This window comes from Dactylosporangium vinaceum (genome assembly GCF_019904175.1).
GTDB classification, from domain to species: Bacteria; Actinomycetota; Actinomycetes; order Mycobacteriales; family Micromonosporaceae; genus Dactylosporangium; species Dactylosporangium vinaceum.
Genome location: NZ_CP061913.1, coordinates 6,506,393 through 6,616,937 on the forward strand (window position 1 = coordinate 6,506,393; position 110,545 = coordinate 6,616,937).

Consider the following 110,545-nt stretch of genomic DNA (forward strand, 5'->3'; position numbering starts at 1 on the left):
CGCCACCGGGTCCGGACCCGGCCGGGCCGGTGTCGAGGGCCAGCGCGGGGATGTCGGCGGCGGCGACGGCGGCCAGGCGGGGTGCGTCGACGGCGAGGACGCGGGGGCCGGGGCCGGACGCGCCCGACACGACGACGGCCATGGCGCTGCGGCCGGTCGGGTCGGCGGTGCGCACGGCGGCCAGGAGACGGTCCCGCGGTACCGGAGCGACGCTCAGCACCCGGTCGGCCCCGACCTCGGCCCGGGCTCGGTGCAGCCGGGCCGCGTCGGCCCGGGCCCAGTCCTGGGCGGCCACCCCGCACAGGCAGGCGGTGGCCGCGAGGACCGGCACGATCCGATACGCCGAGGTGCGCCGGGCCAGGAACAGCGCGGTCAGGCCGCCGGTGAGCCGCCCCTGGGCCAGGGCCGCGCGCCCGGCGGCGACGGCCGGTGGGAGCAGCAGCCGGGTCAGCAGCACCGCGCCGGCCGTCGCGAACAGGACCGGGGTGAGCAGCTCCAGGCCGTATCCGTCGACGGGGGCCTCGCCGGTCACCGCCGACTGGTACCCGGCCGCGACCGCGAGCGCGACGACCGCCAGGTCGAGCACCGCCGCGGCCAGGGGGACACGGCGGGGCGGGGCGGACCGCAGCAGCCGCTGCACGGGTGCCCGGGTGAGCCGCCAGTCGGCCAGCACAATGAGCACCAGGGCGCCGGCGAGCACCACGGCGGCGGCGGTGAGCGGGCGGTGCAGCACGCCGGTGAGCAGCCCGGCCGCCACGGCCGCGCCCACGAGCGCGGGCAGGGCGCTCTGTCCGGAGGTGGCGACGAGCACCCGCCGGCGCCGGGCTCCGCGCAGCGCGATGCGGGCGGCGTCGGCGCGCCGGGCCTCGGCCGCGTACCAGGCGCCGACCCCTATCGCGATCCACCCGACGGCGACGAGCTGGACGGCGGCGACGACGATGCCGTGCGTCACCGCGTACCGCTCCGCCTCCACCGCCTTGCTCAGCACCACCGCCTGCGAGCCGACCTCGGGGAAGTCACGCCGGAGCCGCTCGACCGCACCCGGGGCCGCCGCCCGGTCACCGCCGGTGAAGTGCGCGGGCGCGAGCAGCAGGTCGTACGTGCAGTAGGCGGGGCTGGCCGCGCCGGCGATCGTGTCCAGGACGGTGTACCCGGCGTCGCCCCCGGGCTGCGTGCTCCACCACCAGCCGAGCGGGTCGCGCGGCTCGAAGGTGGCGACGACCGTGAGGGTGAGCGGGGTCCGGCTCAGCGCCGGGCTGAGAACGAGCCGCGAGCCGGGCGCCACGCCGAGGCGCCGGGCCAGCGCGCCCGGCAGCGCCACCTCGCCGGCCCGGGCCGGGCACACGCCGGTGAGCGCCATGTTGGCGCAGGCGTCGTCGCGGTAGCGCAGCTCGCTCTGCGTCTGGCCGTACGCCCCCGGGAGCTGCACACCGGCCACGCCCCGCTCGACCGGCAGCGCGGCGGCCGCCTCGGTCGTGGCCCGGAACCGCTGCAGCGCCTGCTCCGCGTCCGCGCCGAGCGTGATGTTCCCGCGCACCCCGACAGTGCGCTGCCCGGCCGGGGCGGCAGCGACGACCGCGGCGGTCGCGGCGGCAGCCTCCCGATCGGCGAACCACCCGGCCGCGCCCAGCCCACCGGCGGTGACCGCGACGAGCAACGCCATGACGACGGCAGGCCCGCGACGGGCACGGATGGCACTCCAGATGACGGCCAGCACCCCGCGACCCTAGACGCTCCGGCCGCCGGCGTGGGAACGCTCCCACACAGTGGATGGCCGCGCGCAACCCGCGCGGCGTCACCGGCGCGCCGGCCGCGGCAGGCCGTACCCCGGTGGGACGGATGGCCCCCACGGCAGCGCGTCTCGGCCTCAGCGCGGGAGCGCGGCGCGGTGGTTCGCCGGGCGGGCGGTCGCGTCGGCCGGGTGCGGCTAGGTGCGGGGCAGGGTCATGATCTCGGCGCCGTCCGGGGTGATGGCGATCGTGTGCTCGGTGTGGGCGGTGCGGCAGCCGGTGGCGCTGCGCAGCGTCCAGCCGTCGGCGTCGGTGACGAGCTTCGCGGTGTCGGCCATGATCCAGGGCTCCAGGGCCAGGAGCAGGCCGGGGCGCAGCGTGTAGCCGCGGCCGGGGCGGCCCGTGTTGGAGACGTGCGGGTCCTGGTGCATCGTCGAGCCGACGCCGTGGCCGCCGAACTCGGTGTTGATCTGGTAGCCGGCGTCGCTCAGGACCGTACCGATCGCGTACGACAGGTCGCCGACGCGGGCGCCCGGGCCGGCGGCGGCGATGCCGGCCTGCAGTGCGCGCTCGGTGACGTCGATCAGGGCCAGGTCCGCGGCGGGGCGGGTGTCGCCGACGATGAAGCTGATCGCCGAGTCCGCGACGACGCCGGCCTTCTCGACAGCCAGGTCCAGGGACAGCAGGTCGCCGTCGGCGAGCGTGTAGTCGTACGGCCGGCCGTGCAGCACGGCGTCGTTGACCGACGTGCAGATGTAGTGGCCGAACGGCCCGCGCCCGAACGACGGCGCGTAGTCCACGTAGCAGGAGGTCGCCCCGGCCTCGGCGATCATGGCCTGGGTCCACCTGTCGATGTCCAGCAGATTGGTGCCGACGGTGGCCCGGCTCTTCATGGCCTGCAGGATGCCGGCCACCACGGCGCCCGTCTCACGGGCTTTGGGCAGGTCGGTGAGCTCCAGGATCTCGATCATGTGCCGTCTTCCTCGTCGCGACCAATAACTATCCCGGGCATATTATCCCGGTACTAGAATCGGTCCATGGTCAGGTTGCCCCTCACCGCCGACGAGGTCGAGCGCGGCCAGCGCCTCGGTGCGCTGCTGCGCCGGGCCCGGGGTGACCGCTCCATGCTCGAGACCGCGCTGCACGCCAGGGTCTCCCCGGAGACGCTCCGCAAAATCGAGTCCGGCCGCGTCGCCACCCCGGCCTTCTCGACCATCGCGGCCATCGCCGCCGTCCTCGGCCTCTCCCTCGACGCCGTCTGGGCCGAGATCAACCAGCCCGACCGCGACGAGGTCCTGTCGTAGACCCCGGCAGACCACAGCCCTGCCACCGCACGGCCTGCCACCGCGCAGCCTGCACCGCACGGCCTGCATCGCACGGCCCCGGCACCGCATCGCCCCGCCGAGCCGGCGCACCCACCGGCCGGTCGCGCCGATCGGCCGGTTGACGCCGGCCGCGCCGCCGATGGCGAACCGGCCGGCGCGATCATCGACCGCCGGACCGGACGATCCCGGCCGGGGCGCGACAAGTTGCTGACAGCGCGCTGACCCGCCGCGTTCACCTCGGAGGACACGTTCGGGGTCAGCCGTGCGCGGGGGTGGGGTCGCCGTCGTGGGCGGTGCCCGCCGGCGTGCGTGGGTGATCACATCGCGGTCGGTCGCGGACCCGCCGCGCCGTGTGACCCCCGAGGAGCCGTGGACGTTGACGACGCCCGCCGACGTGGCCATCCGTGTTGCCGAGCCGCCGGAGGTCCCGCACCGCCGGCGCGGGACGGCGCCGTTCGCGATCGTGCTCGCCGCCGCGGCGTGGAGCACCGTCGGGCCGGCGATGGCGTTCCTCCCGGCGTCCGCGAGCCCGCCCGGGGTGGCCGCGGCCCGGATGGCCGCCGGGAGCGCGCTGTTCGTCGTCGTGGCCGGCGGACGCTCGATGGTGCGGGACGTCCGCGCAACCCCCCGCGGCGTGCTGCTCGCGGTGACGGCGGCCGTGGCCATGGCCGGCTATCAGACCGCCTACGTCACCGCGATGCACCTGAACGGCGTCGCCGTCGGCACGGTCGTCAGCATGACGAGCATCCCGCTGTTCGGCGGCCTGCTCGTCGCGGTGACGAGCGGGCGCCGGCCGTCGCGGGTGTGGCTGGCGGCGACCGGGGCGGCGGCCGGGGCGAGCGCGCTGCTGGCCGGCGGCGCGGACGGGCGCGGGCTCAGTGCGCTGGGCGTCGTGTGCGGGTCGGCCGCCGGGTTGGCGTACGCGGTCTTCACGATGGCAAGCCACACGGCGATCCGCCGCGGCTGCCCGTCGCGGTCGATGATGGCCGCGGCGTTCGCCGGGGCGGGCGTCCTCATGAGTCCGCTGCTCGTCACGGCCCGCGCGTGGCTGGCGACGCCGTCCGGGGTCGCGGTCGTCGGCTATCTCGCCGCCGTCGCCACCGTCGGCGCATACGTGCTCTTCGGGCGCGGGCTGGAAGGCACGCCCGCCACGACCGCGGCGACGCTGGTGCTCGTGGAGCCGGCGTTCGCCACGGTGATCGGGCTGCTGCTGCTCCACGAGCCGGCCACCGCCCGCACGCTTGCCGGCCTGGCCGCGATGGCCCTCGCCCTGGCCCTGTTCACGGTCCGCCCGCGCCGCGCGGGCCGCAGACCCGTCCGTGGTGCCGTTCCGGCACAAGGCGGCCCCGGCCGCGCGCCGCGGCCGGGCGAGCAGGATGGGCCCGCCGAGGCCGCGGACGGCAACCACCCCGAGCCGGCTTCGAACGCTCCCCGGGCCTAGCAGCGCGCCGGACGCCCGCACCCGTCTCGGCCGCTGTGGTGCCGGGCGGCCCGGCCGGGGCGGGCCGGTGACCGCGGCGTCAGAACAGGGTCGGCTCGGGCGGGGGCGGTGGGGGGCGGCGCTTGCCGAGGAGGGCGAACTTGTCCTCGGTGGAGTCGTCCGGGACGGGCAGGCCGTGGCGGTGCAGGGCCTGGTGCACGCGGGCCTTGACGGTGTCGCGGTAGGCGCGGGGGGTCCGGGAGCCGGTCGCGTAGAGGTCCGCGTAGGCGGGGAGCAGCTCGGGGTAGCGCCGCCGAAGCCACTGCAGCACCAGGTCCTTGACGCCCTTCTGCAGGTAGAGCGACGTGGGCAGGACGTTTGCCGCGCCCGCCGCGGCGAGCTCGGCGATCGTGGCGTCGAGCTGCTCCGCGCTGTCCGTCAGGTACGGCAGGATCGGCGCGAGGAACACGGTAGGGGCGAACCCGGCGTCGCGCATGGCCCGCAGGGTGTCGAGGCGCGCGGCGGTGGACGGTGCGCCCGGCTCGAGCGTGCGCTGGAGGTCATCGTCGAGGTACGCGATCGACAGCCCCAGCTCCACGTTGACCTTCTGCGCGGCGGCGGCGAGCCGGTCGAGGTCGCGCCGGATGAGCGTGCCCTTGGTCAGGATCGAGAACGGGACCCTGGCCCCGGTGAGCGCATCGATGATCGGCGGCATCAGTGTGTACCGCCCCTCAGCCCGCTGATACGGATCGGTATTCGTGCCGAACGCCACCCGTTCGGGCCGGACCCGTTTCGTCGCGAGCTCCCGGCGCAGCACCTCGGCGACGTTCACCTTCACGATGATCTGCGCGTCGAAGTCGGCGCCGAGGCCGAGCCCCAGATGCTCGTGCGTCGGCCGCGCGAAGCAGTAGGCGCACGCATGCGTGCAGCCGCGGTAGGGGTTGAGCGTCCACTCGCCGGGCAGCATCGCGCTGGTGGCCGGCACGTGATTGAGCGCGCTCTTGGTCAGGACCTCGTGGAACGTGACACCCTCGAACTCGGGCGTCCGGACGCTGCGCACCAGGTTCTGCACCCGCCCCAGGCCGGGCAGCGTCCCCGGCGCGATGGCGTCGATCCGCTGCCCGTCCCAGGCCGTCGGTGCATTCACACGCGACACATTACTTGTCGTAGTTCTGCCCGATCGGCCGGCCGGGGATGGGCTTGGCGATGAGCGCGACGGGCACGAAGAACAGTATCTGCCCGATGGCCGCCGTCAATGTCCACAATGCCTTGTCGTCGTAATGCGCGGCCGCCTCCGCGAACAGTTCGTCGCTCACCCGCTCCCCCGCCGGGTTCGCCGTGAGCACGGCCTCGACGAGCGCCAGGGCGGCCCGCTCGGCGGCGGTGAAGTACGGCGAGTCCCGCCACGACGGCAGCGAGTCGATGCGCTCGGCTGACTCTCCCGCCGCCCGCATGAGCGCGGCCTGCCGTACGGTGTGGTAGCTGCTGGCGACGATCTGCCCGGCCCGCAGCTGCACGAGCCCGATCGTCGGCTGTGGTACCGCCCCGTTGTCGATGAGCCTCGACATGGCGGCGCCGAGCGAGCCCACGTCGGGCAGCAGCGGGAGCGGGTCGGGCAGCCGGGACTTGAGTGCTTCGGTCATGGTGTTCGCCCTCCGTTGTGATGGCTTCGCCCCATCCGACGACGCAGGGGGCGCGGATGTCTCGCCGGGCGCAGTGCCGCGCGGCCGGTGTTCGTGCCCTCCGGCCGGCTCACGGTACGGTGTCATCGACAGCGGTCCAGGGGTTTGGGGGGAGCGTGGCATCGGTGTGGCGGGTGTGGGCGGGGCGGGGGCTGGCCGCGGTCGCGGCGATCGGCGCGGCGGTGGCCCTGGTGGGGCTGACGACCGGGGCGTGGGCGGCCGGCACGTTCACCGGCGATACGCGCAACGGCTCCGCCGACACCGGGCGGCGGCTCGTGCTCGACCTGTTCCCCGACGGGCGGCTCACCGTCCGTGACGGCGGCGACCCGGGGCTGCGCCAGCTGTACGACGCCGGCCAGAACACCGCGCTGCGTGACGCCCTGCAGCACTCGATCCCCGGCATGCTCGACGGGTTCGCGGTCGCCTGCGTGATCGCCGTCGGCATCCTCGCGCTGGTGGGCGTCTTCAAGCGGCTGCCGGCGTCCCTGTGGGCCGTCGGCTGCGCGGTCGCGGTGGGCGCGCTCACCGCCGTGACGGTGCTGCGGTTCGAGGTCCTCGCGGCGCTGGGGACGTACCTGGCGCAGATGCACCTCACGACGACCACGTCGGTCCAGGAGGCCGGCCTGGCCGGGCAGACCTCGATCGCGCTTGTGGTGTCGATCGTCGCCGGGGCCGCCGCCGCCAGCCCGCTGCTGCGCCAGGCGCCCGACACCCCCGACGACTGACGACCATGCCGGCGCCGGGCTACGGTGGGCGTATGGCCGTCGCTCGATTCGCCTCCATCGTGTTCGACTGCAGCGACCCCGAGGAGCTCGCGCGGTTCTGGGCGGCGATGCTCGGCGGTGAGGTGGCGGCGGCCGGGGACGAGTTCGTGGCGGTGCGCACGGCCTACGGGTGGTTCGCGGCCATGCGGGTCGCCGACCACCGGCCGCCCACCTGGGCCGACCCGGCCGTGCCGAAGCAGGTGCACGTCGACCTGTCGGTCGACGACCTCGACACGGCCGCGGAGGCGGCGGTCCGGCTCGGAGCCACGCTGCTGCCGGGGCAGCCCGCGCCGGATCGATATCGGGTCCTGCTCGACCCGGCGGGGCACCCGTTCTGCCTCTCCGTCCAGATACCCCGGTGAGGGCCGGCCTTCCGCGCTACATCCGCGGCGCCCGCGCGAGGACCACGGTGGAGGCGACACCGACCGCGCCGGCCAGGACGAGGACGAGGCCGGGCGCGCCGGCCCCGACGCCGTAGGCGAACACGGCCGTCGCCGCCGCCGGCACGCCCGCCTCGGCGATCGCGGCGATCCCGGTCAGGGCGCCCTGGACGGCGCCCTGCTCGTCGGCGGCGGTGCGGGTGGTGATCCAGGTCTGCGTGGCGGTACCCCCCAGAGCGGCAAGCGAACCGAGGGCCATGCACGGCACGATGAGCGCCGGGCCGGCCAGCCCGAAGCCGGCGAGGCTCACCGCGCCCGCCCAGCCGGAGACCAGTGCCGCGCGGCGGACGCCCAGGCGGGTGACGAACGGGCCGGCCAGGGTGCCCGAGACGACGGCGCCGAGCAGGGCGCCGGCCGCCATCACGGCGCCGACGACGGCCGGGGACCAGGCGAAGCGGGCGATCATCACGAACGTCCATGTGCACTGGTTGGCCATCCGCGCGATGTCGCCGAGGAAGCGGGCGAGGGTGAGGTGGCCGAGGCCGGGGCGGCGGGCCAGGGCGAGGATCGCACCGACCGGGTTGGCGACCCGCCAGGCCAGGCTCGTGCCGCGGTCGCCGGGCCGCGACTCGGGCAGCACCAGCGCGCCGTAGAGCGCGTTGACGCCGGCGAGCGCGGCCGCGGCGAAGAACGGCAGGCGCGGGTCGGCGGCGCCGAGCAGGCCGCCGATGACGGGGCCGGCGACGAAGCCGACGGAGAACGCGGCGCCGACATACCCGAACGCCTTCGCGCGGCCCGGCGGCTCGGTGACGTCGGCGATGTACGCGTTGACGACGGTGACCGTCCCGCCGAGCGCCCCGGCGAAGGCGTGCGCGGCGAGCATGGCCGGCGGGGTGTTCGCGGTGGCGTGGGCGAGCCAGTCGACGCCGAGCGCGAGCATCGCGCCGACGAGGACGGGCTTGCGGCCGTAGCGGTCCGACAGGCGCCCGAGCAGCGGCGCCCCGATGAACTGGGTGACCCCGAAGGCGGCGCCGATCCAGCCGGACCAGAGTGCGCCGGTCGCGGGGTCACCCGTGACGGCGCTCAGCAGGGACGGCAGGACCGGCACGACGAGCCCGAGCCCGAGCATGTCGACGGCGACGGTGACGAGCAGGAACGCCAGGGTTGGCGGGCGTGACACGAGGGTGCTCCTTCACGAGGTGGGCAACCCCCACCCGTTCGGAAGCACGGAGGATCAGATTATCGGCACCGTCAAATGGTTTTTCGCCGTCACAGCTCGTAGTCGAACCAGACGCGGTGAGTGCCGTCGTCGTCCACGCCGAGGCCGCCGCCGCCCGTAATGCCGGCCAGTTCGGCGGTGCCGCTGTTGGCGACGATCGCAAAATATTCGCCGGTACGGTCACCGCCCGATGTCGACGCGGAGTGCACGAAGTTGAAGGTGCCGGCGCGGCCGTTGACGCTGCCCTCGAACGACTCCATCGCCACGTAGGTCCCCGCGCCCGACGCCTGGTCGAACGCCGCCGTGAACAGCGTGGCCGCGCGGCCTTCGACCTCGCCCTCGAAGTGCTTCTCCAGCCGGGCCACGCCCACGGGCAGCGCGGTCTCGATCGGCGGGTCGGGCACCACGTCGGTGGGGACGAAGCTCTTGACGCTGAAGGTTCCGGTGGCTCTCATGCCGCGACTTTACCGACCGATCCGCAGCACCAGCTTGCCGTGGGCGTGACCCGAAAGGCTTGTCGCGAGGGCCGCGCGCCAGTCGTCCAGGTCGTGCACCGCGGCCACCGGGATCGTGAAGCGCCCCGCCGCGGCCAGCGCGGCGTATTCGGGGATCGCGAAGTGGCACAGCCGCATGCCGGTGTCACCGATGCCGGTGCGCACGCCCAGCGGTCCGGCCGCGGCCATGTCGCTGAGGGTCAGCACCTGCCCGGGCGCGGCGACGGTGCGCACGAGCTCCGGCAGCACGCCGCTCGGCGGCGCCGCGTCCAGGGCCACGTCGACGAGCCCGCCGGCCAGGGCGGTGACCCGCTCGGCGACGCCTGGCCCATACGGGGTGACCTGCGCCCCGGCGGCCTGCAGGGCACCGGCGAACGTGGTGCCGGCGGTGGCGATGACCCGGGCGCCGAGGTGGGCCGCGATCTGCACGGCGGCGTAGCCGATCATCGTGCCGCCGCCGCTGACCAGGACCGTCGTGCCCGCGCCGACGCCGAGCGCGTCGAGGCCCCGGTAGGCCGTCTCGACGGCCATCGGCAGCGCGGCCGCGGCGACCGGGTCGAGCCCGGCCGGCCGCGGGAACCAGGTGTCGAGCACCGCGAACTCCGAGGCGCCGGCGGCCGGGCCGGTGAACGGGGCCGGGCCGAACACCGCGTCGCCGATGCTCGCGCCGGCGACGTCCGCGCCGAGCGCGTCGACGGTGCCGGCGACCTCCAGGCCCACGCCGCGGGGCAGGGTGCCCGGGAACAGGCCGCGGCAGAGGGCCCAGTCGGCGGCGTTGAGCCCGCACGCCTGCACGGCGACGCGGACCTGGCCCGGGCCGGGCTGCGGAGGCTCGGCGGTTTCCAGGCGCAGGACGGTGGCCGGGTCGCCGTGGTCGTGGAAGCGGAGTGTGCGCATGCGGGGTCCTCCCAGCGGTGACGACAGGATCTGTCGTCACCGACGCTACCACGGTGATGACAGCATCTGCTGTCGCTAGACTGTCGGCATGGCACGGTGGGAGGGCGACACCCAGGGCCGGCTCGAACGGGCCGCGCTGGAGCTGTTCCAGGAGCAGGGCTACGACCGCACGACAGTCGCGCAGATCGCCCAGCGCGCGGGCCTCACCGAGCGCTCGTTCTACCGATGGTTCGCCGACAAGCGTGAGGTCCTCTTCGGCGGCCGCACCGACCTCGAGTCCCACCTGGTGCGGGCGGTCGCCGCCGTCCCGCCCGGCACCGCCGCCCTGCCGACGCTGCTGGCCGCCCTGGCCACCGTCCCGCAGGTCATCCGCCCCCGCGAGTTCCTGCTGGTCCGCACGGCCGTCATCGCCGCCAACCCGCCCCTGCGGGAGCGCGAGCTCATCAAGCTGGCCGCGCTCGCCGAGGCCCTCACCACCGCGCTGGTGGACCGCGGCATCGACGCCCAGACCGCCCGGCTGGCGACCGATCTGGCGTTGGCGGTCCTGCGGTTGACGGGCCAGCGCTGCCTGGCCGACGAGTCCGCCGACTTCCACGCCACCCTGGCGCGGTCCGCCGCCGACCTGGCCGCCGTGGCCGCCTCGACCGCCGGCCCCGCCTCCATCGCCGGCCCCGCGGTGGCCGCCTCCGCCGAAGCGGCCCGGCCGTGACGTCGCCGGCGGTCGACGAGTGCGCGGTCGCGGCCGTGACCGCGTGCCTCGACGCGGCGGCGGACCTGGCCGAGGTGCGCACCGGGCGGCGGCCGGTGGTCGAGGTCGACGCCGGGCACGTGCACGCGGCCGTGCGCGGCGAGGCGCTGCTGCGCGATGCCCACGGCAACGGCATCGGCGGCTTCGCGGCGCTGTCGCGGCTGTGGCGGGCGGCCGACGGCTGGGTGCGCACCCACGCGAACTATCCGTGGCACCGGGCCGCGCTCATCGCGGCGCTCGGCCCCGAGGCCGGGCTCGAGGCGGCGATCGGGGCGCGGCCGGCCCTGGAGGTGGAGCGGCTGGTCTACGCGGCCGGTGGACTGGCCGTCGCCGCCCGGCGCCCGGGCGGGTGGGCCTTCACGGACGGGCCGTTGATCGCGATCGAGCCGGCGGGCCACGGGCAGGCGCTGCCGCCGCCGGGTCCGCTGCCGGCGTCGGGGCTGCGGGTGCTCGACCTGACCCGGGTCATCGCCGGGCCGGTCGGGACGCGGATGCTCGCCGCGCTCGGGGCCGACGTGCTGCGGGTCGACGACCCGAACCGGCCGGAGCTGCCGCTGCACACGGTGGACGGCGTCATCGGCAAGGCGAGCACGCTGCTGGACGCCGGCACTGCGGACGGGCTGGCGACGTTGCAGGGGCTGGCCGCCGCGGCCGATGTCATCGTGACCGGGTATCGGCCCGGGGCGATGCACCGCCTGGGACTGGAGCCCGAGCGGTGGCCGGGCAAGGTGGTGGCGACGCTCTCGGCGTGGGGTACCACCGGCGAATGGGGCGCCCGGCGAGGGTTCGACAGCCTCGTCCAGGTGGCGACCGGCATCGGGTGGGCGAGCAGCCCCGACGGCCGGCGGCCCGGCGCACTGCCCTACCAGCTGCTCGACCACGCCACCGGATACCTGCTCGCCGCCGGGGTCCTCACCGCCCTCGCGCGGGGCGGGGGCGCCCACGTGTCCGTCTCGCTCGCCCGCACCGCCCGCTGGCTCCTGGACCACGGTCCGGGCGCGGCGACCCGGACCCCCGACCCGGACGCCTACCGCGTCGAGCTCGGCAACGGCTGGACCGGGATCGGCCCGCCCGGGCGCCTCGACGGCCAACCCCTGGCCTGGCCGCGGCTCCCACCCGAGTACGGCGCGGCCACGCCGGCCTTCACCCGCTGACGAGGCCGGGGAGGCCGAACGCCACGATCCGGCGGATGCCCGTCGCGGTGATGCTCAGGACCGCGACGCCGAAGGGCTGCCCGCGGTATCGCACGTAGGCCGCCGGCTGACCGTTCATCCGGGTGGGCGCCAGGTGCCAGTCGCCGGGCCCGCCGAGGACCTGGGCCAGGTACGGGATGCAGGTCCTCTTCCCGGCGAACCAGGTGCGCGACGGCAGCAGCTCCAGGGAGGCGTCGGTGCGCAGGGCGCGTTCGAGGATGGCGACGTCGCTGCGTTCGAAGGCGGCGATGTACTGCTCCAGCAGCGCCCGCGCGGCCGGATCGTCCGGTTCGGCCAGGCCGGTGCCGTCCTCCGACGGCGCCACCTCGTCGAGGCGCGCCCGGGCCCGCTGCAGCAGGCTCTTCACCCCGGGGACGGTGACGCCGAGCATCTGCGCCACCTCCGCCGCCGGGAAGCCCAGGACCTGGCGCAGGATCAGCACCGCCCGCTGCCGGGGCGGCAGATACTGCAGCCCCGCGACGAGCGCCAGGCGCAGACTCGCCCGGACCGCGACCACCTCGGCCGGGTCCGCGGACGGCGGGGTGACGAGCGCGTCGGAGATCGGGCGCAGCCAGGGGACCTCCCAGTCCGCGTCGCCGGGCGGGGCGTACGGGTCGTCCGCGGGGGCGCCGAGGCCGGACGGGAGCGGGCGGCGGGCCCGGCCCTCCAGCGCGTTGAGGCAGGCGTTGGTGGCGATGCGGAACAGCCACACGCGGATCGACGCCCGCTCCTCGAACCCCCCGTAGGCCCGCCAGGCCCGCAGGTACGTCTCCTGCACCAGATCCTCGGCCTCCTCCGGCGAGCCGAGCATCCGGTAGCAGTGCCCGAGCAGCTCGCGCCGGAAGGGCTCGGTCCGGCGGGTGAAGGCGTCCTGGTCGGTCACAGTCCCAGCTTGGGGCGCAGCCAGGCGGCGACGCGAGCGATTGCGGCGTCCGCCACCCCGCTGTGCCCGGCGCCCATCTGGAACGTGTGCTGCTCCCCCGGCTCGATGTCCAGCTCGGCCTCCACGCCGTGCTTGCGGGCGGCCTGTTCCAGGCGGACGGCGTCGTCGAGGAGCATCTCGCCGCCGCCGACCTGGATGTACATCGGCGGGAGCCCGGTCAGGTCGGCGAACAGCGGGCTCACCATCGGGTCGGCCGGGGACACGGTGGGCGGCAGCAGCATCCGGACCAGGCCGTCGATGTCCATCTCCTGCTCGCCGCCGAAGAGCAGGTCGGTCGGCCGGTTGGTCCGGATGGACGGCCCGCCCTGGGTCATGTCCGTCCACGGCGAGATCGGCGCCAGCGCGGCCGCGTACGGCAGCCCCTGAGCACGGGCCCGCAGCATCAGCGACAGGCTCAGGCCGCCGCCGGCCGAGTCGCCGGTGACCGCGATGTGCTCGGGGCGGGCCCCGGCGAGCAGCGCCCGGTAGACGGCGGTGACCTCGTCGAGCTGGGTCGGGTACTGCCGCTCGGGGGTGTGCGAATAGGCCGGGAGCACCGCGCGGGCGCCGACCGCCTTGGCCAGGTGGGCGTAGAGCTTGCGGTGGGTGTAGATCGAGCCGCCGACGTACCCGCCGCCGTGCAGGCACAGCAGGACCCGGTCGGCGGCCGCGGCGATCGGCTCGGCCCAGAGCACCGGCACGCCGCCGAGCTCGCGCTCCCGGTAGTCGACGCCGCCGGGCTCGGCCGTCACGTCCCCCCAGTGCGAGTCGACGGCCCGCCGCTGCTCGAGGGTCAGCGGCGGGTCGAGCCGGCCCAGGGCGTTGCTGCGGCGGTAGAAGCTGTCCAGCGAGTAGATGTCGTCCATACCCGGTGTAGACCGGCGCGACCGCGAAAGGAATCGCCGGCCCCGGGCGCCGACCGGATCGTCGTGACCCGAGGTCCTACCATCGGGCGCATGGCCGCCTACGAGTTCGGGTTCCTCCGGTTCTTCTCGCAGCGCAGCAGCGACAGCGGCGTCACCTGGACGTTCAGCACCGACGGTGCGCAGAAGCGCAACGTCTGGATGCTGATCACGGCCACCGACGCCGTCGTCGCCGGCGTGCACGACCCGGAGGCGGCGGTGCGGGACCCGCTCTACGGCCACCGCAAGCTCGCCGAGGCGCTGAACACGCTCGGCGCCGACGGGTGGACGCCTGTCGTCGAGGAGGGCGGCCGGGGCAACAGCGCCGCCCGCTACCTCATGCGCCGCCCGCGCTGACGAGCGCGTATCGCCGGAACGCCTGCTGACCGTCGGGGATGAACCGCCGCTGCCCGACGAGCGCGGGAAGGTCCGGCACGGCCACCCAGCCGTGCCAGGCGACCTCGCGCGGGTCGGGGTCGATCGGGCCGGTGAGCGTGGTCTCGTGGACGGCGAGCCAGTACGAGCCCAGCACCCCGTGGCACAGGAACCGCACCACGGGCCGCACCGCGGCGCGCACGCCCAGCTCCTCGTGCAGTTCGCGGGCGGCCGCGCCGGCGTAGCTCTCGCCCGCGCCCACCGCCCCGCCGAACATCACGTCGTGGTGGTCCGGGTAGCGGGCCGCATCGCCCGGCCGGCGGTACACCAGGATCCGCCCGCCGGGGTCCCGGCACACGGTCGCCGCGATGCGGTGCAGCCAGCCGTGGCGGAGGGCCTCGGCCCGCGGGACGGCCCCGATGACCCGGTCGCGGTCGTCGACGCGGTCGACGTACTCCGTGGCACCCATCGGCTCAGAAGACGAAGGCGTTGAACGGCTCCGGGTCGTGGCGCAGCGCCCGCCCGAGCGCCGCGACCGCCCCCGCCCGGTGCTCCCGGATCAGCCCGGCCGCCGCCAGCAGCGCCGCCGAGTGCCCGCCGAGGAACAGCGACCCGAGCGCCTGGATGCCGATCGTCACCTCGGGCGCGGCGCCGGTGCGCACGCACGACCCGCCCGACGGCCCGAGGTCGAGCCGCCACACCCCCGCGTTGCCCGGGCACATCGGGTCCGGCGGGACCTCGATCGTCAAACCCGTTTCGCCGGTGTACTGCCGGGAGCCGATCGCCGCCGCCAGGTCCAGGATGCGCAGCCACAGACTGTCCGACTGCCGCGTGACCCGCATGGCCCGCGGACTGCGCAGCATCCACCGCAGCGGCTCGTCGACCGGCCGGGCCGGCGCCACCACCCGCCGGGTCAGGTCGAAGTCGAGCAGCAGCCCCCACAGCGCCCGGTACGCATCCGGGGAGGCGGCCTCGAGCGCCTCGACCACGAGCGTCCCGGTGTGCTCGACGGTGCTCGACCACGGCAGCCGGAACTGCGCGATGCCGTCCACGGCGCCGCCGGTGCGGTGCACGAGGTAGCGCATCGGCCCCGCGGTCCCGGACGACTCGTCGCTGAGCCGGTCCCAGCGCCCCGGCTGCGGGCTCAGCTCCCCGACCCGCTCCCGGCGCACCAGCGCGTGCACCTGCGGCCAGGCCGCCCGGGCGACGGCCGCGCCGACGAGCTCGAGGTCACCACCGGCCGGCGCGGGGTCGGCGAACGCGGCCTCGGCCCGCTCGATCTCCCACCGGGTCCGCCGGGTCGCCGGCCCGAACCCGTAGCGCCCGTAGATCCCGCCCTCACTCGCGCTGAGCCCGGCCAGGGCCTCACCGCGGGCGAGCGCGGCGTCGAACATCGCCTGCATCATGCCGCGCAGCAGCCCCCGCCGCCGATGCGTGGCCACCACCGCCGTCGCCGTCACCCCGCCCATCGGCACCGCCAGCGGCCCGGGCACCGTGATGTCCATGGCCAGCATGGCCGACCCGCCGACGAGCCGACCGTCCACGAACGCCGCCTGCGGGAAGAACCCGCCCCCGAACACCCGCTCCGCGAACGCGTCGAGCTGCGCATCGGTGGCCGGAGCCGGGGGCTGCGGCCACGCCTCGGGGCCGCCGTGCCAGGCGGCCGGCGCCGGCTCCCAGTGCGGCAGCCCGTTCACGTACGGCAGCACCTGCAGATAGGACCGCACCTCGGCCCGCTCGATGGGCCGGATCTCGATCGTCATCCGGCAATTGAACCCGCTGCGCCGCCGGCGGGCCGCCCGGGGTGGCGCGCCGCCCGCGCCCGCCCGGCCGCACCCTGGCCCGGACCGGCGCGACTCCGTACAGCGTGTACGTTTCATTACCGGTCAAGTGCCCTGAGCAGCGACAACGGTGAATGTTCGGCCGCCGTCTCGCCGATGGGCGCCGGGTTGCCTAGCGTCCGCGTGGACGGAGCGCTCCCGCTTGCTCCGCCAGGGAAGGAGGCAACACATGGGCAAAACGCTGCGCGCGGTTGCCGCTGCCGGCCTGCTCGTCGGAGGTCTGGCCGCGGTACTCGGGCCCGCGTCACCGGCCAGTGCGGACACGCAGATCTGTGAGACCTACGGGTCCACCACGATCGGCGGGAAGTACGTGGTCATGAACAACAACTGGGGCAACAGCGCCACCCAGTGCATCAACGTCACCGGCAGTGGGTTCTCGATCTCGCAGATCAACGCGAACAAGCCCACGAACGGCGCGCCGGCGTCCTACCCCGCCATCTACGTCGGATGCCACTACACGAACTGCTCGCCGGGCACCAACCTGCCGATGCAGATCAGCGCGATCAGCTCCGCCCAGACGAGCATCAGCTACAACTTCGTCAGCGGGGCCACGTACGACGCCGCGTACGACATCTGGCTCGACCCCACGGCGAAGAAAGACGGCGTGAACGCGACCGAGATCATGATCTGGTTCAACCGGCAGGGCTCCATCCAGCCGGTCGGCAGCCGGGTCGGCACCACCTCGATCGCGGGCCGCTCGTGGGAGGTCTGGCAGGGCAACAACGGCGGTAACGACGTGATCTCCTACGTCGCGCCGTCGCCCATCTCCAGCTGGAGCTTCGACGTCAAGGCGTTCATCAACGACGTCATCTCCCGCGGCAAGGCCACCACGGCGTGGTACCTGACGAGCATCCAGGCCGGCTTCGAGCCGTGGATCGGCGGCCAGGGCCTCGCCGTCACCGCGTTCTCCGCGACCGTCAACGGTGGCGGCGGTGGCGGTGGCGGCGGCGGAGGCGGCGGTGGCGGAGGCGGAGGCGGAGGCGGCACTGCCGCGTGCACCGCGACCTACCGCACCATCAGCAGCTGGTCGGGCGGCTTCCAGGGTGAGGTCACCGTCCGCAACTCCGGCACGGCCGCGCTGACCGGCTGGAGCACCACCTGGTCGGGCGGCAGCGCCTCGATCAGCTCCCTGTGGAACGGCCGGGTCACCGCGACCTCGCCGGTGACGGTCCGCAACGAGACGTACAACGGCAACCTGGCCGCGAGCGCCTCGACCACGTACGGCTTCACCGCCAGCGGCACCGCGCCGTCGTCGGTGAGCTGCGCGTCCGCCTGAGCACGACGACCGGCCCCGCCCGCACCGCGGCGCGGGGCCGGTCCCTTTGCGCCACGGCGGGCGCCTCGGCGCGGCCTGCGGGATGCGGGCCCGGACGGTTTCGAACGCGGCCTCGATGCGCCGGCCGTCACGGCCCTGCGCGATCGCCGGCACCGCCCGGGAGGCCGGGCCCGGTCAGGTCTCCAGGAGCGCGGCGAGGTTGGCCAGCGAGGAGTGCAGGCCGGTGGCGTGGTCGGCGGCGGAGATCCCGGGCGGGACGTCGTCGGCGCGGAACTCCACCCGGGTGCCGCCGGCGACCGCCGCGACCTCCCACGTCATCGTCATGGTGCCGGCCTGCGCCGGGTCGTCGGAGACGAAGTCGACGGCCTGCACGACCCGGACGCCGGGGACGATGTCGACGTACCGGGCCTCGACGACGTCGGAGTCGGCGGTCGTCTTGCCGCGGGCCGTCGCGGGGTCGGCGTAGGTCAGCACGAGCCGGTAGGACCCGCCCGGGCGCGCGTCGAACCGCTCGAACCGGCCGCTCATGTCGCCGGGCGGCAGCCAGGTCGTCAGCGCCGCGGGGTCGACGAGCGCCGCGAACACGCGGTCGGGCGGGGCCGCGATGACGCGGGAAGCCCTGTCGGTCCGGGTCATCCGCCGAGTCTAGCGGCGCCGATGTAACTTTCCAGCGCGACTCGGGCGCCGGCTGCGGCATAACACTTTTCATCGTCTGAGCAGCTCAGGACGCCGGTTCGCGGTGGGCTCAGCGGCTCGGCAGCGGGCGTGGCGGCGGTACGAAATCAGGGCCGTTGACGCTTGAAAAGTGAGCGCTAACACTCGCCGAATCCGTCCTACTCGCACCATGGAGGATCTGATGCCGCTTCCACGCACCCGGGTGCTGGCCGCCGCCTGCACCGCGGGTCTCGCCGTGGCCTGGGGAGCCGCGGTGCTCACCGCGGCCCCGGCCCAGGCGGCGGCCGGCTGCCGCGTCGACTATGCCGTGGCCAGCTCGTGGCCCGGCGGGTTCACCGCGAACGTCACGGTCACCAACTTCGGCGAGGCCATCAACGGCTGGCGGCTCACCTGGTCGTTCGGGTCGGGCCAGACGGTCACGCAGCTGTGGGGCGGGACCGTCGCGCAGTCCGGCGCCGACGTCACGGTCACCAACGCGAGCTACAACGGGAGCATCCCGACGAACGGCACCGCCACGCTCGGCTTCAACGGGGCCGCGAGCGGCGCGAACCCGGTCCCCGCGAGCTTCGCCCTCAACGGCACGACATGCACCGGCCAGACGGGCTCGACCGGCGGGACCACGCCGCCGCCGTCGTCCGTGCCGCCCTCGTCGCCGCCCACCTCGAGCACGCCGTCGCCGACCGGGGGCTCCTGCACGCTGCCGTCCACCTACCGCTGGACGTCGACGGGCGCGCTCGCGTCACCGCAGAACGGGTGGGTGTCGCTGAAGGACTTCACCAACGTCGTCTACAACGGCAAGCACCTGGTCTACGCCACGACCCACGATTCGGGCTCGTCGTGGGGGTCGATGAGCTTCGGCCTCTTCAGCGACTGGTCGGCGATGGGTTCGGCGAGCCAGAACAAGATGAACTTCAGCACGGTGGCGCCGACGTTGTTCTACTTTGCGCCGAAGAACATCTGGGTGCTGACGTATCAGTGGGGTGGGACGGCGTTCTCGTACCGCACGTCCAGTGACCCGTCCAACGCCAACGGGTGGTCGGCGCAGCAGACGCTGTTCACGGGCAGCATCTCCGGCTCCGGGACCGGGCCGATCGACCAGACGCTGATCGGTGACGGTCAGAACATGTACCTGTTCTTCGCCGGTGACAACGGCAAGATCTACCGGGCCAGCATGCCGATCGGGAACTTCCCCGGCAGCTTCGGCTCCAGCTACACCCAGGTCATGAGCGACTCGACGAACAACCTCTTCGAGGCCGTCGAGGTCTACAAGGTCCAGGGCCAGAACCAGTACCTGATGATCGTCGAGGCGATCGGCAGCCAGGGCCGCTACTTCCGCTCGTTCACGTCCTCCAGCCTGAGCGGGTCCTGGACCCCGCAGGCGGCCAGCGAGTCCAACCCGTTCGCGGGCAAGGCCAACAGCGGCGCGACCTGGACCAACGACATCAGCCACGGTGACCTGGTCCGGACCAACCCGGACCAGACCAAGACCATCGACCCCTGCAACCTGCAGCTGCTCTACCAGGGCCGCTCCCCGAGCTCCGGCGGCGACTACGGCCTGCTGCCGTACCGCCCGGGCCTGCTGACCCTGCGCCGGTGAGCCGCAGCGCCGGTGACCGGGCTGGGCTCCCCGGTCACCGGCGCTGCTGTGCGGCCATCCACTGCCAGACGTGCAGCGGCCCGACGCTCGGGTCGTTGCGGGCGACATAGATCCACGACCAGTGGCCCGGGAACTGGTGACCGTTCCAGATCACGTGGTCGTACAGCGAGAGCAGCGCCCCCGGGATCAGATCGTGCGCGTGCACGGTGTTGGCCTGCGGGGGCACGGTGTCGTCGTCGCGGGACGCGACGAGCCAGGTCGGGGTGCTGATCCGCCGCAGCTCGTCGTCGGTGACGACGTCGGTGACCACGCCGCAGATCGGCACCGACGCCGCGAACGCACCGCCGTAGACGGCTGTCATCTTCAGCGCCATGTATCCGCCGTTGCTGCACCCGGCCACGTAGATGCGGCGCCGGTCGACGGGCAGGCGGCGGGCCAGGTCCCTGACGATCTCGTCGATCTGCGGGGCGAAGCGGTCGCCGTCCTCCAGCCAGTACGAGGTGCTCTGCGGGGCCACGACGTAGGCGCCGGAGAAGATGCGCTGGGCCTGCGGGGTCGCGAAGCCCAGCGCGCCGCGGTTGGCCCGCAGCGTGGTCTCGTTGTCGTAGTAGCCGTCCGGCAGCGACGCCCCCTCGCCGCCGCCGTGCAGCCAGACGATCAGCGGATGGCGGGCGCCGCGGGCCGAGCCGGGCGGCGAGTAGAGCCGGTACCGCATCCCCGAGCCCGACCGGTGGTAGCCGAACGCGTCCACCTCGGGATTCACCAGGCGCCCCTGCTCGAACCGCTCGATGGTCACGGCCCGGCCGTCGCGCAGCCGCAGCGGCGCGTGCTGCGTGATCGTGTACACCAGGTCGAGCCGGACGTTGCGCTCCCGGCTCGCGATGTAGCCGAGCGTGCCCCCGCCGACCTGCCCCTCGGCCGTGCTCAGCTCCAGCACGATGTTCCCGCGCCGGTCGAGGCGGGCCGCGGTCACGGGCCGGTCGAGGTCGTACTCGCTGAAGATCTGGTCACCGGGGGCGATCGGGATCGGGCTGGTGGCCTTGGCGTGGACGGTGAACGTCGCCGGCGTCAGGCTGCCCGGCGCGATCGGCCCGAGCCGCCCGGTGTCGAGCGTGACCGCGGTGACCTGCTCACCACCGTCGAGGGTCACGGCGTCGAGCTCGAAGCGCACAGCCGACGGCGGGCGGCCCCCGGCGGCGGCGACTCCGGGCACTGCCAAGGCGGCGGCGGTACCGGCTCCGGCGGCCAGCAGCGTGCGGCGATCGATGACCATGGCGAACTCCCTGTCCGGGCTGGCGGGCTCCATTGACAAGGATTGATACTGCCACCAAATCGGCGGGCGAACGAGCCCGCGGCGCCCAGCCGGGCCGGGGCCGAGGCCGCCGCCATGGCCGGCGGCGCGCCCTGCGGCTCAGGCGGCCGGCCCGTTGTCGACGAGCACGAACGCGGTGACCGCACCCGCGTCACCGGCCTCCTCGGCGATCAGCCCGTTGGCCTTCGAGGACTGCAGGAACGCACCGCCGACGCTTATCACGTATGTCGCCGGGTCACCGCCGGACGGCGGCTTGATGGTGAACAGCTGCCCGTCGCGCCCCGGGTCACACGCGGTGGCGGCGACGGTGAGCGGCGCGCTGCCGTTGTTCTTCAACCCGAGACAGGCCCCGTCCGCCGTCGCCGTGCGGATCATGTGGCGGGCTCCTTGCGGTACCAACACGAAGAGGCTCTTGGCACTTGGACCATCGGTCAGGTTGAGCCGTCCGCTGCCGTCGACCGCGAGGATCGACTCCCCGGCCTCGGCCGGGCGGATGACGACCTTCCGCCGCCCGGCCAGCATCGGCCCGTCGGCCCCGCCGAACGACGGCGCGGGCGCCACCGACCGCGGCGCCGCGGCACTGGGGCCGGCGGTGGCCTGCTCGACCGGGCCGGCGCTGCTGGGCCCGGACGACGGCAGCGCCGCCTCCGGAGTGCCAGTGGCGCTGCCGCAGCCGGCGAGCGCGGCCAGGGCGGTCACGGCGGCGAGCGCGGTGGTGGGTCGCATCCGCAGGTGATACCCGATGACCGGCGGCCGGTAACGCGCGGCGGCGGCCCGGCTTTGCCGCGGCCCACAGTGAGCAGTTACCCCCCGGGGGTATAGTGGCGAGCGATCGAGCTCCCGGGAGGTTCACGATGGAACATCACGAGCATCACCATCACGGCGGCGGGGCGAGCTGGGCGGCCGCGGCCCGGGCGACGCTGCACTGCCTCACCGGCTGCGCCATCGGCGAGGTCCTCGGCATGGTCGTCGGCACCGGCCTGGGGCTGCACAACGCCGCGACCGTCGCGCTGTCGATCGTCCTGGCCTTCATCTTCGGCTACGGCCTGACCATGCGCGGTGTGCTGCGGGCCGGGGTCGGGCTGCGCGCCGCACTGGGCATCGCGCTCGCCGCCGACACGGTGTCGATCGCCGTCATGGAGCTGCTGGACAACCTCGTCGTCGTGGCCGTGCCGGGCGCGATGGACGCCGGCCTCACCAGCGCGCTGTTCTGGCTGTCCCTGGCGTTCTCGCTGCTCGTCGCGTTCCTGCTGACGACCCCGGTGAACCGCCTGATGATCGCCCGCGGCCGCGGCCACGCCGTGGTCCACCGATACCACCAGGGCCACTGACCACCGCGCCGGGCCGCAGGCTACGCTGCTGCGAGCCATGAACCGCCGCGCCGACACCCCCGCCACCGCCCCCGACGCATGCACCGTGACGGTCTGCCGGGGCTGCTGCTGCGGCACCCCGAAGATCCCGGGCCTGGACCACGCCGCCCAGCTCGCGCAGCTGCGCCGGCGGCTCGACGGCGCCGCCCGGGTCCGCACCAGCGACTGCCTCGACGCCTGCGACTACGCCAACGTCATCGTCGTGCAGCCCTCCCCCGCCGGCCGCCGCGCGGGTGGGCGGCCCGTCTGGCTCGGGCTCGTCAACCAGGCCGAGGCCACCGGCGACATCGACGCCTGGGTCCGGGCCGGCGGCCCCGGCCTGGCCGACCCGCCCGCCGTCCTCGACCTCTACACGTTCAGCCCGGCCCGGCGGGTCCGCCAGACGCTGCCCTGACCGCGCCGCCGGCCGGGAGCCCCGCGACGACGGCGGGGGCGTCACGGTGAAGGCACCACCCGGACATGGGATGTTCACACCCCAGCGGTCGCGCCCCATACTCGTGGTCGTCGATATTCATCGCAGTTGCCGACCCGATGAAAGGCCAGCGTTGGAACACGTCACAGTACGTCGTCGCAGCATGACCCGGGCGGTGGTGGCCGGGGTGGCCGCGCTCGCGGTCCTGCTGCCGGCGACGGCCGCGTTCGCCGACAACCTGCCGAACCTGCCGCAGAACGCGAACGGCTACGAGCAGTCGTTCTCCCCCGCCTACGACTACGACACCGACGGCTGCTACGCGGTGGCCGCGATCAGCCCGACCGGCACCCTGAACCCGGGCCTCAACCCGACGGGCGCCCTCAACGGCAACTGCCGCGACCAGTCCGACCTGGACCGCACTCAGACCTACTCCCGCTCGAAGTGCAACAACGGCTGGTGCGCGATCGTCTACGCCAGCTACTTCGAGAAGGACCAGGCCATCCCCGGCCTGAGCATCGGCGGGCACCGCCACGACTGGGAGCACGTCATCTCCTGGGTCAACCAGGCGACGAACCAGGTCGAGTACGTCACCACCACCCAGCACAGCAGCCAGGTGACCTACCCACGCTCGCAGGTCCGCTTCGACGGCACCCACCCGAAGACCGTCTACCACAAGGACGGCATCTCGACCCACTACTTCCGGCTGGCCAACAGCAACGACGAGCCGCCGGAGAACCACTACCACACCTGGCGCTACCCGCCGATCGTCGGCTGGGACGGCTGGCCGAGCACCGCCCTGCGCGACACGATGACGACCGCCGACTTCGGCTCGGCCACGCAGAAGATCAGCGCCGGCCGGTTCGAATCGCTGCTGAGCGCCTCCAAGCCCGCCGGCATCCCCTTCGACCCCGGCGCCTGACCCCGTCGTCGCTTGCATCCGGTACCCCGGAACAGGCTTACCGTCACAGCATGATGCCTGCTGGTGTACCGGATGCATGCACGCTCCCGACCGCCGAACGGCCCCTGCGCCGGGCCGAGTTCGACACCCTGTTCACCGAGGCCGTCCGCCACGTCGAGCGGGTGACCCCGGCCCACGCCCGCCTGCACCTGACGGGCGCGCCCGGCCTGGAGGCCACGGTCCGCGACCTGACCGCCCGCGAGACGCAGTGCTGCTCGTTCTTCACGTTCACCGTCACACCGGCCCCGCCGGGCGCCCTGCTCCTGGACATCGAGGTGCCGCCCCGATACACCGATGTGCTCGACGCGCTGACCGGCCGGGCCCGGGGTGCCGCCGCATGAGAACCTCGAAGATCAGCGGCGTCCTGGCCGCGCTGGCCTGCGCCGTCTGCTGCGCGCTCCCGCCACTCATCGCCGCCGGCGTGCTCACCGCGGCCGGCGCCGCACTTCTGCAGCAGGCGCTCCTGGCCGGCGCCGCCGGCCTCGCCGCTGTCGCCCTCGGCGCCTGGTGGCTCCACCGCCGCCGGGCCGCGCAGCGCGCCGTGCCGGCCGGCTGCGGGTGCGGCGCCGACGGCTGCGCGGGATGACGTCGCGGGCTGCTCACGCGCGGGCGAGCAGGGCCCGCAGTTCGGCCGCGACCTCGGCCGGGGCCTCGTGGACCGGGGTGTGGCCGGCGTCGAGGAGGCGGAGGCGGGCGCCGGGGATTGCCGCGGCCAGCGCGCGGGCCTGGTCCGTGCTGCGGACCGGGTCGTGGATGCCGTGCACGACGGTCACGGGGACGGCGATGCCGGCCAGGAACGGGGTCAGGTCGGTGTCGCGCTGGCTGCGCAACACCTCGATCGCGGCCTCCGGCGGGACCGCGGCCGCGTAGTCCAGCAGCTCCGCGCGAAACGCCGGGTCGAGCGGGGCGGCGAAGGAGCGGTCGAGCACCGCCGCCTGGACCTGGGGCCGGGCCGCGGAGGCCAGGGCGGTCAGGACGGTGTCGACGTCGCCGTGGCCGTGCATGGTGGCCCCGGTGTCGACGAGCATCAGGGCGGCCACCAACCCGGGGTGCCGGGCGGTCAGAGTGAGGGCTATGGCGCCCCCGGTGGAGTGGCCGAGCAGCGCCACCGGGGCGTCGTACCGGGCGGCCAGACGGTCGGCGACCGTCTCCAGGTCCCAGGGGCCGGGCTCCGTCATCCAGGAGACGGCCTCGACGTCGGCCAGGGCGCAGAGCCGGCGGAACACGGCGGGCGAGCACAGCGTGCCGGGGATGGCCACCACGATCATCCGGCCACCCTAACCGGCGCGGCGGTGCTGCCGCGGACCACGAGCGTGGCGGGCTGCTCGCGCCGGGACGGTGCGTGGCCGTCGTCGATGCGCTGGAGCAGGGCCCGGGCGGTGTGCGCGCCGTACGCCTGGATGTCCCAGGCCAGTGCGGTGAGCGCCGGGTGGACGAGCGCGCACAGCTGGGAGTCGTCGCCGGCCACGATCGACAGCTCGCCCGGGACGGCGACGCCCATCTCCTGGGCGACGTTGAGGGCGGCCACGGCCATGAGGTCGTTGTCGAAGATGATCGCGGTCGGGCGGGTGCGCCGCGACAGCAGGGTACGGGTGGCCCGGGCGCCCTCCTCCCAGGTGTAGTCGGTCGTGAGGATGTCCCGGGCGGGCAGGCCGTGCTCGCGCATCGCGCCCGTGAACGCGGCGATGCGGACCCGGGTGTGGTTGAGCACCGGCAGGCCCGCGACCCGGGCGATGCGCCGGTGCCCGAGCGCGACCAGGTAGTCCACGACAGCGGCCACCGCGGCCTCGTCGTCGGTCGATACCGAGGGCAGGTCGCCACCCGGGACGCGGCCGGCCGCGACCGCGGGCAGCCCGAGCTCGGCGATCACCGCGAGCCGCTCGTCGCGGTCCCACAGGTCGGTGACGACCATGCCGTCGACCCGGCGCTCGGCCCACCACAGGCGCATCGCCTCGATGGCGGCGGCGTGGTCCTCGACGATCTGCAGCAGCAGCGCGATCCGCCGGGCCGACAGCTCGCGCTCGAGGCCGGCGATGAACCGCATGAAGAACGGCTCGGCGCCGAGCGTGTCGGCCGGGCGGGCCAGGATCAGCCCGACGCTGTGCGCCCGCGATCCGACCATCGAACGGGCCGCCACGCTCGGGCGCCAGCCGAGGTCGTTGGCGATGTCGATGATGCGCCGGCGGGTCTGCGGTGACACGCCGGGCCGGCCGTTCAGCGCGTAGGACACCGCGCCGATCGACACCCCGGCCCGCGCCGCGATCGAGGCGATCGTCGGCCGGCGCCCGTCGGGGTTCATCGGCATACGGTAGCCGCCCCTTCCGCACGGATCGCTCCTCGGGCCGGGCCGGGGCCGCGGCGGTGTGCCGCGGCCCCGGCGGCGGGATCAGGGGTTCTGGGTGAGCAGGTGGGCCTTGTAGCCCTCGCCGAACGTGGCGGTCGGGGTGCCCGACCAGTCGGTGATGAGCACGTTGCCGGCGCTGCCGCAGACGCCCCACGGGTTCCACGTCCACGCCAGGTAGCCGACGCCGTGCGCGTCGGCCCAGGTCATGACCTGGTCGATGTAGTCGTGGGCGCAGGTGTTCTGGCCGATCTCGGTGGCGACCAGCGGGACCTGCGCGGCGACCGGGGCGATCTGGCTGTCCCAGCACGAGGCGGTCACGCAGGCGTTGAAGTTGTACGTGTGCCAGGAGGCGGCGAGGTTGTTGAGCGGGTCCGACGGCTTGTACTGCAGCCACTGCGTCATGTCGTTGGTCCACGTCAGCCCGGCGGTCATGATGACGTTGGTGGCACCGGTGCCGCGGACCGCGTTCACGAGGCTCTGCATACCGGCCACCGGGTAGTCGATGCCGGTGCAGGTGCCGCCGTCGCGCAGGCAGGTCCACGCGGCTGTCGGGTCGGTCCAGTTGTTGGCGGCATCCGGGTACGGCTCGTTGAACAGGTCGAACACGACGGCGTTGTTGCCCTTGAACGCCGTGGCCAGCTGGGTCCAGAACGTCGGGGCGTACTGCGCGTCGGGCATCGGCTTCTGGCAGGTCGCCTTGACGTCCGAGCAGCCCGCACCGGCCCCGCTGTACTGGCCGTAGTTCCAGTGCATCTCCACGATCGGCGTGATCCCGGAGGCGACCAGGAGGTTCACGTAGTCCTTGACCGCCTGCTGATACGCGGCGCCCTTGGTCCCGCTCGCGGGCACGCTGGCGGTGCCGAGCCAGCACTCCTCGTTGAGCGGAATCCGGACCACGTGCACGTTCCAGGTCTTCATCGCGTCGATCGACGCCTGGTCGGCCGGCCCGTCCCACATGCCGTTGCCCTGGATGCAGGCGAACTCGCCGCTGGAGCGGTTGACGCCGAGGAACCGGTACGGGGTGCCCGCCGCCGTCACGATCTTGTTGCCGGCGACGTGCAGCGCGGGCGCCGACTTCGCCGGCGGCGTGCTGGTGCTGGTGCTCGGGCCGGGGCTGCTCGGCTTGGGGCTGCTCGGGCCGGGGCTGGAGGGTTTGGGGCTGGTCGTCGAGCCGGTGCAGGCCACGCCGTTGAGGGCGAAGTTCGACGGCTGCGGGAACGGGCTCGGCGCCGTGGTGCCGGAGGCCGACCGGGTCCAGTCGCCCTGCAGGCCGACGGAGGCGTTGGTGGCGCCGGTGGCGATCGAGCCGTTCCAGCCGGCGTCGGTGGCGGTGACGGCGGTGGTGCCGGTGAACGTCGCGTTCCAGCCGCTGGTGCGGGTCTGGCCGCTGGGCAGGGTGAAGGTCAGGGTCCAGTGGCTGATCGGGTCGCCGAGGTTGGTGATGGCCAGGCTCGTCGTGAACCCCCCGGACGTCGGCGTCGACTGCCACGAGCTGAGGTTCTGGTAGGTCACCGAGCAGCCGGCGCTCGCGGCCGCCGCGGGCAGCGTCACGACGGCCACCCCGGCCGCGGCGAGCGCGCCCGCCGCGCACAACGCCAGCGCGGCTCTTCGTTGCTTCATGCGGGTCTCCCGGATTCTGAGGCAGGCATCGATGCGATGCACCCGGGAACATGAAGAACTTAAACCTTTAAGTCAACAGGACAGCGCCGCAACCGGCGACGATGCCCGGTGCCGACTGAAACTTTCGCGGCCGGTGATGAAGCTTTTAAGTTCGATAGGGTGCCGTCCATGACCACGGGGCTGGAGCAGGCGTCCGCACTCTGTGACGCGCTCGGGGAGATCTTCTGTCTGACATTCGTCCGCGGTGTGGACGCGCGCGAGGCGCTGCTGCGCTTCGGCGCCTACCCGGACACGTTCGCCGAGCTCGACCTGGAGGCCATGGAGGAGCGGCGGGAGTCGTACGCCGAGGGGTACCCGGCGATGGCCGGGGCGATCAGCCACGGCGAGTGGGCGGTGGTCCTCGAGCCGTCCGGGTTCGAGGGGACCGGCTCGCTGCTGGAGGCGGTGTCGGCCGGCACCGAGGCGGTCGCCGCGCTCCGGCACGACTACGCGTCACCCCGGTTCGCCTACGCCGTGGACGGCACCGAGATCGCCGGCTTCGACCCGGAGTGGCCGCAGCGGACCTGGGGCGCCGACCCGGACCGGCTGCTGGACCGCCGCCGCGCGGCCGGACTCGAGCCGGCCGGCCCGGACGACCCGAGTCCGGACGAGGCGGTCGCGCGGGCCGTGCTGCTCGCGGCCGGCATCGCCGGCGGACTCCCGGCGCAGCAGCGGATGACCGCCCCGATGCTCGCGGCCCAGATCGAGCCGTGGTTCACCACCGCCCGCCCCTCCGGCGGCACCATCCGCGCCGACCACACCGACCGGGAGCCGCACCGCGCCGCCCTGGTCGCCGCGGTCGACGCCGCCACCCCGGCGGCCAAGCGGGCCGTCGCCGTCGCCGAGGCCCGGCGGATCGCGGCCCTGCTCGGCGTCGCCGACACCCCCGGCCTGGCCGACGTCCTGACCGCCGCCGAGTCCGGCCACTTCCCCGGCGTGCCGCTCGACTCGCCCCTGGGCCGGGCCGTGCGCGGCTGGCTCCGGCTCGCCACCACCGCGGGCAACTCCCTCAACGACCACGCCGGCCGGCGCCGGATGACCGACGCCGAACGCCGGCGCGGCTACCGGTTCGGCTGGTTCACCAGCGTCCTGCGCGCCGCCCTCTACCCCGACCCGGACACCGCGGTCCGCACCGCGCTGTACGCCCTGGGCTCCGGCCCCGCCCCGCTGCATGACCCCACCGCCGTGGCGGAGGTATTGACCCGGCTCCGCGCCTGACCATCGGCCTGTGCCCACGTCACGGCCGACGACAACGGCGGTCGCGGTATGGCTGTCGCGGTATGCCCTCGCGACTGCCCTTCGGCATGCCCTCGGGCGCTTGTCGCGGAGATCGAGGTGTGCGAATCTCGCGCCACCCTCTTCCTCCGATCGAGGAGCGCCCCCATGAGATCCCGTACCGCGGCGCTGACGCTCACCGCGTCCGCCGCCCTCCTGCTCGCCGGCATCGGGCTGACCCTGCCGGCGTTCGCGGCGTCGAGCGCCACGCCCGCGCTCGCCGCGGCGCCCGACATCGCCGTCGCGAACGTGCAGGCCCACCTGGCCCAGCTCAACAGCATCGCCACCAGCAACGGCGGGACGCGGCGCAGCGGCACCGCCGGATACACCGCGTCCGTGGCCTACATCAAGGGCAAGCTGCAGGCGGCCGGGTACACCGTCGCCGAGCAGACCTGCACCTCGTGCACCTACCGGGCCAACAACCTCGTCGCCGACTGGCCGGGCGGGCCGTCCGACCAGGTCACCATGTTCGGCGCGCACCTCGACAGCGTGGCCGCCGGGCCCGGCATCAACGACAACGGCTCCGGGTCGGCGACGCTGCTGGAGAACGCGCTCGCGCTGGCCCAGCAGAACCCGACGATGAGCCGGCACGTGCGGTTCGCCTGGTGGGCCGGCGAGGAGCAGGGCCTGCAGGGCTCGAAGTTCTACGCGGGCGCGCTCACCAGCACCCAGCGCACGCAGATCAAGGCGTACTACAACTTCGACATGGTGGGCTCGCCCAACGGCGGCTACTTCATCAACCACATCACGTCCACCGCGGCCGCGCCGATGAAGGCGTACTGGGACTCGCTGAGCCTGCAGCCCGAGGAGAACACCGAGGGCGCGGGCCGCTCCGACGACTACTCGTTCGAGCAGGTCGGCATCCCGACGTCCGGCTACGCGGCCGGGGCGAGCGCGCGGAAGACCTCGGCCCAGGCGGCGAAGTGGGGCGGCACCGCGAACAGCGCCTACGACTCCTGCTACCACCAGGCCTGCGACACGAGCAGCAACATCAGCGCCACCATCCTCAACCGGGCGGCCGACGGCGTCGCCTACACGATCTGGGCCACCTCGGTCGGCGGCACCACCACGCCGCCCACCAGCACCCCGCCCGCCTCGCCCACACCGACCGGCGGGGCGTGCAGCGGCCAGAAGCTCACCAACGGCGGCTTCGAGTCCGGCACCACCGGCTGGACCGGCACCACGGGCTCCATCGGCCAGTGGGCGGCCGACGGCCAGGCCGCGCACGGCGGCACCTACAGCTCCTGGCTGCTCGGCTACGGCTCGACCCACACCGAGGCGATCTCCCAGTCGGTCACCATCCCGGCCGGCTGCTCGGCGACGCTGACGTTCTGGGTCCACGTCGACTCCGCCGAGACCACGACGACGTCGGCGTACGACAAGCTGACGGTCACCGCCGGGTCCACGACGCTCGTCACGCTGTCGAATCTGAACAAGGCGAGCGGGTACACCCAGAAGTCCTTCAGTTTGAACGCCTTCGCCGGTCAGACCGTGGCGCTCAAGTTCTCCGGCACGGAGGACTCGTCGCTGCAGACCTCGTTCGTCCTCGACGACCTGGCCGTCCAGGTCAGCTGAGCCGGGCCGCCGGCCCCCGGGTGACCCGCCCGGGGGCCGGTACCGTTGGCGCCATGACTGTCGTCGTGTTCGGCGCGCGCGGCCAGGTCGGCCGGCACGTGCTCGCAGGGCTGCGGGACGCCGGCCGGCCCGTCCGGGCCACCGGCCGCAGCGGACCCGTGATCGCCGACCTGGACCGGCCGGAGACGCTGCCGGGCGCGCTCGAGGGCGCCACCGCCGCGTTCCTGTACGCCCACCCGGCCGGGATCGACGGGTTCGTCGCCGCGGCGCGGGCGGCGGGCGTGCGGCGGGTGGCCCTGTTGTCCTCGGCCGCCGTCACCCGCCCCGACGCGGAGCAGAACCCGATCGCCCGCCGGCACCGCGCCGTCGAGGAGGCGCTGGAGCGCTCGGGGCTGGCCTGGACGTTCGTGCGCGGCGGCATGTTCGCGAGCAACACGATCGGGCTGTGGGCGCCGTCGATCCGGGCCGAGAGCACGGTCCGCCTGGCCTACCCGGACGCGCAGTCCGCGCCGGTGCACGAGGCCGACCTGGCCGCGCTGGCCGTCGCCGCCCTGGTCACCGGCGAGCACGACGGCCGCGCGTACACCGTGCACGGCCCCGCGTCGCTCAGCCAGGCCGACCAGGTCGCCGCGATCGCCGCCGCCCTGGACCGGCCGATAACGGTCGAGCGGGTCTCCCCCGCGGCGGCCCGGGCCGAGATGGTCCGCAGCCTGCCGGAGGCCGTCGCGGACCGGCTCCTGCACATGTGGGCCGCCGCCGGCGGTGCGCCCGTCGCCACCTCCCCGCAGCTGGCCACCCGGACGTTCGCGGAGTGGGCGGCGGCGCACGCGGAGGACTTCCGGTGAACCGCGGCCGCTGAAGCACGTTGCCGGAAGTCCTGTCCGCTGGGCCGACTCGGACGGCCGGGCCGTCGGGCGACGGTCGCCGGGGTGACGGACAGGACCTCTGAGCAGGCGGTTAGAACGCCGAGATCGAGTCCGGCGCCCGCTCGCGGCGGGCCAGGGCGCGGATCACGTTCAGCGGGCCGTGCCGCCAGGCCGCGATCCGGGTCAGCAGCTCGATCGTGACCTGCGCCGCGGCCGGGTCGGCGGGCGGCGTCGGGCGGCCGAGGCTGACGGCGAGATCGTCGGCGTGCACGACGAGCTCGACGATCCGGGTGCGCAGGAAGTCCTCGAGCGTCAGGCCCCACTCGCCGAGGTCGACGATCCGGTCGCGCGGCTGGGCGGGCACGGCGGCCCGCAGCGCGGCAAGCGCCGCGTCGACCAGGTCGGCCAGGCCGGCGGCGCTCGTCGAGGCCGCGGCCCGCTCGCTGCGCCGGCGGATGTCGGCGTTGTCGGGGCTGTCCGCGCCGGTCGTCACCCAGTCGTTGCGGGTGAAGTGCTCCAGGACCGGGATCGCCGCCGGGCCGGGCGCGGCGGCGAGGTACGTGACGGTCTGCGTGACCTGGTTGGCCAGGTGCCGGGCCAGGCCGCCGGTGGTGAACTCCGGCAGCGCGCTCGGCTCGGTCCAGCGCTCGGCCAGCCCGGGGTCGCGCAGGAGGGCGGCGGCGGTCGCGGCCGACGCGAGGTATGCCTCTCGTATCACCGCACGACAGTACCCACGGCTGTCGCCGCACTCAGCGTGACGGCGCGGTCGTGACGTAGCGGCCGGTCGGCCGGAGGCCGGCGCACAGCGGGCGGGGGAACGCCGGTGCCGCCTTCAGCACATCGTCGCAGCCGCCGGCGCCGGTCCGGGCGACGACGACCCAGCCGGCCGGCTCGCTGTGCAGGAAGTACCGCCACACGGCCGTGTCGACGGTGCACCCGGCCCGCGCCTCGGCCCCGCAGGCGGCCGGATCGTCAGGCACCGTCATCACGAGCCAGGTGCCGTCACAATGCTCCACCGTCCCGGTCGAGTGCCGCGACACGTCCAACCCGCGCACGGCCGCCTGCGTCCACGTCGGATCGCACCGGTCCGCCGGCGGGTCGCACCCCAGATTCTCACTGCAGCGGTTGTACCGCCCATCGCGCAACATCCACGCCTGTTGATTGATCGTCAGCTGCCGCTGCCCGATCGGCCGCGGCGACGTGATCGTCACCTCGACAGTGGTGGAGGTCGGACACGCCCCGACGATCCCGGACCAGTACGAGTCCTGCACCACGCTGGCGAAGATGACCTCGCGCTCCTCCTCCAGGTTCGTCACCCGCACGTCCCGCGAGCAGTCCTCCCGCCCGGCGAGCGCCTGCACCTGCACCGTCACCGAGTTGGCGCCGGGCCCGGGCCGGACCGCGCCGACCTCGGCCTGCCCGGTCGACCAGCTCGGCGAGGGGTCGGCCCCGACCCGCCCGGGCCCGCGCTCACCGATCCCGCTCCCCGGCGCCGCACACCCGGCCACCCCGAGCACGGCCACCAGCACCAACCACCCGCGTCGATCGCGCACCCGCCAACCTTAGGCCGACAGTTCCCGATCGGCAGTCCGCGGGTTATACAGGCCTCATGTTCAACCACGAGCCCGCCGGCTATGTGTGCCCGATGTGCCGGCTGGCGGCGGGCGGCGCGGACGAGCACCGCGCGCAGCACGACATCGTCCGGCGCGACGAGCTGGCCATGGCGTTCATCTCGCCGCGGTGGTGGCCGAAGAACCACGGCCACGTCCTGGTCGTGCCCACCGCGCACTACGAGAACCTGTACGACCTGCCGCGCGAATACGGCCACGCGGTCCACGACCTGGCCCGGGACGTGGCGATCGCCATCCGCGCGACCTACGGCTGCGACGGCACCTCGCTGCGCCAGCACAACGAGCCCGCCGGCCACCAGCACGTCTGGCACTACCATCTGCACGTCTTCCCGCGCTACACCGACGACCAGCTGTACTTCACCTGGCCGCCCGACGACTTCGCGCCGGCCGGGGAGCGGCGGCGGTACTCCGACCGGCTCCGCGAGTACTTTCGCTCGTCGCCGGCTTCCTAGGCGCCCGGCGCGGACCGGTCGACGCCGAGGCAGGCGATCACCGCGGTCAGGTCCGCGGCGAGGAAGAGCTGGAAGTGGTACGGCGGCTCGTCGACCTCGACCGCGCCGAGCCGCACGGGCCGATCGCCGTACGCGCGCAGCGCCTCCACCGCGGCCGCGAATCCGAGCGTCGCCATACCGCGCGACCGGGTGTGCCGGTCGCGCCTCGCGTAGATCGACGCCAGCCGCGGCGCCGGCGTCGAGCCGTCGTCAATACGGAAGCGGGCGCCGCCGAGCACGGCGAGCCGGCCGGCGGCGAACCTGTCGTCGTGGGTTTCGAGCAGCTCAGCGAGGCGAGCGCGGTCCACGGAAGTGAGCCTACCGGCCCGCGCGCCGCGGAAAGCAACCTGATCGGCACGTCGTTCCGTCCCGCGTTGTAGAGGCAAGGGAAGGGATCGGCGTGCAGCGAAGCGACGAGGTGGCGTACCGCGAGTACGTCACGCTCAGGATGGACGTCCTGCGGCGCACCGCGTACCTGCTGTGCCACGACTGGCACACCGCGGACGACCTGGTGGCCACGACACTGGCCCGGTTGTACGACAAGTGGAGGCGGGCCGGGCAGGCGGACAACATCGACGCGTACGTGCGGGCGATGCTCGTCAACGCCTACCTGGACGAACGGCGGCGGCCCTGGCGGCGGGAGGTGTCGACGGACCGGATGCCCGACGTCGCCGCGCCCGGCCGCGGCGCCGCCGGTGAGCACGGGGACCTGCTGGCGCTGGTGCGGGCGCTGCCGAAGAAGCGGCGCGCCGTGATCGTCCTGCGCTTCTACCTCGACCACTCGGTCGAGGAGACCGCGGAGATGCTTGGCATCTCCACCGGCACCGTCAAGAGCCAGACCGCGCGCGCACTGGAGACGTTGCGTGCGGCCATCACCAACGTGTCAGGGGTGCAACGATGAGGACAGAGTTCGATGCGGCGATCGGAGTGGTGCCGGCGTCGCCTATCGACGTCGACCGGCTGATCGCCCGGGGGCGGCGCCGGGCGGTGGTACGGCGGGTGACGGCCATCGGCGCCGGCAGCGGCGTGGCGGCCGTGGCGGTCGGCGTGGCCATCGCGGCCGGCGGATCGTCCCCGGTGACCAACGCGCCGGCCGCGGTGGGCAAGCCGTCCGTGAGCCCGGTGCCGCGGTCGCCGTCGGCGTCGCCGTCGCCCGTCCCGGTGCCGAGCGGCCGGGGATCGACGCCGGCCGGCCAGGCGAGCGCCACCGCCGGCCACCTGTCGCAGGCCGTCAAGGACGTCGTGCGGGACAGGGCGCCCGGCTACACGCTGTCGGCCGGCGAGGACGGGCCGCCGTTCGCGATGCAGTACCTGTTCCAGAGCGGCGGCAACGACAGCTACTACGGCTCGGCCTATCTCAAGGGCCCCACCGGCGAGGGCAACCTGATGCTCAACGTCGGGCGGCGCAGCACCGACTGGAACCCGATGAACCCGTGCTCGCCGACGGGCGAGACCGGCCCGTGCACGCAGACCACCGAGGCGGGCGGGGCGAAGGTCCTGCGGCGGGAGATCCACGAGAACGGCATCGCCGACAACTACGTGATCGTGGACCGCCCGGACGGCATCACCATCTTCATCGTCTCCGCCAACCAGGGTGGCCAGACCGACAGCGGCCCCGGGAAGCAGGCGGCTCCCGTCCTGCCGTTCGACACCCTTGTCGCCATCGCCCAGGACCCGCGGCTGACCGTGTGAGCGAGCCGGTGCCGGCCCGCCCGAGGGCCGGCACCGGCGTCCGCCTCAGTGCGGCAGCGCACCGCCGGCGAGGACGATCACCACGCCGGCCGCGGCCGCGCCGAGCAGGGTGAGGACCGGGCCGCGGCGCAGGGCGAGCAGCAGGAGTGCGGCGCCGGCCAGGACGCAGTACTGCCACGCCTGCGTGAGCGTCAGCGCGAGCGGGACCGCGGAGCCGAGAATCGCCCCGATCGCCGCCGGGCCGGCCCCGTCGAGGAACGCGCGGACGCCCCGGTTGCCGCGGAGCCGGTCGAAGCGGTGGGCGCCGAACAGGATGAAGGCGAACGACGGGCTGAACGCGACGACGGAGGCGAGGATGCCGCCGCCGATGCCGGCCGCGGCGTACCCGACGACGGCGACGGTCTGCACGACCGGCCCGGGCGTGATCTGCCCGAGCGCGACGGCGTTGAGGAACTGCCCGCCGGTCATCCAGTGGTAGTGCTCGACGGCGTCGGCCCGCATGAGCGGGATGATGACGAACCCGCCGCCGTACGACAGTGCGCCGACCTTGATCGCCACCCAGGCCACAGCGGCCAGGGCCCCGCCGCCGAGCCCGGCCGCGGCGAGGACCGGCAGCCCGCTCGCCGGCCGCCGGGGCGCCGGCACCCGCTGCGCGATCGCCTCGACGATGCCGAGGGCCACGAGCAGCAGCACCAGCCAGGGCCCGATGGTCGCCGCGGCCACGGCTCCCAGCCCGAGGTACACCATCCATCGCCGCCGGCTGCTCTGCTGCGGCGCCCGCTTCCAGCCGGCCGGGATCAGGCTGACCCCGGCCTGCACGGCGACCGCGGCGACGCCCGCACCCGCGCCGGCCCCGGCCGCCTTCACCCACACCGGCGGATCGCCGCGCAGGAACAGCACGGCCAGCGCCAGGATGACGATCAGGCCGGGCACGATGAACGCCGCCCCGCCGACGAGCGCACCCGCCCGCCCGCGCACCCGCCACGCGCAGAAGATCGCCAGCTGCGTCGAGGCCGGCCCGGGCAGCAGGTTGCACGCCGCGATGGCGTCCTCGAACTCCTGGGCGTCGAGCCACCGGCGGTCCTCGACGCACAGCCTGCGCAGCAGGGCGATGTGCGCGGGCGGCCCGCCGAAGCCGAGGCAGCCGATGCGCCCCCACTCCTTGAGCACGGTGCCCAGCCCCACCGTCGTGCGGCGGTCCGCGGGGCCGGTGTCCGCGCGTGGCGTACCACTCATGCGCGGCCGGCCGGCTGGAACAGCTCGATCGGGTTGCCGGCCGGGTCGTCGAGGACGATCTGACGCCCGCCGGGGCCGTCCACGACGCCGCTGCGGAACACCGCGCCGGCCGAGCGCAGCCGGCCGACCTCGGCGTCGATGTCGGCGACGATCAGGTGGATGCGGTTCCAGCCGCCGGCGTGCGGCACCCGCCCGTCGGGCATCGCGCGCCCGGCCGAGCTGGCCGGGCCGGACAGGAGCAGCCGCAGGTTGCCGCGCAGCACGTCGGCGAAGGCGGGCGGGAAGGCGGTGTCGACGGTGAACCCGAGGTGCGTGGTGTAGAAGTCGACGGCGGCCGCCACGTCGTCGACGAGGTAGCGGACGCTGACGGTGGTCTCGGCGGTGCTGCTCATGACGCCTCCAGAACGGTTGTGGCGGCGAGCGCGTGCAGGAGCTGTTCGATGCGCTCGGTGAGCTCGTCGGCGGCGCGGACGAACGCCGCCCGGCCGTCGGGCTCGCCGGCCGGGTCGGGCATGCTCCAGTGCACGGCGACGGGGCCGCCCGGAAACTCGGGGCACACCTCGCGGACCCGGTCGCACAGCGTGATCACCCGGTCGAACCGCTCGCCGGCAAACTCGTCCAGGTGCTTCGGCCGCGCGCCGCCCAGGTCGATCCCGCGCTCGGCCATAACCGCCACCGCGTCCGGGTGCAGCGGCTTCGGGTGGCTGCCGGCGCTGCGGGTCCGCACCGCACCTGCGGACCGGTGCCGCAGCAGGTGCTCGGCCATCTGTGACCGGGAGCTGTTGCCCGTGCAGACGAACATGATCTTCGCGGGTACCGCGGGCGGCGCCCCCGGCGCCCGGTAGCGCAGCGCCGGGTGCAGCGCCCCGCCCGCCACGGCCAGCAGCTGTCCGCAGCGGGCCAGGTCGAGCCGGTAGTAGACGTCGCGCCCATCGGCGGCGCTGCGGCGGGTGCGCACCAGCTCGGCCGTGCGCAGCACTCCCAGGTGGTAGGACACCAGGCTCTGCCGCTCCCCGACCGCCGCCGTGAGCTCGTGCACCTGCCGATCGCTGCGGGCCAGCTCGCCGAGCAGCCGCCAGCGCACCGGGTGCCCGGCCGCGGCCAGAAACGCCGGCGGTCCGGCTCCTGCGGGTGCGTCCACGCCAGCAGAATACATCAAATCGATTTGATAGATACCGCCGGCCGGTCAGCCCGTGTACCCCCGGTCGCCCGGCATCGGCCGCACCGTGACGCCCGCGGCCGTCAGGTGCTGGCGCAGCTGGGCGGCGTGCTCGACCACGTGCAGCGGCAGGCCGCCGACAAGCACCCCGAAGAGCGTGCCGTGGTACCGGTGCGCGCTCGGCAGCGGCCGGGCGGCGACCTGCTCGGTCAGGCCGTCGAGCGTCAGGCGCACGCGGTCGCGACACCAGTCGACGTAGCCGAGCAGCTCCGGCCGGGTGAAGCGGCGGTTGGGAAACCCGTAGGTGTTGTCGTCGAACGGCGCCGGCGGTGCCCACGGCTCGAACTCGCCGGCCAGGTCGTAGTCGAGGATGCTCAGCGCGTGATAGCCGAGGAACCACGGCGCCGAGCTGTGCAGTCCCCCGTGCGCCGCCGCGGCGGTGGGGGCCTCGTCCGGCCACAGGTCCGCCGCCCACAGCTCGTCGGGGCAGTCGGCCAGCGCCGCCTCCATCAGCCGCAGCGCCTGCTCGAAGTTGCGGGCCAGGCTCTGCACGAACACATTCGCCACCCTGCCGGTATAGCGCATGCCGCCGGGCGGGGCCGTGGAACTTTCGCACCCGGCCGCTTACGACATCGACGCTTTGCGATCAACTGTTGACGCAGGGTCCGGCCGTTCCTATGGTTCGGCCAACCGAGGGAAGGACGAGAGTCATGGCTGTCTCCAGGCGCTCAGCGGCCCTCGGCATCATCGGGGCCGCGGCGAGCACGGCCGCGCTGGCGCTGCTGCTGACACCGGCCGTCGCCGGTGGCGCACCGCCGATGACCGCCGCCGCGGCGGCCGCCCTGACCGGCTCGTGCAGCGCGACAGCGCACGTGGACTCCCAGTGGTACGGCGGCGAGGTCGTCACCGTCACGATCACCAACACGTCGGCGAGCGCCGCGACGACGTGGGCCGCGACCTGGACGCTCGCCACGGGACAGCAGGTCGTGTCGGCGTGGAACGCCTCCGTCACCACGACCGGCGGCACGACGACGGCGGTCAACGCCTCCTACAACGGGGCGCTGCAGCCGGGCGCGTCCACCACCTTCGGCATGCAGCTGTCCGGCCCCGCCGTGGCGCCCACAGTCGGCTGCACCGACGACGCCCCCGGCTCGTCCACCGGCGCCGATGTCACCGTCACCGAGGCGGACAGCGGCCGCACCCTCACGCTGCAGGTCGGGCAGAGCATCGCCGTGAACCTTCCGTCGCAGTACCTGCCGCCCACCGCCGGCACCAACCTCGTCCAGCTCACGTCGACCGGCGGATATCCGAGTGGCCAGCCGGTCGCCGCCGTGTTCCGTGCGGTGGTGCCGGGCCCGGCCGACATCACCACCCACACGGACGCGGCCTGCCTGCACGACCCGCGGCCGTGCACGATCCCGATCCGGCTGTGGCAGGTCCACATCATCGTGGCCGACGTGCCGTCCACCGGCCAGACCGTCACGCTGACCCAGGTCGACACCACCCGCCTGCTGAGCCTGCACGTCGGGGACCTGCTGGTGGTGAAGCTGTCCAGCATGTACCGCCCGCTGGAGCTGTCCAACCGGGGCGTGCTGCTCCTGCGCGACACCACCGGCGGCTACCCCACCGGCCAGCCGCTGACCGCCCGCTACACCGCCGCCATCCCGGGCCGCACCGACCTGAGCACGGTCACCGACAACGCCTGCCTGCACCAGCCCACGCCGTGCCCGACACCGCAGGTCGCGTGGTCCGTGCACATCACGGTCACCGCCTGAGACCGCACCGCAGCCCGGCCGCCCGCCCGTCCCGGGTGGCCGCGCAAGGGGAGCTCAGTCGAGCCGGTAGACCAGCTCGGTGACGGTCGCCTGGCGGGCCTCGGCGAACCCCTCCTCGCGGCCGACCGGCACGAAGCCGTTGCGCTCCAGCACCCGCAGGGAGCCGACGTTGTCGGCGACGGCGCCGCCGTAGATCGGGCGGGCCGGCACCTCGGCCACCAGGGCGGCGAGGGCGGCGGTGGCCACGCCGCGGCCCCACCAGTCCCTGCGGATCCAGTACGTGACCTCCATGGCGCCCCGGGAGGGGTACGCGGCGGCGCTGCCGACGACCTCGCCGCCGACCTCGACGGCCCGCTTGACGATCGCGTCGTCGGCCAGGATCTTGCGGAACTTCGCGTAGTACGCCTCGCGGTCCCGGCCGGACCCGTCCACGAACGCGGCCTGCCGCTGCGCCTCGTCGTCGAACTGGATGTCGAACATCGTCGGGAGGTCATCCTCCCGCAGCGGCCGCAGTGTCACCGCCACCTGGGGTTTGTCAGACATCGCGCGACGGTAACACGGGGCACCCGCCCACCGTGGCCCAGCGCGCGGCGCCGGTGCCACCCCCGCCGCGGGCCGGGGACCCGCAGGCGCGGCGCACCTGTCACCCGGCCTGGACCGGCACCGGCTCGGGCGGGGCCGGGGCGGCGGCCCGGCGGCGGGTGTACAGCAGGCCGAAGGTGAGCGCGGTGCAGTGCATGACGATCCCGTACACCGCGGCCGGGACCGCCATCTCCACGCTGTTCATCAGCGCCGGGCTCGCCGCGACCGTGAGCGTGAGCGCGGTGTTGTGGATGCCGATCTCGAACCCGGCCGCGGTGGCCAGCCGGTGCTCGACCCCGGCCAGCCGCGGCGCGCCGTAGCCGACGAGCAGGCTTATCAGGTTGAACGCCAGCACGGCCAGCCCGACCGCGGCGAAGTAGCCGCCGAGCTTGCTCGCCGACCCGGCGAGCACGGCCGCGACGATGACGAGCAGGACCACGATCGACAGCACCCGCACCGGCCGGTCGAGCCGCCGCGCAACCCGGGGCAGCCGCGCCCGCACGAGCATGCCGGCGATGACCGGCACGATCACGAGCGCGAAGACCTGCGACACCTCGGTCCACTGCAGCCCGATCTCGGGGCTGTCGGGCAGGAAGTACCCGGCCGAGAGGTTCGCCACGATCGGCAGCGTCACCACGATGATCAGCGAATTGACGGCGGTCAGTGCCACGTTGAGCGCGACGTGCCCGCCGAACAGGTGGCTGTACAGGTTGGCCGTGGGGCCGCCGGGCGACGCCGCGAGCAGCAGCAGCCCGACCGCGAGGTGCGGCTCCAGCCCGAACGCCAGCACCAGCCCGAAACAGACTGCGGGCAGGATCAGCAGCTGGCAGACGAGCGCGATCACGGCCGCCTTCGGATAGCGCCCGACCCGGCGGAAGTCCTCCACGGTGAGCCCGAGCCCGAGCCCGAGCATGATGATCACCAGCGCGACGGGCAGTCCGACGAGGATCAGCGTGGGAAGCACGGTGCATTGTCACCGGCGCCGCTGAAGCCGGTCAATCGGCATACGGGGTCGTCTATCGATCGGCACGGCAACGTGCCCGATGGCGGCGTCGCTCGTCGGGACGACGCCGGACGGCGGCTCAGGGCTGGACGAAGGTGTAGCCGGCGTCGCGGAGGCGGGGTAGGACGATGCCCAGGGCGGTCAGGGTCTGGTCGCGGTTCCCGCCGCCGTCGTGCTCCAGGATGATGGAGCCGGGGTGGGTCTGTTTCAGGATCGTCGACACGATGTGCTGGACGCCGGGGCGGCTCCAGTCCCGCGGGTCGACGGTCCAGTCCAGGGCGCGCAGCCCCAGGTTGCCGGCCTGGCTCAGCACCGTCGGGGACCAGGCGCCGCCCGGGGAGCGGAACAGCGCCGGGCGGTAGCCGTTGCCTGACGCCTTCGAGATCGCGTCGGTGGCCTTGGCCAGCTCGGTGTGCACCGCGGCGGCCGGCATCTTCGCGATGTCCATCGGGTGGCTGTGCGTGTGGTTGGCGATGTGGTGGCCGCCGTCGAGGACGCGCTTGACGAGGTCCGGATGGGCGGCGGCGCTGCGGCCGATCATGCAGAACGTGGCGTGGATGCCCTGCTGGGCGAGCAGGGCCAGCATCTTCGGGGTGTACGCCGGGTCGGGGCCGTCGTCGACGGTGAGCGCGATGTCGGTCCCGTGGCACGGCAGGGTGTACTGCGGGCCCTTCGGACCGAGACCGCCGGGCGTCGGGCACACCCCGGGCGTCGGCGGGTTCGCCGGGGGAATGTCCAGGGCACTTGCCGACGGGTCGGGGGACCCGCCCTCGCCCGGCCGCGAGTCGCCGGGGATGCCCTGGCCGTCGTGCCAGGCGGCCCGGCCGTCGCCGCAGGCGGCCAGCAGCCCGACCCCGCCCAGCGCCAGCAGAAGCGAGCGCCGGGACACCGCCCCGCTCACGCCTGGCCGCCGGCGTCGCTGACGAGCTGCGGGTGGGCGGCGACGAACTCGGCGACCCGGTCCTGGCCGACGGCGCTCAGCAGCGCCTTGGTGTCGGCGTCGAGGATCTCGTATGCCTGGCCGTCGAAGACCTGGCTGTTGAAGTGCCCGCCGTTGGCCTTCAGCGTGACCATGTGCTCCGGGGTGATGCCGTGCAGGGTGAGGATCCAGTCGGCGAGCGGGATGTCGTTGTTGTAGAACGACACCGCCTTGCCGATCGAGTTGAGCATGTGGTCGACCTTCTGCGGGTTCGTGAGCACGCCGGCGCTTGTGGCCTTGCTCAGCATGGCCTTGATGAACTGCTGCTGGTGGCGCTGCCGGCCGTAGTCACCGTCGTTGTTCGCGAGCTTGTCGCGCTGGCGCACGTAGTCCAGGGCCTGCCAGGCGGCCATGTCGGAGCAGCCGGGCTCGTAGACCTGGGCGCGCATGCCGGGCTTCAGGGTCGTCGGGATGCCGTCGGCGTTGAAGTTGTACGGCTCCCCCTCCTGCCCGGTCTTGATGCTCCATCCGGTGTGGATGGACGTCGTGCGCTCGTCGACGCACATGCGCACGCCGCCGAGCGCGTCGACGATGTCCTTGAACCCGTCGAAGTTGACGATCGCGGCGCCGTTGAACTTGAGGCCCCCGGCGAGGTTGCCGACCGTCTCGGCGAGCAGCGTCAGGCCCTCGTCGCGGCCGCCGCCGTGCTGGTAGCCGAACTCGAACGCGGCGTTGATCTTGTCGGTCCCGCCGCGGTACTGGGTGCGCCGGTCGGCCGGGATGACGACCCGCGTGTCGCGCGGGATGCTCGTGAGGTAGACGACGTCATGGCTCGCCGGGACGTGCGCGATGATGATCGAGTCGGCCCGGGCGCCCATGAGCGCGTTGCCGTCGCGCTCGTCGATGCCCACGAGCAGCAGGTTCAGCGGCCCGCTGATGTCGTGCCCGGCCGCCGCCGAGCCCAGGCCGCCGGGGTGGGTCACCTGGTCGCCGTAGTGCGCCAGCAGCAGGTCGCCCCCGGCAAGGGTCCCGGCACTGGCCAGCAGCAGCACCGCCCCGGCGACCAGGCACAGCCGCGCCCAGAGCGGGCTGCCCGCCCGACGGCGCGTCCCCCGGCCCATCCCCACTCCCCTCGACCACCCGGCACAAGCGTCGCCGGGCCGGTCCCGCCCGGCGTCCGCACCGGCCCGCACACCTCCTGCGGGTTTCCCGCAACCGGCTACCGTCGGTGATCGACCCGAACCGCACGTGGATTGAGCACCCCGTGCCCCCGGACCGCGCGGACACCACCGTCGCGCCGGGCGGCACCCGGCCGGGCCGCTGACCCGTGATCACCCGCACGGATCGCCCCCGGCCCGGGTGCGGGTTATGGTCGGGCCATGACCCGCAGCGGCGACACCGTCAAGCTCGACGCGGCCCTCGACCCGCTGGTCGTGGCGCTGGACATCGGGTCCACCGCCACCCGGGGCGGGGTCCACGACGCGTCCGGGCGCCGGGTGCGGGGCCTGCAGCACAAGGTGCCGCACGCGTTCACGGTCGCCGCCGACGGTACCTCCGTCATCGACCCCGACCAGGTCACGGCCGAGGTCGAGCAGGTGCTCGACGCGGTCACCGGCAAGCGGCGGCTCGGGACCCGCATCGCCGGCGTCGCCATGGACACGTTCGCCGCGTCGCTGATCGCCGTGGACGCGGCCGGGCGCGCCCTCACCCCGTGCCTGACCTACGCCGACGCCCGCAGTGCCGAGGCCGTCGCGGCGCTGCGCAAGGAGCTCGACGAGCATGCGGTGCAGCAGCGCACCGGGGCCCGGCTGCACACCAGCTATCACGCGCCGCGGGTGCGGTGGCTGGCGACGGTACAGCCGCAGGTCGTTGCCGAGGCCGCGGGCTGGTGGTCGCTGGGCGAGTACGTGTGGCACCGGCTGGTCGGCCGGCCGCACGCCGGGACGTCGACAGTCGCGTGGACCGGCCTGCTCGACCGGCGCACCGGCGAGTTCGACGCCGAACTGCTCGCCGCCGCGGGCCTCGCCCCCGAGCAGCTGTCGCCCCCGCGGGACACGACCGACCCGCTGCCCCCGGCCGGCTCGGGGCGGCGCCCCGCACTGGCCCGGGCCGTCTGGTTCCCGGTGATCACCGACGGCTACGCCAGCACCATCGGGTCGGGGGCGAGCGACGCCACCGTGCTCACCGCGGCCACCGCGACGAGCGGCGCGCTGCGGGTGCTGCTCGACGGTCCGGCCGACCCCCTGCCGTTCGGGCTCTGGAACTACCGGGTCGAAGCCGGGCGCACCCTGCTCGGCGGGGCGATCAACGACGTGGGGCGGGCCGTCTCCTGGGCGCAGGGCACACTGCAGCTCGGCCCGGCCCTCGCCGAGGTCCTCACCGCGCCGCCGAGCGACGCCACGCCGCTGGTCCTGCCGTACCTCACCGGCGAGCGCGCCCCCGGCTGGGTCGGCGGCGCCCGGGCCGTCTTCACCGGGGTCTCCGCGGCCACGGACGCCGACGCGCTGTGGCGCGGGATCGCCGAGGGCGTCGCCATGACCTACGCGCGCGTCGCCGACGAGCTGCAGCCGGCCGCGACGGGGATCGTCCAGGTGGCGGCGGCCGGCCGGGTCAGCAACGACCACCCCGAGTGGCTGCAGATCCTCGCCGACGTCCTGGGCCGGCCGGTCACCCACATCAACCGGCGCCGCGCCACCCAGTGCGGCACGGCCCTGCTCGCCCTCGACGTCCTCGCGCCCGGCGTCACCCGCGCTCCGCAGAGCACCGGCGACACCTACGAGCCGCGCCCCGCCCACGCCGGGCACTACGCCGACCGCCGCGCCCGCTTCGCCGAGGTGTACGCGGCACTGGTGCGGCCGCAATCCGCGCGGCCTTGACCTGTGCGGCCGCAACCCACGCGGCCTCAACCCGGGCGGCCGTCGACCGACAGTCTGCGGTGCAGGTCCAGGACCGGCGCGACGGTCTCCTGGACCGCGCGCAGCAGGGCCACGACCCGCTCCGCCGGTGGGCCGCCGCGCCCGACGGTCCACGAGTCGACCGAGCCGTCGTCGTCGCGCACGGCGACCGTCTGCGGGCCGGCCTCGGTGAACGCCACCCGGTCCAGGTCGGTGTAGGGAATCCAGGGCCGGTACGGCTGCGGCCGCGTCCGCGCGTACAGGACGCGGGTGGCGGTGAACGCCAGCAGCCAGCCGCGGTCCAGCGCGGAGCCGTCGACCAGGTGCAGCACCGGCTCCCCGGGCTCCAGTCCGGCGAAGGCGGGCGGCTGGCCGGGGCGGCGGATGCGCCACCGGCTCCAGCGGAGCGCCGATGCGGCCCGGCCGAACAGCTCCGCGAGGGCGAGCGCGACCGGGTCGGGCCCGCCGGGCGGCACGTCCGCGACCCGCCCGGCGAGGAGCGCGGCGGCGTCGCCGGCCCGGCCGTGGCGGTGCAGGGCGGCGGCGACCGGGAAGATCCGATGGTCGGTGAGCCGGGCCCGCAGCTGCGCCACGAGGACGTCGGCGTGGGCACCGGCACCGGGCGGCCGGCGCAGCAGATCCACCACGGGCACGAGGTCGTCACGGGCGGCGGCCGTCCGGCACAGGTCGCGTACCGACTCGGGGGTGGACACCCGCAGCAGGACGGCGACGGCGTGCGCCGGGTCGCCCAACGCGCCCGTGAGCGCGGCGTCAGCGGCCGGACCCGGCACCGTGAGGGCACCGGTGACCTGCTCCAGGGCCCGGTCGGCGCCGGGGTGCCGCAGCGCCGCCAGGCCGAGGACGACCTCCGCCGCGATCGGCCCGCCCGCGGCCAGCGCGGCCGCGATCTCCGCCGGCGCCGCCGCCGCGGCCACGCACCGCAGGACGGCGAGCATGAGGTCGCCGCGGGCACCGGCCAGCCGACCGGCGACGGCGAGGGCGCGCCCGGCGCCCCCGCGGCCCAGGACCGGCCAGACGAACCGGTGCTGGGCCGGCTCGAGCTCCTCCAGGAAGGCCGCGACGGTCTCCGGCGCCGATCCGGCGGCCCGCTCGACGAGCCGGCGCACGCCGTGCTCGTCACCGGCGTCGCCGAGCAGCCGGGCGAGCGTCGCGCTGTGAGCGGCGGGCCGGGCGACGGCCGCGTCGATGAGCCGGTTCGCCTCGACCGGGAGGCCGGCCCGGCGCAGCACCACCGCCATCCCCGCGGTGCTCGCCGCCGGCCGCTCGGCCAGCACCGCGAGCAGGAGCCGGCGGGCCTGGGTGGCGGGCCGGTCCCCGTGCAGCGCCACGACCAGGTCGGCCAGGGGCCCGTCGGCCAGGTGCCGCACAAGGCCGACGTCGTCGACGGCGACGTCCATGCTCCACAGTGCCTGCAGCACGCGGCCCAGCCCGGCCGGGTCCGGGTGCGCGGCGGCGACCCGGCCGATCAGCGCCTCGGCGTCACGGTCGCGGCCGGCCGCCGACATGGCCGCGGCGACGGCGACCACGTCCGCGATCGGGCGCCGCAGCACCAGGTCGGTGACGGTGGCGTACAGCTGCAGCGCGGCCGGCTCCTGCCCGGCCTCGCGCAGCGCATCGGCGAGGGCGAGCGTGTCGGGGGCGGCGCCGCGGGCGGCGGCCCGGGCGATGACGGCGGCGACGGCGTCCGGCAGCCCGGCCCCGAGCAGCCCGCCGACCAGCGCGATCATCGTCTGTGGCCGCCCGATCCGGGCGTCGACGGCGGCGTCGCGCAGCGCTGCCGCGTCCGCCTCGGCACCGGCCTCGTGCAGCCGCGTGACCAGGGCCGTGAGCGTGCCGGTGGTGCCGCGGGCGACGGCGGTCAGCAGCTCGGCGACCCGGGCCGGCTGGCCGGTCTCGCGGAACGTCTCGACGAGCGTCAGCAGCGAGTCCGGACGGCGATCGGCGGCCGCGGCGATGACGAGCGCGGCGTCGCCGGGCCGGCCCCGGTGCTGGAGGTGCTCGACGACGGCGGCGACGCCCTGCTCGGTGCGCAGCGCACCGGTGGCGCGCAGGACGCCCGTGACGGCCTCGTCGCGGCCGGCGGCGCGCAGTTCGCCGAGCGTCTCGACGAGCAGCGCCGGTGCCGCGTCCAGGGCCCCGCGCAGCCCCGGCGGCACGAGCTCGGGGCCGCCCGCGACAGCCCGGCCGCGCTCCAGGTCGTGGTAGCGGTTGCGGGCCAGGACGATCGCCGCGCCCCCGTTGTCCTCACGCTGCTGCGGCAGGGGCAGCAGCCGGGCCGCCAGCGCGCTGCGGGTCAGGTAGAACAGCCGGTCCACGGTGAGGTACTCGACGTGGTCCGGGACGCCGCCGTCGATGCAGCGCAGCAGCTCCCCGGTGAACGCGGTCAGCTCGTCGCCCTCCGGCGACATGGCCAGGACGTTCTCGGCGGTGGCGGTCATCAGGTAGGTGCCGTCGATGCGGATGCGGGCGCCGATGTCGGCCCCCGTGCTCATGGCCCCGCTCAGCGCCCGGCCCGCGTAGCAGCAGTCGAGCACCACCACCTTGGACTGCACGCCGACGCTGTTCTTGAGGATCCAGCGGACGTCGTCGAAGCGGACGCCGTTGTAGTAGCGGGTGTAGTCGGCGTCGGCCAGCGCGAGGTAGAGCTCGCCGTCGCGCGGCGCCAGGATGCCGTGGCCGGCGTAGTAGAACAGCAGCCCGTCGGTGGCCTCGTGCGCGGCCCGGGCGAGCGCGTCGTACACCTCCTGCGGGTGCTGCGGGTCCAGCAGCACGGTGCAGTGCTCCGGCGGCAGGTCCCAGTGCTCCCGGTCGGTCACCAGCCGCCGCATCGCGGCCACGTTGGCCGCCACGGCCGGCAGGTCGGCCACGGCCGGGACGCCGGGCGGGAGATCGGGGCCGCGGCGATACCGGGCCGCCCCGACGATGACGGCCCTGGACTTGTCCCGGTCAGGCCGCATGCTCGCCGGTGGCAGTGGCCGCCCGCAGCGCCCGCTCCATCGCGGCGAGCGTGACCGGGTCGGGGTCGGTGGCGCTGAGCGTGATGCCGCCCGCGGTGAGCGTCACCGTGGCCCGCCGGCCCGCGCCGCGCCACGCCTTGACCGCCACAATCAGGCTGGTCAGCCCGATGGTGTTGCTGAGGACCACGTCGATGGCCTCCAGGACGTTCATCGTGGGCCCGGTGGCGGGCACCGGGGTCAGCTCGGCGTGCGCGGTCACGTCGGCGCTGCCGCGCAGCCACGTGTACAGCGAGCCCAGCGCCGAAGGATCGTCGGTGGCGACGGTGAGCAGCATGGTGGGCACTCCGATCGGCTTTCAGGGGGTGTAGTAGGTGTCGCCGGCCGGCCAGCCCGCCACGAGGGCCCCGAACCGCAGGATCGGCACCGGCTTGCGGGACGGCCACAGCTCGTTCGCGCGGCCGCCGGCCGGCAGCTCGCTGAAGAAGATGTCCCCGGACGCGCCCGGTATGGCGTTGTCGGCGTTGCCGAACAGGGCGTTGCGGGTGTCGACGGGCCCGGGCGGCAGCGGGCTCGCGCCGCCGCCTCCCTGCGCCGCATCGGTCTTGGCCGCCGCGTCGTGCCGGGTCGCGGACACGGCGGCGGCGACGGCGTCGCGGTGCAGCACCGCGTACCCGTCATCGAGATCGCCCGGCGCGAAGCCGAGCCCCCCGGGCGCCGGCGCGGTGAAGACGGCCTCGAAGGACTTGTAGTGCGCCGGTGTGCCCGGCGCGTTGGCCCGCCACCCGGCCACGTCGGTGCACGACGCGTCGAGCAGCCCGATCTGTGCCTGGTCGAGCAGCGCGGGGTCGACGGTGATCCCGGTCGCGCCGGTCGCGATCAGGATCGGCTTCGTCGGGTTCTGGCAGGTCTCGCGCCCCTTGAGCGCCTTGACGAGCGCGTCCAGGTCGCGGTCCCGGCCGGCGTAGAAGACGATGTCCGGCTTCGCGGTGCAGATGTCGCGGACGATGTCGGCGAACAGCTGCGGCGTGCCCCGGTTCGGCTTCTTGCTGCCGGTGAACGCCCGGTTGTGCTGGCTCAGGCCGAACTGCTCGTCGAACGTGTCGGTGAGCGCGGTCTTGAGCGTGGCGACGAAGTTGTCGTCGTTGCGGTCCCAGATCAGGTAGCCCTTGGTGAGCGGGTCGCCGGTCCGGGCCTTGCGCCGGGCGTCGAGGTACGCCTTGAGCGCCGCGGCGTACTGGTGGTTGGACGGCGACACCTTGAACATCGACGGGGCGACCATGTCGTCGGACGTGATCACGGCGCCGATGGTCGGGATGCGGGCCCGGTCGAGCGCGACGGCGGCGTTGCGGGTCTCCGGGACGCTGATGCCGAGCCCCGTCACCGCGACCAGGGGGTGCTCCCCGTCCCGCAGCGCCGTCAGCCCGTCGGCCGCCGCCGACCACGCGCTCTTGTTGCTGCCCTCGTTGCCCAGGACGAGCTGGAACTGTGGTGTCGGGTCGCCGAAGTCGGTGCCGACGCCGTGGTTGGCCTGCCACTGCGCGGCGTAGGCGCCCTCCAGCGAGTGGAGGATCTCGCTCGGCCCCATGGCGCCGGTCGGGGTGTCAGTCATCGGCATCAGCACCCCGATGCGCACGTACGGCCTGGCCGGCCCGGTGCCGTCCGGCTGCGCGACGCGCCGGTTCTCCGCGACGATCTTCGAGATGATCGCCTTGACGGCGGCGTCCCCGGACCCGAACGGGTAGTCGCGCTCGATGATCCAGCCGACGCACTCCATGGCCGACGGCGCGTTCGCCTCGGGCCCCTGCTTGATCGGGACCGACGCCAGCGCGAACCCGTCGCCGCTCGTGGCCGCGAGCCCGGGGCACGCCGGCCCGCCGGACGGCGCCGTCTTCGCCGGCAGCGGTGGCGTGTGCTGCCCCTGGCTGGTCACGATCGCGACAGTGCCGGCCACCACGATCACGGCGCCCAGCAGCGCGACGCCGCGCCACCACCACAGCCGCCGCCCTTGTCCCGGGCCGGCGGGGTCGACACCGTCACGGCCACGGCGGATGACAGGCACCGGACGCTACTCCTCACATCGGGGAAAGCCGCACCATATTGGCCCGCCCGCCGCCGCCGGTGGCGCCGATCGGTTTCAGGACACCGCGGTGGTGAATCGTGTCAGCCCTGCGCGTGAATCGGGCCGATCGCCCGGCATCCGCCGACCGGCCGGTGTAGGGGCGCGGTCAGCGGCGCTCGACGTGTTCTCGGTGTGGCGGCGCGGCGTCGTGCCGGGATGCCGGCCGGTCGTACGCGGTTTTGAAGGTTGCGCACGTGGAATCGTGCTCGACGTCGGCGAACATTCAACAGGTGGTGCAACGATACGGTTGAGGTCATGGCGATCGATGTGGACACGTTCCTGGCTTCCCGGCCCGACGGGCTCGACGTGCTGGCGCTCGGCGAGCCGACCCACGGTGAGCCGGCCTTCCCGCGGCTGCGCAACCACGTCTTCGAACGGCTCGTCGCGCGCGGCTTCCGGTCGATCGCGGTGGAGTCCGACCGGATCGCCGGGCTGGCCGTCGACGACTACGTCCGCGACGGTGTGGGCGGCCTCGACGACGTGCTCGCCACCGGCTTCAGCCATCGCGGGGGTGAGCTGGCCGCGAACCGCGAGCTGGTGCAGTGGATGCGGGCCCACAACGCGGCGGTACCGGCGGGCGAGCGACTGTCGTTCCACGGCTTCGACGCACCGCTGGAGATGATCAGTGCGCCGAGCCCCGGCCCGTACCTGCGGCACCTGCGCGACTTCCTCGCCGCCGAACTGGGCGCGGACGCGCTCCCGCCGCGGTCCGGCGACCTCGAGGCCCTGACCGGCGACGACGCCCGCTGGAGCGACACGGCCGCGCTGATGGACCCGGCCCGCTCCCCCGGCCGCACCGGCGACGCGGCCGCGCTGCGGGTCCTCGCCGACGACCTGCTCACCACCCTGGACGTCCACGCGGCGCGGCTCGGGCCGGCGCGGCGGCGGGCCCGGCTGCACGGCACCGCGGCGCTCGGCCTGCTGCGCTACCACGCGGTCGCGGCCGACCCGGCGCCCGAGGCCCGGCGGGTCTCCGACCTGCTCGGGGTGCGCGACGCGTGGATGGCGCACAACCTGCTGGACATCCGCGCGCAGGAGTATCGGCGCGGCCCCACCCTGGTGTTCGCCCACAACCGCCACCTCCAGCGCCACCCCAGCACCTGGCGGCTGGCCGGGATGGACCTGGAGTGGGGCAGTGCGGGCGCCGCGCTCGCCGCCGAGCTCGGTTCCCGCTACGCGTTCCTCGCCGGCAGCCTCGGTGCCAGCCGCGCTCTGGGCCTGGACGGGCCGGCCGCCGACACCATCGAGGGGATGCTCGCGGCGTCGGCCGCCGGCCAGGGTCCGATCGTCGAGCGCACCCGGCTCACCCGGCCGGCGGCCGGCGCCGCGGGCCGGGCCGGCGTCACACCGGAGCAGGGCTACTTCCCGCTCGACGCCGCCACCGTCGAGCACTGCGACGGCGTGTGGCACGTCGACCGCTTCCCGGCCGCCGCGGCGGCCGCGGCCGCGCGCATCGCGGCGCTGCCGGGCGTGTTCCAGCAGGACGCCGGCCCGGACGACGGCGCACCGGAGGTGGCGTGGGACGAGCGGTTCTTCTTCGTCGGCCCGGACCGGCGCCGGCCGTTCGCCAGCATCGTCGGGCACGACATCCCCGGCTTCGACGAGGCGTCCCGGCTCGACCGGATCGGCGTGTTCCGGCTGAACATCGAGCTGGGCCGGGCCCGGTTCGAGGCGCTGTTCGGCTACCCGCCCCGCGACGCCGAGGACCACCGGGGCGAGGTCGACTTCGCCGCCGAGGACGAGCTGTTCCCGCACCCGCAGTACGCGCTGCACGGCTGGGCCGGCGTCATCAACCCGGGCCCGCGCACTCAGGGGCTCGTCGATGAGCTGATCGCCCACGCGCACGGGCGCGCGGCCGAGCGCGACCGGCGCCGGGCCGCGTCCGGCTGACCGCCGGCCGGTGCTCAGCCCGGTGCGCTGTCCGGCGCCCGGCCCGCATTCCGACAGTCGCCAGGCCGGTGGCGGCCGTGACCATCGCCGCGGCCACCACGGCCCAGCCGACGGCGCCGAGAGCGGTGATCAGCGGCAGGGCGACGAGCGCGCCGAGGATCCGGGCCACCGAGCCGCTCATGCCGAAGACGGCCTGATACTCACCCTGCCGCGCGGCCGGGGTGTCACGCAGGGCCAGGTGCCAGGCCGCCGTGCCGGCCGCGACCTCGGCCACGGTCAGGACGGCGACGCCGGTCAGGGCCATGGCCGCGGCCGCCGCCGGGCCACCGAGCGGCATCAGCGCGAAGAGCGGGCCGGCGACAGCGATCGCGGCCCCGGCGACGAGCGCGCAGCGGGACGCGTCCGCGTCGGTGCGGACCCGGGCGGACCAGGGTGACTGCAGGACGAAGACGAGCACGGTGTTGAGCCCGAACGCGACGGCGGCGACCCAGGCCGGCGCGGCTGTCCGGTTCGTCAGCCACAGCGGCAGCAGGACCGACAGGATCGGCATCGTCAGCAGCAGTACCGCGGTCAGGCCCGTCACCGCCACCAGCCGCCGGTCGCGCAGGGCGCCGCGGCGGCTGCGGCGCGGCGACGGGCCCGGCTCCGCGGCGACCCCGATGCGGCCCAGCAGCACGGCGCAGGCGGCGAGGGCCAGCGCCCCGCCGGCGTACAGCGCCACGAACCAGCCGGGCCGGCCGGCCGCCAGGACCGCGGCCCCGATGAGTGCGCCGACGCCGAACCCGGCGTTGAGCACGGTGTGCAGCCGCGCCCGCACCGACACCCGCTGCTCGGGCGCGCTCGCCCGGGCCGCGATGGCCTGGATCGTGGCGGCGATGCCGGCGCGCGCCACCCCGAACGCGATCGCGGCGGCGGCGTAGGCCCACAGCGTGTGTGCGAGCGCGTAGCCGGCGAGGGCGGCGGCGCCGGCGAGCGCGTAGCCGGCCGCGGCCCTGGGCAGGCCGACCCGATCAGCGAGCCGGCCGAGGGGCGCGGCGAGCGCGAACGCCGACGCGGCGGAGGCGGCAAGCACCAGGCCGACGGTGGCCTCGGGGATGCCGACGACGTGGTTGAAGTAGAGCACGACGGTGGTGAGCACGGCCCCGTCGGCGACCGCGCTGATGGCCTGGATGCGCTGCGCGGTGCCGGTCGGGCTGCTCGTCATGCAGCCGAGGCTAGGCGCGCATTGGCCCAGATGCTGGGGCATTGCGCGGCCGGTTTCCTGGGCAACTCGTGTCATCATGCTGGCGTGAGCGGCATCCCGGGACTCGACCTGCACCTGGAGCTCGCGGCGGCCCGCCCGGCCCAGGCGCTGAGCGCGGCCCTGCGCTCGGCCATCGTCGCGGGTCGGCTCGCCCCGCGCACCCGGCTGCCGGCGGCCCGGGCCCTGGCCGCGGACCTGGGCCTCAGCCGCAACACCGTCGCCGCCGTCTACGCCCAGCTCGCGGCCGAGGGCTGGCTGCAGCCGCGCGTCGGCGCCGGGACCTGGGTGAGCGACCACGCGGCCGCCGCCGGCACCGCGCGGCGGCCGCGCCGGCCGGCCGCGGCGCCGCACCTGATCGACCTGCGGGGCGGGGTCCCGGACGTGGCCGGGTTCCCGCGGGGCGAGTGGCTGGCCGCCGTCCGCGCGGCCACGATGCACGCGCCGGCCGCCGAGTTCGGCTACGGCGACCCGGCCGGCAGTCTCAGGCTGCGCGCCGCCCTCGCGGGCTACCTGGCCCGCACCCGGGGCGTCGCGGCGCAGCCGGACGGCGTCGTCGTCGGGTCGGGCTTCGGCGAGCTGCTGGTGCTCGTCTGCCGGGCGCTGCGGGCGCGGGGCGCGCGACGGCTGGCGGTCGAGGCGTACGGCCACCGGCGGCACCGCCGGCTGATCGCGGCGGCAGGCCTCGAACCGGTGCCGATTCCGGTCGACGGCGACGGCGCCGACGTGACGATGCTCGAAGGTGCCGACGCCGACGCCGTGCTGCTGACGCCAGCCCATCAGTTCCCGCTCGGCGTACCGCTGGCCGCCGAGCGCCGCCGGTGGCTGGTGGCCTGGGCCCGGCGCCGGGACGCGCTGGTGCTCGAGGACGACTACGACGGCGAGTTCCGCTACGACCGGCGGGCCGTGGGCGCGCTGCAGGCGCTCGCGCCGGACCGGGTCGTGTACCTCGGCACCGCCAGCAAGGCCGTCGCACCATCGGTCGGGCTGGCCTGGGCCGTCCCACCGGCGGGGCTGCGGGCCGAGGTGCTCGACCAGCGGGAGCTCGGCGGCGGGGCGCCGGCCGGCCTCCAGCAGCTGGCCCTCGCCGCGTTCATCGAGGCGCATGAGTACGACAGGAGCGTGCGCCGGCTGCGGGTGCGTTACCGCGAACGCCTGACCCGGCTGGAGCAGACCGTGGCCCGCGACCTGCCCGGCTGCGCGCTGACCGGCCTGGCCGCCGGGCTGCAGTGCCTGCTGCGCCTGCCGCCCGGCACCGACGAGCGCCGCATCGAACGTGCGGCGCGGCGGCGCGGTGTGCTTGTGGAGGGCCTGGCCGTGTTCCGCGCCGACGGCTTCGCCGGCCGGGCCGGCCCGGCGCTGGTGATCGGCTACGGCGCACCGTCGCCGGGCCGCTACGACACCGCCCTGCCGCTGCTTGTCGAGTCGATCCGGGCGGCCTGAACCCCGGGCGGGGAGCGGGACCCGGCCGCCGGGGCGGCCGGGTCCCCCTCGATGGCCGCGGCTCAGCCGGTGGAGACGGCGCGGACGAATGTCACCTTGGTTGCCGCCGTCCGGGCGGTGGCGCTGGTCAGGGTCGGGGTGAACGACACGACGCCGGTGCCCGTGCACGGGACCAGGACGTTCGTCGGGATCGCGGCGTTGGCCTGGAAGAACCGCAGCGTCACCGGCGGCAGCGGGGAGACGGACGAGCCGATGCCGACGACGATCGCGGTGCCGGCGCTGCCCGTGAACCCGACACCCAGCGTGGTGTCGCCCGTCCTGACCTGCACGGCCGTCACCGTCTGACCGGCCGCCGGGTGACCCGTGGGCACGATGTCGGCCGGGCCGTCGCAGACGACGGCGATGCGGGACAGCCCGGCCACGCCGTTCACCTGGCCCACGAACGCCTGGTTCGGTGAGACCGGCGCGGGGTCGAGCACACCGCCGGCGACGGCGGGGTCGGCCGCGCCGAACAGTACCGCGGCCGCGCCGAGCGGCACGAACCAGCGACGCAACTTACCGGACATGGTCCCTCCTTCTGCCTGTCGCACCGCGGCGACCGGCGTACGCATCCTTGTCGACAGGCCCTCATGAGCCCGTCGACAGGGATGCGTTCCACCCCGTGCCATCGGTCACCGGGGCGCGCCCGGCGGGACCAGGTGGGCCGGGACGGCGAACACGGCCAGATACCACTCCGGGACGTAGCAGGCGGCACCCTCGCCACCGGTGAGCGTCGCGGCCATTGTCGCGAGGGTGAGCACCGCGCCGTCGTTGCGGCAGCCCGCCAGGACGAACGCGAAGATCCGGGTGGCCGGGCCGGCGTGGCGCCCGACCGCCGCCCGGGCCTGCGCGAGCGCCGCGGCCGGGCCCGGGGCGAGCCGGTCGATCTGGCCGGGGTCGGTCACCTCGGTGGCGCCGCCCGACCCGCCGTCGCGCACCTCGACGAACGCGATGAGCGCCGGTGCGGGCGCCGGCGACCCGGCCGGCGGGGGCCCACCGGCGGACGCCGGAGCACCGGCCGAGGCAGACACACCGACCGAGGCGGACGCGCCGGCTGATGCGGGTGCGACCGCTGATGCGGGCGCGACGGATCGCGTGGGCTGCGCGGTGCTGCCCGGCCCGGCGCAGCCGGTCACCGTCAGCGCCAGGCCCATGACTGCCGGCAGCGGCCACCTTCCCATACCGGTTGGACGGGCGGACCGGGCCCCCGGTTCCACACCCTTCCTCGATTCGATCCGGGCTGTCCGCTCTTGCCCGGATCGCCGGATCGGAGTATTTACACATTCACATCTGTGCACGTCTACCCACTGCGGGCTCCACACCGAGGAGGAATCGATCGTGGGCAAGTCGAAACGGGCGGCCGCGGGGCTGATCGCCGTCGCTGTGATCACCAGCCTCACCGCCACGGCGGCACCGTCGTGGGCGGCACCACCGCGGGACCCGGTCTCCGTCCAGCACGGCAACGACTTCCTCGGCGAAGGGCACGGCGCCCGGGACCTGGACAACCGCAAGGGTACCGCCGCGCCGAGCGGCCAGCAGCGCTCCCTGGCCGGCCGGTTCGGCGCGGTGCAGTTCAACGTGTTCGGCACCCCGCGCTCGCTCGGCCCGACGGCGCCGGGGCGCACCGCGCTGACCGCCGGGCTCGCGGCCGACCCGCAGACGGCGGCCCGCCAGTTCCTGGTCCAGAACCAGGCGCTGTTCGGCATCGACGAGCAGTCGGTCGCCGCGATGGACACGGTGCTCGTCCGCCCGATGGGCACGGCGTCGGTGGTCCTGCTGCGCCAGCGCTTCGGCGGGCTGCCGGCCGGGCACGACGGGCTCGTGTCGATCCTCGTCAGCAACGGCGCGGTCGTGCGGGTGACGTCGTCGCTGTCCCGCGACACCCGGGCCCCGCAGCCGGCCACCATCACCTCCGCCGACGCTGTCGCCGTCGCCGTCCGCGACGCCGGGCTGAGCGCGGCCCAGGTCGCGCACGTCGACGTCGACACGGTCGCCGTGCCCACACCCGAGGACGGGCCGCGGGCCGCGTACGCGGTCAACCTCAGCGGCTCGGACCTCAGCCGGCCGACCGCGTTCACCACCTACGTCGACGCGCGCACCGGCGCGGTACTGGTCCGCGACGATCTGGTCGACTTCGACGCCGACAACCCCAGCTGGGCGGTGTTCCCGGCCAGCCCCACGACCGCGACAGGCGTCGACTCCCGGCAGCGCTGGTGCTTCAGCCCGATGCCGGCCTGCGTGCGCACCGTCCGCGACCCGAACAGCGGGCAGGCGTGGGACGTCGACCTGGCCACCGGGCAGCCGACGTTCACCTCCACCGGCAACGCCGTGAACGACGTGGTGCAGTGGGGCGGCGGGACATCGCCCACCCTGGCCACCCCGAAGCCCGACCGCAACTACGTGTATCCGTTCACCGACCAGTGGCACGCCACCCGCTGCAACCCGGCCGCGTTCACCTCGGCGCAGCGCAACGACGCCGACGCCGCGGTGACGAACCTGTTCGCCATGCACAACCGGATGCACGACTGGGCGTACAACCTCGGCTTCAATGAATCGGCCTGGAACATGCAGGTGGTCAACCTCGGGCCCGACGGCCTGGGCGGCGACGCCGAGCAGGGCCGGGCCCAGTCCAACGCGCTCGGCGGCAGCCGCAACAACGCCAACCAGGGCACCCCCCGCGACGGCCTGCCCCCGACCACGAACATGTTCCTGTGGCAGCCGGTCGCGGGTGCGGCGTACCCGCCCTGCGTCGACGGCGACTACGACATGACCGTGATCGGGCACGAGTACACACACGCCATCACCAACCGGATGATCGCCGGCCCGGACACCGGCATCGGCTCGTTCCAGGGCGGCTCGATGGGCGAGGCGTGGGGCGACCTGCTGGCCGGGGAGTACCTGTTCGAGAACAACATCCGGCCGCTCGGCGACACCCCGTTCGTCACCGGTGCCTACGCGACAGGCAACCTGACGACCGGCATCCGCGACTACGACGGCAGCAAGAGCCCGCTGAACTACTCCGACATCGGCTTCGACCTGACCGGCCCGGAGGTCCACGCCGACGGCGAGATCTGGGTCGCCACCAACCTGCGCGTCCGCGCGGCGTTCGTGCAGCGCTACGGGGCCGGGACGCCCTCGCTGCAGCAGCGCTGCGCCGACGGTCAGGTGACGCCCGACGCGTGCCCGGGCAACCGGCGCTGGGCCCAGCTCACCTTCGACTCGTTCCTGCTCCAGGCGTCCGGCCAGGTCAGCATGGCCGACATGCGCGACAACATGCTCGCCGCCGACCTGGTCCGCTTCGGCGGGGCGAACCAGGACCTGATCTGGAACGCGTTCGCCCAGTCGGGCCTCGGCACCGACGCGACGAGCGACCCGGCCGACACCGACCCGACACCGAGCTTCGCGTCGCCGTACGCGAACAACGCCACCGTCACGCTCCAGCCGCTCGGCGACTCGGCCGGCGCGAACATCCGGCTGTACGTCGGCGACTACGAGGCCCGCGCCGTGCCGGTGGCCGACACCGACCCGGAGACCGACCGGCCGGCCACGTTCCAGATCGTGCCCGGCCAGACGTTCACGTTCACCGCTGTCGGCACCGGCTTCGGGCACAAGAAGTTCACCGCACAGTTCCTGCCCGGCCGGGCCCAGGACCTGAAGCTCAACCTGCCCCGCAACCTGGCCTCGACCGCCGCGGGTGCGGTCCTGACCGGCGACGGCGTCAACGTCGACAAGCTCGGCGACGACACCGAGGCGACCGACTGGGCCTCCCTCGACGGTGTGGCCGGCAAGAAGGTGACGGTCGACCTGGCCGGCGACCGCCCGGTGTCGGTGAACACGGTGAACGTCAGCGCACTGCTGCGCCCGGCGATCGACGGCGACGCCGACCCGCTCGGCCAGAACCGGTTCTCGGCGCTGCGCCAGTTCCGGGTCCTCGCCTGCGACGCCACGAGCAGCGACTGCTCCACGGACGCCGGCTACCGCGAGGTGTTCCGCAGCGCCCCTGACGCCTTCCCCGCCGAGGCGTTCCGCCCGGTCGCCTCGCAGCTCAACCTCCGCACGTTCCACTTCAACCCGGTGAAGGCCACCCACCTGCGCATCCAGGTGCTGACCAGCCAGTGCACCGGCAACCCCCGCTACGCCGGCGAGCAGGACAACGACCCGGCCGCCGCGACCGACTGCGCGACGGCGAGCCCGTTCGCCGCGCAGGTCCGCATCGCCGAGTTCCAGGCGTTCTCCCGGTGACGCCGCCGGTCGGAGGGGTCACCGGGCCCCTCCGACCGGACCGGGCATCCGGCGCCCGGGAAACCGGCACCGCCGCGCACCCATCCGGTCGCGGTGCGGCTCCGAATCCCGGATATGGCAGTGGACGGCGGGGTGGAGGAGGGGGTCGTCGCCGGGCGGTACCGGCTGCTGCGGCTCGTGGGCCGCGGTGGCATGGGACGGGTCTGGCAGGCCCACGACGAGGTGCTCGACCGGCAGGTCGCGGTCAAGGAGATCCTGCCGATCGCCGGGGTGGCGCCCGGGCGGACCGACATCTGGGAGCGCACGATCCGGGAGGCCCGCACCGCCGCGCGGCTGCGGCACCCGAACCTGGTCCGGGTCTACGACGTGCACTTCACCGAGGGGCGGCCGTGGATCGTCATGGAGTACGTCGAGGGGCGTTCCCTGCACGCGACCGTGCGTGACGACGGGCCGCTGGCGGTCGCGGAGGCGGCGAAGGTCGGGCTGGCGCTGCTCGACGGGCTGAGCGCGGCCCACGCCGCCGGGGTGCTGCACCGCGATGTGACGCCGCGTAACGTCCTGCTCACGCCGGACGGGCAGGTGCTGCTCGGGGACTTCGGCGTGGCGGTCTTCGCCGAGGAGAGCTTCCGCGCCAATACGACCCGTGAGGACGTGCTGCTCGCCTCGCCCGCGTACGTCGCGCCGGAGCGGGTGACGGCCGGCGAGTCGAGCCCGGGCACTGACCTGTGGTCGCTCGGGGCCACGCTGTACCTGGCCGTCGAGGGCCGGCCGCCCTACACCCGGCCGAGCCCGGTCGAGCAGCTGACCGCGCTGATGCGCGAGCCACCCGACGTGATGCTGCGGGCCGGGGCCCTGGAGCCGGCCGTCCTGGGACTGCTGCGCCGCGACCCGGGCGACCGGCTGCGCGCGGCGAAGGCCCGCGCGCTGCTGGAGGCGGCGCTGACCGGGACACCACCGCGCGCCGCGGCGCCCATCGCGGCCCGGAAGCTCGTCGTGGCCGGGGCGGCCGCACTGATCGTCGGCGTGGGCGGGGTCGGTGCCTGGGCGGCGGCCCGCCCGGACGGCGGCGGCAACGTCACGGTGGCCGCGTCGCCGGCCCCGGCCTCGCCGGCCCCGGCGCCGGACGTCTTCCCGGCCCCGCTGCGGTGCACCGCGCTGCGCGACGCCGCGCCCGGCCGGCAAGCCACAGGCCTGCCGGACGGGTGGCTGCGCCACGACCTCGACGGGTTCAGCACGCCGGCGCCGGCAACCTTCACGCGCGCGTCCGCCGGGCCGGTCGCGTGCTTCCTCGACGCCGACGGGCGGCAGGGCTTCACCGTCGACCCGACGGCGCCGCCGGACGCGGACCGGGTGGCGTACTGGACCGACCAGGAACGGCAGCTGCTCGCCGGAGCGTCAGCGCCCGCGGGATACCGGCGCATCGCCATCAGCGTCGCGCTCTATCAGCAGGGGGCGGCCGACTGGGAGTACACCTTCGACGAGCACGGCACCCGCTGGCACACGCTGCGCCGCAACTTCGGCACCGCCGCCGGCCACGGGTTCGTCGTCTCCTGGACCGCGCCCGACGCCGGCTGGGACAGCGCGCTCGACGGTCTGCGGACGGTCTTCGGCGGGTTCGAACCACACTGAACCCATCCGATCGGGTGACAGCACCGAATCACTCCTGTCACAGCACCCACCGAACGGAGACCCCTCATGCAGTACAGACGAGCCGCTCTCGCGGTCCTGCCCATCGCGGCGGTCGCGCTGGCCATGCCGCTCGTGGCGCCCGCACCCGCCTTCGCGGCCGAGTCGGTCTCGGTGGACCTCCAGGAGATGGGCAACACCGGCGCGAAGGGCAGCGCGACGCTCACCCCGATGGCCAACGGCGACCTGAAGATCTCGATCCACTCGACCGGGATGACGCCGAACTCGCCACACGCCCAGCACCTGCACGGCTCCGCCGGTGGCATGGACTTCCACTGCCCGTCGATGGCCCAGGACGTGAACCACAACGGGTACATCAGCGTCGAGGAGGGCCTGCCGATGTACGGCGACATCTTCGTCTCCCTCACCACCTCCGGCGACACCACCAAGGCCAGCGGGCTCGCGGTCGACCGCTTCCCCACGGCCGACGCCAAGGGCAACCTCGCCTACGAGCGCACGATCCCGGCCGCACAGCTGCCGGCCGGCACGATCGAGCACATCAAGGACCTGCACATCGTCCAGCACGGCATCGACGCGAACAACAACGGCAAGTACGACATCGGGGCGCTCGGCGAGTCGACGTTCGCCAAGTCGCTCGGCGTGCCGAACATCCCGGAGGAGGCGACGGACGTCGCGACCTGCGGCATGGTGGCCGGCGCGGCCGCGGGCTCGGTCCCGGCGGGCGGCGTCAACACCGGCGACGGCTCGTCGCTGGCCCAGCCCGGCCCGGACCCGGCGCTGATCTACTCGGTCGGCGGCGGCGCGGTGCTCGGCAGCCTCGGGCTGGCCCTCTACCGCCGGCGCAAGGCAGCGCAGGCATGAGCGGTACGGAGCGAAGCGGAGTGGCCGCTCATCAGTGTTACAGCTCGGAGCTCAGGCCGGCGCCGGAGCTTGCGGAGGCGACGGCATGAGCGGTACGGAGCGAAGCGGAGTGGCCGCTCATCAGTGTTACAGCTCGGAGCTCAGGCCGGCGCCGGAGCTTGCGGAGGCGACGGCATGAACCGACGGGCCGCTGTCGCCGCTGTCACGTCGGTCACCGCGGCCCTGCTGGTGGCGGGGTGCTCAGCCCCGCCACCGGCTCCGGCCCCGGCGGGTGCGGCCCCGGCGGCGAGCTCCTCCGCGCCCGCACCCGCGGCGAGCCGGGGCGGCGAGCTGACGACGGGCCCCCTGATGGCGTCCTCGCCGCCGGTCTCCGTGAGCATCCCGCGACTCGGCGTGACGAGCACCCTCATCGACCTGGCCACCCAGCCCGACGGCACCATGCAGGTGCCGGACGACGCGAGCACCGTCGGCTGGTTCACCGGTGCGCCCACCCCGGGTGCGCTGGGCCCGGCCGTCCTCGCCGGCCACGTCGACTGGAAGGGCACGAAGGGCGCCTTCTACCACCTGTCGACGCTTGCCCCCGGTGACGAGGTCACCGTGGCCCGCCTGGACGGCAGCCGGGCGGTCTTCGGGGTGACGCGGGTGGAGAAGTACCCCAAGGATCAGTTCCCGACCCAGGCCGTCTACGGCCCGGTCGACCACGCCGCCCTCCGCCTGATCACCTGCGGGGGCGAGTTCGACTCGGCCACCGGGCACTACCGCGACAACATCGTCGCGTTCGCCGACCTGCGCCAGGCCGACCCGGGCCCGGCGCCACAACCGTCCTGGCCGGCCTCTTGACCCTTACGCGGCGTGAGGCGCCACGGTGGGGTCGTGGCCGAATTCTTCAACGCCTTCGAGATGAGCCCCGTCCCGCCGCCCGGGCCCGACGCCGTCGCGCCCGAGCCGTTCCGGGGCATCTACGGCATGCCCGCGTTCGTGACGATCCCGTCGGACGACCTGCCCGGGTCGGTCGCGTTCTGGACGCGCCGGCTCGGCTTCTTCGAGCTGTTCAGCGTGCCCGGCACGCTTGTGCACCTGCGGCGGTGGGCGTTCCAGGACGTCCTGCTCGTCGCGGCGGACGGCGTGCCGGCGCAGGCTCCGGCGATCACCTGCAATTTCGCATGTGTACTGCCCCAGGTCGACGAGATCGCGGAGGCCGTCGGCGCGCGGCCGAAGGACACACCCTGGAACACTCGTGACGTCGAGGTGATCACGCCCGAGCGGGCCCGGATCGTGTTCACCGCGGCCAGACCGCTCGACCCGGCCAGTCAGGAGGCCCGCAACCTTGCCGCCATCGGGATCAGCCCACCCGGCGCCTGACGGGCTCACCGTCGGGCAGGTGTCCGCCCGGCTCGGCGTGACCGTGCGGGCCCTGCACCACTGGGACGACATCGGCCTCGCGCCACCGTCCGGGCGCACCACCGGCGGATACCGGCTCTACACGGCGGACGACCTGGAGCGGCTGGAGCGCGTCGTCGCCTACCGCGAGACCGGCCTCGGGCTCGACCGCATCCGGGCGGTCCTCGACGACCCGGCCGCCGACGTGCCACGGGCACTGCGCGACCAGCGCGAGCAGGTCGCCCAGCGGATCGCCCGCCTGGAGCAGCTCGCCGCCGGGCTGGACCGGATGATCGACGCCCACGACCGCGGCCCGCTGCTCAGCCCCGAGGAGCAGGCGGAGATCTTCGGGCCGGGGTGGAGCCCGGAGCGCACCGCCCAGGCCCGGCAGCGCTACGGCGATACGCAGCAGTGGCGGCAGTTCGCCGAGCGCTCCGCCGCCCGCACCCCGCAGGAGTGGCAGGCCGTCGCCGCCGCCGTCACCGCGCTCGACGGGGCTCTGGCCGCCGCGATGGACGCCGGTGTCACTCCCGGCAGCCCGGCCGCCGACGCGCTCGTCGAGCGGCACCGCGCGGTGTTCGGCGCCTACTTCACCCTGACCCGGCCGATGCAGGTGTGCCTCGCCCGCCGCTACGAGCGCGACCCGGACTTCGCCGCGCACTACGACGGTGTGCGCCCCGGGCTGGCCGCCTGGTTTCGCCGGGCCGTCGATGCCAGCGCCCGCGCCCATGGCATCGACCCCGACACCGCCACCTGGGAGTAGCCCGGCCGGCGGCGTCAGGCGATGCCCGGGCCCACCTCGTGGATGCTCGCGTGGCGCTCGACGGCGCCTGGGGCGCGACGGCACGGTGGTGTGCCGCGCCGGGCGACGCTCCGGCTCCTGACCGGCCGCCGATGCGGATCGCACCCGGCCACGGAGTTTCAGGACGCGAGCACCGGTTAGTCGGTCCGGCGACAACCGACGCGGTGGGAAGGGCGACGGGTCATGGGTGAGCGGGACACGGTACTGCGGTCGATGCACGATGCGGGCCTGGCGGCCTGGTTCGGCGGTTCGTTGATGGGCGCTGTCGGCCTGAACGGTGCCGCGGCGAAGGTCGAGGACCCGCGGGAGCGGCTGGCGGTCTCCTCGGTCGGCTGGGACCGGTGGGCGCCGGTGAACCTGGCCGCCATCGGCAGCCATCTCGTCGGCGCGGCCGGCATCCTCGTGGGCGAGCGGGGACGGCTGGCCGGGCAGCGCGGCGCCGGCACGATGAGCGCGGTGAAGACGGCGCTGACCGTCGCCGCGCTGGGTGCCACCGCCTACAGCCGCAAGCTCGGCCTGCAGCTGGAGAACGCGGCGACCGTACCGGTGGAAGGCGTGACCGAACCGTCGGCGCAGACCCCACCGGCGGTGCGGGCGGTGCAGCGCCGCCAGCGAGTCGCGCAGTGGACCGTGCCGGCCCTGACCGGCGCGCTCATCGCCGTGACAGCGCTCGCCGGGGAGCAGCAGAAGCCGCGGTCGGTGGCCCGCGGTGTCGCCCGCCGGATCCGGGGAGTGCTCAACCCGGTGACCTGAGTGACGCACGTGGCGCACGGCCCGCCGCGGTGATCCCGGCGGGCCGTGCGGCCTGCGGACCCGGCGGCTTCTCAGGCGGTCGAGGCCCGGACTAGGAGCGGCGCGCCGAGGACCGGCGGCGGGCGGCGCGGGCCAGGCCGTAGACGGCGAGCCCGCCCAGCACCCACGGCGCCGCCTGGACCAGCGCGTCGAGCGGCTGGTGCACGACGTCAGTGCGGCCCTGCCGCAGCCGCGAGCCGAGCCCGCGGTGCGTGAGCTCGCTGCGCAGGCCGGTCGGGAGGACGGGGTCGGGGTGCCCGCGCAGCGCGGAACGCACGCGGCTCTCGGCGACGTCGACCCGGTCCGCGGCGAGCAGCAGCAGCCAGTGCGCGGCCCGCGCTTCGCTGTAGCGGCGGTACGCGAGCCGGCGCATCGCCCCGGAGACGCCCCGCGGCGGGCAACTGGTGCCGAAGACCGGCGGCAGGATCGCGTGCTCGATCGAGCGCTCCCGGGGCCACCGCTCCACCTGCCGCTCCGGGAAGTCCCACCCAGCACCGCTCAGGCCCGGGTCGAACTTCTCCCGCGGTACAGACGGACGGTCTTTGGGGTTGAGGTCGGCACCCCAGCCCGGAATCCGGGCGCGCAGCGCCTCGCTGGACTCGGCGAGGGGCGGCTTCTCGGCGGTGTACGTCATCAGGTCCTCCGGCGCGGGATTCAGTTCGCCACGATGAGTGGCTTGATGCACCCGTCGAGCTTGGCCGAGAAGATGTGGTACCCCTCGGCGATGTGCTCCAGCGGGATGCGGTGCGTGACGATGTCGCTCGGGTTGAGGTATCCGTTGCGAATGTGCTCGAACAGCCGCGGCCACTGCCGCTTCACCGGACACTGGTTCATGCGCAGGGTGAGGCCCTTGTTCATGGCGTCACCGAACTTCACCGCGCTGAACATCGGCCCGTAGGCGCCCATCACCGAGACGGTGCCGCCCTTGCGAACCGCGTCGATCGCCCAGTTGAGCGCGACGGGCGAGCCGCCCTGCAGCTTGAGTTTGGCCGCGGTCACGTGCTGCAGCAGGTTGCCGTCGGCCTCCGCGCCCACCGCGTCGATGACGACGTCGGCGCCGAGGTGGCCGGTGGCCCGCTTGAGGAACACGACGATGTCGTCGTGCTCGGCGAAGTTGACCGTCTCGGCCTGCGCGAAGGAACGGGCCTTCTCCAGCCGGTACTCGAGATGGTCCACGACGATCACCCGCCCGGCGCCCATCAGCCAGGCCGACTTCGCCGCGTAGAGACCGACCGGACCGGCACCGAACACGACCACCACGTCACCCTCGACGATGTCGCCGAGCTGCGCACCGAAGTAGCCGGTGGCCAGCGCGTCGGTGAGCAGGACGGCGGTGTCGTCGTCCATCCAGTCCGGGACGAGGCTGGGGCCGACGTCGGCCAGCGGGACCCGCACGAACTCGGCCTGCCCGCCGTCGTACCCGCCGCACGTGTGCGAGTAGCCGTAGATCCCGCCGACCGCTGTGGCGTTGGGGTTGACGTTGTGGCAGTTGGCGTACAGGCCGCGGGCGCAGAAGAAGCACGAGCCGCAGAACACGTTGAAGGGCACCATCACCCGGTCGCCCACCGCGAGGTTGCGCACCGACGGACCGACCTCGTCGACAACGCCGACGAACTCGTGGCCGAACGTCATGCCGACCCGGGTGTCGGGCATCATCCCGTGGTACAGGTGCAGGTCCGATCCGCAGATGGCGGCGCGGGTGACCCGGACGATGGCGTCGTTCGGGTGCTCGATCACCGGCCGGTCCTTCTCCTCCAGCCGCACCCGATACGGGCCCCGGTAGACCATCGCGTGCATGTCCGTGCCTCCTGGCGATGTGCGAGCTGACCCCGTCGAACGGCCGCTACCCGCCGCGACGCCCGTCAAACAGCGCCATCCCCCATCGGCCACTACGCCCTGAAGAGATAGAACGATCGGTCTTGACAATCGTCGGAACACGCATCATTGTTCTCTGACAGAGAACGGTCGTTCTACCCCTCCGGGAGGAACCAGCATGAGCACCACCGTGGCCCCGTCGGGCCTCGCCACCACCGCGTCCGTCCTGCGGCGGCTGTACTTCGTCCGCTTCGGGTTCGCCATCCTCTGGGCGCTCGTGATGATCCCCCTCGCCGGGCACCTCAACCCGTTCACCGCCACCCTCCTGGTGATCTACCCCCTGTTCGACGTGGCCGCCGCGATCGTCGACGCGCGCGCGTCCCGGGCCACCGGATCGCCGGTCCTGCTGTACGTGAACGTCGCCATCAGCCTCCTCGCCGCGGCCGGGCTCGCCGTCGCCGCCGGCTCCGGCATCCCCGCGGTCCTGCGCGTCTGGGGTGCCTGGGCCGTCGTGGCCGGCCTGGTCCAGCTCGCCGTCGGCGTCACCCGCCGCCGGATGGGCGGCCAGTGGCCGATGATCATCAGCGGCGGCATCTCCGTGCTCGCCGGCGCCTCGTTCATCGCCGGTGCCGCGGCCGACGACCCCGCCCTGACCAATGCCGTGGGCTACGCGATTCCCGGCGCCGTCTTCTTCCTCATCGCCGCCATCCGCCTCGGCCGCACCGCGAAGGCCGGCTGACGCGGCCACCGCCGCCACTCAGGCGGCGATGGTGTACGGGTCGCCGTAGACCTTCCAGGACAGCGGCAGGCGCAGGTCGAGGTTGCCCGCGCTGAGGAAGGCGCGCTGGGCGGTGTCGACGCGGCTGGTGTCGCTGTGGGCCTCCTCGGTGCGCATGGCGGCGACCCGGGCGTCGAGGAAGGCGTTGAGGTAGGCGGTCTCGTCGCCGCCCTGGGCCGGGGGCTTGACCTTGGCCAGGGCGGCCCTGCGGATGCCGCCGAAGCTGGAGGCGTCATCGCCCGGGCCGTGCATGACGTACGCGTCGAAGTACGCGAACTGGCCCAGCGCTCGCAGGCCGTCCGCCTTGGCCTGGGCGAGCGCCGGGTTGAGGTACACCCGGTTGCGCTCGTCGTCCTGGGCCTTCTGGAACGCCGGGTCGGCGGCGGCGCGCTTCCAGTCGTCCTCGAAGGCGTCGCCGAGGCCGGTGTGCGCGGCGGTGCCGTTGACACTGCGCAGCGCCGGCAGGTACTTCGCCAGGGCGTTGCCGGGGACGGCGGCGGCATAGGCCTCGACGACCTCCAGCATGTCGCCGGTGCCGGAGCAGAAGCCGATGATCCCGCCCGTGTACCCGCGCCCGTCGCCGATGTCCTCGATGTACCCGTACTGTGCGCGCCAGTCGAGGCTGGAGTTCTCGGCCGAGGAGACCAGCTGCATGGCGACGTCGACCGAGAGCGCCGAGGCGGGAGCCGGCGCCGACTCCGCCCGGTGGCCGAAGACCTCCAGCTCGCCCAGCGCGAGGCCCTTCGCGGTGCGGGGTGTCGCGGTCAGGCGCACGAAGCGCGCGCTGCCCCGCACGCCGGTCAGGTCGTCGGTGCGGCCGTCGCCGGCGCCGGTGGCGTACAGCGGCGTCCAGGTGCTGCCGTCGGCCGAGGCGTCGAGGCGGTACACCTTGGCGAAGTTGGTGGCCCAGGACAGCCGGATGCGGCTCACCGCGGTCACGGCCCCGAGGTCGACGCGCAGCCACTGCGCCGCACGGCCCGCGGTCGTCCACCTGGTCGCGGTCCGGCCGTCGACGGCGCTCGTCGCCGCGCCGGCCGACGCGGCCGCCGCCCGGCCCCTGGACACGACGGCGTCCGCCGCGTATGCGCTCGGCGCGGCGAGCGCCACCCCCGCGAGCACCGCCGCGACCCCTGCCACGCTGCGCCGTACCGCCATGCCGTGCACCACCCGTCAGTCGGAAAACCGGTCGGCAGCCCATCGGCACGCCCGGACGTGCGCATGATGGCGGCAACCGCCCCGCTCCCGCCCCGCGACCGGTTTGAATGGGTGCATGCACAACGACGCGACGACGAAGATCCTGCTGTCCGAATCCGAGATGCCCCGCCGCTGGTACAACCTCGTCCCGGACCTGCCCACCCCGCCGCCCCCGGTGCTCCACCCGGGCACGCTGCAGCCCGTCGGCCCCGAGGATCTGGCGCCACTGTTCCCGATGGCGCTCATCGAGCAGGAGGTGACATCGCAGCGGTACGTCGACATCCCCGACGCGGTCCTCGACGTCTACCGGCTCTGGCGCCCGTCGCCGCTGTTCCGCGCCCACCGCCTCGAGCGCGCCCTGGGCACACCGGCCCGGATCTACTACAAGTACGAGGGCGTGTCCCCGGCCGGCTCCCACAAGCCGAACACGGCGGTGCCGCAGGCGTACTACAACGCCGTCGCGGGCATCCGCCGGCTCACCACCGAGACCGGCGCCGGGCAGTGGGGCACCGCGCTCGCGTTCGCCTGCGCCCAGTTCGACATCGCGTGCGAGGTGTGGCAGGTGCGGGCCTCGTACGACCAGAAGCCGTACCGGAAGCTGATGATCGAGACGTTCGGCGGGCTCATCCACCCCTCCCCGTCCGAGCTGACTGCGGCCGGGCGGGCGGTCCTGGCCGAGCACCCCGACTCCCCCGGCTCGCTCGGCATCGCCATCAGCGAGGCGGTCGAGGTCGCCGCGCAGCACGCCGACACGAACTACGCGCTCGGCAGCGTCCTCAACCACGTGCTGCTGCACCAGACGATCATCGGCGAGGAGGCGCTGCTCCAGTTGGCGAAGGTGGATGCGGTGCCGGACGTCATCGTCGGCTGCACCGGCGGCGGCTCCAACTTCGGCGGGCTCGCGTTCCCGTTCCTGCGCGAGAAGCTGGCCGGCACCATGAACCCCGTCATCCGCGCGGTCGAGCCGGCCTCGTGCCCGTCGCTGACCCGGGGGGTGTACGCGTACGACTTCGGCGACACCGCCGGCATGACCCCGCTCATGAAGATGCACACGCTCGGCCACGACTTCATCCCCGACCCGATCCACGCCGGCGGCCTGCGCTATCACGGCATGAGCCCGCTCATCAGCCACGTCTACGAGCTGGGTCTGATCGAGGCGGTCGCGAAGACCCAGCGCGAGTGCTTCGAGGCCGGTGTCCGCTTCGCCCGCACCGAGGGCATCGTCCCGGCCCCCGAGCCCACGCACGCCCTGGCCGCCTGCATCGAGGAGGCGCTGCGCTGCCGGGACACGGGCGAGGAGAAGGTCATCCTGACCGCGCTGTGCGGCCACGGCCACCTCGACCTGCCCGCATACGGCCGCTATCTCGCCGGGGACATGGAGGACCGCGAGCTGTCCGATGAGACCCTGGCCGCGGCCACCGCCGCCCTGCCCCGGGTGCCCGCCTGACACTGCGGTGACGCGCGAGGTGCGGGGTGTTTGCGGTCCCGGCGGTTGGGGCAGACCTGTTGTCGGCGGCGATCCCGTCGCCGCTGGGTCTCCTGGAGGAACACCATGACCGTCACCGGAATCATCACTGCGCTGATCGTTGGTCTGATCATCGGCGCGCTCGGCCGCCTGGTGGTCCCGGGCCGGCAGAACCTGCCGATCTGGCTGACAATGGTCATCGGCGTCGTCGCGGCCATCATCGGCACGTTCATCGCCAACGCGATCGGCGTCTCCACCGACACCCCCGGCGTGGACTGGGGCGAGCTGCTCGTCCAGGTCATCGTCGCCGCGATCGGCGTGGCCGCCACCGTCGCCATCATGGGCCGGGGCCGCAGCAGCGCCCTCTGACCACACCGCCGCACGGGCGGCGCCAGCGTGTCACCGAGGTCCCCGGCCACTGCGGCCGGGGACCTTCGTGTGCGGCGCCGCCTTAGCGCTGGATGACGGTGAAGCCGCCGGGCAGCACCACCGCCCGCACCGTGCTGCCCGGGGCGGTGCTGCGTCCGCGCAGCGCTCCCGTGTCGTCGTAGGTCTCGACCACGGCGGCGCCCGCACCGGGCACCGCGATCGTCGCCGGCTGCGCCGTACGGGCCGCGCTGTGCAGCAGGACCGTCGTGTGCCCGGCGCCGGTGATGACGTACCGGGACACCAGCGGCTCGAGCATGACCGCGTCGAGCACCGCGTCGCCCCCGGACGCCGTGGCGACGAGGTCGGTCGGCCCGGCCGGCAGCTCGGCGCCGAGCGTGACCGGCAGCAGCGCGCCGGGCGCGGGTGAGGCGCCCTGCGGGCCGATCCGGCCGTGCTGCACCGTGCCCAGCGGCCGGTCCGCGCTCGACCAGCGGGTGACCGCGGCGCTGCCGGGCTGGAGCTCGACGATCGGCAGGACCAGCCGCGGCTGATCCGCGGCGGGCAGCCGGAAGCGCACCGACGAGCCGGTGGGCAGCCGCACGTAGGCGCCGTTGCTGTACTGCGACTCCCCGGTCCACGCCGACGGCGGGGTGACCACGGTGGCACCGCCGCTCAGCGTGGCCTGCTCGGCCTCCACCGTCGCCGAGCCGACCCGCTCCGCGATGCGGCCCTGCCGGGCCAGCGCGGCCACCTGCGGGTCGGCGTCCAGGGCCAGCATGCTCAGCAGCCCGTGGATCGTCGACTCGGCACCGGCGTTGCGGTTCACGGTGCCGTCTCCGGCGATGCCGTCGACGGTCCGCCCCGTTGCCGGGTCGTACGCCGCGGTGCCGGCCGCGTTGGCGCCGAAGTACCAGGCGGCCAGGATGCCGGCGAGGCGCCGCAGCCCGTCGCGCCCGGTCGTGGCGGCCACGGCGAGCAGCGACTGGAGCCGGGAGTCGACGCCGTAGGCGATCTGGCTGCGGTCGATGCGGGCCGGGAGACGTCCGTTGTCGGGGCCCCCGGAGGTGAGCAGCCACGGCGTGAACACGGCCGCGTCGGTCACCGCCGGGCCGGCCAGGCGGGCGTCGCCGAGGACCCGGGCCGCCCGGGCCAGCGCGGCGGGCATCTGCGAGGCCCAGGCGTGCCAGTCCGACAGCGACAGTGCCCACGGCCGGACGGCGCCGAACGGCCAGGTGCGGGCGTCGCCGTCGGCGAGCGCGGCGATGCCCTCGGCGAACTGCCGCAGCGCCCGGCGGGCCGGTTCGCCGCCGCCGGCTTCGACGTAGGCGGCCAGGCCCAGGACGGCCTCGGCGGTGGCGTCGGCGCCGTCGACGATGAGCCAGGCCGGGGTGCGCTTCCCGTCGATCGTCTGCCAGGTGCCGTACCGCCGCAGCACCTGGCGGTTCAGCGCGGAGACGGCGAGGTCGAGGCGCTGGCGCAGGAACTGCGCGAAGTCCCCGTCGGCGCTGCGCCACGCGGCGTAGCCCTCGCCGAGCGCCCACACGGTCCGGGCGAGCCAGTACGACGGGCCGCTGTCGGACGGGTCCGGCGAGTCCGGCGGGTCGGCGCTCGGGTTGAGCGTGCCGTCGGACTGCATCCAGAGGATGACGTTGCCGGCGTCGGGCCCCGTCGCCGTCTGGAAGTAGGTCAGGCCGCGCAGCAGCGCGTAGGAGGCCGCCCGGCTGGCCGCGGCGCCGGTCTGCCGCCAGTGCCGCAGGTACACCACCGCGGCCCGGGCGATGTCGTCGGAGTTGAACGCGCCCTGGCCGTAGATGCCGGTCGCCGGGTCGTAGGCCCCTCCCCCGATGCGCCGGTAGGTGCCGTCCGCGTTCGGCTCCGCGTAGGTCCACAGCACCCCGACTTCGGGTGTGCGGTCGAGCCGGTAGGTGGTGTGCCCGTCCAGTGCGGGCACGGTCACGGTGTCGCGCAGGAAGTCCAGGTGCGCGAGGTTTGTCAGCCGGGCCGGACGGGCCTCAGCCGGTGCTGCGCTCAGCAGCGGGGCGCTCAGCGCCAGCCCGCTGCCGAGCAATACGGATCGGCGTTTCATGGCTCACTCCTTCGGTGACGCGGTCCAGCCGAGCGACGCCGATCCGGGCGTCGGCCATGCCGTAGAAGACATAGCGGACGCCGTCGACCTCCTCGATGGCGGTGGGGAAGACGACGTTGGAGACAGTGCCGTGCCGCTCGTCGTCGGTCTCGGGGACGAAGACGGGCTCCGGGGTCCGGTCCAGGACGCGGCCGGGGTCCTCGGGGTCGAGCAGCATCGCCCCGGCGGTGTACGTGGCCCGCTGCCCCACGGGGTCGAAGCCGGGCGGGATGTATCCGGCGACCCCGTGGTGGATGAGCAGCCAGCCCTCCGGCACCCGCACCGGCGGCGGGCCGGCGCCGATCTTGAGGGCCTCGTAGTCGAACTGCGGCAGGGCGACGCAGCGGTGGGCCCGCGGCCGGGCCAGTGCGCCGAGGTCGGCCTCGGCCTCCGCGGCCGGGACGTAGGAGATCCAGATCCCGGGCCGCTCATCGGCGACGCCCGCCGGAAGGTGTACCCCCTCACCCGGGCGGAACCAGCCGAGATCCCACATCGGACGGTGCAGCATCGCGTAGCTCGGCCGGCCGTCGGGGCCCGGCACCGGCTCGGGGAAGAAGACCGCGTCCTTGTTGGGGAACAGGTTCAGGTCGGTGTCCAGGCCCGGCTGGTAGGCGAACTGCACGGGCCCGAGCCGCTGCCACGTGCGCAGATCGGCCGAGACCGCCAGGGCCAGGCGCGGGCCGAGCGGGCCGTAGGCCACGTAGGTCATCAGGTGCCGGCCCAGGCGCGGCACCCAGGTCGTGCGCGGATCCTCGACGCCGGCGTTGTGCAGGCCGCGCTCCCAGCCCTCGTCCGGGGCCAGCACGACACCCTCGCGGCGCACACCGATGGGGACGCCGTCGCGCAGCTCGACGGCGGCCAGGCCGACCCGCGACACGTTGCCGGGCGCGACCATGCGCGGGAGGAGGTACAGCCGCCCGTCCGGGGCGCGGCCGCTGGCCGGGTTCAGCACGCCCTCGGCCTCGAACGGCTCGGCGGGGTCGGGCGCCATCACCAGCCCGAGGCGGGTCATCGTGTAGGGAACCATGTCAACCTTTCACACCGGAGCTGATATCGGTGGAGACGAACTGCCGCTGGAAGGCGATGAACAGGGCGACCGCCGGGGCGGCCAGCACGCACGCGCCGGCGAGGATCGCACCGAACGGGTTCGCCGCCCGGGCCGACACGTTGCTGATGTAGTTGGCCAGCGAGACGGCGAGCGGCTGCATGCTCGCGTCCTTCGTGATCAGGAACGGCCAGAGGAACTCGTTCCACGGGCCGATGAACGTCAGCAGTACCGCGGTCAGCAGCGCCGGGCGCACCAGCGGCAGCGCGACCGACCAGAGGATCCGCAGCTCCCCCGCACCGTCGAGGCGGGCCGCCGCGAACAGGTCGTCGGGCAGCTGGAGGAAGAACTGGCGGAAGATGAACACCGCCGTGGTGTTGATGGCGAAGGGCAGGATCATGCCCAGGTACGAGTCGGCCAGGCCGTAGCCGCGCACGATCAGGACGTACAGCGGAATCAGCAGCAGTTGGAACGGGATCACCTGGATCAGCAGCACGAGGCCGAACAGCGCCCCGCGGCCCCGGAACTGCAGGCGGGCGAGGGCGTATCCGGCGAGCACGCCGAACACCACGGTGCCGAGCAGCACGCCGCCGGTGAAGATGCCGGAGTTGAGCAGCGAGCGCAGCAGGTCGACCCGGGAGTTGATGTCGGCGTAGTTGTGCAGCGTCAGCCCGGCGGACGGGATCGCCCCGGCGACCGAGGTGTCCGGCTCCGCCTGCAGCGAGCCGATCAGCATGTAGTAGAACGGGAACAGGAACACCAGCGCACCGAGGAACAGCACGCCGTACCGCAGCAGGGAACGGGCCCGGGTCATGCTCGCTGCGCTGCGCACCGGAGCGGTCATTGTCAGTCCCTCTCGATGAAGCGGCGGCTGATGTAGGAGACGATCAGCACGCCGATGACCAGCAGCACGCCGAGGGCCGCGGCGAAGTCCGGCTCGCCCTGCTGCAGGCCGCGCTGGTACATCACGAGGACCGGCGACGCGGAGGCGCCGTTGGGGCCGCCGCCGCCGGTGAGCAGGTACGGCTCGGTGAAGAGGTTGCCGCCGGTGATCAGGGCCAGGATGACCACGAGGGCCGTCGCCGGGCGGACCGCCGGCACGGTCACCGACCAGAACCGCTGCCACGCCGAGGCGCCGTCGACGGACGCCGCCTCGTAGAGCTCCTTCGGCACGTTCTGCAGCGCGGCGAGGTACAGCAGGATGAAGAACCCGAGCTGCTTCCACGTCACGAACACCGCGATGACAGGCATCGCCAGGTGCTCGTTGACGAGCCACGACGGGTCCGGCGCGAGCGGGCCGAGGACCTTGTTGACCAGGCCGCCGGAGCTGAACAGGAACAGCCACACCCCGACGACGGCGACGCTCGCCGTCACGTACGGCACGTAGAACGCGACCCGCAGGAACGTGCGGGCGTGCACGGCCCGGTTGAGCGCGTTGGCCAGCACCAGCGCGAGCGCGGTGGTGAGCGGCACGTTGATGACCAGGAAGATCAGGATGTTCCAGAACGCCTGGCGCACCCCCGGGTCGCCGAGCACGGCCCGGTAGTTGTCGAGGCCGACGAACGGGGTGTCGACGACGGCGCCCGGGGCGGCGAAGAAGTAGTCGTGGAAGCTCATCCAGATCGCGAACCCGAGCGGGTAGGCGAAGATGACGGCGATGTAGACGGCGTACGGCGCGGCCAGGATCATGCCCACCGGGTGGCGGCCGAGCACCGCCGCCACCCGGTTCTGTGAGCCTCGGACCTTGCCGCCCGCGCCACCGTCGGCGCGAGCGGCGGCCGTCATGATCCGCTGGCCAGCTGGTTGACCTTCGACTCGGCGCCGGCGAACGCGTCGTTCACCGGCTGCTTACCGAAGATCACCGACTGGGAGTAGGCGTCGCGGAACGTCTGCCAGATCGCGACGGAGTTCGGCACGTTCGGCACCTCGACGGTGCGGCCGGCCTGCGCGGCGAACTGGGTGTAGGCCGGGTTCTTGGTGAAGTAGTCCGGGTACGCGGCCTGCAGGTCGGTGCGCAGCGGCATCTGCCCGGTCTTGTTCAGCAGCTCGCCGTCCTGCTCCTTGCTGGTGGCGAACTTCATGACCTCCCACGCGGTGGCCCGGTTCTTGCAGGCGCTGTACATGGCGACGTTCTTGGCGTCACTGAAGGTCTTGATCTGCTCGGCCGGCTTGGCCGTCGAGGTCGGCACCGGCACCGCGCCCCACTTCACCTTGCTGCCGTAGACCGAGATCGCCCACGGGCCGACGATCGCCATGGCCGCCTTCTGGTCGGCGAACGAGTCGCCGTTGTAGGCCTCCTTGGGCGCCAGGCCCTCGTCGTAGAGGGTCTTCCAGAACGCGGCGACCTTCTGCCCCTCCGGGCTGTTGAACTGCGCCTTGCCGTTGTCCACCAGCTGCTTGCCCCCGGTCTCGGCGGCGAAGAGCGGGTAGAAGTCGAACCAGGGCTGGAAGAACTCGCTCGACGGCGCGGGGTAGATCGCGGCCGGGGCGGCGCCGCTGGACTTGATCTTCCGGGCGGCGGCGAGGAAGTCGTCGTAGGTGGACAGGGCGGGCTTCTCCGGGTCGAGACCGGCCTTCGCGAACAGATCCTTGTTGTAGAAGATCATGACCGGGTTCGACTTCCACGGCAGCTGATAGAACTTGCCGTCGGGCGACTTGTACTGCTCGGCGGTGGTACCGGTCCGGTCGCTGATGTACTTCGCGGCGCCGTCGAAGCTGTCCAGCGGTACCAGACCGCCTTGCTTCTGGAAGCCCGGCACCGCGGCGGGCGACGTGTTGAAGATCAGGCACGGTGCGTTGCCGGCCGTGATGGCGGCCCCGATGACCTCCTCGGAGGTCTTGCCGGCCGGAATCTCCTGGGCGGTGATCTTCTGGTCGGCGTGGGCGCCGTTCCACTGCTCGACCATGGCCTTGCCCCAGGCCAGCTCCTCCGGGTTGTTGGACAGCCAGATGGTGATCTCGCCTTTGGCCGCGTTGGCCTGGGAGGCGTCGCCGCCACCCTGGCCGTCACAGCCGGCGGCGAGGACGAGCGCGAGCGGTAAGAGGGCGGCGGGGAGGATGCGCTTCATTGCGACTCCGTTCAATGTGTGGCAGGTGCCGGCGCGGTCGAGCCCCGGACGATGAGCGCGGCCGGCGGGACGGCCACGTCGTCGACCGGATCACCGGCGATGAGACTCAGCAGGGTGTCGGCCGCCAGCCGGCCCCACAGGTACGGGTCCGTGCTGACGGTGGTGAGTGGCGGGGCGACGTATCCGGACAGTTCGGTGTTGTCGAAGCCGGTGAACGACAGCTGGGACGGCACGGCGATGCCGTACTCCAGCGCGACGGACAGCCCGGCGATGGCCATCAGATCGTTGGCACAGACGATGGCTGTCGGCGGTTCGGCGAGGTCGAGCAGCGCGCGGGTCGCCCGGGCGCCGCCGGCGGCCGAGAAGTCGGCCTCCACGACGGCGGTGGCGCCGAGCCCGGCGTCGGCGAGGGCGTCCTCGAACGCGCGGCGGCGGGTCCACCCGTGCAGGAACCGGGCCGGCCCGGCGATGTGCGCGATGCGCCGGTGCCCGAGCTCGACCAGGTGGCGCACGGCGGCGGCGATCCCCGGCCGGTCGTCGACGAGCACCGCCGGGCAGTCGCTCGGCCCGTCCGGCCGCGCAATCGTGACGGCCGGCAGCGCCAGCTCGCGCAGCAGCGCGATGCGCGGCTCCTCGACACGCAGGTCGAGCAGGAACACCCCGTCCACCCGCCCGTCCCCGGCGAGCCTGCGGTATCCGGCCTCCTCCTCGGCGTCCGGCACCACCTGCAGCACCAGGGCCTGCCCGGCGTCGGACAGCGTGCGCTCGACACCGGCGATGAAGGCCGGGAAGAACGGGTCGGCGCCGAGCAGCTCGGGCTCCCGGGCGAGCACGAGCCCGACCGCGAACGCCCGCGAGGCGGACAGCGCCCGCGCCTGGTGACTGGGCGTCCAGCCGAGCGCCTCAGCCGCCTCGAGCACTCGCTGCCGCGTCTCCTCGGCGACCCCGGCCCGCCCGTTGAGCGTGAACGAGACGGTCCCCTTGGAGACCCCGGCCGCGGCCGCGACATCCCGGATCGTCGGCCGCCCGACCTTCGTCATCTCGCCCACCACCCGTCTCGGCTGAACCGGTTTGATCGGACACTAAACCGGTTTGAACGGGCGCGCATGTCGAGCAGATCAACTGACCGAAACATCCACATACATACGGATGGTCACGAGCGTCCATATCGACGCCGGGCCACCCGGGCGAGCCGGCGCGGCCTCGACACGGCGCGGCGCCGGCGGCTTGGGAGCCGCCGGCGCCGGGCCGTGCTGGTGGATCAGCCGTGCCGGTGGATCAGTAGATGGTGACGCCGTAGGCGTTCGCGGCCTCGCGCACCGGCTGGAAGAACGTGGTGCCGCCGCTGGAGCAGTTGCCGCTGCCGCCGGAGGTGAGGCCCAGCGCCTTCGTGCCGTCGTAGAGCGGGCCGCCGGAGTCGCCGCCCTCGGCGCACACAGTGGTCTGGATGAGGCCGCTGACCGTGCCGCCGGGGGTGCCGGAGTAGCGGACCGTGGCGTTGAGCGCGGTGACGCGGCCCGTGTGCGTGCCGGTGGTCGAGCCGCGGCGGGTGACGTTCTCACCGACGAACGCGTCGGCGACCGTGAAGCCGCCCGGGTGAGCCAGGGCGGTGTTCTGGTAGCGCACGATCGCGTAGTCGTTGCCGGGGAAGCTGGCGCCGGTCACGGGGCCGATGAGGGTCGAGTGACTGGAGTTGGTGTACCAGGTGCTGGCCGAGACGCCGCAGTGCCCGGCGGTCAGCAGGTAGTAGGTGCTGCCGCTGCGGGCGTTGAAGCCCAGCGAGCAGCGGTACTGGCCGCCGTAGATGGCGTCGCCCGCCGCCAGCAGCGGGCTGAACGTGCCGGCGGTGCGCTCGATGCGCAGGGCCCGGGAGTTCGCCTTGCCCGCGCGCTGCAGCGTCGCGAGTTCCGTGCCGTCGACACTGCTGTCGGCGGTGACGACGACCTGACCGGTCGCGGCGTCGGTGTACCAGGCGATGCCGTCGACGCCGGTGAGGCTGACGGCGTCGCTGATCGCGGTGAGGGCCGCGGGGCCGGCGACCGGGGCGGCGGTAGCCACACCGGCCGACGAGACGAACACACCGGCGGCGACGGCGGCCGCGGCGGCGATGCCGGCGATGCGGCGAGGGAGGTTGGGGGTACTGCTCACTGACGTCTCCTTGTGGGGTCGACGACCGAGATTGGGGTACGTCGAGCCTCATCCATCGTCAGGCGTAAATCAATAGCTGCCGCCAAGACGGCACAAATCCCATGTATTTGGACATGGGCCCACCGACTTCCGGACCTCGTACGGAAGCAGCCGGATTCACTTCGGTCGATCCCAGTAGAGCACGGTCCGGCGCCGGCCGCACTCGCCTCGACGGCACTGTCCGACCCGGACCACGACCGCCGGGCGGATCGGCCCTGACCGCAGCGCCGATAGTGCGGTCCCGGCATCGTTTCCGATGCCGGGACCGCGCGGCCGGTGTGTGGTCGCCTCGCGGCGAGTGGCGCGACGCGGCTCCAGCCGAACGGTATTCCGCGCCGGCATTTCCAGATGCGGCCCGGGGACACATCACACCGGCAGTCGGCACAACCACGGCACCCGCGCGGGTATTCCGCCTCCCGCGCGTTTCGTGCGCAGGACCCGATCCGACCCTCCGGCCGGGGCTGGGCGCGCCGCGCGGCCCGGCCGTGGACGCCTGGCCTAGGCGTGGTAGCGGAAGTGCCGCCACGAGGCGCGGGCGCCCTGGCCCTGCGCGGAGCTGCGGCCGCCGCCGATGGGCAGCAGCGTGAAGAGGCCGAAGCCGATGGTGACGGCGGCCGGCAGGTCGCTCAGACCGCTCGCCTCGTGCAGCAGCCGGCCGCCGGCGGTCCAGGCGACGTGGCCGCGGGAGCGGTCGAGCTCGACGGCGACGGCGTGGAAGCCGGGGCCGCCCACGCCGGCCAGCGGGTCGTCGACGACGCGGGTGAACGGGGCCGCCACGCCCGGGTAGGGCAGCTCCTCGTGCTCGGCGAAGAGCCGGTCCGCGGTCGCCAGGATGTTGAAGACCTTGCCCGTCGACGGCTCGACGACGATGAACGCGGCGATGCCGAGGCGGTAGTCGCCCGACCCGCCGCCGATGTGGTCGACCGCCAGCTCGGCCTCGAACCGGGCCGGGCCGCTCGGCGGGAGCGCGAACGTGCGGGTCGAGAACATGACGTGCTTGGTGTTGTCGAGGCTCTGGTCGTGCGGGTCGGCGTTGGTGAACGCCGCGACGTCGACGGTCACCGCGCCGCCGGCCACGGTGGTGACGGCGCCGGGCTCCACGCGGGGGCCGCCCATGTCCAGCGGTGCCCACAGCGACGCGTCGAGCTGCGGGCCGGTCAGGTTGTCGTACGGTTCGGTCGGCATGCGGTCAACGGTCGTCCGCGTCCGCGGCGGGGGCCAGGGACCGCTCGACGGTGGGACGGGCAATACCACCCTGGCGGCCCTGGGCTGGGCGACAATGGGGCGATGGCGACACCGCACACCGGCCTGGCCGCGACGATCCGGGCCTGGCGCGAGCGCCTGGCGCCGGCCGCGGCGGGGCTGCCGGCGCGGCACGGGCGCCGGACCACGGGGCTGCGCCGCGAGGAGCTGGCCGACCTGGCCGGGCTGTCCGTCGACTACGTCGTGCGCCTGGAGCAGGGCCGGGCGACGAGGCCGTCGGCCCAGGTCGCGGGCGCGCTGGCCCGGGCACTGCAGCTGACGTCGGCGGAGCGCGACCACCTGTACCGGCTGGCCGGGCTGCTGCCGCCGGCCGCCGACCGCATCAGCGACCACATCCCGCCCGGGGTGCAGCGGGTGGTCACCCGGCTGCCGGACGCGGCCATCGCCGTCTTCGCCGCCGACTGGCAGCTGATCTGGTGGAACCGGGCCTGGGCGGCGGTGCTCGGCGACCCGTCGGCCGCGCCGCCGCACCTGCGCAACTTCGCCCGCGACACGTTCCCGGTCGGCGGCAGCCGGCTGTGGCTGTCGTACTGGCCCGTGACCTCGCTCGCCGCGGACGCCACGGCCGCGGCCGTCGTCTCCGACCTGCGCCGCGCCAGCGGGCGGTTCCCCGGCGACCCGCGCCTGGCCGCGCTGCTGCGCGACCTGACACAGGGCAACCAGCGCTTCGCCGCGGCCTGGGCCGCCGGCGGCGTCAACGCGCACCGCGAGGACCGCAAGGTCATCGATCACCCGTCGGTGGGCCCGATCACCATCGACTGCGACGTCCTCAGCGACGGCGAGGCCGAGCTCAAGATCGTCATCCTCTCGGCCGAGCCCGGCTCGCCGGACGAGACGAAGCTCCGCCTCGCCACGCTGGCGGGCGTCACCCTCGCGGACCACCACGCGCCGAGCGCCCAGTAGCGCCCGGCAGCGCTCAGCGCCTCCGCAACACCGGCCGCGCCGCGGAAGGCACTACTGCGCGACGTCGAAGGTGGCGGTCAGTGACGCCTCGCAGCTGCCGCCCACCCAGACGTCGAACGTCGTGGTGTCGAGGACCCAGTCGCGGACGGCGGGGTGCCAGTAGCGGCGCTCGTCCGGGCCGACCGTGAACTCGACCCGCGCGGAGGCGCCCGGGGCCAGGACGATCCGCCGGAAGCCCTTGAGCTCGCGCACCGGGCGGGAGGCGGAGCCGTGTCGCTGGTGCAGGTAGAGCTGGGCGACCTCGGGGGCCTCGCGCCGGCCCGTGTTCGTCACCTGCACGGACACTGTGGCGGTGTCCCCGTGCTGGTCCACGACCAGGTCGGCGTATTCGAACGTGCCGTAGCTCAGCCCGTGGCCGAAGGCGTACAGGGGGGTGCTGGCCTCGTCCCAGTACCGCCGATGCTGGTTCTGCGGCTCGTGCGACGTGGTGTGCGAGTAGTGGATCGGGATCTGCCCGACCGTGCGGGGCCAGCTGAACGGCAGCTTGCCGCCCGGCGAGGCCGCACCGAAGAGCAGGTCGGCGACGGCGTGGCCGCCCTGGCTTCCCGGATACCAGATGTCGAGGATGGCCGGCACGTGCTCGGCGGGCCAGCGCAGGTCGACGGGGCGGCCGTTCATGACCAGCAGGACCGTCGGCGTGCCGGTCGCGACCACGGCCTGCAGCAGCTCCAGCTGCCGGCCCGGCAGGTCGAGCGACGAGCGGGACGCGCCCTCACCGATCATGTTCTGCCACTCGCCGAGGACGACGACGGCGACGTCCGCCGCGGCGGCGAGCGACACGGCCCGGTCGAACTCGGCCGCCGGGTCGAAGCCGTCCGGGTCCTTCTGGACGTTGCCGCCGAACATGTCGAACATCGACGGGAACGTACGCTGCCCGACCCCGATCCCCCGCGCGAAGTCGACGCGCACGCCGTCGCCGGCCGCGGCGCGGATGCCGTCCAGGACGGTGACCGTCTCGTCGAGGTCGAAGTCGAACACCCACGGGCCGATCGTGTCGCGCTGCGAGTCGGCGAGCGGCCCGAGCACGGCGATCGAGCCGAGGGCCGACGCGTCGAGCGGCAGGAGCCCGCCCTCGTTGCGCAGCAGCACGGCGCTGTGCCGGGCCGCCTCCCGCGCGGTCTCGCGGTGCCGCGGGTCGGCGAGGACCGCGCGGGCCCGGTCCTCGTCGACGTACGGGTCGTCGAGCAGCCCGAGCCGCTCCTTCACCGCCAGCAGCCGCCGCACGCTCGCGTCGACGGCGGCCGCGGCCTCGGGGACGTCGGGCAGGTGCGCGTACGCCGGGTCGGCCACCGCCATCTCCAGGTCCACGCCCGCGAGCACGGCCCGCTTGCCCGCCTCGGCCGGTGAGGCGGCGAAGCCGTGCGTCTCCAGGCTCTTCACGGCGTTGGCGTCGGAGACCACGAAGCCGTCGAAGCCCCACGTCTCGCGCAGCACCTTGGTCAGCAGCCAGTGACTGCCCGACGCCGGCACCCCGTTGAGGTCCATGTAGGCGGTCATGATGTTCCCGGCACCGGCGTCCACGGCGGCCTTGAACGGCGGGAAGTAGACGTTCCACAGCTCGTACTCGCCGATGTTCGCCTCGTCGTAGTCGCGGCCGCCCTGGGCCGCGCCGTAGCCGGCGAAGTGCTTCGGCCCGGCGATGACCCCGCCGCGCTGGAACCCGCGGACCTGGGCGGCGGCGACGGCGGCGCCGAGGTAGGGGTCCTCACCCGCGCCCTCGATGATCCGGCCCCAGCGCGCGTCGCGGGCGATGTCGACCATTGGCGCGAACGTCCAGTGGATGCCGACCGCCCGCGCCTCCCGCCCGGCGACCTCCTGGCCGCGCTCGATGGCGTCGAGGTCCCAGGAGGCCGCCATCGCGATCGGCACCGGGAAGATCGTGCGCAGCCCGTGGATGACGTCGAAGCCGAACAGCGCCGGCAGCCCGTGGCGGTTGCCGGCGATCGCGAGCCGCTGGAGGCGGTTGATCTCGGCCGGGTCGGAGACGAACAGCAGCGACCCGACCTCGCCCCGCTCCAGTGCCGCCTCGACCGCTCGCGGCTGGCTGTCGTCGATGTCGGGGGCGGGGGCGTCCGGCTCGGCGGCGGGCAGCTTGAAGTAGAAGTACTGGGTCAGCTGCCCGGCCTTCTCGACCGGGGTCAGTGCGCCGAGGAGTGCCTCGACCCGCTCGCTCGTCATCCCCGCAGTCTAGGCGGCCAGAAGCCTTTCGCCGACCCAACCGCCTTCCCCGCAGCCCGGCGGGACGGCGAACACCGCCGACCCGATCGGTGTGATCCACTCGTTGAGCAGGTCGGCCTCGTCGAGGCGGCGCTGGACGGGCACGAACTGCCGGACGACGTCGCGTTGAAAAGACGCAAAGATCAAACCGGCATCGGGGGTACCGTCAGCGCCTGGTGTCTCGTCGTAGTTGTACGGGCGGCGGAAGATGCGCAGCCGCTCGTCGGTGACGTGCGCCCGGGCGGCGTGCGCAAACTCGGAGATGACCGGGAGCCCGTCGGCGTTCTTCGCCGCCAGGTCGAGCGGGTCGTGCTCGGCCCGGCCGGTCAGCGGCGCGCCGTCGGACAGCCGGCGGCCGACGGCGAACTCCTTGCCCACCGTGTCGACGGCGTCCCAGGTCTCCAGCTCGGCCCTGATCCGCCGGAGCACGAGCGTCGTCCCGCCGTCGTCGTTCCACACGGCCCGGGCGAACGCGTCGGTGCCCGGCTGCGGGTTGGCCGTGCCGTCGACCTGCCCGAGCACGTTGCGCTGCGGGCCGGCGCCCCGGCGGAAGCCGCGCTGGACCCAGCGCACGGTGGCGAAGGCGCGCGAGTCCTTGACGAGCATCCGCTGGGCGTGCGCCACGGTGAGCGGGTCGTCGGCACACAGCTGCAGCAGCAGATCGCCGCCGGACCACCGCGGCTGCAGCCGGTCGACGGTGAACGCGGGCAGCTGCTGCACCGGGCCGGGCCGGCCCGCGGCGTCGAACAGGCCCGGCCCGAACCCGAAGGTGACGGTCAGCCGGGCCGGCGACCGGGCGAGCTCGGGCTGCCCGTCGGCGAGCGGCGCCACGCCCTGGGTCAGGCGGGCGGCGTCGTCGGTGAGCAGCCGCAGCAGCCGCGCCAGGGCCGCCCGGTCCGTGCCGGCCTTCAGGTCCAGCGCGAGGAATGTGGCGTTCGCCGGCGCGGCCGTCTCGATCCCGGCCTGCCGCGGCCCGTAGAACGGCACGACCGGCGGCTTGGTGTCCACAGTGGACTTCGCGGTGGCGCAGGCCGCGGTCGTCGCCGCGGTGAGCGTGAGCGCGCCGCCGGCCAGGAGGGTTCGCCGGCGCACCTCAGCCCCGGCCCGGCTGGTACGACTCGTTGCCACCGGCGAAGTCCTTGCCCAGCGCGGTGAACGGCACGGTGGCGCCGTCCTTGAGCGTCAGCGTCACGGTGACCTGATCGCCGGGCCGCACCGGCGTCGTGACGTCCATCAGCATGAAGTGGTCGCCGCCCGGCTTGAACTCGTGGCTGCTCCGGGCCGGGATGACGAACCCGCCCTCCTTGGGCCGCATCGCCATCCGGCCGTCGAGCATCGTCGTCTCGTGCAGCTCCATCATCGGCGACGCGGTCGACGTCACCGACACCACGACGACGTCCTTGCCGGTGGTGTTCACGACGATGCCGTAGGCGGCCGACATGCCCGAGTCGGCGGTCTTCACCCACGGGTCCTTCACAATGAGCGCCGCCGACGACGCCGCGGCGGAGGGCGCCGGGGCCGACGGCGCCGCCGGGGTGGCCGGATCGGCGCCGCAGCCGGCGAGGGCGAGCAGCAGGACGGCGCCGCAAGCGCGCAGGGTCAACCGCATCGAGCATCCTCCGTACAGTGTGGACAGTCACCCGGATAGTCGCGGCCGGATGGCATAAAGTTCCCGGCATGCGACTGCGTTCGACACTTCGCGGCCTGCTCGCCGCGACCGTCCTGGTGGTGCTCGCCCCGGCCACACCCGCATGGGCCCACTCGAAGCTGCTCAGCAGCGACCCAGCCGACGGGGCCACGGTGAGCACGCCGCTGACCGCCGTCTCGCTGACCTTCAACGAGGGCGTGCAGCAGCAGTTCAGCACCGTCGTGGTGACCGGCGCCGACGGGCAGTCCTATGTGGACGGCACGCCGCGGGTCGTCGACCGGACGCTGAGCCAGGCGGTGCGGGCGCTGCCGGCGGGCGAGGTGACGGTGGCCTGGCGCACGGTCTCCGCCGACGGCCACCCCGTCGAGGGCCGGTTCGCCTTCACCAACGCCACCCCCGGCGCGGCATCACCCGCGCCCGCCGCCGCGCCCGGCCCCGCCGCCGATGCTGGGCCGGGCCCGGATCGCCGGCCCTGGCCGCTCGCCGGCGGCGCGCTCGCCGTCGCGCTCGTCGGTGGCGCGCTGCTGTGGCGCCGGTGGCGACGCCGGAGCGCCGGAGCACCGCGGATGTGACGCCGGGCGCGGGCAGCGCCGCGAAGCGCTGTGCGGCCTTTCACCGGCGCTCGGCGGTGGCCGACTCGGATGCCCGGCGCAGGAACTCGTTGTAACGGGCCAGATCGTCCTCCTCACCGGTGGCCTCGGCCCGGTCGGCCGCCCGGTCCAGCCGCCGCTGCTCCCGCTCGTCGGCCCGCATCCAGCGCACGACGAGCAGCAGCAGGATCGCGACGGCCGGAATCTCACCGAACCCCCAGGCGAGCCCGGCCCCGACCCGCTGATCGTCGAGCAGGCCACCCGCCCAGAGCGGATGCACGGAGGTGTACCAGTCCGCCGCGATCACCGTTCGGGACTGCATGAGCGCGATGCCGAGGAACGCGTGGAACGCCATGCCCGCGAAGTGCACAAGCACCAGCACGGGCGGCGCGGCGGGCCGGCGGCCGGGGTCGACGCCGATCAGGACCCAGAAGAACAGGTACCCCGACAGCACGAAGTGCACGAGCATCACCAGATGCCCGATGTGGTACCGCATGAGCACACCGAGCAGATCGCTGAAGTACAGCCCGTAGAGGCTCACCACGTAGATCGCGAGCGCGACGAGCGGATGGGACAGCAGCCGCAGCACCCGGCTGTGCAGGACGAGCAGCAGCCACTCGCGCGCGCCGCGGACCCTCGGGTCACCGGCCGGCCGCAGCGCGCGCAGGGCCAGGGTCACCGGCGCGCCGCCGACGAGCAGGATCGGCACGAGCATGGCCAGGACCAGGTGCTGGGCCATGTGCGCGGAGAACAGCACGTAGGCGTAGCGGGCGAAGCCGGACACGGTGAACGCGCCCAGCAGCACGACGCCGCCGAGCCAGCTCGCGGTGCGCGCCGCAGACCAGCGGTGCCCGGCCCGGTGCAGCCGCCACACGCCCGCCGCGTAGCCCAGCGCACCGGCCGCGACGACGGCGATGAAGAACCCGTCGAGCAGCGGCGGCCAGAACACACGGGCCGCCGACAGCGGTGCCGGGGCGGCGAACCCGAGCAGGTCGGTGACCGGATCGGTCTCCCGGTTGCCCGTCGGCGTCGGCGTCCGCGACAGCGCCACCGCGAGGCCGGCAGTCGCACCGAACAGGATCAGCTCACCGGCGAGCAGCCGCCGCAGCCCGGCGGGCGGCGTCCGGCGCCGGTGCACAGCGCCGAATCCGCCGGCGACGAGGAGCGCGACGACCTTGCCGAGCACCAGCACCCCGTAGCGCGAGTGCCACAGCTCCCCGGCCGACCCCAGCCGGACGGCCGCGTTCGCGATCCCGCTGACGGCGACGGCGATCCAGCAGCCGAGCGCCAGCCGGCTGTAGGCGCGCACCGCCACAGCGAGGTCACTGTCCTTGCGCACCGCCAGCAGCGCGGCGAGACCGCCGACCCAGAGGGCCGCCGCGATGATGTGCACGGCCAGGCTGGTGACGGCGAGCTGATGGTTCCCGGCGCCCGCCGAGTGCCCGGTGAGCGCCGGCGGGACGAGCGCCGCGCACGCGAGGAGGGCGACCACCGCCGCACCGGTGCGGGTCAGCACCAACCGGGCGGCGACGGCGACAACGATGGCGAGGACGCCCTGGGCCAGCGCCGACTGTCCCTGGGAGACGGACCAGGCCAGGCTGCGCACGCCCGCGAACGTGATGTCCGGCAGCGGCCGCCCGAGCAGGTCCGACAGCGTCAGGGGCAGCAGCGCGAGCGACGCGGCCGCCCACCCCCCGGCCCACCAGCCCGCCGCGCGCAGCAGCCGGTATGCGGCCGGCCCCACGAGCTGGTCGGTGCCGGGCAGCAGGAACGCGGCCAGCCCGACGAACCCGGCGCAGACGACACCGCACGCGTCGGCCACCGCCCGGGCCAGCGGCAGGCCCCACGCGGTGACCGCGCCGGCGTCGGGCAGCCCCACGATCGCCCGGCCGGTGATCCCGCCGCCCCAGCGCAGGGCCACCGCCAGGGCCAGGAGCAGGGCCAGCGGTGTCGCCGCGATGCCGAAAACCCGCTTCATGCCCATACTCGGGCAAATGCTCTACCGTGAACCATCACCGTATTGGTCGCCGCGACCACCGCCAAAGTTCCCGTCGACGGCGAACGCCGGCCATGCGCCTGCGCCCGGGCCGGATCGCGGCGGCCACTTCCCGGCGGCCGCCCGCCTCGCCCACGCCCTGTCGACCCGGGCGCGGTCACCCGGGGGCGGCTATGCGAGCGTCCCGTTCCAGGGGCCGATCGACACGGACGGCGCCGCGGCAACGAAGGTTCCAGGGGGTTCGACGTCTCGCCGCCTTCCTGCACGGGCGTCTCGCGGGGGGTCTCGCGCGGGGACGGTCCTCGCGGGGAGGGTCCCCGCGCAGGGGGTCTCGCGCGAGGAGGGTCCCGCGCGCAGGGGGTCTCGCGCCCGGGGGTCTCGCGCGGGGAGGGTCCTCGCGCGGGGAGGTCCTCGTGCGGGAGGTCTCGCTCGCGCGGGGGTCTCGCTCGCGCGGGGGTCTCGCTCGCGGAGGTCTCGCGCGCGGAGGTCTCGCGCGCGGAGGTCTCGCGCGCGGGGGTCTCGCGCGGGCCTGCTCGGGGCGGGTCAGCGCACGCCGACTACTGCCGCATCCGGCCCGCCGCGCCAGAGCACGCCGACCTCGGTGTAGCCGGCCGCCCGGAGCGCGTCCAGATGCCAGTCGGCCGCCGGCGTGTACTCGGCCGCGTGCCCGCTCGGATAGATCTCGTGCCGCCGAGCGACGAGCGGCGCGAGCGCGGGTATCGCGGCGAGGCGCTCCCACCACTGCGACCACGACAGCGTCGCCCCGGCCGTGTACCGCGCGCTGCGCACCGTCTCCCCCGCGGCCACGAGTTGCTTCGTCAACGTCGGCAGTCCTTCGTCGGGAATATGGTCGACGTTGACGAAAATCCCACCGGGCCGCAAAAGTCCACGAATTTCGTCGTACAGGACGCTGATCCGCTCCCCCGGCAGCCAGTGCAGCGCGGTCGCCGTCAGCACCGCGTCGTACTCACCGAGGGGCAGCTCGGCCTGCCACCCGGGCCGGCTCAGGTCGGCAGTGACGATGGCGGCCCGCCCGGCCAGGCTCCCGTCGGCGATGGCCAGCAGCGCCGGGTCCAGATCGACGACGGTGGCGACCAGGTCCGGAAACCTCCGCAGCGCCCGCAGCGTGATGGACCCCGTCCCACCGGCCAGATCGAGCAGCCGCACCGTCCCGGCGCCCGCCGTCGCCGCCACCGCGTCGAGCATCGCCGCAAACCGCTGCTCCCGGTCCGGCATGTAGCTCTCCTGCTGCCGGTCCCAGCTCTCCTGCAACGCCGCCGCATCCACGGCGGTCAACCGTCCGAGCTCACTCATGTAAGCGATGATGTCCTATCCGTACCTTACCGAACAACCCTCACACCCGCGTGCGCGCGACCTCAGCGCGCTCGCCGACCGCGCACGAGTTCGGCGGCGAGCAGGACGATCCGGGCGATGACGCCCAGGACCAGCAGGACCAGCCCGGCGGCGACCGCGAGCGGAGAGTAGTCGAGGACCGGGCCGAGCACCGGGCGCAGCGGGCCCGCCGGCACCGCCGGATGCCGGGAAGCGATCGCGGCGATCAGCTGGCGGACCCGGACCTGGTCGTCGCCGTCGAGCCGGCCGTCCTGGGCCAGGGCCGAGCACTCGCGCAGGACCTCGGCCCGTTCACTGCTGGTCAGAGCGCCTCGGTACGCGCGGTTCGAGTCCCCATTGGCGGCGCACTGCAGTTCCTGCCCCGAGGTCACGTCGACGTAGAGGGTGACACTGTTCAGGCACGACCCGCCCGGCTCCTCGAAGCTGATCGGATAGACCGGCGACCCGCCCGGGCTGGCGACGAACTCCAGGACGAACCCCAATACGAACGCCACCAGCGCGAGTGCGATCCCGCCGCGGACCGCCAACCGGGCCAGCTTCGTCGCGCGCTCCATGAGTACAGTCAACCAGTATTGATTATCAACAGGTTGTTGACAAACAGATTGTTGATAGCGACGCTGGTGCGGTGGACGAGCGGACCGCGCAGGCGCGGCTGACCGAGCGCGGCGGCGACACGCTGCCGCGCCTGCCCTGGCTGGCCGACGGGCAGCCGCACGACGCCTACACGCTCATGCGCCAGGCTCTATGGCGGGCCAACAACGATCCCGGCGCGCTGGAGCTGCCCGACGACCTGCTCGCCGCGATCACCCTGCTGGCCACCGCCCGCGCCGAACTCGACCAGCTCGAGGCCGGCCTGCTGTTCGTCGCCCGCGCCGAGGGCCTGACGTGGGGCCAGATCGCCGAACCGCTCGGGCTGCGCACGGCGCAGGCGGCCCAGCAGCGAAACGAGCGCGTCCTCGGCCGGCTGGGCGCATGACGACGGCTCCGCCCGCGCGCGTCGTACCGCTCGCCGACGCCGGCCGGGACTGCGGCAACAAGGCCCACGCCCTGGCCGTACTGATCCGAGCCGGCCTGTCCGTGCCCGCCGGCTTCGTCGTACTCGGCCCCGTCGACGCAGCAACCCTCAGCCGGCACCTCGACGAGCACCTCGGCCGGCACCTCGACGGACACCGCAACCGGCACCTCGACGAGCACGGTGACCGGTGGATCGACGAGCATGGCGACGAGCACCGCAACCAGCATCTCGACGAGCACCGCGACCGGCACCTCGACGAGCACCACAGCCGGCACCTCGACGAGCACCGCAATCAGCATCTCGACGAGCACCGCGACCGGCACCTCGACGGACACCGCGACCGGCACTTCGACGAGCACCGCGACCGGCGGATTGACGGACACCGCGACCGGCAGATAGACGGATACCGCGATTCGCGAATAGACGAGCACAGTGACCGGCACCTCGATGAGCACGGCGATCGGAACATCGACGAGCACGGCCACCGGCGGATCGGGCTCGGGCCACTTGCCGTGCGGTCGTCCGGCCTGGGTGAGGACTCGGCCACCGCGTCGTTCGCCGGGCAGCTGGAGACCGTGCTCGGCGTACAGGGCGTCGACGAGGTCCTGGCGGCCGTGCGGCGATGCGCCCGGCTGACCGACCGGGTGCGCAGTTACGGTATGCATCCCGAGGACGTGCCGGTCATCGTCCAGCGCCTGGTGCGGGCCGACACGGCCGGGGTGCTGTTCACGTGCGATCCGCGCGATGGTGCGGATGTGGTGCTCATCAACGCGGCGCCCGGGCTCGGCGACGGGGTCGTCTCCGGGTCGGTCGTGCCCGACGAGATTGTCGTCGACGTCGATGGCAATCAGACGGAATCGACGTGCTTGACGAAAATCGACATCCAGCGGCTGGCGGCGCTCGGGCGGCGATGTGCGGAGATCTTCGGTGCGCCGCAGGATGTCGAGTGGGCGATCGAGGATGACACGATCTGGGTCCTGCAGTCACGGCCCATCACGGCGATCGGACCGCCCGCCGCGACCGCGCGGCACGGACGACGTACGCCAACGGCCCGGCAACCTCCAGCGGCTCAACAACCGGCGACTCAACGACCGGCGGCGACAGGGCAACCAACGACGACGCAACAACCGTCCGCCACTCGACAATCACCGACCGCACGACGATCCCAAGCACGACAACAATCCCAAGCGCTACAACAGTCACCGGCGGCACAACAATCGCCGGCCACAGGACGACCGCCGGACGCGGGGTCCGTCGGGATGGAGGCGTGGGCGGCTGGACCACCGCCAGCGACGGAACGCTCACCGGCGGGTGGGCAATCGCCGCCCGAGAGCCGGGCGCGGGAGGCGCGGCAGGCACTGGCGACCGGTGTGCCCTGCAGCCCGGGGCTGGCTCGGGGCCCGGTGCGGGTCATCCGGTCGGTCGACGAGTTCGGCCGGCTGCGGCGCGGCGATGTGCTCGTGTGCCGGACCACCGACCCGGCCTGGACGCCGCTGTTCCGGGTGGCGGCGGCCGTCGTCACCGAGACCGGTGGTGCGCTCAGCCACGCGGCGATCGTCGCGCGGGAGTACGGCATTCCGGCCATCGCCGGCGTCGAGTCGGCCATGCACACGCTTCGCGACGGCGCCGACGTCGAGGTCGACGGGACCGCCGGTGCGATCAGACCGGGAGACGGATGATGTCGGAACTGCTGGTGCTGCATGCGGTACGGCTGAAAGGGTTCGCCGACACGGCGGCGGTGGCGGCCCGGTTCGGGCTGGAGCCGGCGCAGACGGAGGAGGACCTGCTTGACGCCGAGGCGTATGGGCTGGTCAGCCGGTCGGCGTTCGCCGATCTCACCGGGTGGTCGCTCACCGAACGCGGGCGCAAGCACAACGAGGCACTCCTGCGAGCGGAGCTGGACAGCACGGGCGCCCGCAGCGTCGTCGCCGCCGTCCACGAACGGTTCGTCCCGCTCAACGCCGAGGCCTCCAAGGTGTTCACCGCCTGGCAACTGCAGCCCGCTCGAGGCGCCGAAACCAGGACCGCCCACGGCTCCGAGACCGCGCACAATCCCGAGACCGGTCACGGTCCTGACACCGCCCACACTCCCGGCACCGCCCACAATCCCGAGAGCACTCACAGTCCCGGGAACGGTCACGGTCCGGAGACTGCTCATCGTCACGAGACCGCACATAGTCCCGAGCACGGTCACGGTCCCCAGAACGGCCCCGATGCAGGAGCCGGGCGGCGGCCGGACGTCGGTGGCGCCCCGCACGTCGGTGAGCACTTGGGTGCCCTGTATCGGCTGGCCGACGCGCTCAGTTCGATCGAAGGCGCCCTGACACCCCACCTCGCGCGGTTCGGCGGGTACCACGCGCGGTTCACCCTAGGGCTGCGCAACGCCGAGCGTGACCCGGCCTGGATCACCGGAATCGATGTCGACTCTTGTCACAGCGTGTGGTTCGAGCTGCACGAGGACCTCGTCGCCACGCTCGGTATCGTGCGCGTTTAAGATCGGGCAAATGCGTATCGGTGTGCTGCTGCTCCCCGCTGACCCCTGGGCCCAGACCGTGGCGCGGGCCCGGCACATCGAGGAGCTGGGCTACGCGCATCTGTGGACGTACGACCACCTGTCGTGGCGGCGGTACCGGGACGAGCCGTGGCACGCCACGATCCCCTGGCTCACCGGGGTCGCCGCGGCCACCGAGCGGATCCGCCTCGGCACGATGGTCACGTCGCCGAACTTCCGGCACCCGGTCACGCTGGGCAAGGACGTGATGACGCTCGACCACATCTGCGGCGGGCGGCTGACGATCGGTGTCGGCGCCGGCGGGACCGGGTTCGATGCGACGGTCCTGGGCAACGTGGCGCCGACGGCGCGGGAGCGCACGGCCCGGTTCGCCGAGTTCGTGGAGGTGCTCGACGGGGTGCTGCGCTCGCGGGAGTACACCTTCCGCGGCAGTTTCTATGCGGCCGACGAAGCCCGGATGATCCCCGGCTGTGTGCAGCGGCCCCGGGTGCCGCTCGCCGTTGCGGCCACCGGGCCGAAGTCACTGCGCCTGGCCGCCCGGTTCGGTGACGCCTGGGTCACCACCGGTGAGCCGAACGCCACCGATCGCTCCGGTGCCGCCATCGAGGCCGCGGTGCGCCGGCAGGGAGCGCTTCTCGACGAGCAGTGCGCGGCGATCGGCCGTGACCCTGCGTCACTGCAGCGGATCATCGTGACCGGTGACACCGAGGAGCGGCCGCTGGCCAGTGTGGCGGCGTTCGAGGACTTCGTCGGGCGGTACGAGCGGCTCGGCTTCACCGACGTCGTCGTGCACGACCCGCGCCCGGGCGATCCGGTGCTGACCGACGACCCGGCGATCATCGACGCCATCGCCACTCTCAACAGAACGTGACGCGACGGTCACACGCCATCAACCCTCACGCGCTCGACGCATGTCGCTGACCGTGACGCGCCCGTCGCGCGGCGCCGGATCACAGACGTGCCGCGCGGCGCTGGGTCACCAGACGTGCCGCGCGACGCCGGATCACAGACGTGCCGCGCGGCGCTGGGTCAGACGTCGTACTGGTACAGGTTGTACTTCGCCATGACGTTGGTGAGCTTCACGGTGTACTGCGGGTCCGTCGCGTAGCCCGCCCTGTGTATCTCGGCCGCGAACCGGTTCGGGTCGTTCGTGTACTGGAAGGCGATGCTGTACCGGGCCAGCGACGCGAGCGTGGCGCCGTGGTCGCGGAACGAGTCGGCGGCGGTCGCGTAGGTGCGGAAGGACGCCTGCGTCGGGAAGCACTGCCCGGCCGCCGTGCACTCGCTCGTGTCGTGCGTGCGGCAGCCGTTGGCGTACAGGCCCTGCCCGTTGCACTTCATGCCGAAGAAGTTCCGGTCGAACGTCGACAGCGCGCTCTTGCCCCACCCGGACTCGAGGATCGCCTGGGCCAGGGTCACCGACGCGGGCACGCCGTGCTCGCGGCGGCTGCGCTGTGCACCGGGCACAGCAGCCGCAATGAACTCAGCGGTCGTCATCGTCCCGTTCGGCTCGGCCGCCACCACCGGCACCGTGGAAACCGGCACAGGCACAGGCACAGGCGTCGTGGGCGCGGCCGGAACGGTCACCGGTGCGTCGCCCGGCGGCCGGCACGGGTCGCCGACCGAGCGGCACGAGAACAGCGGGCCGTCGGCGGGCGCCGCGGCGGCGATCCCGCTGCCGACGGCGAGCGCGGCGAACGTGGCGGCAACGGTGGTGACGAGCGTGCGCCGGATTCCGGGCAGCATGGAAGGCTCCTGTCGGGCGGTCGGTCGGTGGCACCACCAAAGGTCCGACACGCCCGGGGCAGCAGGATTCCCGCCGAGGTGCGCTGCGGTTGCGGGCTACAGGCCGCGCAGCACCTCCGCGGTGGTGAGCACGGCGTCGGCGTACAGGGGCCCGGTCTGCTCGGTCGCGGCCCGCTGGAGCTCCATGGTGAACGCGGCCGTCGCATCCTTCACCAGCGTCACCCCGTATCCCAGCTCCATCGCGAACCGGCCGGTGCCCTCGACACAGCCGGGCGCGGTGAGGCCGGCGAGGATGATGTGGCCGATCCCGTGCTGGCGCAGCTGCTGGTCGAGGTCGGTGTGGGCGAAGCCGCTCATCGCCCAGTGCTCGGTGGCCACGACGTCACCGGGGCGGGGGCCGAACTCGGGGTGCCACTCGCCGCCGGGGGTGCCGAGCGCGTACAGCCGCGCGTCGCGCAGGGCCGTGTGCGGGCGGCGGGCGCGGGTCCAGCCGTCGACGTCGCCGGGCCGCCAGCGCCGGTGGGGCGCGACGAACACCGCGATCCCGGCCGCGCGCACGCCCTCCAGGAGCGCGCGCAGGTGCTCGCGCAGGCCGACCGCCTCGGCGACGTCCCGGATGCGCGGCCAGAGCCGGCCGTCGTCGGCGAGGAAGTCGTTGTAGGGATCGACGAGTACCAGACCGGTTTCGCTCATGGGACCGAGTCTGCCGAACCCCGCGTTGGCACGGATGCCCCCGATCGCAGGTTTCGTGCCATGCTGGGGCCATGGCGTTGCGGAGGGTGGCGGCGTACGTGCCGGACGGTGTCGCGTCGCTCGGGCTCGGCCTGGCCGCCGGCGTGTTCCGGGCCCGGCCCGGGCTGACCGGGTTCGACTTCGCCGTGTGCGCCGAACGGCGCGGACCGGTCGGCACCGACCTCGGGGTCCCGGTCGTGGCCGGGCACGGGCTCGGCCTGCTGGCCCGGGCCGACCTGGTGCTCGTCCTTCCCGGGTCCGGGCCGCCCGCGCCCCGCCTGCCGGCCGCGCTGCGCCGGGCGCACGCCCGCGGCGCCACCGTTGCCGCGCACTGCCTCGGCGTGTTTGCGCTCGCGGCCTCGGGGCTGCTCGACGGGCTGGCCGCCACCACACACTGGCAGCACGCCGGCGCCCTGGCCGCCGAGTTCCCGGCCGTGACAGTGCGCCCCGAGCACCTCTACATCGACGAGGGCCGCATCCTCACCGGCGCGGGCGCGGCCGCCGGCCTGGACCTCTACCTGCACCTGATCCGCCGTGACCACGGCGCCGCCCTGGCCAACGCCATCGCCCGGCTCCTCGTCGTCGCGCCGCACCGCGACGGCGGCCAGCAGCAGTACGTCGAGGCCCCGGTCCCGGCCGGCGCCGACTCCGACCGGCTCGCCGCGGTCCTCACCTGGATGCAGGCCCACCTCGGCGAAGCCCAGCCCGTCGACGCCCTCGCCGCCCGCGCATTGATGAGCCGACGATCCTTCATCCGGTACTTCCGGTCCGCCACCGGCACCACCCCGCACGCCTGGCTGCGGGCCCAGCGCCTCAACCGGGCCGAGGAGCTGCTGGAGACGACGACCCTGTCCACCGCGCAGATCGCCGCCCGCACCGGCTATCGCAGCGCCGCCGTCCTGCGCGAGCAGTTCGCCCGCCGCCGCGGTCTTGCGCCGAGCGACTACCGCCGCGCCTTCTCCCGCACCTGACCGGCGCGGTCAGCCGCGGTCGACGTTCCACCGGGCCGGCAGCGCCGTCCCGCAGTAGGTGCAGGCGAAGTCCCCGTCCTTGACGACGTTGAGCTCGGTGCACCCGGGGCAGCGCCGGAACGTCAGCTCGTCGCTGAACCGCCCCGGGTGGCGCAGCGCGGCCCGCTCGAACGCGGCGGCGACCGCGGGCCAGGACGTGACGTCGGGGCAGTATCCGGTCGACTGGTTGCTGACGGTGCGCACGAACCACCCGTCCGCGTCCCGGGCGAACGTCACCTCACCCGCACCCCGGACCCGGCTCCCGCCGGCGCAGGCGACGTGCTCGCACTGGCGCGGCGCGAGGAGCAGGTAGCCGTGCCGGTCGACGACATAGGTGAACGGCTCACTGGCGTCCGCGCGGGCGATCCAGCGTTCGAAGGCCGCCGGGGAGACCATCGCCGCGCCCGCCGGGCCGCCCATCAGCTCCGCCGGGCCGACGTACCGGTAGAGGCGCATTCGTCGATGATAGTGCGGCGCCGCTGCGGCGTGGGCCGGTTGCCGCGGGCCGCGATGGCCGGTGCGCCGGTGCCACCGGCCGACGACGCACGGCCGGACCCCGCCCGCGGACGCCGACCCCGGCCGGGCTCAGCGGCGGGGCTCCACCCGGGCCCGGCCGGTGACGGTGGCCGCGGGCTTCGGCTGCGGCAGGCGGGCCGCGGTGTAGCGGACGGGCCGGATCACCGCGGAGCCGTGCATGGCGAAGCCGAGGTACTCCAGCGCCGCCTCCAGGCCGTCGCCGTCGGGGTCGGTGATGGGGCGCGCGGCCTCGGTCGGCAGCGGCGGGCCGACCGCCACGATCTCGGCGCCGGCCTGCACCGACACCTGCCGCAGCAGCCGGCCGTCGCGGGCCGCGGTCAGCGAGTAGGCACCCGAGAGCGTCTCGGCCATGCACCCGACGGCCGTCCCCAGCTCCCGGGACAGCTCCACGACCAGGGTCGGGGCGTCCGCGAGCAGCAGCGACGTGTCGAGCAGGATCGCGTAGTGCGGCCACTCCTCCAGGGCCAGCCCCCACCCGCCGTCGCCGCCGTCGAGGTCCAGGTCATCCGGGTCGGCCACCGGCGCGCCGGGAAAGAAGTCCCCGCAGTGCCGGCCGAGCGCGGCGAGCAGCCCGGAGCCGCTTGCGGTGGCCGCGAGATAACCGTGGTGCATACCCATGGCCGACGAACCTACCCTCAGCTCCCGCACCCCCGGTGGGTGGCCCAGGCATCCCGGACCCCGATGAGCCCACCGCCCGGTGCCGGGACCGGGCGCCGGCGACATCGGCGAGCGTGACGGTCCCGAAGACGCCGCCGCCGGGACGACCCGCCCGGCCGGCTCCACGGCGCCGGGGTCTCAGGGAATGAGGGCGACCTTCCCGCCGGGGTGGCCGGTGCGGACCAGGTCGATCGCGGCCGGCGCCTCCGTCAGCGGGAACGTTCGCGCGACCGGGACGACCAGGCGGCCCTCGCCGGCCCAGGCGATCAGGCGGGCGCGGACGCTGTCGCGGTAGGCGGCGCTCTGCGGGAGGTTGCCGGCGATGGCCCTGATGCCGGCCGCGCGGGAGCGCTCGGAGGCGACGATCGTGACCGCCCGGGCCGGGTTGTCGATGGTGTCGAGGGCCTCGGCGGTGCCGACGGTGTCGATGACGGCCGCGATGCCCGGGGGGATTCGGGAGCGCAGGCCCGGGCCGTACGGGATCGGCTCCGCGCCCGTCCGGCGCAGGAGGTCGAAGTTGCGCTCACTGGCGGTACCCACGACGGCAATGCCCTTGAGACGGGCCTGCTGCAGGACGCTGATGCCCACCGCTCCGGAGGCGCCGTGCACGAGGATCGTCTCGCCCGCGGCCGCGCCCACCACGTGCAGGGCCTCCGCGGCGGTGGTGCCGGCCAGCAGCAGGTTGGCCGCGGCCGGGAAGTCGAGGGTGGCGGGCTTCGCGAAGACGTCCTTCGCCGCGACGGTGACCCGGGAGGAGTAGCCGCCGGCGATGCGGAAGGCCAGCACGGCGTCGCCGACCGAGCCGCCGCCGGAGGCGATCTCGGTGCCGGGGCCCACGGCGCTCAGGACGCCGGCGACCTCGTAGCCGATCCTCAGCGGCAGCTCGCGGTCGGTGCCGCGGTCGGGTGAGAGATGTTTGTAGTCGGCCGGGTTCACGCCCGCCGCCCGCACGTCGATCGTCACCTCACCCGCGCCGGGCGGGGGGACCTCCGTGTCGACGAGCGTCAGCACCTCCGGGCCGCCGAACGACGGCGCCACCCACTGCACGGCCATCCGCTACTCCCCCAGCAATCCGGCGCGCCGCAGGATCGGCATCACGCCCTCCCCGAAGTGGTACGCCTCTTCCAGATGCGGCTGCCCGGAGAGGATGAAATGATCAATGCCGATCCGATGGTACTCGCGGATGCGCTCGGCCACCTCAGCGTGACTGCCGACGAGTGCGGTACCCGCTCCGCCGCGGACCAGTCCGTATCCGGCCCAGACGTTCGGGTACACCTCCAGGTTCTCGCGCCGGCCACCGTGCAGGGCGGCCATCCGCCGCTGCCCGACCGACTCACTCGCCGCGAACTGCCCCTGCACCAGCGCGACCCGGTCCTCGTCGATCCGGGCGACGAGCCGGTCGGCCTCGGCCCACGCCTCGGCCGCCGTGTCGCGGCTGAGCACGTGGAAGCGGATGCCGTACCGCAGCGCCCGCCCCGCCCCGGCCGCGAGCGTGCGCATCCGATCCAGCCGCTCGGCGATCTGCGGCGGCGTCTCCCCCCACGCCAGGTAGGTGTCGACCCGCTTGGCGGCGACCCGCTCCGCGGCCGGGCTGGCCCCGCCGAAGAAGACCGGCGGCGGCTCGAACGGGGCGAACGGGATCCGGGCCTGCTCGATGCGGTAGTGCTCGCCGGTGAAGTCGAACGGCTCGGTGGCCGCGCTGACGCCCCGCAGCACGGCCAGGAACTCGTCGGTGCGGGAGTAGCGCTGGTCGTGGTCGAGGTGATCACCGAACCGCCGCTGCTCCACCGGGTCTCCGCCGGTGACGACGTTGAGCAGCAGCCGGCCGCCGGAGATCCGCTGGAACGTGGCCGCCTGGTGCGCCGCGAGCGTCGGCGTGATCAGCCCGGGCCGGAACGCGACGAGGAACTTCAGCGTCGTCGTCACCTGGCTGAGCGCGGCGGTGGTCAGCCAGGCGTCCTCGCACCAGGTGCCGGTCGGGGTGAGCACCGCCTCGAACCCGAGCTGCTCGGCCGACCGGGCGATCTGGCCGAGGTACTCGATGCTGGGCCGCCGGAACCCGTCGGCGACGGCCCCCAGCGTCGACTGGGAGCCGTCGCCCGAGCCCACGATGTCCCGGCTGTCCCCGTTCGTCGGCAGGAACCAGTGGAGGTGAAGTCTGCTCACCCGACCATCTTAGTAGGTTTTGGACCGCGGGCTCAGCGGAGGTTCACCACCACGGGTGCTCGTGGGCGATGCCGGTCCCGCCGGTGCGGTCGAGCGCGTCGAGCGCGGCCAGGTCGGCGTCCGACAGCTCGAACCCGAACACGTCGAGGTTCTGCACGATCCGCTCCTGGTGCACCGACTTCGGCAGCACGATGAGGCCGCGCTGCAGGGACCATCGAATCAGGACCTGCGCGGGGGTACGGCCCACCCGCTCCGCGATCGCGGCGAGCGCCCGGTCGCCCAGGTGCCGGCCGGTGCCCAGCGGGCTGTAGGCCTCGACCGCGATGTTGTGGCGCTCGCTGACGTCCTGCAGGGTGCGGCGGTACTCGAACGGGCTGAACTGGATCTGGTTGACCACCGGCGCCGGGCCGCCGAGCGCGAGCACGGCCGCGATCTCGTCGACGTTGAAGTTGGAGACGCCGATGGAGCGGGCCAGGCCGCGTTCGAGCGACTGCTGCATGCCGGCCCAGGCCCGGGTCGGTCCACCGGCGGGCCAGTGGACGAGGTACAGGTCCACGGCGTCGACGCCGAGGCGCTTGAGGCTGCCCTCGAGCTCGGCGGCCGGGTCGCGGCGGCTCGGGTTGAACTTGGTGGTGATGTAGATGTCCTCGCGGGGCACGCCGCTGTCCTTGATGGCCCGCCCGACGCTGTCCTCGTTGCCGTACACCTGCGCGGTGTCGATGTGGCGGTAGCCGGCCTCCAGGGCCCACCGTACCGCGTCCTCGCACTCGCGCCCGTCGCCGACCTGCCAGACCCCCAGCCCGATCAGCGGGATCTCGGTGCCGTCGGCCAGCTTACGCACAGTATTCACGAGAAGATCTTAGTCGGCGCCTGTCGGATCGTCCGGTCGCCGTTCGTAGCCGGGGTACGAAGGCAACCATCCGCGAAAGGACATCGCCATGACCGCCGTGTACACCTGGGACGTCTTCTCCACCCTCGACGGGTTCGGCTCGTACGACGAGCACGGGGACTGGGGCGGCTACTGGAGCAAGCAGGGCCCGCAGCTGCTCGCCCACCGGGCCGGCCTGTTCACCACGCCGCAGCGCATGGTGTTCGGCGCGACCACGTTCCGTGAGAACGCCGAGATCATGACCTCCGGCCTGGACCCCCACACCCTGGACGAGTGGAACGTCCGCACGATGCAGTCACCGGCGACGGTGATCTCCTCGACGCTCACCGACACCCTCGGCTGGCCGGACGCCACGATCGTCCGCGGCGACGGCGCCGACATCGTGCGCCGCCTCAAGGCCGAGTCCGACGTGCCGCTGCGCTCGCAGGCCAGCCTGTCGCTGAACCGCTCGTTGATGGCCGCGGGCCTGGTCGACCGCGTGCAGGTGACCATTTTCCCGGTCATCTCCGGCCGGACCGGCACCAGCCCGATCTTCGCCGGCGCGGCCGACTTCGACCTGGAGCTGCTGGAGAGCCGCACGCTGGACGGCCACATCCAGGAGCTCACGTACCGCCCGACGCTGCACTGACCCCGCCGGTCACCACGCGAACCGCCCGGTCACCACGCGAACCAGCCGAGCAGCGCACGAACCAGCCGAGCAGCGCGGAGACCGGCCGAGCAACGCGCGGGCAGGCCGGCAGCGCGCGCGGGGACCGGCTGGGCGCTGCTCCTCGATGCCGGGGCCGCGGAGGCGGGTGCTTGATGCGGGCCTGCGAGACGCGGGCGGCAAACCAGGCGCCGAGCGCGGCGGCAGGGAGCCGTCGATGCCAGGGAGCCCTCGGTGGTAGGAAGCCCGCCGGCGGCCGGCACGAGGCCGGCGGTACGGGCGGCGGGGCGCCGAGGCGGTGCTCACAGACCCGCGGCGCGGCCGTCGCCCACGGCCGGGCGGCCGGCGTCCCAGGAGCGCCGGCTCGACTGGAAGGACCGACCGACCTGTCGTAGGCTCGCGGCTCGTGACGATTGATTACGCAGCTGAGGCCCCCGAGACCGGTGCCGAGCCGGCCGTCGAGTCCTTCGAAGAGCCGGCCGCCGGCCCCGCGGTGATCTACACCGCCTACTTCTCCGCCGTCGACGAACTGGTCGAGCACGTCAAGGCGGCCGAGACGCTCAACCTCGGCTTCCGGGTGGAGTCGTACCTGGTGACGCCCGAGGAGGCGCCCGACACCCAGCAGGTCGAGTTCGAGTTCACGCTGCTCAACGAGCAGCCGGTTCGCGACGAGGAACGCGACTGACGCACCGCGGACGGTTCCGAGCGGCCGCCACGCCTGACCGGCGGCCGCTTCGACCCGCCACAGTCGCGCACGGACGCGGCCACGGCACGGCAGGCCGCGCTCCCGCGCACGTGGCTTCCGGCGCGCATCTGGCCTCGGGTGCACATCTGGCCTCCGGCACGCACTGGGCCTCCGGCACGCGCTGGGCCTCCGGCACGCGCTGGGCCTCCGGTGCGCGCCGGGCACCGGGGTCGTTGCCGTGGGCGACGACCCCGAAGCTCACGCTCCGCGACCAGCGCCACGGCGGCCCGGCCGATCCCGCTCCGGCGTCCGCGACGACCACCGTCGGCGCCCCGTCGCTGCCAAGGCCGGCCACCGTCAGGACCGGCCACTGCCAGGACCGATCACCGTCAGTGCCGACCACAAAGCCGGCCACCGTCAAAGCCAGGCCGCTGCCAAGGCCAGCCTCAAAGCCAGCCACCGTCAAGCTGAGCGCCCGCCAGAACCGATCCCCCGTTACCACCGCCTGCCCGTTGGCGCTGCTCGCCGTCAGAGCCGGCCCGACTCGATGATCCGGGCCAGAAACTGGCGTGTCCGCGGCTCCTGCGGGTCGCCGAGCACCTGCTCCGGCGGGCCCTGTTCGACGAGAGTGCCGCCGTCGAGGAAGCACACGCGGTCGGCGACCTGGCGGGCGAAGCCCATCTCGTGGGTGGCCAGCAGCATGGTCATCCCCTCGGCGCGCAGGTCGCGGATCAGCGCCAGCACCTCACCGACAAGCTCCGGGTCCAGCGCCGAGGTGACCTCGTCGAGCAGGAGCAGGCGCGGCGAGTTCATCAGGGCCCGCACGATCGCGACGCGCTGCTGCTGGCCGCCGGAGAGCCGGTCGGGGTAGGCGCCGGCCAGGTCGGCCAGCCCGATGCGGGCCAGCAGTTCGAGGGCCTTCGCGCGGGCCTGCGCGGCCGGGACGCGGTGGACGTGCACCGGTGCCAGAGTCACGTTGGCCAGGACCGACATGTGCGGAAACAGGTTGTACGCCTGGAAGACGATCCCGATCCGCCGGCGCACCCGGTCCGGGTCGGCCCGCGGGTCGGTGATGTCCGCGCCGTCAAGCCGGATCACGCCGTCGTCGACCGGTTCGAGGAGGTTGATGCAGCGCAGCAGCGTCGACTTGCCCGAGCCGCTGGCGCCGATGAGCGCGACGACCTGATGGTCGTCGACATCGACGGAAATCCCGCGCAGCACGTGGCGGTCGCCGAACACCTTGTGCACGCCCTCGACGGACAGGACCGTGGTCATAGGCCGAGATCTCCCGACTGGCGGCGGGCCGCCCGCAGCGTCACCCAGTCGGTCACCGCGACGAGCGGGATCGCGAGCACGACGAACAGCACGCCGGCGACGATGTACGGGGTGTAGTCGTAGGTCACCGAGGTCTGGATCTGGGCGGCCCGGATGGCGTCGACCGGCCCCGCGAGGGAGATGAGGCCGACGTCCTTCTGCATCGCGACCAGGTCGTTGAGCAGCGGCGGCGCGACCCGCCGGACGGCCTGGGGCAGCACGACGTGGCGCATGGTCTGCCGGTACGTCAACCCGAGTGAGCGCGCCGCTGCCCGCTGTGACGGATGGACCGACTCGATGCCCGCCCGGAAGACCTCGGCGATGTACGCGGCGTACGTGAGCACCAGCGCCGCCCCGCCCAGCCACAGCACGGTCGGCGTGCCGCGCAGGCGCAGGCCGGGAATCCCGAACGCGAACACGTACAGGGTGATGATCAGCGGCATGCCCCGGAAGGTGTACGTGTAGCCGGTCGCGAGCGCGCGGAGCGGGAAGAACACGGGCCGGCGCAGCGTGCGCAGGGTCGCGATGGCGAGCCCGAGGACCAGCGCCCCGGCGGCGCACCAGGCGAGCAGCTGGATGTTGAGCCAGAGCCCGTGCAGTACAACCGGCAATGCTTTGGCAGCGGTCTGCGGGTCCAGGAAGGACTCCCGGACCCGTCTCCACCCCGGTGCGCCCGTGATCGACACGAGCAGTAGCCCCCCGATCACCGCCGTCGAGACCGCCGCGACCAGGACCGACAGCATCGTCTGGCGGCGTCGGTACCGCTCCCGCTCCCGCTGGATCGCCGAGCGTTCGAACATCAGGCGAGCGTCGGTGCGCCCTGGGCCGCCGACAGCCACTGCTGCTGCAGCCGCTGCAGCGTGCCGTCGGTCCGCAGCGCGTCGACGGCCCCGCTCACGCAGCCGGTGAGCCGGGAGCCCTTGTCGAGCACGAGCCCGAACTGCTCCGGGGTGCCGGTGGTCGGCGGCAGCTGCCCGATGATGGCGGCGTCGGTGATCTCGGCCCCGGTGATGTAGAACGCGGTCGGCAGGTCGACCACGAGCCCGTCGATCTGCCCGTTCTGCAGGGCCTTCTTCGCGTCGTCGTTGTTGTTGTACACCGCCGGACCGGCCGACGGCTTGACGACCTCGGTGATCGAGCGGTAACTCGTGGTGCCGACCTGCGCGCCGAGCTTGGCGTCCTTGAGGTCGGCGATACGCTTCGCGCCGGCGATCTTGGAGCTCTTGAGCGCGATGACGGTCTGCGTGACGTCGTAGTACGGGCTGGAGAAGTCGACCGCCTGCTTGCGCTCCTCGGTGATCGAGAACTCGTTGATGTCGAAGTCGAAGGCCTTGGGGCCGGGCGCGATCGCGTTGTTGAACGTGACGCGGGTCCAGGTGACCTGATCCTTGGTGTATCCGAGCTTGCCGGCCACCGCGTACGCCACCGCCGCCTCGAAGCCCTCGCCGCTCTCGGGCTTGTTGTCGGCGAACCACGGCGGGTACACGGGGTCGTCGGTGCCGACCGTCAACCTGCCGGCGGCAACGGTCTTGAGCTGCGCCGGAGCACAGGACGTAGCCGGCCCGCCACTGCCGGACGCAGCCGGTGCCGCAGTATCGGACTCGTCACTGGGCGCACAGCCGGCCGCGGCAGCCAGCACGCCGGCCAGCCCGGCCGCCAGGAGAAGGGTCACGGAGCGCATGGACGAGATCATATCTATATTTCCGATAGGAAAAAGATCTTGCCCGGGCTGTGGGCAGAGCGATATCCCGGCGTTATGAAGTCGCGGCCGGAGCTTGACAACCTGACCGTCATCGTCGGGCGTCTACCTCTGGCGAGAACGTCCGGCGGCGCTGGGAGTGAGCGGAATGCGGATGCGCAAACGGCAGTTCGGCATCCTGGCCGACCTCGCCTCCCTGCTGCTGTGCGGGCTCCTCGCGGGGCTGGTGGTCGCGGCGGCCGCGTTCCCGGCGATCGCGATGTCGGGGCTGCTGGCGAAGACCGGCTCGGACACGTTCGAGAGCCTCGAAAACCCCCTCGAGGTGCTGCCGTCGCCGCAGATCAGCTACGTGTACGCGAACGACGCCAAGACCCTGCTCGCGATGATGTACGACGAGAACCGGCGCGACGTGAAGATCGACGACGTCGCCGAGGTCATGCAGCACGCCATGGTCGCGGCCGAGGACAGCCGGTTCTACCAGCACCGCGGCGTCGACGTGAAGGGCGTGGCCCGGGCGTTCGTGGCCAACCAGAACGGCGCCGACCAGCAGGGCGCCTCGACGCTGACCATGCAGTACGTCCGCCAGGCGATCGCCTACTCGGCGAAGACCCCCCAGGACGTCGTCGACGCCACCGACAAGACGCCCACCCGCAAGCTGCGCGAGATGAAGTACGCGATCGACCTCGAGAAGAAGCTGTCCAAGCGCGACATCCTCGAGCGGTACCTCAACATCGCCCCCTTCGGCCACGGCGCCTACGGCGTCTATGCAGCTTCCCATGTGTACTTCGAGAAGGACCCCAAGGACCTGACGCTGGGTGAGGCATCGCTCATCGCCGGGCTGGTCAAGGCCCCCGGCACGCTCGACCCGGCGACCTCCGAGGGTCTGCCGAGGGCGCTGGAGCGGCAGAAGTACGTGCTCAATCAGATGGTCAACATGAAGTTCATCGACCGGCCCACGGCCGACGCCGCGATCGACCCCAAAATCAAGATCGTCGGCAAGCGCACCCCGGAGGGCTGCGAGTCGATCCAGCGCACCGATCTCGGCGCCGGCTTCTACTGCGACTTCCTGCGCCGCTGGTGGATGGACCAGAAGGTGTTCGGCGAGGACCAGTATCAGCGGGCGAACCGGCTGCGCGCGGGCGGGTACACCGTCATCTCGGCCCTTGACATGCAGACCCAGGCGGCCGCCACCCGGTATGCGAAGGAGCAGCCGAAGGAGGTGTCCAAGGATCAGCAGGTCCGGCTGGGCAACCCCAACGCGATGATGCTGGCCGCCATTCAGCCGGGCACCGGCCGGGTCACGGCGATCGGGACGAACCGCACGTTCAGTAACGACCAGACGCCCAACGGCGGCAACACCAACCCCGACAAGCGCGGGCAGAAGGGCAACTACCCGAACACGACGGTGCCGATCATCACCGGCGACTCCGACACTCCCGGTTACCAGGCCGGCTCCGCGTTCAAGATCTTCACCGCGGTCGCCGCCCTCGAGTCCGGCCTGCCCCTCGCCACCACGATCAACACCGAGAAGCAGTTCGTGTCCGACTTCCCGATCAACCCCAACAGCCCGGCCGCCTGCAACGGCGCCCACTACTGCCCGAAGAACTCCGGCGGCCAGTCGGGCCCCTACAACATGTGGACCGGCTTCGGCAGCTCGATCAACACGTTCTTCGTGCCCCTCGAACAGCAGGTCGGCGTCGTCCACGTCGTCGACGTGGCCAAGCGGATGGGCATCCAGTTCAACGCCCCCGAGGACGCGAAGCTGGCCAACGACCCGAAGACGTGGGGCGCGTTCACGCTCGGTGTCTCGGCGACCACACCCCTGGCCCTGGCCAACGCATACGGCACCCTCGCCGCCGACGGCGTGTACTGCGAGCCGACCCCGATCGTCGAGGTCAAGGACAACAGCGGCAAGAAGGTCGAGGGCCTCGACCCGCGCTGCAAGCAGGCGATCGACCCCGAGGTCGCGCGGGCCGCCGTCGACATGGCCCGCTGCCCCGTCGGCGACCAGTCCGCCACGGGCAAGTGCGGCGGCGCCACCGCCCCCTACGCCCGCGACTTCGTGAAGCGCCCGATCGCCGGCAAGACCGGCACGACGGACTCGGAGAAGAGCGCCACGTTCACGGTGATGACGAGGCAACTGGCCGTGTCCGGCTTCCTCACCGACCCCGACTGGCCCGAGACCAACAAGGACATGAAGCACCCGCCGGTCAACTACGCAACGTTGGCCGTACTGCGAGACGGCCTGGCCGGGCAGCCGGTTGTCGGCTTCACCGCGCCCACGAACGACAAGGCGATGGGCAAACTGGTAAACATCCCCTCGGTCAAGTGCCTCCCCGTCGACCAGGCCCGCAACAGGGTGAAGGAGGCCGGCTTCTCCGTATCCGTAGCCCCGGGCGCGGTCGCCTCGAAGTGCCCGGCCGGCACCGTCGACCGCACCAACCCAGCCGGCGCCACGACGAAGGGCGGCGGCGTCCAACTGGTGGTGAGCGGCGGCAACGGAGGCGGCGGCCCCGGCGGCGGAGGAGGCCCCGGCCCCCGCTAGCGCTGTGTCCACCAACGTTCGCCGGGCCTACCAGGCAGCCCGACCAGGTCGAGGCGGCCTTTACCCGATCAACGTTGGCGGACAGGGCGCTGGTGAACGCCGCCGCACCCGCCGGCCTCACCACGCACGGCAATGAGGGCGCGGCAGTTGCCATGACACATGAACTCACCGTCCACGACCGGCGGCCCTGCCGCGTCCTCCCGGCCGATCGTCGACGAGGGCGGCTCACCTGAGGCCACGCAAGCGCGGACCGGCGGCCCAGGCACGCCGATGCGGGACCGGCCCGACAAAGCAGCTCACGCGATCTGCGGTTCGGGCGGCATCGGCTGGGCCGGTCGGCGGTGCCGCCGGGTCACTTCCGCCGGAAGATGTCGACTCCCGCCCCGGGCCGCCACCGCGTGATCACGAGCTCATCCCCCTCGACCACCGTCAGCACAGCCTCGTGCACCTCCAGCCGAAACGCATGGAAGTCCCCGGGCGGCTCACTCCCCGTCACGTACGCCGCCTTCTCCGCCCCCACCACCTCAACCGCCACCCCGGACACCTTCGCATCGCCCCCGGCGAACGGATGGGCATGAATCGCACACCGCCCGTCCCGCTGCAGATCGCGAACCTTCCGCGCCCCGATCATCGACCCGAACGACAGTCCATGTCGACCAAAATCAACCTCCGACCCACTGACCCGCGGCGATCCGTACCTCCGCAGCGTCGCCAGCACATGCGTCTCCGCGGCCTCGAACCGCAGCCGCACCGCCGCCGCCAGTTCGCCGGCCTCGTCCTCGAAGTCCTTCCACGTAGCCATACCGAGCACCGTCGCACCAAACCCTGACAGCCCCTGTCACCCTTTCCGCCCGGACCCCGCCTGGACGCCCCGCCCTCGCAAGACGGCCATACACATACGTCAGGCGGTGACGATCGCAGCAGCGAAGGAGCGGGGCCGCCGCGGCGTACGGTGACGACTGCGCCGGGGCTTCCGTCCGGGACCGGGACCGGGAGCGGCGAACCGGCTAGCGGCGGTCGCGGAGGGTCCGCTGCATGAGGACCGTGTCGAGCCAGCGGTTGTGCTTGTGACCCACCGATTGCAGGCGGCCGACCTCGATGAAGCCGTGCTTGCGGTGCAGCGCGGCGGACGCGTCGCTGCCCGGGTCCACGATCACGGCGATCACCTGGTGCAGACCCGCATCCGTACAGGCGTCGAGCACCGCTTGGAGCAGGGCCGAGCCGAAGCCGCGGCCGGACCACGCCGGGGACAGGTAGATCGAGTCCTCAACGGTGTGGCGGTAGGCCGGCTTCGGGCGCCACGGGGTTGCGTAGGCGTAGCCGGCCACCTCACCGTCCGCCTCGGCGATCAGAAACGGCAGGCCGCGGGTGGACAGGTCGGCGTGACGATCGTGCCAGGCGTCGAGAGCTGGTGGATTTTCGTCGAACGTGACGACTGTCTCGGTGACGTAGTGGGCGTAGATGGCGGCGACAGCGGGCAGGTCATCGCGCGTGGCCGTGCGGATCGTCAGCACCGGCCGAGCCTAGGGCCGGCGGCGGAGTTCGAGCGACCGCCGCGCAGACGCGTGACAATGGTTACGGCTGCCGGCGCCGCCGTCCTGCTCTGGCGCCGCTCACCAGTCCGCCCCTACGCCGCGCTGTTCGGCACTCGTCGTGCGTAGCAGCGGCAGGACGGCCAGGGCAGCCACTGCGCACACGAGCAGTGTCACACCCATGGCGATCGGTGAGCCGGGGCCGGCCACGCCCATCGCGGACGCGGCGGCGGCGCCGATCAGGAACTGCAGCAGGCCCTGGAGGGAAGACGCGGCCCCGGCCGTCGCGGCGTGCGGGCCCATGGCGAGCGTTGTCGCGTCCGGGAGGATCGGGCCCAGCATGGACACGACCACGAAGAGGCAGATCAGCAGGATCGGTAGCGGCGCGCTTGTGGCGGTGCAGGCGAACACTCCCGAGGCGGCGACCACGGCGATCACGAGGGCCGACCGGAGCAGGGCTTCGGCTTCGCGGCCGCGGCCGATCAGGAAGCCATTGACCTGGGCCAGCAGCACGATGCCCAGGCCGTTGGTGGCGAAGACGAGGCTGAATTGCTGGGCGGTCAGGCCGTACACGTTCTGGAGGACGAACGAGGAGCCGGAGATGTAGGCGAAGACGGCGGCGAACATGAGTGCGGCGGCGAGGACGTACCGCAGGTAGGAGCGGTCGGTGGCGAGGGCGGCCATGTCACGCAGCGTGCCGGGGAGGTGGGCCGGGCGCCGTCGTTCGGGCGGAAGGGATTCACGCTGTGTGACGAGCACCGTGACGAGCAGGACGGCGCCGATCGCGGCCAGGATGATGAAGATTCCGCGCCACGACGTGAACCGGAGAACCTGGCCGCCGACCACCGGAGCCAGGATCGGGGCGAGGCCGTTGACAAGCATGGCCACGGAGAGGAACCGGATCATCGCCGGGCCCTCGAACAGGTCGCGGACGATCGCGCGCGCCAGTACGGTGCCGGCGGCCGCACCGAGCGACTGCAGCGCCCGGGCACCGATGAGCCAGCCGCCCGTAGGGGCGAGGGCGCAGCACACGGAGCCGGCTACGTACAGCGACAAGCCGACGATCAGCGGGCGGCGCCGACCCCACGTGTCGGAGAGCGGGCCGACCATGACCTGCCCCAGCGCCAGTCCGATGACGAACACGGTGAGTGACAGCTGCACCATCGACGGCCTCGCGTCCAGGTCACGGGCCATGCCGGGCATCGCCGGGAGGTACATGTCGATCGTGAGCGCGCCGAATCCGCTCAGGGATCCAAGTACCAGCGCCAGGCGAATGCGATGGATTATGCTCACATAATTATCATGTCATAACCGCCTAGGATGGCACCGTGAAGGACGACCCGCTTGCCGATCTCGCCGATCTGATCATGAACGTCGGCCGGCTCGTGCGGGCCCGCGCACCCGAGGGGCCCGGGACGGTGCCGTTGACCGAGACGGAACGGCAGGTCATGCGGGTCGTCGACCTGCACCCAGGGGCCGCCCCGAGCACCATCGCGAGCCGTACCCGGTTGCAGCGCACGAACGTCAGCGCGACCCTGCGCAGCCTGGAGGACAAGGGAATGATCTCGCGCAGCTCGACGACCGGGCGCGGGATCGCGGTACACCCCACCCCGCTCGCGCAGTCGAACCTCCAGCTCCTGCGCCGCGCCTGGTCGCGTGAGCTCGACGGACTCCTCGGTGACGATCTGGATGCGGTGCGCGACTGCAACGCTCTCCTTGCCCGTCTCGAGCAGCGGCTCACCGACGAGCACTGAGCGAAGCGATGAGCGCTGAACACCGGCCGGACCCGGCGGGCGGCGCGCCGCGGCAAGCCGTGCGAGCACCGGTCTGGCTGCCCGACGCCGTATGGCGTGCTGAATACTCGACGTCGTATGGCGGGCTGAGTAGGTGAGCACTGGACACCGGCCAAACCTGGCGGGCGGCGCGCCGAGGCCAACCGCGCGAGCACCGATCCGGCTGCTCGACGTTGCACAGCGTGGTCAATAGATGAACGCTGGACACCGGCCAAACCTGGCGGGCGGCGCGCCGCGGCGAACCGCACGGGCACCGGTCTGGCTGCTCGACGTTGACGGCGTGCTCAATACACGTCGACCCTTGTGGGGTTCGGATCTTTTCCGTGGTACCGCACGCGCCGGCAACATCGACTGGCCCATCCGGTGGGCGCCGGCGCTCATCGAGCGCATCGTCCGGCTGCGCGCGCTCGGGCTCGTCGAGGTGCGCTGGTGCTCGACGTGGTGCACCGACGCCGACGAGATCGAGAACCTCTTCAGCCTGCCACCGCTGCGCTGCGCCCTGTCCGCCGACCAGCTGTCCACAGTGGAGTCGACTGACGATCTGAAACGGGCGGCAGCACGACAGGTTCTCGCATCCGGGCGCCGGCTGGTGTGGACGGACGACACGGCAGTGCCGATGCCGACCCTGGCGCGGGCCCGGCTGAGCGCCGGCGGGCGCGCACTGCTGATCCGTCCGCATCCGCGGCGAGGGTTGCGACCACGGGACCTGGCACTGATCGAGGCCTTCGCCCGGACCTGAGAGTGTCGATGTTGACGCACCTCCACGACGACAGTCAACGTCGACTCAAGTCCGCCCCGATTCTCGACGTCGACGAAAATCCTAGGCGCTCGTCGACCTCGACCAACATCACCACAAAGCGACGTCGAAGTCGAAGAAATCACCACGAACGTCGACGAAATCAGCGCCGACGTCGATGTCGATGTCGATCGAAATCGGTAGGAGCGTCGACACCGATCGCAGCACC

Annotated in this window: 111 protein-coding genes (2 of these 111 cut by a window edge); 46 read left to right on the forward strand and 65 right to left on the reverse strand. The window is 73.7% G+C overall.

The genetic code is table 11. The annotated features are described in order from the left end of the window. Window positions 1-1,717, reverse strand: partial view of a hypothetical protein gene (locus Dvina_RS29245; RefSeq protein WP_223092544.1) — the 5' portion only. Its footprint begins 1,268 nt before the window's first position; 1,717 of the gene's 2,985 nt are visible here — the first part of the coding sequence; it begins with the start codon at window positions 1,715-1,717; its stop codon lies off the left edge, out of view. Between the two features lie 210 nt (window positions 1,718-1,927). After that, on the reverse strand, window positions 1,928-2,701 hold the full coding sequence (gene map / locus Dvina_RS29250; RefSeq protein WP_223092545.1) for a type I methionyl aminopeptidase: 774 nt from the start codon (window positions 2,699-2,701) through the stop codon (window positions 1,928-1,930). A gap of 66 nt (window positions 2,702-2,767) precedes the next feature. Here map and Dvina_RS29255 point away from each other — a divergent pair, with 66 nt between their 5' ends. Further along, a complete protein-coding gene (locus Dvina_RS29255) occupies window positions 2,768-3,034 on the forward strand; it encodes a helix-turn-helix domain-containing protein (protein ID WP_223092546.1) in 267 nt (88 codons plus the stop codon). A gap of 334 nt (window positions 3,035-3,368) precedes the next feature. Then, complete coding sequence (locus tag Dvina_RS29260; protein WP_223092547.1) at window positions 3,369-4,496, forward strand: DMT family transporter; 1,128 nt, start codon at window positions 3,369-3,371, stop codon at window positions 4,494-4,496. A 79-nt stretch (window positions 4,497-4,575) separates the two neighbouring features. Here Dvina_RS29260 and Dvina_RS29265 read toward each other — a convergent pair whose 3' ends face one another. After that, window positions 4,576-5,622 (reverse strand): Rv2578c family radical SAM protein, encoded by a 1,047-nt coding sequence (locus tag Dvina_RS29265; RefSeq protein WP_223092548.1) that lies wholly within the window; start codon window positions 5,620-5,622, stop codon window positions 4,576-4,578. 10 nt (window positions 5,623-5,632) lie between these two features. Continuing rightward, window positions 5,633-6,118 (reverse strand): carboxymuconolactone decarboxylase family protein, encoded by a 486-nt coding sequence (locus Dvina_RS29270; protein WP_223092549.1) that lies wholly within the window; start codon window positions 6,116-6,118, stop codon window positions 5,633-5,635. A gap of 155 nt (window positions 6,119-6,273) precedes the next feature. On the opposite strand from Dvina_RS29270, the gene Dvina_RS29275 reads away from it, so the two are divergent. Next, complete coding sequence (locus Dvina_RS29275) at window positions 6,274-6,882, forward strand: hypothetical protein (RefSeq protein ID WP_223092550.1); 609 nt, start codon at window positions 6,274-6,276, stop codon at window positions 6,880-6,882. Window positions 6,883-6,914: 32 nt separating this feature from the next. After that, complete coding sequence (locus tag Dvina_RS29280; RefSeq protein WP_223092551.1) at window positions 6,915-7,283, forward strand: VOC family protein; 369 nt, start codon at window positions 6,915-6,917, stop codon at window positions 7,281-7,283. Between the two features lie 16 nt (window positions 7,284-7,299). Here the strand turns inward: Dvina_RS29280 and Dvina_RS29285 are convergent, their stop codons facing one another. From Dvina_RS29285 to Dvina_RS29295, 3 genes are all read right to left on the reverse strand, one after another. After that, entirely contained in the window at window positions 7,300-8,481 is a 1,182-nt protein-coding gene (locus tag Dvina_RS29285; RefSeq protein WP_223092552.1) for an MFS transporter, read from the reverse strand. Between the two features lie 89 nt (window positions 8,482-8,570). Further along, a complete protein-coding gene (locus tag Dvina_RS29290; protein WP_223092553.1) occupies window positions 8,571-8,975 on the reverse strand; it encodes a DUF3224 domain-containing protein in 405 nt (134 codons plus the stop codon). Between the two features lie 9 nt (window positions 8,976-8,984). After that, window positions 8,985-9,911, reverse strand: coding sequence for an NADP-dependent oxidoreductase (locus tag Dvina_RS29295; protein WP_223092554.1), 927 nt, complete (start codon window positions 9,909-9,911; stop codon window positions 8,985-8,987). An 88-nt stretch (window positions 9,912-9,999) separates the two neighbouring features. Here Dvina_RS29295 and Dvina_RS29300 point away from each other — a divergent pair, with 88 nt between their 5' ends. Beyond that, complete coding sequence (locus Dvina_RS29300) at window positions 10,000-10,620, forward strand: TetR/AcrR family transcriptional regulator (protein ID WP_223092555.1); 621 nt, start codon at window positions 10,000-10,002, stop codon at window positions 10,618-10,620. Then, window positions 10,617-11,813, forward strand: coding sequence for a CoA transferase (locus tag Dvina_RS29305; RefSeq protein ID WP_223092556.1), 1,197 nt, complete (start codon window positions 10,617-10,619; stop codon window positions 11,811-11,813). Before Dvina_RS29300 ends, Dvina_RS29305 begins: the two co-directional genes overlap by 4 nt. Here Dvina_RS29305 and Dvina_RS29310 read toward each other — a convergent pair. Together Dvina_RS29310 and Dvina_RS29315 are read right to left on the reverse strand one after the other, a co-directional pair. Beyond that, complete coding sequence (locus Dvina_RS29310; protein WP_246655393.1) at window positions 11,803-12,735, reverse strand: RNA polymerase subunit sigma-70; 933 nt, start codon at window positions 12,733-12,735, stop codon at window positions 11,803-11,805. The genes Dvina_RS29305 and Dvina_RS29310 overlap by 11 nt on opposite strands. Continuing rightward, window positions 12,732-13,640 (reverse strand): alpha/beta hydrolase, encoded by a 909-nt coding sequence (locus tag Dvina_RS29315; protein ID WP_223092557.1) that lies wholly within the window; start codon window positions 13,638-13,640, stop codon window positions 12,732-12,734. The genes Dvina_RS29310 and Dvina_RS29315 overlap by 4 nt, the downstream gene beginning before the upstream one ends. A gap of 90 nt (window positions 13,641-13,730) precedes the next feature. Between Dvina_RS29315 and Dvina_RS29320 the strand changes: the two genes are divergently transcribed. Continuing rightward, window positions 13,731-14,033, forward strand: coding sequence for a hypothetical protein (locus Dvina_RS29320; RefSeq protein WP_223092558.1), 303 nt, complete (start codon window positions 13,731-13,733; stop codon window positions 14,031-14,033). Here the strand turns inward: Dvina_RS29320 and Dvina_RS29325 are convergent. Both Dvina_RS29325 and Dvina_RS29330 read right to left on the reverse strand, forming a co-directional pair. Further along, window positions 14,014-14,520, reverse strand: a complete 507-nt coding sequence (locus tag Dvina_RS29325; RefSeq protein ID WP_223092559.1) for an NUDIX hydrolase — start codon at window positions 14,518-14,520, stop codon at window positions 14,014-14,016. The two genes, Dvina_RS29320 and Dvina_RS29325, sit on opposite strands and share 20 nt — an antisense overlap. Window positions 14,521-14,524: 4 nt before the next feature. Then, window positions 14,525-15,814, reverse strand: a complete 1,290-nt coding sequence (locus Dvina_RS29330; RefSeq protein ID WP_223092560.1) for a GNAT family N-acetyltransferase — start codon at window positions 15,812-15,814, stop codon at window positions 14,525-14,527. A 247-nt stretch (window positions 15,815-16,061) separates the two neighbouring features. Here Dvina_RS29330 and Dvina_RS29335 point away from each other — a divergent pair, with 247 nt between their 5' ends. Beyond that, the gene (locus Dvina_RS29335) at window positions 16,062-17,168 is read left to right on the forward strand and encodes a GH12 family glycosyl hydrolase domain-containing protein (RefSeq protein ID WP_223092561.1); all 1,107 of its coding nucleotides are present in this window, start codon (window positions 16,062-16,064) and stop codon (window positions 17,166-17,168) included. A 174-nt stretch (window positions 17,169-17,342) separates the two neighbouring features. On the opposite strand, the gene Dvina_RS29340 is transcribed toward Dvina_RS29335, so the two are convergent. Further along, window positions 17,343-17,804: an SRPBCC family protein gene (locus Dvina_RS29340; RefSeq protein WP_223092562.1), complete on the reverse strand. Its 462-nt coding sequence runs from the start codon at window positions 17,802-17,804 to the stop codon at window positions 17,343-17,345. 220 nt (window positions 17,805-18,024) lie between these two features. Here Dvina_RS29340 and Dvina_RS29345 point away from each other — a divergent pair, with 220 nt between their 5' ends. Next, complete coding sequence (locus Dvina_RS29345; protein WP_223092563.1) at window positions 18,025-19,440, forward strand: non-reducing end alpha-L-arabinofuranosidase family hydrolase; 1,416 nt, start codon at window positions 18,025-18,027, stop codon at window positions 19,438-19,440. Window positions 19,441-19,474: 34 nt separating this feature from the next. Here the strand turns inward: Dvina_RS29345 and Dvina_RS29350 are convergent, their stop codons facing one another. After that, window positions 19,475-20,713: a prolyl oligopeptidase family serine peptidase gene (locus tag Dvina_RS29350; RefSeq protein ID WP_223092564.1), complete on the reverse strand. Its 1,239-nt coding sequence runs from the start codon at window positions 20,711-20,713 to the stop codon at window positions 19,475-19,477. A gap of 138 nt (window positions 20,714-20,851) precedes the next feature. Then, the gene (locus Dvina_RS29355; RefSeq protein WP_223092565.1) at window positions 20,852-21,478 is read right to left on the reverse strand and encodes a hypothetical protein; all 627 of its coding nucleotides are present in this window, start codon (window positions 21,476-21,478) and stop codon (window positions 20,852-20,854) included. Window positions 21,479-21,606: 128 nt separating this feature from the next. On the opposite strand from Dvina_RS29355, the gene Dvina_RS29360 reads away from it, so the two are divergent. From Dvina_RS29360 to Dvina_RS29380, 5 genes are all read left to right on the forward strand, one after another. Next, window positions 21,607-22,083 (forward strand): DUF4396 domain-containing protein, encoded by a 477-nt coding sequence (locus Dvina_RS29360; RefSeq protein ID WP_223092566.1) that lies wholly within the window; start codon window positions 21,607-21,609, stop codon window positions 22,081-22,083. A gap of 37 nt (window positions 22,084-22,120) precedes the next feature. Beyond that, entirely contained in the window at window positions 22,121-22,516 is a 396-nt protein-coding gene (locus Dvina_RS29365) for a (2Fe-2S) ferredoxin domain-containing protein (protein WP_246655394.1), read from the forward strand. 181 nt (window positions 22,517-22,697) lie between these two features. Next, window positions 22,698-23,453 carry an NPP1 family protein gene (locus tag Dvina_RS29370; RefSeq protein ID WP_223092567.1) on the forward strand — a complete coding sequence of 252 codons (756 nt, stop codon included), beginning with the start codon at window positions 22,698-22,700 and terminating at the stop codon, window positions 23,451-23,453. 50 nt (window positions 23,454-23,503) lie between these two features. Next, window positions 23,504-23,833, forward strand: a complete 330-nt coding sequence (locus tag Dvina_RS29375; RefSeq protein ID WP_246655395.1) for a hypothetical protein — start codon at window positions 23,504-23,506, stop codon at window positions 23,831-23,833. Beyond that, complete coding sequence (locus tag Dvina_RS29380; protein ID WP_223092568.1) at window positions 23,830-24,078, forward strand: hypothetical protein; 249 nt, start codon at window positions 23,830-23,832, stop codon at window positions 24,076-24,078. The genes Dvina_RS29375 and Dvina_RS29380 overlap by 4 nt, the downstream gene beginning before the upstream one ends. Before the next feature lie 13 nt (window positions 24,079-24,091). On the opposite strand, the gene Dvina_RS29385 is transcribed toward Dvina_RS29380, so the two are convergent. The 3 genes from Dvina_RS29385 to Dvina_RS29395 all read right to left on the reverse strand — a co-directional run bounded on the left by Dvina_RS29385 (window position 24,092) and on the right by Dvina_RS29395 (window position 27,456). After that, complete coding sequence (locus Dvina_RS29385; protein WP_223092569.1) at window positions 24,092-24,760, reverse strand: alpha/beta fold hydrolase; 669 nt, start codon at window positions 24,758-24,760, stop codon at window positions 24,092-24,094. Then, a complete protein-coding gene (locus Dvina_RS29390; protein WP_223092570.1) occupies window positions 24,757-25,797 on the reverse strand; it encodes a LacI family DNA-binding transcriptional regulator in 1,041 nt (346 codons plus the stop codon). The genes Dvina_RS29385 and Dvina_RS29390 overlap by 4 nt, the downstream gene beginning before the upstream one ends. An 81-nt stretch (window positions 25,798-25,878) precedes the next feature. After that, window positions 25,879-27,456, reverse strand: a complete 1,578-nt coding sequence (locus Dvina_RS29395; protein WP_223092571.1) for a cellulase family glycosylhydrolase — start codon at window positions 27,454-27,456, stop codon at window positions 25,879-25,881. 168 nt (window positions 27,457-27,624) lie between these two features. Between Dvina_RS29395 and Dvina_RS29400 the strand changes: the two genes are divergently transcribed. The 3 genes from Dvina_RS29400 to Dvina_RS29410 all read left to right on the forward strand — a co-directional run bounded on the left by Dvina_RS29400 (window position 27,625) and on the right by Dvina_RS29410 (window position 31,190). Continuing rightward, window positions 27,625-28,713, forward strand: a complete 1,089-nt coding sequence (locus Dvina_RS29400) for a DUF6461 domain-containing protein (protein WP_223092572.1) — start codon at window positions 27,625-27,627, stop codon at window positions 28,711-28,713. A gap of 165 nt (window positions 28,714-28,878) precedes the next feature. Continuing rightward, window positions 28,879-30,345 (forward strand): M28 family metallopeptidase, encoded by a 1,467-nt coding sequence (locus Dvina_RS29405; protein ID WP_223092573.1) that lies wholly within the window; start codon window positions 28,879-28,881, stop codon window positions 30,343-30,345. Between the two features lie 53 nt (window positions 30,346-30,398). After that, window positions 30,399-31,190, forward strand: coding sequence for an SDR family oxidoreductase (locus Dvina_RS29410; protein ID WP_223092574.1), 792 nt, complete (start codon window positions 30,399-30,401; stop codon window positions 31,188-31,190). A 112-nt stretch (window positions 31,191-31,302) separates the two neighbouring features. On the opposite strand, the gene Dvina_RS29415 is transcribed toward Dvina_RS29410, so the two are convergent. Then, window positions 31,303-31,929, reverse strand: a complete 627-nt coding sequence (locus Dvina_RS29415; RefSeq protein WP_223092575.1) for a maleylpyruvate isomerase N-terminal domain-containing protein — start codon at window positions 31,927-31,929, stop codon at window positions 31,303-31,305. A 31-nt stretch (window positions 31,930-31,960) separates the two neighbouring features. Further along, entirely contained in the window at window positions 31,961-32,764 is an 804-nt protein-coding gene (locus Dvina_RS29420) for a hypothetical protein (RefSeq protein ID WP_223092576.1), read from the reverse strand. A 56-nt stretch (window positions 32,765-32,820) separates the two neighbouring features. On the opposite strand from Dvina_RS29420, the gene Dvina_RS29425 reads away from it, so the two are divergent. Then, complete coding sequence (locus Dvina_RS29425; RefSeq protein WP_223092577.1) at window positions 32,821-33,294, forward strand: HIT family protein; 474 nt, start codon at window positions 32,821-32,823, stop codon at window positions 33,292-33,294. On the opposite strand, the gene Dvina_RS29430 is transcribed toward Dvina_RS29425, so the two are convergent. Next, window positions 33,291-33,641, reverse strand: a complete 351-nt coding sequence (locus Dvina_RS29430) for a hypothetical protein (protein ID WP_223092578.1) — start codon at window positions 33,639-33,641, stop codon at window positions 33,291-33,293. The genes Dvina_RS29425 and Dvina_RS29430 overlap by 4 nt on opposite strands. 92 nt (window positions 33,642-33,733) lie before the next feature. On the opposite strand from Dvina_RS29430, the gene Dvina_RS29435 reads away from it, so the two are divergent. Both Dvina_RS29435 and Dvina_RS29440 read left to right on the forward strand, forming a co-directional pair. After that, on the forward strand, window positions 33,734-34,234 hold the full coding sequence (locus Dvina_RS29435; RefSeq protein ID WP_223092579.1) for a SigE family RNA polymerase sigma factor: 501 nt from the start codon (window positions 33,734-33,736) through the stop codon (window positions 34,232-34,234). Next, window positions 34,231-35,025, forward strand: a complete 795-nt coding sequence (locus tag Dvina_RS29440; protein ID WP_223092580.1) for a hypothetical protein — start codon at window positions 34,231-34,233, stop codon at window positions 35,023-35,025. Before Dvina_RS29435 ends, Dvina_RS29440 begins: the two co-directional genes overlap by 4 nt. A 45-nt stretch (window positions 35,026-35,070) precedes the next feature. Here Dvina_RS29440 and chrA read toward each other — a convergent pair whose 3' ends face one another. From chrA to Dvina_RS29460, 4 genes are read right to left on the reverse strand one after another with little or no spacing between them, the layout of a single operon-like run. Next, window positions 35,071-36,261: a chromate efflux transporter gene (gene chrA / locus Dvina_RS29445; protein WP_223092581.1), complete on the reverse strand. Its 1,191-nt coding sequence runs from the start codon at window positions 36,259-36,261 to the stop codon at window positions 35,071-35,073. Next, complete coding sequence (locus tag Dvina_RS29450) at window positions 36,258-36,653, reverse strand: VOC family protein (RefSeq protein ID WP_223092582.1); 396 nt, start codon at window positions 36,651-36,653, stop codon at window positions 36,258-36,260. Before Dvina_RS29450 ends, chrA begins: the two co-directional genes overlap by 4 nt. Continuing rightward, the gene (locus Dvina_RS29455; RefSeq protein WP_246655396.1) at window positions 36,650-37,402 is read right to left on the reverse strand and encodes a metalloregulator ArsR/SmtB family transcription factor; all 753 of its coding nucleotides are present in this window, start codon (window positions 37,400-37,402) and stop codon (window positions 36,650-36,652) included. The genes Dvina_RS29450 and Dvina_RS29455 overlap by 4 nt, the downstream gene beginning before the upstream one ends. Before the next feature lie 45 nt (window positions 37,403-37,447). Next, window positions 37,448-37,978, reverse strand: a complete 531-nt coding sequence (locus Dvina_RS29460; protein ID WP_223092584.1) for a DinB family protein — start codon at window positions 37,976-37,978, stop codon at window positions 37,448-37,450. Window positions 37,979-38,130: 152 nt separating this feature from the next. Here Dvina_RS29460 and Dvina_RS29465 point away from each other — a divergent pair, with 152 nt between their 5' ends. Continuing rightward, complete coding sequence (locus tag Dvina_RS29465; RefSeq protein WP_246655397.1) at window positions 38,131-39,195, forward strand: cellulose binding domain-containing protein; 1,065 nt, start codon at window positions 38,131-38,133, stop codon at window positions 39,193-39,195. 54 nt (window positions 39,196-39,249) lie between these two features. Here Dvina_RS29465 and Dvina_RS29470 read toward each other — a convergent pair whose 3' ends face one another. The 4 genes from Dvina_RS29470 to Dvina_RS29485 form a co-directional block, all read right to left on the reverse strand. Beyond that, window positions 39,250-39,738, reverse strand: a complete 489-nt coding sequence (locus tag Dvina_RS29470; RefSeq protein ID WP_223092586.1) for a GNAT family N-acetyltransferase — start codon at window positions 39,736-39,738, stop codon at window positions 39,250-39,252. Window positions 39,739-39,838: 100 nt separating this feature from the next. Beyond that, window positions 39,839-40,690, reverse strand: coding sequence for a bile acid:sodium symporter family protein (locus tag Dvina_RS29475; RefSeq protein WP_223105782.1), 852 nt, complete (start codon window positions 40,688-40,690; stop codon window positions 39,839-39,841). 169 nt (window positions 40,691-40,859) lie between these two features. After that, window positions 40,860-41,681, reverse strand: coding sequence for a polysaccharide deacetylase family protein (locus tag Dvina_RS29480; RefSeq protein WP_223092587.1), 822 nt, complete (start codon window positions 41,679-41,681; stop codon window positions 40,860-40,862). After that, window positions 41,678-42,820: an LCP family protein gene (locus Dvina_RS29485; RefSeq protein WP_223092588.1), complete on the reverse strand. Its 1,143-nt coding sequence runs from the start codon at window positions 42,818-42,820 to the stop codon at window positions 41,678-41,680. Before Dvina_RS29485 ends, Dvina_RS29480 begins: the two co-directional genes overlap by 4 nt. A 258-nt stretch (window positions 42,821-43,078) precedes the next feature. On the opposite strand from Dvina_RS29485, the gene Dvina_RS29490 reads away from it, so the two are divergent. Further along, window positions 43,079-44,575 carry a gluconokinase gene (locus Dvina_RS29490; RefSeq protein WP_223092589.1) on the forward strand — a complete coding sequence of 499 codons (1,497 nt, stop codon included), beginning with the start codon at window positions 43,079-43,081 and terminating at the stop codon, window positions 44,573-44,575. 26 nt (window positions 44,576-44,601) lie between these two features. On the opposite strand, the gene Dvina_RS29495 is transcribed toward Dvina_RS29490, so the two are convergent. Genes Dvina_RS29495 through Dvina_RS29505 form a run of 3 tightly spaced genes read right to left on the reverse strand, consistent with a single transcriptional unit; the run spans window position 44,602 to window position 49,630 of the window. Then, on the reverse strand, window positions 44,602-47,571 hold the full coding sequence (locus tag Dvina_RS29495) for a caspase, EACC1-associated type (protein WP_223092590.1): 2,970 nt from the start codon (window positions 47,569-47,571) through the stop codon (window positions 44,602-44,604). Then, on the reverse strand, window positions 47,561-47,905 hold the full coding sequence (locus Dvina_RS29500) for an effector-associated constant component EACC1 (RefSeq protein WP_223092591.1): 345 nt from the start codon (window positions 47,903-47,905) through the stop codon (window positions 47,561-47,563). Before Dvina_RS29500 ends, Dvina_RS29495 begins: the two co-directional genes overlap by 11 nt. A gap of 21 nt (window positions 47,906-47,926) precedes the next feature. After that, window positions 47,927-49,630, reverse strand: a complete 1,704-nt coding sequence (locus tag Dvina_RS29505) for an ABC transporter substrate-binding protein (protein ID WP_223092592.1) — start codon at window positions 49,628-49,630, stop codon at window positions 47,927-47,929. A gap of 315 nt (window positions 49,631-49,945) precedes the next feature. On the opposite strand from Dvina_RS29505, the gene Dvina_RS29510 reads away from it, so the two are divergent. Continuing rightward, window positions 49,946-51,580, forward strand: coding sequence for a DUF6194 family protein (locus Dvina_RS29510; protein WP_223092593.1), 1,635 nt, complete (start codon window positions 49,946-49,948; stop codon window positions 51,578-51,580). On the opposite strand, the gene Dvina_RS29515 is transcribed toward Dvina_RS29510, so the two are convergent. Further along, window positions 51,480-52,784 (reverse strand): MFS transporter, encoded by a 1,305-nt coding sequence (locus tag Dvina_RS29515; protein ID WP_223092594.1) that lies wholly within the window; start codon window positions 52,782-52,784, stop codon window positions 51,480-51,482. The genes Dvina_RS29510 and Dvina_RS29515 overlap by 101 nt on opposite strands. Before the next feature lie 84 nt (window positions 52,785-52,868). On the opposite strand from Dvina_RS29515, the gene pdxR reads away from it, so the two are divergent. Then, window positions 52,869-54,263, forward strand: a complete 1,395-nt coding sequence (gene pdxR, locus Dvina_RS29520) for a MocR-like pyridoxine biosynthesis transcription factor PdxR (RefSeq protein ID WP_223092595.1) — start codon at window positions 52,869-52,871, stop codon at window positions 54,261-54,263. A 62-nt stretch (window positions 54,264-54,325) separates the two neighbouring features. On the opposite strand, the gene Dvina_RS29525 is transcribed toward pdxR, so the two are convergent. Further along, on the reverse strand, window positions 54,326-54,829 hold the full coding sequence (locus Dvina_RS29525) for a hypothetical protein (protein WP_223092596.1): 504 nt from the start codon (window positions 54,827-54,829) through the stop codon (window positions 54,326-54,328). A 105-nt stretch (window positions 54,830-54,934) separates the two neighbouring features. Next, a complete protein-coding gene (locus tag Dvina_RS29530; protein WP_223106253.1) occupies window positions 54,935-55,483 on the reverse strand; it encodes a hypothetical protein in 549 nt (182 codons plus the stop codon). Window positions 55,484-55,640: 157 nt separating this feature from the next. On the opposite strand from Dvina_RS29530, the gene Dvina_RS29535 reads away from it, so the two are divergent. The 7 genes from Dvina_RS29535 (at window position 55,641) to Dvina_RS29565 (ending at window position 63,987) form a co-directional block, all read left to right on the forward strand. Continuing rightward, window positions 55,641-58,544: a M36 family metallopeptidase gene (locus tag Dvina_RS29535; RefSeq protein ID WP_246655398.1), complete on the forward strand. Its 2,904-nt coding sequence runs from the start codon at window positions 55,641-55,643 to the stop codon at window positions 58,542-58,544. Window positions 58,545-58,658: 114 nt separating this feature from the next. After that, the gene (locus Dvina_RS29540; protein WP_223092598.1) at window positions 58,659-60,173 is read left to right on the forward strand and encodes a serine/threonine-protein kinase; all 1,515 of its coding nucleotides are present in this window, start codon (window positions 58,659-58,661) and stop codon (window positions 60,171-60,173) included. 66 nt (window positions 60,174-60,239) lie between these two features. Beyond that, the gene (locus Dvina_RS29545) at window positions 60,240-61,052 is read left to right on the forward strand and encodes a hypothetical protein (RefSeq protein ID WP_223092599.1); all 813 of its coding nucleotides are present in this window, start codon (window positions 60,240-60,242) and stop codon (window positions 61,050-61,052) included. A 174-nt stretch (window positions 61,053-61,226) separates the two neighbouring features. Then, window positions 61,227-61,892 (forward strand): class F sortase, encoded by a 666-nt coding sequence (locus Dvina_RS29550; protein ID WP_223092600.1) that lies wholly within the window; start codon window positions 61,227-61,229, stop codon window positions 61,890-61,892. A 33-nt stretch (window positions 61,893-61,925) separates the two neighbouring features. Beyond that, entirely contained in the window at window positions 61,926-62,414 is a 489-nt protein-coding gene (locus tag Dvina_RS29555; RefSeq protein WP_223092601.1) for a hypothetical protein, read from the forward strand. Between the two features lie 19 nt (window positions 62,415-62,433). Next, window positions 62,434-63,195: a MerR family transcriptional regulator gene (locus tag Dvina_RS29560; RefSeq protein ID WP_223092602.1), complete on the forward strand. Its 762-nt coding sequence runs from the start codon at window positions 62,434-62,436 to the stop codon at window positions 63,193-63,195. A 222-nt stretch (window positions 63,196-63,417) separates the two neighbouring features. Further along, window positions 63,418-63,987: a hypothetical protein gene (locus tag Dvina_RS29565; RefSeq protein WP_223092603.1), complete on the forward strand. Its 570-nt coding sequence runs from the start codon at window positions 63,418-63,420 to the stop codon at window positions 63,985-63,987. Window positions 63,988-64,078: 91 nt separating this feature from the next. Here the strand turns inward: Dvina_RS29565 and Dvina_RS29570 are convergent, their stop codons facing one another. Together Dvina_RS29570 and Dvina_RS29575 are read right to left on the reverse strand one after the other, a co-directional pair. Next, window positions 64,079-64,660 (reverse strand): hypothetical protein, encoded by a 582-nt coding sequence (locus Dvina_RS29570; RefSeq protein WP_223092604.1) that lies wholly within the window; start codon window positions 64,658-64,660, stop codon window positions 64,079-64,081. A 20-nt stretch (window positions 64,661-64,680) separates the two neighbouring features. Beyond that, window positions 64,681-65,823, reverse strand: coding sequence for a zinc-dependent alcohol dehydrogenase (locus tag Dvina_RS29575; RefSeq protein WP_223092605.1), 1,143 nt, complete (start codon window positions 65,821-65,823; stop codon window positions 64,681-64,683). 196 nt (window positions 65,824-66,019) lie between these two features. Here Dvina_RS29575 and Dvina_RS29580 point away from each other — a divergent pair, with 196 nt between their 5' ends. Then, on the forward strand, window positions 66,020-66,580 hold the full coding sequence (locus Dvina_RS29580) for a hypothetical protein (protein ID WP_223092606.1): 561 nt from the start codon (window positions 66,020-66,022) through the stop codon (window positions 66,578-66,580). Between the two features lie 18 nt (window positions 66,581-66,598). On the opposite strand, the gene Dvina_RS55330 is transcribed toward Dvina_RS29580, so the two are convergent. Continuing rightward, on the reverse strand, window positions 66,599-67,774 hold the full coding sequence (locus Dvina_RS55330) for a chitosanase (RefSeq protein ID WP_223092607.1): 1,176 nt from the start codon (window positions 67,772-67,774) through the stop codon (window positions 66,599-66,601). 115 nt (window positions 67,775-67,889) lie between these two features. Between Dvina_RS55330 and Dvina_RS29590 the strand changes: the two genes are divergently transcribed. Then, the gene (locus Dvina_RS29590) at window positions 67,890-69,260 is read left to right on the forward strand and encodes a TrpB-like pyridoxal phosphate-dependent enzyme (RefSeq protein WP_223092608.1); all 1,371 of its coding nucleotides are present in this window, start codon (window positions 67,890-67,892) and stop codon (window positions 69,258-69,260) included. 105 nt (window positions 69,261-69,365) lie between these two features. Next, entirely contained in the window at window positions 69,366-69,647 is a 282-nt protein-coding gene (locus Dvina_RS29595) for a GlsB/YeaQ/YmgE family stress response membrane protein (RefSeq protein ID WP_223092609.1), read from the forward strand. An 82-nt stretch (window positions 69,648-69,729) separates the two neighbouring features. On the opposite strand, the gene Dvina_RS29600 is transcribed toward Dvina_RS29595, so the two are convergent. The 8 genes from Dvina_RS29600 to Dvina_RS29635 all read right to left on the reverse strand — a co-directional run bounded on the left by Dvina_RS29600 (window position 69,730) and on the right by Dvina_RS29635 (window position 79,257). Continuing rightward, a complete protein-coding gene (locus Dvina_RS29600; RefSeq protein ID WP_223092610.1) occupies window positions 69,730-71,733 on the reverse strand; it encodes a hypothetical protein in 2,004 nt (667 codons plus the stop codon). Beyond that, window positions 71,660-72,799: a glycoside hydrolase family 130 protein gene (locus Dvina_RS29605; protein WP_223092611.1), complete on the reverse strand. Its 1,140-nt coding sequence runs from the start codon at window positions 72,797-72,799 to the stop codon at window positions 71,660-71,662. The genes Dvina_RS29600 and Dvina_RS29605 overlap by 74 nt, the downstream gene beginning before the upstream one ends. A 1-nt stretch (window position 72,800) precedes the next feature. After that, window positions 72,801-73,661 (reverse strand): carbohydrate ABC transporter permease, encoded by an 861-nt coding sequence (locus Dvina_RS29610; RefSeq protein ID WP_223092612.1) that lies wholly within the window; start codon window positions 73,659-73,661, stop codon window positions 72,801-72,803. Between the two features lie 2 nt (window positions 73,662-73,663). After that, window positions 73,664-74,602, reverse strand: coding sequence for a carbohydrate ABC transporter permease (locus Dvina_RS29615; protein WP_223092613.1), 939 nt, complete (start codon window positions 74,600-74,602; stop codon window positions 73,664-73,666). Further along, window positions 74,599-75,885, reverse strand: a complete 1,287-nt coding sequence (locus Dvina_RS29620) for an extracellular solute-binding protein (protein ID WP_223092614.1) — start codon at window positions 75,883-75,885, stop codon at window positions 74,599-74,601. The genes Dvina_RS29615 and Dvina_RS29620 overlap by 4 nt, the downstream gene beginning before the upstream one ends. An 11-nt stretch (window positions 75,886-75,896) precedes the next feature. Further along, window positions 75,897-76,925, reverse strand: coding sequence for a LacI family DNA-binding transcriptional regulator (locus tag Dvina_RS29625; protein WP_223092615.1), 1,029 nt, complete (start codon window positions 76,923-76,925; stop codon window positions 75,897-75,899). Window positions 76,926-77,163: 238 nt separating this feature from the next. Next, entirely contained in the window at window positions 77,164-78,033 is an 870-nt protein-coding gene (locus Dvina_RS29630; protein WP_223092616.1) for a S1 family peptidase, read from the reverse strand. Between the two features lie 537 nt (window positions 78,034-78,570). Continuing rightward, window positions 78,571-79,257: a DUF6081 family protein gene (locus Dvina_RS29635; RefSeq protein ID WP_246655399.1), complete on the reverse strand. Its 687-nt coding sequence runs from the start codon at window positions 79,255-79,257 to the stop codon at window positions 78,571-78,573. A 102-nt stretch (window positions 79,258-79,359) separates the two neighbouring features. Between Dvina_RS29635 and Dvina_RS29640 the strand changes: the two genes are divergently transcribed. Further along, window positions 79,360-80,238 (forward strand): helix-turn-helix domain-containing protein, encoded by an 879-nt coding sequence (locus tag Dvina_RS29640; protein WP_246655400.1) that lies wholly within the window; start codon window positions 79,360-79,362, stop codon window positions 80,236-80,238. A gap of 51 nt (window positions 80,239-80,289) precedes the next feature. On the opposite strand, the gene Dvina_RS29645 is transcribed toward Dvina_RS29640, so the two are convergent. Genes Dvina_RS29645 through Dvina_RS29655 form a run of 3 tightly spaced genes read right to left on the reverse strand, consistent with a single transcriptional unit; the run spans window position 80,290 to window position 84,124 of the window. Further along, window positions 80,290-82,476, reverse strand: coding sequence for a glycoside hydrolase family 3 N-terminal domain-containing protein (locus Dvina_RS29645; RefSeq protein ID WP_223092618.1), 2,187 nt, complete (start codon window positions 82,474-82,476; stop codon window positions 80,290-80,292). Between the two features lie 9 nt (window positions 82,477-82,485). After that, window positions 82,486-83,607, reverse strand: coding sequence for a Dyp-type peroxidase (locus Dvina_RS29650; protein ID WP_380029996.1), 1,122 nt, complete (start codon window positions 83,605-83,607; stop codon window positions 82,486-82,488). 1 nt (window position 83,608) lies between these two features. Continuing rightward, the gene (locus Dvina_RS29655; RefSeq protein WP_223092620.1) at window positions 83,609-84,124 is read right to left on the reverse strand and encodes a copper chaperone PCu(A)C; all 516 of its coding nucleotides are present in this window, start codon (window positions 84,122-84,124) and stop codon (window positions 83,609-83,611) included. Between the two features lie 68 nt (window positions 84,125-84,192). Between Dvina_RS29655 and Dvina_RS29660 the strand changes: the two genes are divergently transcribed. Further along, window positions 84,193-84,735: a copper resistance CopC family protein gene (locus Dvina_RS29660; protein WP_223092621.1), complete on the forward strand. Its 543-nt coding sequence runs from the start codon at window positions 84,193-84,195 to the stop codon at window positions 84,733-84,735. Between the two features lie 40 nt (window positions 84,736-84,775). On the opposite strand, the gene Dvina_RS29665 is transcribed toward Dvina_RS29660, so the two are convergent. The 3 genes from Dvina_RS29665 to Dvina_RS29675 form a co-directional block, all read right to left on the reverse strand. Next, a complete protein-coding gene (locus tag Dvina_RS29665; protein WP_223092622.1) occupies window positions 84,776-86,731 on the reverse strand; it encodes a bifunctional copper resistance protein CopD/cytochrome c oxidase assembly protein in 1,956 nt (651 codons plus the stop codon). A gap of 561 nt (window positions 86,732-87,292) precedes the next feature. After that, the gene (locus tag Dvina_RS29670; protein ID WP_223092623.1) at window positions 87,293-88,063 is read right to left on the reverse strand and encodes a class I SAM-dependent methyltransferase; all 771 of its coding nucleotides are present in this window, start codon (window positions 88,061-88,063) and stop codon (window positions 87,293-87,295) included. 62 nt (window positions 88,064-88,125) lie between these two features. Then, window positions 88,126-88,656 (reverse strand): hypothetical protein, encoded by a 531-nt coding sequence (locus Dvina_RS29675; protein WP_223092624.1) that lies wholly within the window; start codon window positions 88,654-88,656, stop codon window positions 88,126-88,128. Between the two features lie 71 nt (window positions 88,657-88,727). Here Dvina_RS29675 and Dvina_RS29680 point away from each other — a divergent pair, with 71 nt between their 5' ends. Genes Dvina_RS29680 through Dvina_RS29695 form a run of 4 tightly spaced genes read left to right on the forward strand, consistent with a single transcriptional unit; the run spans window position 88,728 to window position 92,500 of the window. After that, window positions 88,728-89,078, forward strand: coding sequence for a DNA-binding protein (locus Dvina_RS29680; protein WP_223092625.1), 351 nt, complete (start codon window positions 88,728-88,730; stop codon window positions 89,076-89,078). Further along, on the forward strand, window positions 89,075-90,796 hold the full coding sequence (locus tag Dvina_RS29685; RefSeq protein WP_223092626.1) for a PEP/pyruvate-binding domain-containing protein: 1,722 nt from the start codon (window positions 89,075-89,077) through the stop codon (window positions 90,794-90,796). The genes Dvina_RS29680 and Dvina_RS29685 overlap by 4 nt, the downstream gene beginning before the upstream one ends. Next, complete coding sequence (locus Dvina_RS29690; protein ID WP_223092627.1) at window positions 90,793-91,611, forward strand: hypothetical protein; 819 nt, start codon at window positions 90,793-90,795, stop codon at window positions 91,609-91,611. The genes Dvina_RS29685 and Dvina_RS29690 overlap by 4 nt, the downstream gene beginning before the upstream one ends. 10 nt (window positions 91,612-91,621) lie before the next feature. Beyond that, window positions 91,622-92,500 carry an LLM class flavin-dependent oxidoreductase gene (locus Dvina_RS29695; protein WP_223092628.1) on the forward strand — a complete coding sequence of 293 codons (879 nt, stop codon included), beginning with the start codon at window positions 91,622-91,624 and terminating at the stop codon, window positions 92,498-92,500. Window positions 92,501-92,658: 158 nt separating this feature from the next. Here Dvina_RS29695 and gsmA read toward each other — a convergent pair whose 3' ends face one another. Both gsmA and Dvina_RS29705 read right to left on the reverse strand, forming a co-directional pair. Beyond that, entirely contained in the window at window positions 92,659-93,375 is a 717-nt protein-coding gene (gene gsmA / locus Dvina_RS29700) for a sporangiospore maturation cell wall hydrolase GsmA (RefSeq protein ID WP_223092629.1), read from the reverse strand. A 96-nt stretch (window positions 93,376-93,471) separates the two neighbouring features. Beyond that, window positions 93,472-94,068, reverse strand: coding sequence for a cysteine hydrolase family protein (locus Dvina_RS29705; protein ID WP_223092630.1), 597 nt, complete (start codon window positions 94,066-94,068; stop codon window positions 93,472-93,474). A gap of 71 nt (window positions 94,069-94,139) precedes the next feature. Between Dvina_RS29705 and Dvina_RS29710 the strand changes: the two genes are divergently transcribed. Next, window positions 94,140-95,078: a GlxA family transcriptional regulator gene (locus tag Dvina_RS29710; RefSeq protein ID WP_223092631.1), complete on the forward strand. Its 939-nt coding sequence runs from the start codon at window positions 94,140-94,142 to the stop codon at window positions 95,076-95,078. Between the two features lie 9 nt (window positions 95,079-95,087). Here Dvina_RS29710 and Dvina_RS29715 read toward each other — a convergent pair whose 3' ends face one another. From Dvina_RS29715 to Dvina_RS29735, 5 genes are all read right to left on the reverse strand, one after another. Next, window positions 95,088-95,573 carry a hypothetical protein gene (locus tag Dvina_RS29715; RefSeq protein ID WP_223092632.1) on the reverse strand — a complete coding sequence of 162 codons (486 nt, stop codon included), beginning with the start codon at window positions 95,571-95,573 and terminating at the stop codon, window positions 95,088-95,090. Between the two features lie 129 nt (window positions 95,574-95,702). Continuing rightward, window positions 95,703-96,272 carry a hypothetical protein gene (locus Dvina_RS29720; protein WP_223092633.1) on the reverse strand — a complete coding sequence of 190 codons (570 nt, stop codon included), beginning with the start codon at window positions 96,270-96,272 and terminating at the stop codon, window positions 95,703-95,705. A gap of 177 nt (window positions 96,273-96,449) precedes the next feature. Beyond that, window positions 96,450-97,364 (reverse strand): NADP-dependent oxidoreductase, encoded by a 915-nt coding sequence (locus Dvina_RS29725; protein WP_223092634.1) that lies wholly within the window; start codon window positions 97,362-97,364, stop codon window positions 96,450-96,452. A 3-nt stretch (window positions 97,365-97,367) separates the two neighbouring features. Further along, entirely contained in the window at window positions 97,368-98,477 is a 1,110-nt protein-coding gene (locus Dvina_RS29730) for an LLM class flavin-dependent oxidoreductase (RefSeq protein ID WP_223092635.1), read from the reverse strand. Window positions 98,478-98,520: 43 nt separating this feature from the next. Next, window positions 98,521-99,327, reverse strand: coding sequence for an aldo/keto reductase (locus tag Dvina_RS29735; protein WP_223092636.1), 807 nt, complete (start codon window positions 99,325-99,327; stop codon window positions 98,521-98,523). Between the two features lie 88 nt (window positions 99,328-99,415). On the opposite strand from Dvina_RS29735, the gene Dvina_RS29740 reads away from it, so the two are divergent. Then, window positions 99,416-99,994 carry a dihydrofolate reductase family protein gene (locus tag Dvina_RS29740; protein WP_223092637.1) on the forward strand — a complete coding sequence of 193 codons (579 nt, stop codon included), beginning with the start codon at window positions 99,416-99,418 and terminating at the stop codon, window positions 99,992-99,994. 424 nt (window positions 99,995-100,418) lie between these two features. Further along, window positions 100,419-100,697 (forward strand): hypothetical protein, encoded by a 279-nt coding sequence (locus tag Dvina_RS29745; RefSeq protein WP_223092638.1) that lies wholly within the window; start codon window positions 100,419-100,421, stop codon window positions 100,695-100,697. Window positions 100,698-101,225: 528 nt separating this feature from the next. On the opposite strand, the gene Dvina_RS29750 is transcribed toward Dvina_RS29745, so the two are convergent. The 3 genes from Dvina_RS29750 to Dvina_RS29760 are packed head-to-tail and all read right to left on the reverse strand — an operon-like array spanning window position 101,226 to window position 103,692. Then, window positions 101,226-101,972, reverse strand: coding sequence for an amino acid ABC transporter ATP-binding protein (locus Dvina_RS29750; RefSeq protein ID WP_223092639.1), 747 nt, complete (start codon window positions 101,970-101,972; stop codon window positions 101,226-101,228). Beyond that, complete coding sequence (locus Dvina_RS29755) at window positions 101,969-102,811, reverse strand: amino acid ABC transporter permease (RefSeq protein ID WP_223092640.1); 843 nt, start codon at window positions 102,809-102,811, stop codon at window positions 101,969-101,971. The genes Dvina_RS29750 and Dvina_RS29755 overlap by 4 nt, the downstream gene beginning before the upstream one ends. Further along, on the reverse strand, window positions 102,811-103,692 hold the full coding sequence (locus Dvina_RS29760) for an ABC transporter substrate-binding protein (RefSeq protein ID WP_223092641.1): 882 nt from the start codon (window positions 103,690-103,692) through the stop codon (window positions 102,811-102,813). Before Dvina_RS29760 ends, Dvina_RS29755 begins: the two co-directional genes overlap by 1 nt. 172 nt (window positions 103,693-103,864) lie before the next feature. On the opposite strand from Dvina_RS29760, the gene Dvina_RS29765 reads away from it, so the two are divergent. Then, entirely contained in the window at window positions 103,865-106,255 is a 2,391-nt protein-coding gene (locus tag Dvina_RS29765; protein WP_223092642.1) for a penicillin-binding protein, read from the forward strand. 352 nt (window positions 106,256-106,607) lie between these two features. Here the strand turns inward: Dvina_RS29765 and Dvina_RS54570 are convergent, their stop codons facing one another. The 3 genes from Dvina_RS54570 to Dvina_RS29780 all read right to left on the reverse strand — a co-directional run bounded on the left by Dvina_RS54570 (window position 106,608) and on the right by Dvina_RS29780 (window position 109,080). Beyond that, window positions 106,608-107,057 (reverse strand): pyridoxamine 5'-phosphate oxidase family protein, encoded by a 450-nt coding sequence (locus tag Dvina_RS54570; protein ID WP_246655401.1) that lies wholly within the window; start codon window positions 107,055-107,057, stop codon window positions 106,608-106,610. Between the two features lie 205 nt (window positions 107,058-107,262). Beyond that, the gene (locus Dvina_RS29775) at window positions 107,263-107,769 is read right to left on the reverse strand and encodes a GNAT family N-acetyltransferase (RefSeq protein WP_223092643.1); all 507 of its coding nucleotides are present in this window, start codon (window positions 107,767-107,769) and stop codon (window positions 107,263-107,265) included. A gap of 99 nt (window positions 107,770-107,868) precedes the next feature. Continuing rightward, window positions 107,869-109,080 carry a multidrug effflux MFS transporter gene (locus tag Dvina_RS29780; protein WP_223092644.1) on the reverse strand — a complete coding sequence of 404 codons (1,212 nt, stop codon included), beginning with the start codon at window positions 109,078-109,080 and terminating at the stop codon, window positions 107,869-107,871. A 35-nt stretch (window positions 109,081-109,115) separates the two neighbouring features. On the opposite strand from Dvina_RS29780, the gene Dvina_RS29785 reads away from it, so the two are divergent. Together Dvina_RS29785 and Dvina_RS29790 are read left to right on the forward strand one after the other, a co-directional pair. Next, complete coding sequence (locus tag Dvina_RS29785; RefSeq protein ID WP_246655402.1) at window positions 109,116-109,541, forward strand: MarR family transcriptional regulator; 426 nt, start codon at window positions 109,116-109,118, stop codon at window positions 109,539-109,541. 232 nt (window positions 109,542-109,773) lie between these two features. Continuing rightward, window positions 109,774-110,319 (forward strand): HAD domain-containing protein, encoded by a 546-nt coding sequence (locus Dvina_RS29790; protein WP_223092645.1) that lies wholly within the window; start codon window positions 109,774-109,776, stop codon window positions 110,317-110,319. A gap of 108 nt (window positions 110,320-110,427) precedes the next feature. On the opposite strand, the gene Dvina_RS29795 is transcribed toward Dvina_RS29790, so the two are convergent. Continuing rightward, on the reverse strand, window positions 110,428-110,545 hold the 3' portion of the coding sequence (locus Dvina_RS29795) for a hypothetical protein (RefSeq protein WP_223092646.1). 194 nt of this gene lie beyond the right edge of the window; the window shows 118 of its 312 coding nt (coding positions 195-312); its start codon lies off the right edge, out of view; its stop codon occupies window positions 110,428-110,430.

Excerpts from the sequence above, each read along its gene's own strand:
- map (WP_223092545.1), bottom strand. The coding sequence starts at position 2,701 with ATGATCGAGATCCTGGAGCTCACCGACCTGCCCAAAGCCCGTGAGACG.
- Dvina_RS29255 (WP_223092546.1), top strand. The coding sequence starts at position 2,768 with ATGGTCAGGTTGCCCCTCACCGCCGACGAGGTCGAGCGCGGCCAGCGC.
- Dvina_RS29270 (WP_223092549.1), bottom strand. The coding sequence starts at position 6,118 with ATGACCGAAGCACTCAAGTCCCGGCTGCCCGACCCGCTCCCGCTGCTG.
- Dvina_RS29280 (WP_223092551.1), top strand. The coding sequence starts at position 6,915 with ATGGCCGTCGCTCGATTCGCCTCCATCGTGTTCGACTGCAGCGACCCC.
- Dvina_RS29290 (WP_223092553.1), bottom strand. The coding sequence starts at position 8,975 with ATGAGAGCCACCGGAACCTTCAGCGTCAAGAGCTTCGTCCCCACCGAC.
- Dvina_RS29295 (WP_223092554.1), bottom strand. The coding sequence starts at position 9,911 with ATGCGCACACTCCGCTTCCACGACCACGGCGACCCGGCCACCGTCCTG.
- Dvina_RS29300 (WP_223092555.1), top strand. The coding sequence starts at position 10,000 with ATGGCACGGTGGGAGGGCGACACCCAGGGCCGGCTCGAACGGGCCGCG.
- Dvina_RS29315 (WP_223092557.1), bottom strand. The coding sequence starts at position 13,640 with ATGGACGACATCTACTCGCTGGACAGCTTCTACCGCCGCAGCAACGCC.
- Dvina_RS29320 (WP_223092558.1), top strand. The coding sequence starts at position 13,731 with ATGGCCGCCTACGAGTTCGGGTTCCTCCGGTTCTTCTCGCAGCGCAGC.
- Dvina_RS29325 (WP_223092559.1), bottom strand. The coding sequence starts at position 14,520 with ATGGGTGCCACGGAGTACGTCGACCGCGTCGACGACCGCGACCGGGTC.
- Dvina_RS29330 (WP_223092560.1), bottom strand. The coding sequence starts at position 15,814 with ATGACGATCGAGATCCGGCCCATCGAGCGGGCCGAGGTGCGGTCCTAT.
- Dvina_RS29335 (WP_223092561.1), top strand. The coding sequence starts at position 16,062 with ATGGGCAAAACGCTGCGCGCGGTTGCCGCTGCCGGCCTGCTCGTCGGA.
- Dvina_RS29340 (WP_223092562.1), bottom strand. The coding sequence starts at position 17,804 with ATGACCCGGACCGACAGGGCTTCCCGCGTCATCGCGGCCCCGCCCGAC.
- Dvina_RS29345 (WP_223092563.1), top strand. The coding sequence starts at position 18,025 with ATGCCGCTTCCACGCACCCGGGTGCTGGCCGCCGCCTGCACCGCGGGT.
- Dvina_RS29350 (WP_223092564.1), bottom strand. The coding sequence starts at position 20,713 with ATGGTCATCGATCGCCGCACGCTGCTGGCCGCCGGAGCCGGTACCGCC.
- Dvina_RS29355 (WP_223092565.1), bottom strand. The coding sequence starts at position 21,478 with ATGCGACCCACCACCGCGCTCGCCGCCGTGACCGCCCTGGCCGCGCTC.
- Dvina_RS29360 (WP_223092566.1), top strand. The coding sequence starts at position 21,607 with ATGGAACATCACGAGCATCACCATCACGGCGGCGGGGCGAGCTGGGCG.
- Dvina_RS29365 (WP_246655394.1), top strand. The coding sequence starts at position 22,121 with ATGAACCGCCGCGCCGACACCCCCGCCACCGCCCCCGACGCATGCACC.
- Dvina_RS29370 (WP_223092567.1), top strand. The coding sequence starts at position 22,698 with ATGACCCGGGCGGTGGTGGCCGGGGTGGCCGCGCTCGCGGTCCTGCTG.
- Dvina_RS29375 (WP_246655395.1), top strand. The coding sequence starts at position 23,504 with ATGATGCCTGCTGGTGTACCGGATGCATGCACGCTCCCGACCGCCGAA.
- Dvina_RS29380 (WP_223092568.1), top strand. The coding sequence starts at position 23,830 with ATGAGAACCTCGAAGATCAGCGGCGTCCTGGCCGCGCTGGCCTGCGCC.
- Dvina_RS29385 (WP_223092569.1), bottom strand. The coding sequence starts at position 24,760 with ATGATCGTGGTGGCCATCCCCGGCACGCTGTGCTCGCCCGCCGTGTTC.
- Dvina_RS29390 (WP_223092570.1), bottom strand. The coding sequence starts at position 25,797 with ATGCCGATGAACCCCGACGGGCGCCGGCCGACGATCGCCTCGATCGCG.
- Dvina_RS29395 (WP_223092571.1), bottom strand. The coding sequence starts at position 27,456 with ATGAAGCAACGAAGAGCCGCGCTGGCGTTGTGCGCGGCGGGCGCGCTC.
- Dvina_RS29400 (WP_223092572.1), top strand. The coding sequence starts at position 27,625 with ATGACCACGGGGCTGGAGCAGGCGTCCGCACTCTGTGACGCGCTCGGG.
- Dvina_RS29405 (WP_223092573.1), top strand. The coding sequence starts at position 28,879 with ATGAGATCCCGTACCGCGGCGCTGACGCTCACCGCGTCCGCCGCCCTC.
- Dvina_RS29410 (WP_223092574.1), top strand. The coding sequence starts at position 30,399 with ATGACTGTCGTCGTGTTCGGCGCGCGCGGCCAGGTCGGCCGGCACGTG.
- Dvina_RS29425 (WP_223092577.1), top strand. The coding sequence starts at position 32,821 with ATGTTCAACCACGAGCCCGCCGGCTATGTGTGCCCGATGTGCCGGCTG.
- Dvina_RS29440 (WP_223092580.1), top strand. The coding sequence starts at position 34,231 with ATGAGGACAGAGTTCGATGCGGCGATCGGAGTGGTGCCGGCGTCGCCT.
- chrA (WP_223092581.1), bottom strand. The coding sequence starts at position 36,261 with ATGAGTGGTACGCCACGCGCGGACACCGGCCCCGCGGACCGCCGCACG.
- Dvina_RS29450 (WP_223092582.1), bottom strand. The coding sequence starts at position 36,653 with ATGAGCAGCACCGCCGAGACCACCGTCAGCGTCCGCTACCTCGTCGAC.
- Dvina_RS29465 (WP_246655397.1), top strand. The coding sequence starts at position 38,131 with ATGGCTGTCTCCAGGCGCTCAGCGGCCCTCGGCATCATCGGGGCCGCG.
- Dvina_RS29470 (WP_223092586.1), bottom strand. The coding sequence starts at position 39,738 with ATGTCTGACAAACCCCAGGTGGCGGTGACACTGCGGCCGCTGCGGGAG.
- Dvina_RS29475 (WP_223105782.1), bottom strand. The coding sequence starts at position 40,690 with ATGCTCGGGCTCGGGCTCGGGCTCACCGTGGAGGACTTCCGCCGGGTC.
- Dvina_RS29485 (WP_223092588.1), bottom strand. The coding sequence starts at position 42,820 with ATGGGCCGGGGGACGCGCCGTCGGGCGGGCAGCCCGCTCTGGGCGCGG.
- Dvina_RS29490 (WP_223092589.1), top strand. The coding sequence starts at position 43,079 with ATGACCCGCAGCGGCGACACCGTCAAGCTCGACGCGGCCCTCGACCCG.
- Dvina_RS29495 (WP_223092590.1), bottom strand. The coding sequence starts at position 47,571 with ATGCGGCCTGACCGGGACAAGTCCAGGGCCGTCATCGTCGGGGCGGCC.
- Dvina_RS29500 (WP_223092591.1), bottom strand. The coding sequence starts at position 47,905 with ATGCTGCTCACCGTCGCCACCGACGATCCTTCGGCGCTGGGCTCGCTG.
- Dvina_RS29510 (WP_223092593.1), top strand. The coding sequence starts at position 49,946 with ATGGCGATCGATGTGGACACGTTCCTGGCTTCCCGGCCCGACGGGCTC.
- Dvina_RS29515 (WP_223092594.1), bottom strand. The coding sequence starts at position 52,784 with ATGACGAGCAGCCCGACCGGCACCGCGCAGCGCATCCAGGCCATCAGC.
- Dvina_RS29525 (WP_223092596.1), bottom strand. The coding sequence starts at position 54,829 with ATGTCCGGTAAGTTGCGTCGCTGGTTCGTGCCGCTCGGCGCGGCCGCG.
- Dvina_RS29530 (WP_223106253.1), bottom strand. The coding sequence starts at position 55,483 with ATGGGAAGGTGGCCGCTGCCGGCAGTCATGGGCCTGGCGCTGACGGTG.
- Dvina_RS29540 (WP_223092598.1), top strand. The coding sequence starts at position 58,659 with ATGGCAGTGGACGGCGGGGTGGAGGAGGGGGTCGTCGCCGGGCGGTAC.
- Dvina_RS29545 (WP_223092599.1), top strand. The coding sequence starts at position 60,240 with ATGCAGTACAGACGAGCCGCTCTCGCGGTCCTGCCCATCGCGGCGGTC.
- Dvina_RS29550 (WP_223092600.1), top strand. The coding sequence starts at position 61,227 with ATGAACCGACGGGCCGCTGTCGCCGCTGTCACGTCGGTCACCGCGGCC.
- Dvina_RS29565 (WP_223092603.1), top strand. The coding sequence starts at position 63,418 with ATGGGTGAGCGGGACACGGTACTGCGGTCGATGCACGATGCGGGCCTG.
- Dvina_RS29570 (WP_223092604.1), bottom strand. The coding sequence starts at position 64,660 with ATGACGTACACCGCCGAGAAGCCGCCCCTCGCCGAGTCCAGCGAGGCG.
- Dvina_RS29575 (WP_223092605.1), bottom strand. The coding sequence starts at position 65,823 with ATGCACGCGATGGTCTACCGGGGCCCGTATCGGGTGCGGCTGGAGGAG.
- Dvina_RS29580 (WP_223092606.1), top strand. The coding sequence starts at position 66,020 with ATGAGCACCACCGTGGCCCCGTCGGGCCTCGCCACCACCGCGTCCGTC.
- Dvina_RS55330 (WP_223092607.1), bottom strand. The coding sequence starts at position 67,774 with ATGGCGGTACGGCGCAGCGTGGCAGGGGTCGCGGCGGTGCTCGCGGGG.
- Dvina_RS29590 (WP_223092608.1), top strand. The coding sequence starts at position 67,890 with ATGCACAACGACGCGACGACGAAGATCCTGCTGTCCGAATCCGAGATG.
- Dvina_RS29595 (WP_223092609.1), top strand. The coding sequence starts at position 69,366 with ATGACCGTCACCGGAATCATCACTGCGCTGATCGTTGGTCTGATCATC.
- Dvina_RS29600 (WP_223092610.1), bottom strand. The coding sequence starts at position 71,733 with ATGAAACGCCGATCCGTATTGCTCGGCAGCGGGCTGGCGCTGAGCGCC.
- Dvina_RS29605 (WP_223092611.1), bottom strand. The coding sequence starts at position 72,799 with ATGGTTCCCTACACGATGACCCGCCTCGGGCTGGTGATGGCGCCCGAC.
- Dvina_RS29610 (WP_223092612.1), bottom strand. The coding sequence starts at position 73,661 with ATGACCGCTCCGGTGCGCAGCGCAGCGAGCATGACCCGGGCCCGTTCC.
- Dvina_RS29615 (WP_223092613.1), bottom strand. The coding sequence starts at position 74,602 with ATGACGGCCGCCGCTCGCGCCGACGGTGGCGCGGGCGGCAAGGTCCGA.
- Dvina_RS29620 (WP_223092614.1), bottom strand. The coding sequence starts at position 75,885 with ATGAAGCGCATCCTCCCCGCCGCCCTCTTACCGCTCGCGCTCGTCCTC.
- Dvina_RS29625 (WP_223092615.1), bottom strand. The coding sequence starts at position 76,925 with ATGACGAAGGTCGGGCGGCCGACGATCCGGGATGTCGCGGCCGCGGCC.
- Dvina_RS29635 (WP_246655399.1), bottom strand. The coding sequence starts at position 79,257 with ATGCCGACCGAACCGTACGACAACCTGACCGGCCCGCAGCTCGACGCG.
- Dvina_RS29640 (WP_246655400.1), top strand. The coding sequence starts at position 79,360 with ATGGCGACACCGCACACCGGCCTGGCCGCGACGATCCGGGCCTGGCGC.
- Dvina_RS29645 (WP_223092618.1), bottom strand. The coding sequence starts at position 82,476 with ATGACGAGCGAGCGGGTCGAGGCACTCCTCGGCGCACTGACCCCGGTC.
- Dvina_RS29655 (WP_223092620.1), bottom strand. The coding sequence starts at position 84,124 with ATGCGGTTGACCCTGCGCGCTTGCGGCGCCGTCCTGCTGCTCGCCCTC.
- Dvina_RS29660 (WP_223092621.1), top strand. The coding sequence starts at position 84,193 with ATGCGACTGCGTTCGACACTTCGCGGCCTGCTCGCCGCGACCGTCCTG.
- Dvina_RS29665 (WP_223092622.1), bottom strand. The coding sequence starts at position 86,731 with ATGAAGCGGGTTTTCGGCATCGCGGCGACACCGCTGGCCCTGCTCCTG.
- Dvina_RS29670 (WP_223092623.1), bottom strand. The coding sequence starts at position 88,063 with ATGAGTGAGCTCGGACGGTTGACCGCCGTGGATGCGGCGGCGTTGCAG.
- Dvina_RS29675 (WP_223092624.1), bottom strand. The coding sequence starts at position 88,656 with ATGGAGCGCGCGACGAAGCTGGCCCGGTTGGCGGTCCGCGGCGGGATC.
- Dvina_RS29685 (WP_223092626.1), top strand. The coding sequence starts at position 89,075 with ATGACGACGGCTCCGCCCGCGCGCGTCGTACCGCTCGCCGACGCCGGC.
- Dvina_RS29690 (WP_223092627.1), top strand. The coding sequence starts at position 90,793 with ATGATGTCGGAACTGCTGGTGCTGCATGCGGTACGGCTGAAAGGGTTC.
- Dvina_RS29695 (WP_223092628.1), top strand. The coding sequence starts at position 91,622 with ATGCGTATCGGTGTGCTGCTGCTCCCCGCTGACCCCTGGGCCCAGACC.
- gsmA (WP_223092629.1), bottom strand. The coding sequence starts at position 93,375 with ATGCTGCCCGGAATCCGGCGCACGCTCGTCACCACCGTTGCCGCCACG.
- Dvina_RS29705 (WP_223092630.1), bottom strand. The coding sequence starts at position 94,068 with ATGAGCGAAACCGGTCTGGTACTCGTCGATCCCTACAACGACTTCCTC.
- Dvina_RS29710 (WP_223092631.1), top strand. The coding sequence starts at position 94,140 with ATGGCGTTGCGGAGGGTGGCGGCGTACGTGCCGGACGGTGTCGCGTCG.
- Dvina_RS29715 (WP_223092632.1), bottom strand. The coding sequence starts at position 95,573 with ATGCGCCTCTACCGGTACGTCGGCCCGGCGGAGCTGATGGGCGGCCCG.
- Dvina_RS29720 (WP_223092633.1), bottom strand. The coding sequence starts at position 96,272 with ATGGGTATGCACCACGGTTATCTCGCGGCCACCGCAAGCGGCTCCGGG.
- Dvina_RS29725 (WP_223092634.1), bottom strand. The coding sequence starts at position 97,364 with ATGGCCGTGCAGTGGGTGGCGCCGTCGTTCGGCGGCCCGGAGGTGCTG.
- Dvina_RS29740 (WP_223092637.1), top strand. The coding sequence starts at position 99,416 with ATGACCGCCGTGTACACCTGGGACGTCTTCTCCACCCTCGACGGGTTC.
- Dvina_RS29750 (WP_223092639.1), bottom strand. The coding sequence starts at position 101,972 with ATGACCACGGTCCTGTCCGTCGAGGGCGTGCACAAGGTGTTCGGCGAC.
- Dvina_RS29755 (WP_223092640.1), bottom strand. The coding sequence starts at position 102,811 with ATGTTCGAACGCTCGGCGATCCAGCGGGAGCGGGAGCGGTACCGACGC.
- Dvina_RS29760 (WP_223092641.1), bottom strand. The coding sequence starts at position 103,692 with ATGCGCTCCGTGACCCTTCTCCTGGCGGCCGGGCTGGCCGGCGTGCTG.
- Dvina_RS29765 (WP_223092642.1), top strand. The coding sequence starts at position 103,865 with ATGCGCAAACGGCAGTTCGGCATCCTGGCCGACCTCGCCTCCCTGCTG.
- Dvina_RS54570 (WP_246655401.1), bottom strand. The coding sequence starts at position 107,057 with ATGGCTACGTGGAAGGACTTCGAGGACGAGGCCGGCGAACTGGCGGCG.
- Dvina_RS29790 (WP_223092645.1), top strand. The coding sequence starts at position 109,774 with ATGAACGCTGGACACCGGCCAAACCTGGCGGGCGGCGCGCCGCGGCGA.